Source organism: Pseudomonas congelans (assembly GCF_900103225.1).
Taxonomy (GTDB): Bacteria; Pseudomonadota; Gammaproteobacteria; order Pseudomonadales; family Pseudomonadaceae; genus Aquipseudomonas; species Aquipseudomonas congelans.
The window spans coordinates 618388-733730 of sequence record NZ_FNJH01000002.1 but is presented as its reverse complement, the minus strand read 5'-3'; the positions used below and the strand labels follow the sequence as shown (position 1 = coordinate 733730).

Below are 115343 nucleotides of genomic sequence, written 5' to 3'. Positions count from 1 at the left end.
CGGGGCTTGAGCCCCGACTGACGATCGACACGCTTGAACGTATCCAGCGCGCCTTGATCATCGCCCGCCTGGCTGAGGAAATAGGCAATCTGCACTTCATCGCCGGGTTGCAGTTCGCCCGCATCGCGAGCTTGCTGCAGACGTTGCAGCGCCTCACTCGGCTGGCCCATGGCGGCATACAACGAGGCCTGTTCACGCAGGGGCAGGTTGCCGACCGCCATTGCCTGGGCGAAGTCCTGACGTGCACCGTCCTGATCGCCCAGGCGCTGACGCATTCGTCCGCGTTGGACGAGCAGGGTGGCGTCGTTGCCGTTCAGCGCCAGCGCTTCGGTGGCTGCAGAGCGCGCTTCGGCATACTGCCCTTGGGCAATCAGCGCGCTGACCAGCAGCTTGCGGTAGGCCATCTGTTTCGGAAAACTGCGCACAGCCTCCCGCGCTTCGGTGACTGCAGTTTCGTTATCACCGCGTGCCAGTGCCTTATAGCCGGTGGCTGCCTTATCGACCGCCACCTGCTCCTGAATCGCCTGCCGACGACGCGTCAGGACCTGTTGCGGCCCCAGCGCCTGCTCGGCATCGTTGATGGCTGCCTGTGCCTCATTCAGACGCTGCTGACGTTGCAGCGCCTCGATCAGCATCATGCGGTAATCGAGGTTCTTCGGTGCCTGGGCAATGGCCTTGCGCGCATGACTGGCCGAGCCGTCGTAGTCGCGCTTGGCGTAGGCGCGCAGCGCCTGATTGCCTTCCAGATAGCCAGGTTGAGGACGTGTCTTGTAAGCGCGTTGCGGGTGATCGCGGCGGTACTTGTCGCGTTCGGCCAAAGTAATGAGGTCACGCAACTGCTGAGCGTCACCGCGCTGACGCAACGCTTCGTTGGCTTTGGCGATGGCCAGGTCGTAATCCTTGCGGTTGTAGGCCATGTAGGCTTCGTTGGCGATGGCATAGGCGGGTCCGGTCAACGGCAGGGGCAGTGTGTCCGCCTGGCTGAGCTGTGCGACAAGACCCAGGCCGCTCACCAGCAGCGACAGGATGAAGGGGCGCTTCATAGTGGCTGCTCCGTTTGATCGTCAGATCGGTAATGGTTGTGCTGACGTGCCACAGCCTGTTCGATGGTTTCTCTGGGCAGCACGCCGATGTCGACCAGATAATCGCCGATCCGGCCATGCACATGCGGACGGTAGCCGAGCATGGCTTTCTGGAACACTTCGCGGTCCAGCAGGCCTTGCTCGATCAGCAGATCGCCCAGCAATGGCGCCCTGGCTGGAAGCGGCTGACCCTCGACCACCTGCAACTGACGCAACTGCGCAACGATGTCGCTCTCACGGGCAATCAACTGCACCGGCTCGGCACCCAGCTGTTCGGTAATCTGCTGCAGACCGTCAGGCGGCAGCGGGCTGGCCACTGCAATTTCCTGGCGTCCCAGCGCATTCCTTTGCAACGGCACGACACGCCAGCGCAGGCAGAACTCATCGGCCAGCACATCGTTTGTCGAACGTTTGCCGGCAATGTCGAACACGCGCGGCAGGTCGTTCTGAAAAGCGATGGCCTCAGCCAGTGTTTCGTCGTCGAGCCAGCCATGACTCAACAGAATCCTGCCCAACGGCAGCTGGCGGGTCTGTTGTTCGGCCAGTGCGGTCTGCAGTTTTTCGTCGTTGATGGCTTGCCAGGACAGCAGCACGCTACCCAGACGGCGGGGCGCGACGGCAATCAGGTCGGAGGACGGAAAGTCGTGCATGGTCTTGTCCCAGACCAGCTTGCGGTTGAGCACCTTGCCCACCAGAAACATCCGCCAGGCTCGAGCCGCAGCCATGAAGTTGACGAAGTTGCCGACCACCATGCGCGGTATCGACAGCAAGCCATGCTGCCAACCGTAAAGCACGGTGGTGAAGTAGCAGCGATGCAGGATCCGCCACAGCAGCGCGATGCCGTTGGCCACCAGCAGATACTGAATCAGGCCGGTGGTTTCAAAGGGCGTCGGAAAGCTGGTGTTCCACAGCCCGCTGGAGCGCAGCACAATCAGCACCAGCAATTGAATGAGGATGGCATAAGCAAGGATGCTGACAAACGATGTCACCACACCCTTGCGGTCCCGAAACAGCAGGTATCGATTGGCCAGCGAGCCGGTCCAGCCCATTTGCTCCCAGCCTTGCAAACCGATACCCAGCGTCCAGCGCGCTTTCTGGCGAAAGGCGGTGCGGAAGGTGTCCGGGAAGAATTCGCGCACGCACAGCGGCATTTCCAGCGTCGACTCATAAGGCTTGCGGAACCACGATTTGCGCAGCACCCGGAATTGCACCGGGAAGCGTACGAAGATCGCCTGCATGCCGTACTTCGCCAGCCGCGCGCCGACGTCGTAGTCCTCGGTCAGGCTTTCGGTATTGAACGGCTGGTTCTGGTTTTCATCCGCCAGTACCATCAGCGCACGTCGCGAGAAACAAGTGCCGACGCCAGCCGAAGGCACGGTGTCCGTCATGCTTTCGCGCACTACCAGGTCCTTGCCGTGCCATTCGGCGAACTCGTCCATGTAGGTGCCGGCCACCCATTCGTACCAGTTGCGTTCCAGCGACACGACCGGCAACTGGATCATGTCCTTGCGTGGCAGCAGGTAATTGAACAGGCGCAGTTCAAGCGGGTGCAGCACGTCTTCGCTGTCGTGCAGGATGGTCCCGGCGAACTGTACGGAATGAGTCTTCTCGTACAGAAAAATCGCCTGGATCACCCAGTTCAGGCAGTCGGCCTTGCAGGTGGGGCCGGCGTGCGGCACCTCCACGCGGTGCAACTGCTTGTAGCGGCGACGCATGCGCTCCACTTCATCGATGGTGCGCTGGTCGTTGATGTAAGTGCCGACGAACACCACGTAGTTCTGATAGTCGAGCGTCGACACCATGTTTTCGATCATCGGCGCGATGACGTCGTATTCCAGCCAGGCCGGGACCATGATTGCCAGCGGCTGCTCGTCGCGGGCAATCAACTGCTCGGCAGTCAGTGGCCGGTAGCGACGTTCGGCGGTGAACTTGCGGTACAGCCGCCGCGACCAGTACCAGATATCGATGAACAGGTCATCGATACTCGATACCAGGATGATCAGCCCGACAACGATCGTCGCGACTTCCAGCACGCTGTAGTAATGGGCCAGCCAGTAAGGCCAATAGAGCGACGTCATTGCGGCGGCCTGTTACGAGCGATTGCGACGGGCGCTACGGCCAGCCAGCAACAGAATGAGAAAAAGTACGATGCCGGCCGGGATCAGCCACAGCAGCGACGGTTTGCGCCAGGCGTCGATGCCGGTGCTTTCCTCCTCCTCGATCATCTGGCTGCCGGTCGGGTCCTTGGCGTCGAAGGTGGCGACCGGGCCGCTGTCAGCCAGCAGCGCGGCGTTGCCACGTTCCAGCAGTACCGGGCGTTCGAAAACCGGGGTCTGACCGCCCAGCGTGCGATAGATCATGCCGTGCTGGCCGCCTGCTTCGATCACTTGCAGCGAAGCCAGGTGGTTGAGCGACTTGAGGTCGAGCAGCGTCTGCTCTTTGTGGTTGATCAGCAGATGCCCGTCGTTGCTGGCCTTGACCGACTCGGCGCCGTCCTTGATGGGCAGTTCGAAGGCCAGGAAAGACTTGGCCGGGGTCACGGCGACGCTGGCGTCATCGCTGACGCTGAGCTGTGCACGCAACGGCGAGACGCCGGAGGCGCTGGCGATGCGGATGACTTGCGGCAGGCTGCTGGTCGGGCGCTCAAGATAGCCCTTGGGCACCATGATCTGCGTGTCGGTGGCGAAGCGTGCCGCCATGCCCGAGAAGTTTTCGTCGGGCGTTACCTTGTCCAGCACGATGTGGCTGGTCGGCAGTACCGAGATCGGGAACGCCTGCGGCGTTTCCAGGCACTGGTTGCTGACTGGCTGACGCTGGAAAGACACACGCAGGACGTTCTGCGCCGCCAGTGCGTACTGCGGAATCCGGGCTTCGATGCGCTCTTTCTTGCCATCGGCAGTCAGTTGCATCGCACCGATCAGGTAATCATTGAGGAACAGCGTGGCAACCGGTGGGGTACCCGATGCGCCGGGGGCGGCAGCGATATCGATCATCGCAGTCACCGGTACGCGACCGTCATAGGCAACGCTGCCCAGCGGGAACGAGGCGCTCCAGTCGGTTTTTGCCAGCACATCCACCGTGCCGGGCTTGCCGCCCAGGCGGGTCAGTGCGATGCGACCGTCTTCGCTCAGCGGCATGGCGGCTTCTTCGCCAATAGTCAGCTGGCGATTGCGCGCCAGCTTGTTCCACGCCGAACTGAACAGGCCGATGGCCTTGTCGGCCGACTCCGGCTTGATCATCAGCAGTGCACGATTGCCCAGCAGGGCCAGACTCACGTCATCCCCGGCGCTGTTGGCGAGCGGCTTTTTGATATGACGTTCGCGCCATTGGCCCAATGCGCTGGCGGCCGAAGCATCCAGACCTTGCACCTGCGCCTGGAGAGCGTCCATGGCGTCGTCGATTGCCTTGAGCAGCTGTGGATCGCTAATCGCCAGGTCGGCCTGCAAGGCCGGTGTCTGGCCGAGCATCAGCAATGCACCGATTTCCGCCGGGTCGCGCAGGGTGTACTGGCCCTTGCCTTCGAGCCCTGCAAACGCCGGGATCTGCTTGAGTTCTGCCGGAATAGTCAGGCCGCTCAGGTCCACGCTGTCCTGAACCGCAGGGAACGGCAGGATGCGTGCCTGCTTGCCGATGCGCTCCAGCGCTACGCCCAGACGCCAGGCGGCATCGTAGCTGGCGTTCGACAATGTGCCGGGTGCAACCAGCAGGCCGGGCTTGCCGGGCAGTGCATTCCATACTGCGCCGACGTCCTGCAACTGGCTGGCGTCGTAGCTGTAGGTCAGGCGCGTGTGCGGATCGATGCGCAACACGTTGCCGATAGCGCGTTCATCTTCGCAGAGCACTTTTGAGATCACCGACGACCAGGCAATCCCCAGCCGCACAGAACCGTTTTCGCGCGCTGCCTTGTCGACGCCCAGTGTCGCACTGGCGTTGCCCTGTTCTTCACTGAGGCCCAGCGCACGTACCGGATAACCGTCCAGCGACAGCAGCAGCGTGTTGCGGCCTGCCTCGCCGTTCAGATAGCTGGCATCGAAATTCAGCGTGGCCTCGGTCAACGGCACATTGGCAGGCACCGGCAGGTACAGCTCGCGGCGGGCATCGCTGGCATTGAGGATGATCGGGCGATCAATACCCAGCTCCCTCAGTTCGACCACTCTCTCCTGGCGATTGTCGGCAGTGATTCGGTTGATCGCCTGGGTCAGCGGGCTTTCGGCAGCCAGGGCGAATGCAGGCATCAGAGCCAGCAGGCTCACCCCGCAGGCAAGTACGCCAAACGCGCCCATGTTTACGGCAACGGAAGATTTCATCGTGCAGATCTCGGTAAAGGCTCAAGGCCATTGGGTCTTGATACAGGCGCCGGTCTGCTACAACGTTTTTCGGGCACTCGGTCTGAACCGGGTGCCCGTATCGTTTGCGGACTGCTTCCTGCGGATTTTTAGGGTTTGCTTGCGCTACCTGCGCGTCCTTCGTGCTAACTGGCCATCGAGCGCAACTCTGCATGTTCGTGCTGGGGCTTGATTCGCGTATCCAGTTGCATGTCCACCGGGTCCTGGCGCTGACGCGGCAGCTCGGCGACAAATTCATCCACCGGACGGCCCATCAGGGCATCGACGATCCGTGAACTGGCTTTGCCGTCGCCATAAGGATTGGCTGAGCGGGAGGCGTTCTGCCACAGGACGTCATCGTCAAACAGGGCGTTCACCCCACGAATGATGGCGTCCGTTTCGGTGCCCACCAGGCGCACGGTGCCTGCGGCGACCGCTTCCGGGCGCTCGGTGACATCGCGCATGACCAATACCGGTTTGCCCAGCGACGGCGCTTCTTCCTGCACGCCACCGGAATCGGTGAGGATCACGTGAGCGCGTTGCATCAGGCGCACGAACGACAGGTAGTCCAGCGGTTTGATCAGGTGCACGTTGGGCAGTTCGCCCAAGTGCTCGGTCACTGGCCCCAGCACGTTGGGGTTCAGGTGCACCGGGTAGACGATCTGTATGTCATCGCGTCTGGCAAGTTCGCCCAGCGCCTTGCAGATGTTCAGGAAGCCGTCGCCAAAGTTCTCGCGACGATGACCGGTCACCACCAATACTCTGCGCTCGGGCACCAGGAACGAAAACTGGCGATCAAGAGCGTGGCGCAACTGACGGTTGCTGTCGATTCGTTGCGCGGTCAGGTGCAGGGCGTCGATCACGGTGTTACCGGTCACGAACGAGATTCCCTGCAGGCGCTCGCCCAGCACGTTGCGGCGCGACTCGGCGGTGGGGGCGAACAGGTGATCGGAAATCAGATCGATGCAACGACGGTTCATCTCTTCAGGCCATGGCTGACGGATGTCGCCGGTGCGCAGGCCTGCTTCGACGTGGCCGATGGGGATGCGGCGATGAAAGGCCGACATGGCCGCCACCATTGCCGATGTGGTGTCGCCGTGAACCAGCACCTTGTCCGGCTTCATCTCGTCCAGAATCGGGTCGATCGCCGCGTAAAGCGCAGCTGTCAGCGAGTTCAGTGTCTGATCGGGGCGCATCACATCGAGGCTGTAGTCGGCTTTGAGCTCGAACATGTCCAGCACCTGTTGCAGCATGCTTTGATGCTGCCCGGTAATGCAGATTCTTGAGTCGATACCTGGCTCTGCAGCCAGTGCTCTGACCAGGGGAGCCATTTTGATGGCCTCCGGACGAGTACCGAAAATGGAAAGGACCTTCATTCTGGGGTGCAGACCAGCCATTATTTCCTCCCGCGCCTTTAGCGCGCCGCACAGCAGCAAAAAAAACCAGGCTGAGAACAGCTTGGTCGTTTGCGAGTTGATGAATTTCTCGGGCGGAAAGATCGGAGTTTGTGGCTCGATGTTCACTTCAGTGTGAATGTAGCAATATGCCTTGTTACCCGGAGTTGTCGGGATTATTAACAGAACAAGATAATAAAGCAAAACGTTTTATTAAGTATTTTTCAAAGTAATGATGGGTATGAACTTTAGAATTTCACCACGGTCAGTACAGGATTGTTTTTTTGAAAAATGACGTTATGACCAATGAATACGGGGCTTTCAGAGATTTTCAGTAACGCTTTTCCGACTGCTTTGAATGCCCGCCTACCCGCGATAGTTATGGCTGATGGCAAAAAGCTCCAACAAAAAGGGCAGCGCTGAGGCATGCGTCACTACAGCAGAATCCTGACGCCTGTTTAATGACAGGAAGAGAGAAGGGGTTCACAAAAATGACGCTAATATAATGACGGTCGGGAACTTTGATTAGGTATCGAGTTTGACACGCTGACAGGCAGACGGGATGTTAGGAATGGGCTTAGATACTGTTCAAGTTGTGCGGCATATACAGTATTGAGTTGTAGCAGCAATACGAATGATTGCCCAGCCTTTAAATGAGAATGATTGGCGACCCCCTCGCAATGAGGGGAGTCGCAGCCCACAGCGGAATCAGTCTTTCGCCTCGGCCGGCTCCGACAGCTCGCTGAGCGCGGTCGCGTTGTTCTTGAAAGCCGCTGCGAACACGGCGCGATTCTTCGCCATGTAAATGCTCGCGTCCTCTGCATGCTTCTCCGAGATCCCCGGCACGTTCTTGATCAGGACGTCGGTGAGAAGCTCGGCCAGCTCGAGCATTTGGTCGTGCGCATCGGCGAGTTTACGGTCCACGAAAGTAGTCTCCAGATCGCGGGTACTGCGGTAAAGGGTTTCAACAGCCATTTTGGCCTCGTCGTCTTATCCAGTGTTGAAAGGGCTAGACCCGGACGTTCAGCGCTTTGTGCTCTGACCAGCGGGTATGCAAAGCATTGATCGTGCATGACCAGCGCGCCGGTCAGGTGTAGCGGGGCACTGCGTGAAGGCCTTTATGGAAGCTGACCTGCGACGCAACAGCGAAAGCGATTTCTCGATTACTGTGTTTTTATACAGTAAAAGCCATGTGCCAATCAAGCCCTGCCTGAATAGTGGCGTTTACGCATCTTTTTTGCGCCGCAAATGTGCCTTGCGACAACCCGCCGCGCTCTCAACCATAGCCTATGGCCCTGTTCCTGCTTTAAAAAGCAGGCCACAACGGTGTCACGAGTACCCGGCATCATCCGGTCGGCATAAACGAAGTTTCAGAGGTAACGCGTCATGGGAAACAAATGGGCAGTAAAGATAAGACACCGCGTGCATGCGCAGGCCGAGTCACTGGGCAATCTGTGTGTAGAGAGCTTCCACTTTCTCGCCCTGTTCGCGATCGGCGCAATCACTGCCTGGGCGTCAGTGGTCGCATTCCTGGGGATGGTCGAGAAAGGCAACGTCACGGTCGATGACATCCTGCTGCTGTTCATCTACCTCGAGCTGGGGGCGATGACCGGGATTTATTTCAAGACCAACCACATGCCCGTGCGCTTCCTGATCTATGTCGCGATCACTGCACTGACCCGCCTGCTGATTTCCGACGTGTCCCACCACAACCCACCGGATATCGGCATCATCTACCTGTGTGGCGGCATCCTGTTGCTGGCCTTTGCGATTCTGGTGGTGCGCTACGCGTCGTACAAATACCCGTCGGCGAAGATTCCCGATTCTTCCAGCGCCGTCAAAGGTGCAGTGACGGAAGAGAAGGGCGAAATCTGATCAAGGCAATGGCGGCATCTGTGCAAGATGCCGCCAGCACGCTGCTTACTAAAAGAAGGCAATCAGTTCAGCCAGACCCCGGCACGCCAGTGCCAGCCGTCACCAGCGCTTTCCCAGTGCGGATGCACATAGTGATAGCCGGGTCGTTCGGTTTCCCAGTGGCCATGTACCGGGACGAATCGCTGGCCGTTCCAGTGCCAGTAACCGCGTGCCCATACATAGCCTGGACGAGGGGCCGGTTCCACCTCGACGACGCGCTCCGGTGGCGGTTGCGGCGCGATCACTTCTTCGACGTATTCATGATGGACGTGCGGTCGTTCGTGGACCACACGCTCCTCGACACAGCCTGACGCTATCGCAAGTGATGCGATCAATACCCCATAACGTAAATACATGTTGCCTCCTCGGAATCAACCGCAGGTGCAGTGGCGCTGAACTCAGTGCTCAGTCGCTCGAATGTTTCTGCGCAAGGATTGTTGTAGCAGGATGTATCTGTACTTTTGCTGAAGAGGAGGGAGGGGGAATGATAGCGAAAGGCCGGTTCTACGGGGGGAGAAGCTCGTTCAAGCAGGCTGGAGAATATTGAAAGGCATCAACCTATTCTTGCTCTGTGCAGCGCCGACAACGGCACTGCACAGAAGGGAAGGGCAGGTGTGAATCAAACCCCGGCATTCACCGTTGCCTGACTCTGTGGCCACAGACCATTGGCCGGGACAGGCGTCTTTTTCAGGGTCGCGCCATCGGTCATCGCCGCAAGAATCTTGATCGCGCTGTCGCCACGTTCGATGGCGATGCCGAATTGCACGCTTTCTATCAGCTTGCGCAGGCGTTGTGGGTCATTGCGTTGGGCGGCGCTGATCAAGCGCTTCGCAACGACTCCGCGTTCGTTGGACAAGGTCAGCATGATACTGCCGTCCAGCCCTTGAATGCTCAGATTCACCCGATAGTCGGGGTGAAAAGTATCCGTGATCATCTGAAAAGGATTGTCCATATCATTCACCTGCTCAATGGTCTGCATAAGTTGACCGGGTAGTAGTCCTTTTGGTTCTCGACGACTGATCAGCGGTTGCGTTACTCCTGCGCTGGCTGCTGACAGTGTTGCTGTCGTCTTTCGCGTTGATGAAAGGTTGCGTTTCGACAAGCTTTGCGGCATTTACAACATTGAGTCCGCGTCAGGAAGTAGCCGTCCTGTTGGCCAGCCTCGTGGCGCTTACTAGAGGACACTGCACGGTTCGGGCCATATTGCAGGGGCGATGCGCTGGAAACCGCCGAGCGGGAGCACTGCGAAGCCGCTTCGTGGGTTGCTTTGCAGCAAGACGAACCAGTCAATTCGGCTGAAAAAAGTGCTCTCCAAAACGGGCTGGAAACATGTCTCGCACATGGTCTGGTCCTCTCGCGGATGCAGTTGCGGTATGACTTTTTCGAATGATTGTCTGACACTCCGACAACCGAATCTTGACGTCAGAGATTCGTAAAGACGGGGTCGAAACCGTACTCGTCCACTGTCCAGGTTCTGGTGTTGAGCGTCGTGCGGCGGAGCGGCGAGAAGAGTGTTGAGCGGTTGCCGGTATGGAGGGCTGACGGAGGGGAGCGGCATGATTTTTTGCTCGCTGATGGCTGTCAGGCGCAGCGCTCAGGCTGTTCGGCGCAAGATGTTAAATTCGATGGACGGCACGCGGCGATCAAAATGGCTGGGAGGCGAGCGAAGGGTCAAGGTGGCCAAAGCTGTGCAGCGACCGTTTGTGGTGCGCTTGCCGGCCCATCGCGAACAAAAAGGGCGAACCGTTGCCGGTTCGCCCTTTTCTTGCAAAACGTGTCAGTGAAGCATCAGGTCAGACGAGCGGCTTCTTTCTCCTGCTCTTTTTCCAGAAATTCTTCTTCGAGCAGCGCGTCCGGGCTAACCGGATCTTCATCCTGTTCGACGATGGTCGGTGCGGCGCCTCGTTTGCCGCGCAGTTTACCGAACAGATGCTCGAGGGCATGATCGAGTTTTACAGCAGCGCCATCCACAGCCTGATCTACCGTATCAGCCTTGTGGGAAACAGAAATGGGTTGGTGTCCTTTGGGGCGAGCTTCCATCTGGCACTTGATGTCGTGCGGGCCAGGCTTGTCGCCGTTCTCGTCGCGGATGTGGACTTCCACGCGGGTCAGGTTTTCATCGTAATGTTCGAGCGTGCTTTCAACGGTGGTACGAACCCACTCCTCCAGTCGGATACTGCTTTCGATGTGATTATCGCTATTGACCTGGATTTGCATAGTTAATCCTTATTAGGGCTTGCTCGTGCGAGGCTGGACTGCATGATTCCTCTCGGAATCGTTTTCGTTTGCGCTCATTCACAGTGTTGGCGGCAATGGCCTGACAATTCAACCCCAATGTGTAAGAAATATTTCGCAGCAAAAAAGGATGCCTCGGCGCGAGGCTGCGAATCAGGAGCGGACGCAGAGCGTCCGGTACGGCATTCCCATGCAGAGCGCGAGGAACGAGAGGTGTCCGGGAGAACACTGCTCTCGCTCTTGCGCCCGAAAACTAGAACGCGACCGACGTCTGTACGTACACCGTGCGCGGTTCGCCGACGTATTTGCCGCGGTTGTTGTCGTCGAACGAGCGGGTGTAGTACTGGCGGTTGAAGATGTTTTTCATCCCGACCGCTACGTTGAGGTCAGACAGTTGCGGTCCGAAATCGTAGTTGGCGCGGGTGCTGAACAGCATGTACCCGGGGATCTTGCCGGTGCTGCCGTCGGCGCTTTCAGCCGAGGTATTGGCGTTGTCGGCAAACTGATCGCTCTGGAAGGAGCTGTCGAAATTGAGCTTCCACGGCCCTTCGGTGTAGCTGACACCCATCGTTCCCTTGTGCTTTGACGAGAACGGCACGCGATTGCCCTTGTTCGGGCCGTCTTCGCGAATCGTGGCGTCGACGAAGGCGTAGGTCGCGTAGATATCGTAGCCGGCCAGCACCGGGCTCAACCCCTCTAGCGCATAGTTGACGCTGGTTTCGATGCCCTGATGACGCGTCTCGCCGCGCGCGATCACCGTGTCGTTGGTCTGGTTGCTGTCGTACTGGTTGTCGAAGTTGATCAGGAACGCGCCGATCTCGGCCCGCAGGTTGCCATTGTCGTAGCGTGTGCCCAGTTCCCAGGTGCGGGCTTTTTCCGGTTTGACTTCATCGCCGGTGACGCGGTTAGGCATCTGGCTGTACTGCACACTGCCGAACGAGCCTTCGGTGTTGGCGTACAGGTTCCAGGTGTCGGTCAGGTGGTAAAGCACATTCAACGCGGGCAGTGCGGTGCTGTAGTCACCCTGGTATCGGGCATTGGTCAGGTTGTTGTTCTGGGCGGTGTCGATCATCTCGTAGCGAACGCCCGGCGTGATGGTCCACTTGCCGATATCGATGCGGTCGTCGATGTAGAACGCATGCGCTTCGGTCGCGCCGCGTGTGTCGCGGTCGTTGCGGCTGGCGGTGGTCGGCAGGTTGCCGGTGACCGGCTCGCGGTAGCGCAGTTCGTGACCGGCCTCGTTGACGTAGCGGTAGCCAACGCCGACTTCATGCCAGGTTTCGCCCAGCGCAAAGCCTTGCGAGAAGCGCGTTTCCAGGCCGCGCACCCAGTATTCGCGGGGCGACAGGGAAACGAAGCTGCCCTGATCCAGATAGCCGCTGCGCAAGGTCTTGGTGAAGAACGTGTTGGCGGTGAATACGCGCGCGTCCTGCTCGTAGCGATAGCCGAAGTTGAACATCGTGCGACGGCCCCAGAACTTGTCCTTCAGGCGTGTCGACTGGTACGGATCGGCATCGTAGTCGGCGACGCTGAGGCCACCGGGCATTTGCGCTTCGCCATCGTAGTACTGCGCCATGGCGTTGAGGCTGTTGGCTTCGTCGATCTGGTATTTACCCTTGAGGATCAGGTCGTCGATTTCGGTGTCGCTGTGCTCGCGCCAGTCTCCGCCGCGTACGCCGGAGTACAGAATCGCGCCGCCCAGGCCGTTGTCCGCGGTGCCGCCCGCCAGCAGGTTGCCGGTGGTCTTGAAACCGTCGTGGCTGGAAGACGGGCTGGTCTCGGTTTGTATGCCGCCCTTGAGAGTTGGGGCGTCGGGGATCGCGCGGGTCACGAAGTTGACGATGCCGCCCACGTTCTGCGGACCGTAACGGACTGCGCCACCGCCACGCACCACATCGACTGCGTCCATGTTGCCCATGCTGATCGGCGCAAACGACAGTTGCGGCTGGCCGTAGGGCGCGAATGGCACCGGGATACCGTCCATCAACACGGTAGAACGCGACGCCAGGCGTGGATTGAGGCCACGAATGCCGAAATTCAACGCCATGTCATGGCTGCCGGTGCCGTTGTTGTCCGGAGCATTGACGCCCGGAATGCGATTGAGCACTTCACGCGCCGACGTCGCACCGACCCGCTCGAATTCCTCACGGCGAATCACGTCACGTGCGCCGGGATGTTCGAAAACGTTGGTTTGCTGCGCAGCGCCCAGCCAGTCACCGACCACCGTGGAAACCCCCAGCTCGATCGGCGCGCCAGCCGTATTTGCCGATTGCAGGGTGAAGCCGTTATTGCCATCGGCCATGGCCTGCAGGCCGGTGCCTTCGAGCAAGGCATTCAGGCCCTGCTCGGGTGTGTACTGACCTTCCAGGCCACGGCTTTTCAGGCCGCTGGTAATCTGCGAGCCATAGGAAATCAGCACGCCGGACTCACGACCGAACTGGTTCAGCGCCGCTTCAAGCTCGCTTGGCGCAATGTGATACACCTTGGGTGCGACCTCGGTGGCCTGCGCCATCGACAGGCTGCCGACCGAGAGGCTGGCGCCGAAAATGACATGGCGCAATGTGCGCACCAGCGGAGAAAGTTGAGTAGGGCGGGCTGACATGCGGGAGTCCTTTGACCGGAAGGTTGAGAGAGGCTTTCCCTGTCTGTCACGCGAGGATTGAAAAACGGCTCAAGAATTTTGAAAAATTTTAACTGGCCAGTGCAAATCCACCTGACATCCAAAAAATGCTGTGTGACGCAGAGCGTCACGAACGGCATTCCCACGCGGAGCGTGGGAACGATAGTCAACTGCATGCCGACGCGGAGCGTCTGCACGATAATCAAACTCCGATGGCACAGACGACGCAGAGTGCGACGTAAGTGACGGCTGAGTCCTGGCGCTGATCCGGGGGTAGCCTGGCAGGACGCCAGGCTAGCCGCACCGGGCCATGGATGGCCCGTTGCGGCGCCCCCCGGATCAGTGACAGGGCGAAGGAACCCGACGAAGTCGGGCCGGAAACGGAGCTTGGGACTTTGCTTACTTTGGTCCCTCAAAGTAAGGCGCCGTAAGGGCGCAAAGGTGACCGGAGCCAAACACCAATCCAACTAACATCGCAGAACCACTGTGTGACGCAGAGCGTCACGAAAGGCGTTCCCACGCGGAGCATGGGAACGATAGTCATCACTGATGTCACAGAACCGCTGTGTGACGCAGAGCGTCACGAACGGCACTACCACGCTGAATGGGAACGATAGTCAGCGTAGTGTCAGCCCTGTATTTCGGGCTCTCCAAGACGCGTATGTCCACGTGAGCACTGAAAAGTGGGAACGAGCAATCACGATCACACCCGCGCCTGCACGTTCACCCAATAGCGGGTGAAGCGTTGCACGCGTACCGGGAGGGCGAGTTCGAGCATGTCGAGGATGCGCTCGCTGTCGGCCAGCGGGTAGCTACCGGAAATCAGCAGGCTGGCAACCCTGGCATCGCAGTTCAGGCGACCGCGGCGGTAGCGGCTCAATTCTGCGAGAAAATCCGCCAGCCTCATGCGCGACGCCACCAGCATCCCGTCCGCCCAGGCGCCACTGCCAGCGTCCAGCGGACCAACCTTGTCCCAGGCATCACGACTGAACGTCACTTGTTGACTGGCCTGCAGCATCAAACCGGGGCCGCTCTTGCCGGCAGGGGATATTTCAAGCGCTCCGGCAAATACTGCCAATTGCGTGCGCCCATTTAGTTGGCGCAGGTTGAAACGGCTGGCGCCTGTCGACGCCTTGACCGTACCTTCGGCACTCAGCAGATTCAGCGGGCGCATGTCCGCAGAGGCAGTCATGAGGATTTCGCCCTGCAGCAGTTCTATCAGGCGCTGCTGTGCATCGAAACGCACATCCACCGCGCTGGCCGTATTCAACTGCACTTGACTGCCGTCGCTCAACGCCACCTTGCGCTGTTCGCCCACGCCACTGTCATAGTCGGCCAGCAACGGTTGCAGGGCGATCTGCTCGCGCAGGCTCCAGCCCGCTGCCGAGCCCGCACCGAGCAGCAACAGCAGTTTCAGCGCATGCCGACGGCTGGCGGACTTCGGCGCATTGAGTGCCGCATGCGCCAGCGGCGAGGACAGCCCGCTCAGGCGCTGATTGACCCGCTGCATGTGCGCCCATGCCCGCTGGTGCTCGGCGTTGCCATTGAGCCACAGCTGCCAGGCGTGCTGACGGCGGGCATCCAGCGTGCCTTCCTGCATTTCCAGCAGCCAGCCAACGGCCTGCTGTGCCACGGCAGGCGAGATGTCGGATTTGTTCAGGGAGTCACTGTTCGGATTCATAGGGCGAAATAGCAGCGCAGGGCGGCCTTGTTCAGATGGCGCTTGACCGTGGCGATGGAAATCCCCAGTTCGGCAGCGATGCTGCCATGACTCAGCCCATCGACCTGCGACAGCAGAAATGCCCGCTTGACCAGGGTTGGCAAGCCGTCCAGCAGTTGGTCGAGTTCGACCAGGGTTTCGAGAATGATCGCCCGCTCTTCTTCCGAAGGCGCCACGCTCTCCGGCAGTTCTGCCAGTGCCTGATAGTAGGCGTGCTCCAGGTCCTGACGCCGGTAGTGGTTGCACAGCACACGCTTGGCAATCGTTGTCAGAAAGGCTCGCGGCTCGACGATTTGCGGTGTATCGCGTGCGCCCAGCACTTTTATGAAGGTGTCCTGCGCCAGGTCCGCTGCGCTGTGCGGGCAGCCGAGCCTGCGTCGCAACCAGGTCGTCAGCCAGGCGTTGTGTGCCCTGTACAGGCCTTCGACAGTGTGATTGAGAGCGGAGTGGGCGACGGGCATCACGGGGAACAATCCACGGGGACTCATTGGTGGCGTGGATTCTGGCAGACTCTTTTGCGTATGAGAATATTTATCATTAATATTGCGGTTCATTTGTCCCGTCCGGGATGAATGGCGCATACCGCTGGCTTTCGTTGCGACCGCTTCCCGGTCGCCCAGGACCGGCTTCCCAGGTTTCATGAATCAATGAAGACCCTTTGATGGATGTCACCACTGCAAGCCGCCCGCTGCCGGAAAAACGCGCGGCAAAAGCCAGAACCAGTGGCGTGACGGCTGCCTATCGCCTTGCCATTGCCTCGCGGTCACTGGCTGCGGTATTTGCCGGTTACCTGCTGGCCTCGTTGTTCAGCACCTGCATCGCACAATGGCTGCCGATTACCCGTGCCGAGGCAGTAGTGACGGGCATGATGCTGTCGTTCCTCGCTTATCTGGGCGCGGTGCTCTGGTGTTTTGCCTGCCGCACGGCGCTGCAGGCATGGGTCGGGGTGCTGACGCCATCTGCATTGCTGGGGGCGGCCTATGCCTGCGGTCGGTGGTTGCTGTGAAGGAGGGGTTTCGCCAGTCGATGGCCTGGCTGCACACCTGGGTCGGTTTGCTGTTTGGCTGGCTGCTGTTCGCGATTTTTCTGACCGGCACGCTTTCCTATTTCAAGGACGAGATTACCCACTGGATGCAGCCGGAGATTCCGGTGCGCACCCTCGATGCAGGCACCAGCGTGCAACAGGCTCAGCATTACCTGCAAAGCCATGCGGCCGGGGCCACGCGCTGGTTCATCAGTCTGCCCGATCAGCGCACGCCAGGCCTGATGGTCGGCTGGCTGCCCGAAGGCAAGCAGGGCCAGCGCAACAGCTTCGTGCGCAAGCTGCTCGATCCGCAAACCGGCAGCGAGGTGCAGGCGCGTGACACGCGCGGTGGCGATTTCTTCTACCGTTTTCACTATCAATTGCAGATGCCTTATCCCTGGGGCCGCTGGCTGGCAACCAGCGCCGCGATGGTGATGCTGGTCGCGCTGATCACCGGCATCATCATTCACAAAAAGGTTTTCAAGGAGTTCTTCACCTTCCGGCCGCGCAAGGGCCAGCGTTCCTGGCTGGACGGGCATAACGCGCTGGGCGTGCTGGTGCTGCCGTTCCACCTGATGATCACCTACAGCAGTCTGGTGATCTTCATGTCGATGGTGATGCCCGCGAGCATCCTCAGCCAGTACGACACTGTTCAGGCTTTCTATAGTGAAGCCTATCCGTTTCCGGAAACGGTCAAGCGTGAAGGCACGGCTGCGCCGCTGGTGGCGCTTGCGCCGTTGGTCAACGCAGCGAACGCGAAATGGGACAGCGGCCAGGTCGGTCGGGTCATCGTCAATAATCCGGGTGACAGCAGCGCCTCGGTTTTGCTGACGCGTGACGACAAGGGCAGCATCGTGCCGGACCGGGGCGGGGCGCTGACGTTCAGCGGTGCCAGCGGCGAGCTGTTGAACGAAGTCCCCGAGCGCCCGTTGGCGCTGCTGATTTCCAGCGGGATGTACGGCCTGCACGTGGGCCATTTCGCCGAACCCTTGCTGCGCTGGCTGTACTTCATTTTCGGTGTCGCCGGGACTGCAATGATCGGCACCGGGTTGGTGATGTGGCTGGGCAAGCGTCAGCTCAAGCATGCAAAGACCGGCGTGCTGCCACTGGAATTGCGCGTGGTCGAAGTGCTGAACATTGCCAGCATGTCCGGGTTGATGATCGCCGTGGCCAGCTTCTTCTGGGCCAATCGCTTGCTGCCGGGCGAATTCGCCGGGCGTGCCGATTGGGAGGTCAGCGTGTTCTTCACGTTTTGGGCCCTGTCAGTCATGCACGCTGTACTGCGCAAGGGGCGTCATGCATGGCGAGAGCAACTGGGGCTGGGCGCCCTGCTGTTCGCCGGTCTGCCGCTGCTAGATCTGCTGACCTGCGGTCGCTACCTGCTGGGTGCTTTGATGTCAGGAAACTGGGTGCTGGCGGCCTTTGACCTGACGGCGCTGGTCACCGGGCTGTTTTTGGGCTGGGCGGCGCTGAAGTTCAAGGTTGCACCTGTCGCCGCTAAAGCCACGCGCGTCTCTTTGCCGGTCGTACCTCGGGAGACTCCCTGATGCTGCTGGCAGCCTTGCTGTGCTACGTGGGGTTCACATGCCTGTGCCTGTCCACGGCGCGCCATTACGGCGAACTGCTCAAGGGCCCGTTGAGCGGACAGCGGCGTCGGGCGTTCAAGCTGGCCGGCTGGAGCGCGCTGTTGCTGTCGTCGTGGGCGGCGGTTGATGACCACGGCTGGATGATGGGGACGGTGTACTGGTTCGCTGCGCTGATGGGCAGCGCGGTGCTGCTGGTTGCGTTGCTGTCATTCCGGCCGCGTTGGGTACTTGCGCTGGCGGGGTGCGGTGCGCTGCTGAGCCCGTTGGCAGCGGTGAGTCAGTTATTGGCCTAAGGCCGTTCTGTACTCACCCGGTGTCGCCCCCATGGCCTGACGAAAACGGTTGCTGAAATGGCTGGCGCTGGCGAAACCGCAGGCCAGCGCGATTTCGCCCAGCGGCTTGCCGGTACTGCGCAGTAACTGGCGCGCCTGCTCGATACGCCGCGCCAGCAGGTACTGGTGCGGCGGCAAACCGAAGCTTTCGCGAAACATGCGTGCGAAGTGGTATTCCGACAGCGCGCACAGGCCTGCCAGTTGGCCAAGGCTCAGCGGGTCGGCGAGATGCATTTCGATGAAGTCCACCAGATGCCGGCGCAGATGCGGCGCCAGGCCGCCCTTCAAACGCAGCCCTTCGCGCAGGCCCGCCTGGCTGAGCAGTGCGTGGCTGACCATCTCGTGCGCCAGGCTGCTGGTCAGCAGGCGCTCGCCGGGTTCTGCCCAGTTCAGGCGAATCAGTTGCCGGAAGCGTGCCGCTTGTGCGGGGTCTTCCAGGAAGGTGTTTTCCCGCAGCTGCATCTCGCGCGGCTCGCGATCCAGCAGGGTCACGCAGCCCAGCGCGAACTGTTCCGGGCTGAAATACAGATGCGCCAGACGGATCTCGCCATTCACTACCCAGGCGGACTCATGGCCGGCAGGCAATATGCACAGCTTGCCCGGCGCGCCTTTCTGGTCGGGTCTGCCGCGTCGGAAAGTCCCGGTACCGTCCTCGATATAGCACGACAGCGTATGATGGGTCGGTGCGTGATACTCCTGCGAGTCATGCCGATTGTTCCACAGTGCCGCCACCAGACCGTCGCCCAGCGGCGCGCTCTGCTCCAGATTGGCATTGGGTGAACTGTTCAGGGCCTGAAAGACCTGGATGGATTCAATGGCGGGCATGACGATTCCTCTTGGATTTGTATCCTACTCGCTGGCGACGCCGCTGCCAGTAGCGCCTGAAGCAAATGCGCAAGATTGTGCAAGCGCTGGCAGGCCGGCACGCAGCAGACTGATGGCTCACCAAGGAGCCTGCACCATGAACCTCTCGCTTTATCTGCTGACCGTGCTGATCTGGGGCACCACCTGGATTGCCCTGAAACTTCAACTCGGCGATGTGGCGATTCCGGTATCGATCGTCTATCGCTTCGCCCTGGCAGCGTTGGTGCTGTTTGCATTCCTGTTGCTGAGCAAACGTTTGCAGCCGGTCAATCGTCGTGGCCAGTTGATTTGCCTGGCGCAGGGCGTGTGCCTGTTCTGCGTCAACTTCATGTGTTTCTACACGGCCAGCCAGTGGATACCCAGCGGCCTGATCGCCGTGGTGTTCTCGACCTCGACGCTGTGGAATGCGCTGAACGCACGGGTGTTCTTTCGCCAGAAAATCGCCGGCAATGTACTGGCCGGTGGCGCCATGGGTCTGATCGGTCTGGCCTGTCTGTTCTGGCCTGAAATGTCCGGACATGGCGCCAGCCAGCAAACCCTGATCGGCCTGGGACTGGCCTTGCTGGGCACGCTGTGCTTCTCGGCGGGCAACATGCTGTCGAGCCTGCAGCAGAAAGCCGGGCTGCGCCCGCTGACCACCAATGCATGGGGCATGTTCTACGGGGCGACGATACTGGGTATGTATTGCCTGCTGAGCGGCACGCCGTTCACCTTCGAATGGAACACGCGCTATGTAGGCTCACTGCTGTTCCTGGTTATCCCCGGCTCGGTTATTGCGTTCACTGCCTACCTGACGCTCGTCGGGCGCATGGGCCCGGAGCGCGCCGCTTACTGCACGGTGCTGTTCCCGGTCGTGGCGCTGAATATTTCTGCCTGGGTGGAGGGCTATCAGTGGACCTCGGCTGCCCTGCTGGGTCTGCTGCTGGTGATGGTCGGCAATGTGCTGGTGTTCAGGAAGATCAGACCGGTTGCCGTCGTGATCGACGGCAAACTGGCCTGAATCGGTGTTGATCGTTTCTATCCTGCACAGCGGCCCTGCACTGCGAGAGAGGCGGGGCCTCAGCCTTTCCACACCTGCGGATTGACCAGATCCTGCGGTCGTTCGCCGAGCAGTGCGCTGCGCAGGTTGTTATAGGCGCGGTCGGCCATGGCTTGGCGGGTTTCGGTGGTGGCTGAGCCGATGTGCGGCAGGGTCACTGCGTTCTTGAGCTGGAACAGCGGCGATTCGCTCAGCGGTTCTTTTTCGTAGACGTCCAGACCGGCACCGCGAATGGTGCCGTTCTGCAGCGCCTCGATCAGCGCGGGTTCGTCGACGATCGGGCCGCGGGCGATGTTGACCAGGATTGCGCCTGGCTTCATCAGGCTCAACTCGCGGCGGCCGATCAAGTGTTTGGTCTTTTCACTCAACGGCACGACCAGGCAGACGAAATCCGCCTCGGCCAGCAATTGATCCAGGCTACGAAACTGTGCGCCCAGTTCCTGTTCGAGTTCGGTCTTGCGGCTGTTGCCGCTGTACAGAATCGGCATGTTGAAGCCCAGACGACCGCGCCGGGCAATGGCTGCGCCGATATTGCCCATGCCGACGATACCCAGCGTCTTGCCATGCACATCGGTGCCGAAGTGCGGCGGTTCGATGCTGCGCGTCCATTGTCCGGCCTTGGTATAGGCGTTCAGTTCGGCCACTCGACGGGCGCTGCTCATGATCAGCGAGAAGCCCAGGTCAGCGGTGCTTTCGGTCAGTACATCCGGCGTGTTGGTCAGCAGAATGCCGCGCTCGCTCAGGTAGTCGACGTCGTAGTTGTCGTAACCCACCGAGATGCTGGACACCACTTCCAGTTTGGTGGCGTTCTGCAGCTGTTCGCGACCCAGCTTGCGGCCTGCGCCGATCAGCCCGTGGGATTCAGGCAAGGCTTCTGCAAACTGGGCGTTGATATCACCCTGTTTGGGGTTGGGCACGATCACGTTGAAGTCTTGCGCCAGGCGCTCGGCCATTTCAGGAGAAACACGGCTGAAGGCGAGTACGGTTTTTTTCATTGGGCAGTCACTCTCGAGCGGTTGAATGAGTAGCACGCTAACATTCCTCCCCGCTCTTTGGCAGCCGCTTTTTGCAGTTGTACGATGTCAGAACGATGACTTGAGGGCCTGCACATGCAGATCGGCTTCATCGGCAGCGAGAATTTCCGGCAGGGAACCGCGCAGGTATTCAACCCAGGTTCTGATCTTCGCATCCAGATACTGGCGTGACGGGTAGATGGCGTACAGGTTCAGCTCCTGCGAACGGTAATCGGACAACACGCGCACCAGTGTGCCGTTGCGCAGCCCCTCGATCGCCGAGTAGATCGGCAGGATGCCAATCCCCATGCCGCTGGAAATCGCAGTCTTCATCGCATCCGCAGAGTTGACCAGCAGCGGCGAGCTGTTGATGGTGACCATCTCCTGACCTTCCGGACCATCGAACAGCCATTTGTCCAGCGGGAACACCGGGCTCACCAGACGCAGACATGCATGATTCAGCAGGTCGGCAGGCTTGTGGGCCATGCCGAACGTTTTGACGTACTCGGGGGACGCGCAGACGATGCTGTAGGTAATGCCCAGGCGCTGAGACACAAAGCCCGAGTCGGCCAGTTCGCTGGCCAGCACGATCGACACGTCATAGCCTTCTTCCAGCAAGTCCGGCACGCGGTGGGTCATGGTCAGATCGAACGCCACGTCCGGGTGGTTGCGCCGGTAACGGGCAATCGCATCGATCACATAATGCTGGCCGACGCCGGGCATGGAATGCACCTTGAGCTGCCCGGCCGGGCGGGCATGAGCGTCGCTGGCTTCGGCCTCGGCTTCTTCTACCGAGGCGAGAATCTGTTCGCAGCGCAACAGATAACGCTTGCCTGCTTCAGTGAGGGCAATGCGCCGGGTGGTGCGATTGAGCAGGCGCGTTTGTAAATGTGCTTCAAGGTTGGAGACCGCACGCGAGACGTTGGCGGTGGTGGTATCCAGCACGGCGGCGGCAGCAGTGAAGCTGCCCGCTTGCGCCACGCAGCTGAAGGCACGCATGTTTTGCAGGGTGTCCATGGGTACTTCTCTGAGTAGATGGCAAATTGTGACATGAAGTAACGGATGGATGTATCCAGACCAAAGGATTATCGCCGTTTCAGTAACAAAGATTCACAAATCTCCCCGCTTATCGCCGCGTCGAGTGCCGCCTAGAATCGCCGCCATTCAAGGTGTTTCACCTTCGTTCGGGAACTTGCAGCTGTGCCGCGTCGCATCATCAGAGGGCTCTGGCCCGTAGGTCTTCTGGCTTTTACGCTGGTCCTCAGCGGCTGTATCGGAACACATGGAATCACACCGCAGGGCAGTGTTCTGCACCCTGACAGCCTGGCCACCGATCAGGCGATTCAGAGCGCTTCCCTCGACGCCCATTGGCCCGCAGCGCAATGGTGGCGTGCCTACGGCGACGCGCAACTGGACCGCTGGGTCGACATGGCGACGCTGGGCAGTCCGAGTCTGGCACTTGCCGCTGCTCGTGTGCGCCAGGCAAAGGCGATGGCACAGGTGGCCGAGTCCGCCGAGTCTGTGCAAGTGCAGGGCAACGCCAGCCTGATGCGTCACGACTGGCCCGAGGATCAGTTTTATGGCCCCGGAGCGCTGGCCGATACTCGCACCTGGGACAACAATGCGTCGCTGGGCCTGAGCTACGCACTGGACCTGTGGGGACGTGAACGCAACGCCAGCGAGCAGGCCGTTGATCTGGCGCACGTGAGTGCTGCCGAGCAGCGCCAGGCGCAGCTCGAATTGCAGGAAAACGTGGTCCGCGCCTACATCCGGCTGTCCCTCGACTACGCCCGACTGGATATCGCCGAGGCGGCCCTGGCCCAGCAGCAACAGATACTCGACCTGGCGCAGCGTCGCCTCAAGGGCGGGATCGGCACGCACTTCGACGTCAGTCAGGCCCAAACCCCGCTGCCTGAGGCACATCGGCAGATCGACGCGCTGCAAGAGGCCATCGCGTTGAGTCGCAATCAGCTGGCCGCACTGGCAGGCAAGGGACCGGGGCAGGGCGCGGCGTTGCAACGGCCCGCGCTGTCCTTGCACAGCGCACTGGCATTGCCCTCGGCATTGCCCGCCGAACTGCTCGGCCAGCGGCCCGACGTGGTGGCTGCGCGCTGGCAGGTGGCGGCGCAGGCACGTGGTATCGACGTTGCACATGCGGGCTTTTATCCCAATGTCGATTTGGTCGGCAGCCTGAGCTACATGGCCACGGGCGGTGGCATGCTCGAGTTTCTGACCGGCAGCAAGCTGGGTTACAAGGTCGGGCCGGCCATCAGCCTGCCGATTTTCGACGCTGGACGCTTGCGTGCGGAGCTGGGGCGGGCGTCTGCTGCTTATGATCAGGCCGTGGCGCATTACAACCAGACGCTGGTCATGGCTTTGAAAAATGTCTCCGACCAGTTGATTCGGCGCGCCTCGATGGACAAGCAGCAGGCACTCGCCGCCGAGTCGGTAGCGTCGGCGCAAAAGACCTACGACATTGCCCTGATCGCCTGGCAGCGCGGCCTGACCGACTACCTGAACGTGCTCAATGCGCGCACGCAGTTGTTTCGCCAGCAGCAGGTTCAGCAACAGGTCGAGGCCGCGCGACTGGAAGCCTACGCCGGACTGGTGGTGGCGCTGGGCGGTTACGCTGACGGGAATAACAATGGCAATGGTCATTTCGCACACACCGTCGCCGAGTCTGAGGGCGGGCAATGATCGCCTCGCTACAGCGCATCACCGACCTGCCGTGGCGTCGCGAATTGCACAGCTGGGTGCGCAGTGACGGGGTGACCTGGGTTTACATCTTCAAGGTGCTGCTCGCCGCATTTCTCACCTACTGGCTGGCGCTGCGCCTGGAACTGCCGCAGCCGCACACGGCGATGATCACCGTGTTCATCGTCATGCAGCCACAGAGCGGGCAGGTGTTCGCCAAGAGTTTTTATCGCCTGCTGGGAACGCTGGCCGGGTCGGCGATGATGGTGCTGTTGATGGCCCTGTTTGCGCAGAATCCGCTACCGTTTCTCGGCAGTCTCGCGCTCTGGGTCGGCCTGTGTTCTGCCGGTGCGGCGCGCTATCGCAACTTTCGCGCGTACGGCTTTGTGCTGGCCGGGTACACGGCCGCCATGGTGGGCCTGCCAGCGCTGGCGCATCCTGAAGGTTCGTTCATGTCGGCGGTGTGGCGGGTACTGGAAATCACTCTGGGCATCCTGTGTTCTACGGCAATCAGTGCGGCGGTGTTGCCGCAGAGTTCCAGCGCTGCGATGCGCAACGCGCTATATCTGCGCTTCGGCGGGTTCGCTCGCTTCGTGGCCAACGGCCTGCGCGACGACATTTCACGCGCTGAATTTGAAACCGGCAACGTACGCTTTGTGGCCGAGGCCATCGGCCTGGAGGGACTGCGCAGCGTCACGGTATTCGAAGACCCGCACATGCGTCGCCGCAACGGGCGACTCAACCGTTTGAACAGCGAATTCATGACGGTCACCACACGTTTCAATGCCCTGCACCAATTGCTCGAGCGTCTGCGTCTCGAGCAGGCCGATCAGGTGTTGAAGCATATTGATCCTGGCCTTGAGAACCTTGCAGAACTGCTCGACGGCTTCGCCGAGCGCGCCTTGACCAACGATGACGCTGCGCTGCTGGTCACGCGTCTGGAGTCGTGCAGGGCGCACTTTCCCGAGCGGGTCAGAAGCCTGCGCGCCGAACTGGAGCGCATCCTGCCCAGCGACGCCGAACGACTGGACTTTCACACCTCGTTCGAGCTGCTATACCGCCTGCTCAGCGAGTTGCTCGACTACGCACGAACCCATGCGTCGCTGGCCGAGCACAGCCATGAGCGTGAACAGTGGAAAGGCTCGTTCGTGCCGCGCACCCACTGGATGACCGCGCTGGCAGCCGGCGCCCGGGCGACCTGCGTGGTCGGTCTGATGAGTGTGTATTGGGTACTGACGGCGTGGCCCAGCGGCGCAAGCATGGTCCTGGCCTCGGCGGCCACCGTTGCACTGTCGTCGACCACTCACAACCCCAGGCGCATGTCGCTGCAGATGGCCGGCGGAACGTTGCTCGGCGCGCTGTCGGGCTTTATCGAAACGTTTTTTCTGTTCCCGCACATCGACGGTTTTCCGTTGCTGTGCCTGCTGTTGGCCCCGGTATTTGTGCTCGGCGCGTACCTGGGCTCACGCCCACAGTGGACGGGGTACGGGCTGGGGCTGCTGATTTTTTTCAGCCTGGGCTCGGTGCCGGACAACCTGACGGTCTATGACCCCTACACATTCATCAACGATTACATCGCAATGGTCATCGGCATGCTGATCTGTGCCGCTGCCGGGGCAATCATCCTGCCACCCAATAGCCGCTGGATGTGGCAACGCCTGGAGCAAGCCGTGCGCAATCAGGTGGTGTTTGCCATCAGCGCACCGCTCAAGCATCTGGGCTCAAGTTTCGAAAGTCAGACCCGCGACCTGATGCATCAGGCGTACGGCTTGGCGATTGGCAAACCGCTGGTACAGCGCGAGCTGTTGCGCTGGATGTTCGTGGTGCTGGAAATCGGCCACGCCATTATCGAGCTGCGCCATGAGCAGGCGATTCTGCCGGTTCACCCTGCCTACGCCGACTACCAGCCCTGGCGCATCGCGCTACGAGTCATGGGGCGCGCTCTGGTGCGGCTGTTCATCCTGCCTGATGCAGTCAATCTGCAGCGCTGTCTGTCGGCAGTCGATCAGGCCATCAAGCGGGTGCAGGAAGCAGATGAACCCTTCGCCTCGCATTTCGACACGTCGGTGCTGCGCCGGGTAAAAAGCTATCTGCACTTTATCCGCACCTCGCTGCTGGACCCGCAGTCGCCGCTGGCCGCCTATGGCGTCGCGCGAACCGCTTCAGGAGTCGCTCATGCCGCGTGAAATAGCCTTCCACGGCCTGTACATGCCGGCCCTCACGCTGATCTTTCTGCTGGCCGTGGTTCTTGCCTGGGGGCTGGATCGACTGCTGGCCGGTTTTGACCTGTACCGGCATTTCTGGCACCCGGCCCTGCTGCGTCTGAGCCTGTTTATCTGCATCTTCGGCGCGTTGGCGCTGCCCCTTTATCGTTGACGCCTGAGTCGGGAAAAATCTCTGGATGAAAAAGCTTTTCAGTCTGTTTGCCACCTTGCTGGTGCTGGCAATCGCGCTCTGGATCGGTCGTACGCTGTGGGTCGACTACATGGATACTCCGTGGACCCGCGATGGCCGGGTACGCGCCGATATCATCAACGTGGCCGCCGATGTGTCCGGTACCGTGGTCGACGTCCCGGTGCATGACAACCAGTGGGTAAAACGTGGCGATCTGCTGATGCAGATCGACCCGGAGCATTACCGTATCGCCGTAAAGCAGGCGCAGGCCTTGCTGGCTTCGCGCAAGGCGACCTGGGAGATGCGCAAACTGAATGCCAGGCGGCGTGCCGACATGGATGAACTGGTCATCTCTGCGGAAAATCGTGACGACGCGAGCAACGTTGCCACCTCGGCCCTGGCCGATTACCAGTTGGCCCAGGCGCAACTGGAGGCGGCGGAGCTGAACCTGTCACGCACACGAGTGCTGGCGGCGGTGGACGGTTATGTGACCAACCTCAATGTCCATCGCGGCGACTATGCGCGCATCGGTGAAGCGAAGATGGCCGTGGTCGACATGAACTCGTTCTGGGTCTACGGCTTCTTCGAGGAAACCAAGTTGCCGCACCTGAAAGTGGGCGATCCTGCGGACCTGCAACTGATGAGCGGCGAGGTGCTCAAGGGCCATGTCGAAAGCATAGCCCGAGGCATCTACGACCGCGACAACCCGCAAAGCCGCGAACTGATCGCCGACGTCAACCCGACCTTCAACTGGGTGCGTCTGGCTCAGCGCGTGCCGGTGCGCATTCACCTGGATCAGGTGCCAGAGGGCGTGTTGCTGGCAGCAGGGATGACCTGCACCGTCGTGATCGTCAGGCCGGTAGATGGCTGATGCTTGAGGACGCAGAGCGTCCAGAACGGCATGCCAACGCGGAGCATTGGCACGATAGTTACACGACTCGGCTACAGATCAGCGTTCAGCCCAAAGCGTTTTCTCAGGCCCATATCCAGCAGCCTCTTGGGCAGCAACCACGCCATCAGCGGCAGCAGAAGTGAGCCGTTGCCCAGGCGCAGCAGGCGTGGCGGATGGGGGTGTTGCACGGCTTTGAGCAGGTCGCGAGCAAATGACGTGGCGGGGGTAGGGTTGTCCAGTGAAGCCCTCGCGCGTGCACGAATGCCCTCGCGGATCGGCCACCAAGGCGATTGCTCGCTGATCAGTTGCTCGGCTTCGTGGCTGGCGTTCTGCGCGAAACTCGACGCAATCGCGCCGGGCTGTACCTCCATTACCTGAACGCCGAACGGCGCCAGCTCCAGACGCAGCGCATCACTGAGAGCATGCACCGCCGCCTTGGACGCGCAGTAAGCACCCGCAAACGGCGTGACCAGCACACCGGATACGCTGCCGATGTTCACCACCAGACCCTTGTTGCGACGCAGTGCCGGAAACAGCGCCCGGGTCACCCCCACCACGGAAAACACATTGGTTTCGAACTGCCGCTGCAAGGCCTGCACACCGCCGTCGAGCAGGGGGCCCATAGCGCCATAGCCAGCGTTATTGATCAACACATCCAGGCCGCTGTGTTCCAGACCGGCGGCCAGTTGTTCCAGCGCCAGGCTGTCGTTGACATCCAGTTGCACGGCGATGAAACCCGCTGCACTGAGTGCCGCGACATCGTCGGCCTTGCGCGCAGTGGCCCAGACTTCATAGCCAGCGGCCTTGAATGCATCGGCCAGGGCGCGGCCTATTCCGCTGGAGCAGCCAGTTATAAGAGCAATAGGCATGTTTACGATCCTTGTGGTCAGTCCGAGAAACTGCCTTGCAGATGTTCTGCGCGAAATTCCAGGGTTTGTGGGCGGTACCCGCTGCGCAGTGCCGGTACCGGCACGCAATCCTGCCACGTGCCTTTTGCCTGAAGTTCGCCTGGGCCGCGATAGCGTGCGGACGCGTAGGTGTTGTCGGTCAGGTTCACCGAGTCACCGGGCGCATAGGCAGCAATCCGCCAACGCAGTTCCTGCAGGGTGACCTGATTGGTGTTGGTGATGCTGACCTGCAACGGACGATCTGCCGGGCAGCCTTGCGGGTTGTAATTCAGGCGGATATCCAGACGTTCAAGCTGGCGCGTTTCCCGACTGTCCTGCCAGATGACGATAGCCGCCACCGCCCCGAGCCCGACCGCCGCAGCCAGCGAAACGGGCAAGGCCTTTGCCGGGTAGCGGAGCAGAAGGATGAGCCAGGTCAGGATTAACAGGATGCCGATGAACATGCGGCGATTCTCCAGCGGGGTGAGTGCAGGACATCCTACAGAACCTGTAAGGGGGAAGTCGCGCAAATGAAAAACCCCCGACAACTCTTCACGTATAAACATACGTAAAGAGCTGCCGAGGGTTGTCTTACTTGCCGCTTGTTGCCGCTTGAAACGCTATCAGCGAGCGATAGTCTGGGTCTTTACACCCGCTTCAATCGCGTTCGAACGACCGTAGATGTCTTCGAAACGCTCGATGTCATCTTCGCCCAGGTAGCTGCCCGATTGCACTTCGATGATTTCCAACGGGATCTTGCCTGGGTTGCGCAGGCGATGGACCGAGGCGATCGGGATGTAGGTGGACTGATTTTCGGTAAGCAGGAACACGTTCTCGTCACAGGTGACCTGCGCAGTACCGGATACCACGATCCAGTGTTCGGCGCGGTGGTGGTGCATCTGCAGCGACAGGCAGGCGCCCGGCTTGACAGAGATACGCTTGACCTGGAAACGACCGCCCATGTCCACCGAATCGTAGGAGCCCCACGGACGGTACACTTCGAGGTGGTTCTGGGTCTCGGTGCGGCCCTGTTCGTTCAGGGTGGCGACCATTTGCTTGACGCCCTGGACCTTGTCCTTGTGGGCAATCATCATCGCGTCCTTGGTTTCGACGACGACGATGTTGTCCAGACCGATTACCGACACCAGCTTGCCGTTGCCGTGGATCATGCAGTTGCGGCTGTCCTGGATGACGACGTCGCCCTTGGTGACGTTACCGTTGGCGTCCTTGGCGTTGACTTCCCACAGCGACGACCAGCAGCCGACATCGCTCCAGCCGGCCGACAGCGGTACGACGCAGGCGCGCTGGGTTTTTTCCATGACTGCGTAGTCGATGGAGTTGTCCGGGCAGCAGGCAAAGGTCGAGGCGTCGATTTCCAGAGCATCGCCGTCCTGCACGCTGCGCTCGAGGGTCAAAAGGCAGGTGTCGTAGATGTCCGGGTCGTGCTTTTTCAGCTCTTCAAGGAAGCGGCTGGCGCGGAACAGGAACATGCCGCTGTTCCAGTAATAGCCACCGGCTTCAACGAACTCTTTGGCGCGTTTTTCGTCAGGTTTTTCGACGAACTGCGACACTCGGCTGACGCCTTCCGGCAGCAGGGCATCGGCGGTGGACTTGATGTAGCCGTAGCCGGTTTCAGGCTTGTTGGCCGGTACGCCGAACAGCACCATTTCGCCACGTTCTGCGGCTACGGTGGCCAGTGCCAAAGCGCGTTGCAGGGCTTTCTGGTCTTCGATGACGTGGTCGGCCGGCAGCACCAGCATCAGGCCGTCATTGCCTTCGTTGACCAGCTTCATGGCGGTCAGTGCAACGGCTGGCGCCGTGTTGCGGCCGAACGGTTCCAGGAGGATCGCCTGGGTTTCCAGGTTCAGCGCACCGAGTTGTTCGTTGACGATGAAGCGGTGGTCCTTGTTGCAGACCACGATAGGTTCCTGCATGCCTTCGAACACCAGACGCTCCAGCGTTTGCTGGAACAGGGTGTGCTCGCCGGTCAATGCCAGGAACTGTTTAGGGAATTGTTTACGCGAAAGCGGCCAGAGTCGTGAACCACTACCGCCTGACAAGATAACTGGAATCATTTTGTTTCTCCAAAAGCATTCAATTAGGGCCGTACGAGGTGTCTGTCGTTTCTGTCTTGTTCTTGTTCCGCGCGGGCCGGTTCAGCGCTGATGCCCTGAACCGACCGGCATAATCCGTTTAGCGGGTAGCAACCGGTGGCTTGACCCACACTGGCGAGAGGCTGCTGCCACTGCCGGTGATGTAGAGCACAGCGGCTTCGCCACGCTCCAGTGCCACAGGTTTCACATCGGTGACTTTCTTGTCGCCGTCGTACAGCGCCAAGCTGACCTTGACCGGGTTGATTTCACGCTCACCGGTGCCTTTTGCCGCTACAGCTTTGACCACGTCGGTCTTGCCATCAGCGGTTTTCAGGGTCAGGGACTTGTCGCTCAGGTTTTGCACACGAACCAGGGATTTCTGCTTGTTCTTGAACGGTGGCTCTTCGACCAGCTGTGGTTTGCCGCTGGCGTTGTTGACGATGGTGTAGTAGTGATCACCCGCCAGTTTCACCGGCAGGCTCTGGCTGCCCAGCTTGGCGGTGTAGTCGCCCTGCGGCATGAAGCTGAACGCAGTGCTGCCCAGTGGCGCCACTTCGTTGAGGTTGGTGTTGCCAACGGTGGCGCTGATTTCGGCGTTGCTGGCGTTGTAGACACGCACGAAGGTCGAGCCTTTTGGTGCGGTCGGGCCGTACAGGGCGGAGTCACCGGCGAAAGCTTGCAGGGACATCAGGCCCAGACCGGCGGCCATTGCGCAGGTTTTGAACAGGCGTTTTGCGGCCGAACGGTTAGCAGTAGTGTTAAAAGTCATGAGTCAGTCCTCTCAGTTTTGCGCCCGGTTGGGCGACTCGGATTGTTTGGCGTTGAGTGCCACGTTTTCTTGGGTGTCACGCGATTTCTTCAGCTCGGCGATCCACTTCGGATCGAACTCGCCAAGGTCGTTGTGTGCCGGCAGATAGCGCTCCGGGAATTCCCAGATCACCACTTGCGGCGGGGTGTTCTTGAAGGCATCGGTCTGCAGGTACTTGAGCATCGGCAGGATCGGGCCATGGCCGTCTTCGGCGTAGTTGACGACGTCGCTGCGCAGCGCTTCTTTCAAGGCTCCGACGAAGTTCCAGTTAGGGTTGGCGCTGTAGCTGGTACCCACCAGACCCACCGGGATGTCGCTGTCTGCGAACAGCGCGTCACCGCCTGCCGCTTCGCCTGCTACCGGATCGGTGCTGCGTTTCTGCAATTCGTCCGGCTTGGGCAGCATGTTGCTGAACAGCGGATCGAGCGGCAGGAATGTAGTCAGGTCACCTTTGTAGGCTTCGGTTCCCTTGGCTTGTGTGACGAACTGCTCAGGTTCGCCTTCCAGTGGCGTTTTCTGGGCAATCGCGGCGCTCAGTTGCTGCGCGGCGACTTCGGCACCCATTGGCGTCCAGTGGGTGTCGGTGCGCAGGAAAACCTGGCCCTGTTGCTTGGCAGCTTGCAGTGGCGCCAGCAGGTCAGGGGCAAAGATCCCGGCCTTGGCCACCTGAGCATGGAACTGCTGATACAGATCGGCGTGCAGGCTGGCAGGCTTGGTGTTACCGATGTGTTCCGGGTACAGGCGCGTCTTCGCCGGAACAATCGCCAGGACCAGCTTGGTGCCCTGTTTTTCCAGTGCGTCACGCACACCCTGAATGATCGCCAGGTTGTCGGCTTCGTTCTGCTCGCCGTTGGCAACCGCATCAAACTCTTCGTCGGTGTACAACCACTGGTCCTTGCCGAGCACGACGCCCGGACGACCTTCGTTGAACAGTTTGAAATCCAGCGCCGCCCAGAGGTTGGTGCCCAGGCGCTTGATCGGGAACTCATCGTCGTAATGAGTTTCCGCCGCCTTGGTCCATTTGCCGTTTAGCACGGTGGTCTCGGCAGAAGTCGAGAAAGTGCTGAAGCTGCGCAGCGACCAGACGCCCAGGACCAGCAGAATGGCCAGGAAGAGGGCGATGTAGAGGATTCGTAATGAACGTGTCATGTCAGGCTCCTCAGAACTGGAAGTAAAGGAACGGCGAGAAGCTTTGCGCCGAAAGTTTGAGAATCGAAGCCACGAACAGCAGCAGGATCAGTGCGCGCATGGCGTAACGTGGCCAGTCGGCAACCCAGTAGGCAGGTTGCACCTGGGCTTCGCTGCCCACGGTGTAGCCAGGCATGTGCAGGCTGCCAGGCGCGTCGCCAGGAACCGCTTTGATGGTGCCCGGTTGTGCGGTCGCAGGACCGTCGGCCTTGGCGCTCTTGCCGGTGTCTTTTTCGCGGTTCTGGTAGAAGTCGCGCAGGCCGAAGAACGCCAGCGTGAGATAAGCCACTACCAGTGTCGCGACTTGCAGACCGGTCAGGCTGGCACGGTTGAGTTCCGACAGCTGCCACTCGCCGAAGCTGAACATTGCGCTGTACATACGACCGGCGACGTGCAGGTTTTCAGCGCGGAAGATGACCCATCCTATGACTACCAGAAGGAAGGTAAGTGCCCAGCGGATCGGGTTGAAACTGTAGGGTTTGGTGTTGATGCCGACCGCTTTTTCGATCGCCAGCCACATGCCGTGCCAGGCGCCCCAGATGATGTAGGTGACGTTGGCACCGTGCCACAGACCACCCAGCAGCATGGTCAGGAACAGGTTGCGGTAGGTCGCGAATTTGCCGCCACGGTTACCGCCCAGCGTGATGTACAGATAGTCACGCAGCCAGGTGGACAGGCTGATGTGCCAGCGACGCCAGAACTCGGTGATCGACTGGCTGATATAAGGCTGTTTGAAGTTTTCCATGAAGCGGAAACCCATCATCAGACCCAGACCGATGGCCATGTCGCTGTAACCGGAGAAGTCGAAGTACAGCTGTGCGGTGTAAGCCAGCGCACCCAGCCAGGCATCGCCGGTGGTCGGATTCTGCAGGGCGAAGCAGTGGTCGGCGACCACGGCCAGGGTGTCGGCGATGAACACTTTCTTGATGAAGCCCTGCATGAAGCGCGTGGCACCTTCGGAGAACTTGTCCAGCGTGTGTGTACGGTTGTTGAACTGGTCGGCCAGATCGCGGAAACGCAGCACAGGGCCGGCGATCAGGTGCGGAAAGATCGCGACGAATGCAGCGAAGTCGATCAGGTTGCGCGTGGCCGGGGTGTCGCCGCGGTAAACGTCGATGATGTAGCTGATGGACTCGAAGACATAGAACGAGATACCGATCGGCAACAGCACGTGAGTCAGGATGAACGGTTCAAGACCCATTGAGGTCATGGCTGCGTTGATGCTGTCCACGCCGAAGTTGGCGTATTTGAAGTAGCCCAGAATACACAGGTCCACGATCACACCAAGCAGCAACCATTTCTGTGCCGGCTTGGTCCGCACACCTGCTGCGCCTACCTTGAGACCGATCCAGTAGTTCCAGACGGTCACGCCGATGAACAGCGCCAGAAAGTCCACTCGCCACCAGGCGTAGAAGATATAGCTGGCAATCAGCAGCAGCAGATTGCGATAGCGTTGCCCGCTCAGGTAGTACAAGCCGAGAAAGACCGGCATGAACAGGAACAGGAACACGTTGGATGAGAAAACCATCCTTATCTCTCCGTTTGTCCAACATTCAAGGGCTCAAAGCCCCCCCAAACCCCCCCGTCAAAAAGGAGGGGTAAATCACTTCACTGCGCGCTTGCGAAGCTGTTCAGGCGAGCCCTGCTTTCAGGGATGCATCGCCTGGCCAGCTTCGACAAAAATCAACTGCGCATCACTCGCTGACGTTGTCGCCCTTGTCGCCTTTCTCGTGCGACGGGTCGTAGACCTTGGTCAGGTCACCGCCCAGGCGGAACGTCTTGAATGGCTGCTTTTCGTGTTTCTCTTCCAGCACATCCGGGCTGCAGTTGTAGAGCGAGCAGTACGGTTCGAGCCAGGCGAATTTCGGATCTTTCTTCAGGTCCGTCATGTCCTGTTTCTCGCCGTTGTGTTCAGCGAATATCGAAGGGTCTTTGACGCCGGCCAGAACCCGGTCACCCAGACGCTTCAAGGCGCCATTGTTTTCCGGACGCAGGTCCACGCCATTGGCCTGGGCGAAGCTGGCAATCATCGCGAGCGGTGGCAATGCGTAGTTGTGATACGACAGTGCACGCTGACGGCGCTTCATCTCGTTGGGCAGGAAACCGTCCTTGTCAACTTGATTGGCAGCGACCTTGTATTCCTTCACGGCCCAGTCGAACAGGTCCTGACGATTGGTGGCGACAGCGGTTGCCATCACTGACCAGGCGGCCCAGTACGAGTGGTTGTTGATTTTTTCCAGCGGCAGATTGCTCCAGTCACTGACCACCTGATCGGCCAGCTTGCTGAACCAGGTTTCGATGATCTTTGCGTCCTGCTGACGATTGGCCAGCGGGTGCGACTCGGAGAACTTCAGGCGCAGGTAGGCGGAGGACATGCTGCCCAGTGCCCATTTGCGCATGGATTTACCGGTGTGGTTGAACTCGCGTGACTCCAGCGCATCGGCCTTGGCCCAAGTGGTCATCATGTTCAGCGCGCAATCAAGTTGTTCCGGACGACCGTCGCGCATGTACTGCATCACGACTTTGCTGACGCCACGCTCAAGGGTGGTGATGTCCTTGGTCGCATCGCGGAACGCTTCTTCGGATACTGCATTGAGCGTTGCGCGTGCCTTGTCCGAACCCTCGTACTTGCTGCGAAAGACCAGCTTGTCGGTGTAGGGCTTCGGAATGGCTTCACAGCTGAAGTTGTGATCGCCAGTCTTCATTTTTTCGATCGGGGCGTCATAGCCCTTGGGTGGAACCAGTGCGGCGGACGCGCCCGTGGCCCAGCCCATCGATGACAGGATTGCCATCGACAGCAGGGTAGGGCGTATCAGTTTAGGAGTCTGCATAAGTCACCTCATAGTCCGGCTTGAGCGGTGTGTGTCGCAGCGCTCGGGAACACGTTGCGTTTGCATACTTTGGCTTCGACTTTTTGTGGTGCCGTGCCTGCTTCCGGTCCCTGGATTTCCAGCGCCAGCAGTTGCTGGTTGGCCCAATCCTCGTCCTCGCGCAATTCAAAGGCGAAGCGTCCATCGGTGTCTGACGTTTCCGGTTTCTCGATTTTCAGATCCTCATGGCGACCGTTCATGTACCAGAGTCTGGCCTGAAGGACTTTCACCGAGGTGTCGTCAAACTTGATGTCGATCTGATTGCTGCCGTTGCGAATATCCTTGATGCCATTCTTGCCATTGACCAACACTTCGTTGGTGCCCGGCTTGAGTGTGGTGCTGGCGCTCATGACGGCAGGCTTGCCTTCACAGCCGTTGTCCAGCAGCGACATCATCTGGCGATAGATGGTCTCCTGATCCAAGCGATACAGCGGCGAGAATTCCCAGATGAGAATTTTCGGCGGACGCTTCTGGAAGTCTTCACTGCCCAGGTACTGCAGCATCGAACCTTCCAGACCGCCACCAGGGAACGCCACGTTCAACACGTCAGCGCCCATGTACTCCTGCAGGAAGCCCGCGAAGTTGTAGTTCTTGCCGCTGTGGCTGGTACCGACCAGGGTGATTTCCGGGTTACCGGAATCGCCGAACAGGTCGCCGTCGCCTGCCTCACCCTTGGGCTCGGTGGTGAACTGGTCCATGTACTGGATCGCGTAGCTGGTGCCGCACAATTGACCCGCCATATTGTGCAAAGTGCCCGTCTTGCCCATGCGTCCGGAAATATGGCTTTCGAACTCACGCTTTGGAATGTCGCTGTAACCCGGAACTTTCTTCACGGTTTCAGCAACGATCTTCGCCGTACGCTGCGCGCCATAAGGCGTCCAGTGCTGGTCACCGCGGAAGTAGAAGTCATGCGCCTGTTGCTCGTTGGTCAACGGCGACAGGTCAGGGACCCAGTAGCCCATCTTGCTGAAGCGGCCGAGCATGGCCTGATAGTTTTTCAGCGCCTTGTCGTAGTCGAACTTGTCGCGTTCGGCCGGGAACAGCTTGTTGCGATCCACCAGGCCACGGGTTGGCTGATAAACCACGACCAGTTCGACGCCTTTGCTCTTGAACGCATCGTGCAGTTCTTTCATGCGGCGGTAGCCGGCAGGTGTGGTGTCGAACTCGGTGCGCAGGTCTTCCTGTGTCCGGAACAGCCAGTCGCCCTGAGCCTGGACCAGCGTGGTGAAGTTCTGCTGATAGCGTGTGGTGTAGTTTTTCGCATCATGTGCGGCCGGGCACAGCGAGCAGCAAGGCTCGGCCTTGAACGTCGGCGCTTGCGCGTCGTCTGCCCGAGCGACACCGGCGGCGGCCATCAAGGCGGCGGTGAGGCTGGACAGGCTCAACAGCTTGATCAGATGTGCGTGCATAACAATACCCTTCCTCATTCCCGCAGCTCGGTCTGGCTTTCGACGGGGTCGATCAATACGGCTTTTTTCTGGCGTACCAGCAGGTCGAGGATTTCGTCCTGGCGCTCACCGAGGACGCCGTTGAGGCTGATGCCGACTTCTTTGGTAGGCATCAGCATCGAGACGCGATACAGCTCGACACTCAGTGGCGAATCGATGGACAGCGGGCCGGAGCCATTGCTGGACAGTTCGCCGCCGACCATGATCAGCGATACCTGAGCGTCGAACGGGTCGAGCTCGATGTCGCGGTCGGTGTCGCTCAAGTCCTTGATGTGGCCGTAAACGCCCATCAGGCCGTTGCCCATGGCGACGTTCTCGTACAGCTTGATGTTCACACTGTTACGCACGCGGATACCGTGGCGGCGGTTGGCGATCACGCGATTGCCCCACAGCAGGTTGTTGCCGCTTTCGTACAGGGTGATGCCGTCGGTGTGGTTCTGGTAGATCTCGTTGTAGGCGACGATGTTGCCGACGCTGTTACGGTCCAGAACCACGCCGGACAATTTGTTGTTATGGCTCTTGTTGCGGAAGATGAAGCTGTTGTCCACTTCCCGGGAAATGATGATCCCGTGCTTCTTCTTGGTCCCGTAAACGTCGTTTTCGGCGATGATCAGACCGTGCGAACGGTCGTGCGGGTCAATGCCGTAAATGATGTTGTCGCGGTAAGTGTTGCCCTTGACCACGAAGTCGCGGGTTTCATAGCAGTAGAAGCCGTACCACATGTCCGAGAACTCTGAATCGATGATCCAGCCCGTCGGTTCGGGACGCTTGAGCACCTTCGCGGTGTTGGGCGTGTACTGGGAAATACTGATGCCGTAGGACTTGCTCTGGTCATAGCCCAGGCTCGCCATCTTGGTGTTGGCGATCCAGGTTTCCGAGCCACCCCAGGTCAGCAGGAAAGGGCGAAACTCGTCAGGCTTGCGATAGGTCGCCAGGCTGTTGCGGGTTTCACTCCAGGCGTTGACCTGAGTGTGAGTGATCAGCATCTTGCCTTCACTGACGATGAACGAGCCTTTTTCCTGAGACAGACGCAATTCCTTGGTCTTGCTGTCGATCTCGAAGGTGCCGGTTTCCTTTACCAGAATCGGCAGGCGCGCCACGTAGACACCTGGCGAGACCTCGTTGAGGAACTGCTTGGGCACCTTTTTGGCCAGGTCCTGCAGGTTCACGTAGCCGTCGGAAATCATGATGGCCTGCGGGATACCGCGCTGGCGGTTGACCCACTCGGCCATCTTGTTGTCACCGCCGATGAATTCCTTCAGGCCGGTTTCTTCCATCATCCGCGAAACAGTGACCTTGCCCGGCTTGTTGCGCACGATCTTTTTCAAGGCGGCTTCTGCGGTGTAGCCCTTGAGGTCGGGCAACACCGGCTTGGCCATTTCCAGCGGCGCGGTCGGCGGGCTGGTGATGGTGTAGGTCTTGGCCTGGTGCAACTCCTTGACCACTGCCTTCTGTGCGTCGGGTACGACAGGCGCGTTGGCCAGCGCCACACCGCTGACCATCAGCAGGGCGCTGGTCAGCAATGCGCTTTCGAGCAGGGCGTGCGGCCAGTGCCGGCTACGCCCGTTGCTTGTATGACTGTTCATCTCTGGCACTCCTTTGGCGGTTCGCATCAGAAGCGCCAGATGACGTCGACAACAGCGCGGTGCATGTAGCTGTCCACGTTGTTCTGATACGCGTCGCCTGGCTTGAAGACACCTGCGCGCAGACGCACCAGTGCCGAAGGTTCATCGAACGACTGGCTCAGCGAGGCTGGCAGCAGCCCTTGCTTGAAGTACTTGGTCACGACCAGGTCCATTTCCTGACCCAGGTCCTTGCTTCCGTCTTCCAGTGGCAGCGAGCTGAACGTACCGTCCTGGTTGTCGTTCACCGCGTTGATGCCCGAGCCGCCGATACCGGTGTTGCCGTCCACGCGACGGAACTTGTGGTAGATCAGCGACGCGTCGTATTCCTCGTTCATCTGCCAGGAGGCGAACAGCGAACCGGTTTCCACGTTGGCCATTTCGCCCTGGAAGGCTTCACCGAAGCGATGGATGCGTGAGCGTGTGCCGGTCCAGTTGGAGCGGTTACTTTCCAGACCGTTCTGGACATAGTCCTTGCTGGCGCGCGAGTAGGCGGCGCCGACTTGCCATTGCGGATCCAGACGCAGGCGAAGACCCAGGTCGGTGGCCCAGCCATTCATGTCACGGCTATTCTTTTCGCCGGCGATGAACTGGTCGTTGGGAGCGGAGGTCACGCCGATTTCGTCGCGTGTTCCGTTGAGCCAGGTCAGGCTGCCCCAGTAGTTGAGCTGATTGGTGTTGCTGCGATAGTTGTAGGCATCGCTGTCAGCCTGCAGGCCGACCCAGGTCAGATCGCCATTGGAGGTCTTGTCCAGATCATCCAGCACCTGGCCCTGGGACTTGAGCTTGCCGTCGTCAGCGCTGTGGTGAGCGCGAATGCCGGCCCAGTTGCCCGGTGTCCACTGATAACTGACCGAGCCGAACAGGTGCTTGCGATCTTCGTCGTCAGGTGCCAGCTCGGTCAGGTCAGTGCGGTATTCGCTGAAACGCTGGGCAGCACCCAGTTCAGCGCGCAACAGTGTGGTATCGAACGACCAGTTGATGGCCTCGATGTTGGTGTCGTGCCATTGACCGTCGTCGTTGCGCAGACGCTGACGACCGACTTTCAGGATCTCGCCAGGGTAGGGCGTGAAACCGCTGTAGCCGATCCAGAACTCACGCAGTGCCGCGTAGGTCTTGTCGGTTTCGCGCTCGCTCGCAGTGCCGCGCGACGTCTGCGTGCCGCTGCCGTCGCTGTTGCTCTGCTCCAGCGGGTCGGTCTGGATGATGTCGGTGGCAGTGACCACTTGGCCCATCGCGTAACCGCTCCAGTCGCCGCGCTCGCCATAGACCCAGGGACGCAGGTCCAGGCCCACACCGTTGACGTCGCCGCCCGAACGGGTGCCCAGATCGCGATCATCCTCGGCCTGCGCCGTGGCTTTGATTTCGATACCGAAATTTTGCGGTTGTTCGGTCAGCGCTGCCAGCGTCGGGCAGGCCCACAACAGGGTGAAGCCAAGGCCCATGCCGGCGGCCATCAGGGGATTCAACTTCATAATGCTTCCTCACCGTCTTTTTCTTCTTGCAGGGCTTGCAATGCCATCGCGTTCTGATTGGCGGTAGCGCCCCGGACTTTTTGCTCGCGTGCCAACAGGTCTTTGGCGGTGGCGAGCTTTTCAGGCGGCAGTTGTGTGTTGAGGGCCTCGGCAAGCTCGGTCGCTTGCGGGGTCTGACTGGCCAGTGCCAGTTGTGCGAACACCCAGGCGTTGACCGGGTCGGGCATGGTGCCCTTGCCCTGCGAGAACAGTTGCGCGAGGGCGAAGTCGGCGCTGTTCTGGCCACCACGGGCGGCGGTCAGCAGCTCGTCCACGGCTTTTTGCGAGTAGACCTGGCCCAGGTAGCCACGACGGTAGATCTGCCCCAGGTAGTAATGGGCAGAGATTTCCGTGGCGGTGGCTTTCTTCAGGTGCTCCTCGGCCTTGAAGGCATCGGGCGTGACCCATTTGCCTTCGTAGTACAGGCGCCCAAGCAGCAGCTCGGCGCGAGGCTGGTCTGCCGCGCGGCCATTGTTCAGGTATTCCATCATCTTGTTGACGTCGCCCAGTTCGGGGAAGTCGTAAAGCAGTTTGGCCAGCGTGACCCACGAGACCGGGTAGCCCGGCGCGACACTTTCCAGCAGTTGCTGAGCGGTCTTTTCGTCCGGTGTACCGATGGTGGAGTCACCCAGTACGCGCGCTACGCTGTCCACTCGTTGTGCATTGACGCGGCCAGCGGCGTATTCGCTCTTGAGCTTTTCGATCAAAGCCGTGCGTTGCTCTGCCTGGCCGCGTGTCTGGTAGACAGTGGCCAGTTCGACGTAGCAGATATCGGTAGCCGACAGTGCCTGTTTGCAGATGCTCTCGACCTCGTCGAGGTGTTGAGCATAAGTGCCTTGAGTGCGATACAGCAGCACTTGAGCCAGACCTGCTTCCGGATAACCGGCGGCGCGCCACTCACTGATCTTCTGCTGCGCATTCACTTCAGGGAAGGTGTGCGGGTATTGCAGATAAAGCATCGCCAGCGGGATCAGCGTGCCGGACTCGCCATTGGCGAAGGCCTTTTTCAGCAGGCCCTCGGCTTCGCGATGTTCGGCTTCGGTAGCGTCGGGCTTGGCAGCCAGCAGACGACCCAGGCGCGACTGCGCCCGGGGGGAGGTCTGTGCGGCAGCGCGGTAGGTCGCCTCGGCCTGCTTGAGCTGAGCCGGGTCGCGAGTCGCGACCTGAATATCAGCCAGGCCGACTTGCGCGTCGCTATAGCCCAGGTCCGCCAGCTGCCGATAGTTCTGCTCCGCCAATGCAGTGTCGCCGTTTTTCAGGGCTTCATTGGCAAGACGTTGATCAGGCAGGCCGGCACAGCCGCTGAGGCCGAGCGCGACGGCGAGGCTCAATAGCGTGGGGGTCGACAGGCGTCGTAGTGGGCTGTTCATGGTTACAGACCCGCAGCCATTGCTTTATCGATCAGCCAGTTCACGGACGGGCCGCGATCGCTGACTACTTCGACAGGGCGACCGGCAAGCGAGCTGCTCAGGCTTTCGTCTGGCTTGATCTGCACGCGGATGTCGGTGGACAGGTCGGCGTCGCTCAGGTTGGTGCTGCTGATGATCTGGCCGGTGCGCAGTTTGTCTTCGCCAGCGATCTGGAAGCTGACACGTGTGCCTGGCTTCACGTCGTTGAACTGGCGATAGGTGAAGCGTGCTTCAACAGTGGCCGGCGCGTTGCGTGGTACCAGTTGGAAGATTACCTGACCCTTGGACGCGAACTGACCGTCGGCAACCAGTTGGCGAGCCACGACGCAATCGCACGGGCTGGTCATGGTGCCGCTCATCTGCTTGCCATACAGCTCTTCGATCTTGGCTGGCTGCAGGTCTTCACCGGTCAGGCTGCCTTTGAGCATTTCCAGCATGCTGGTGTTGAAGGACGCCAGTGGTGCGCCTTTGGCGGCTTCGCCATTCGGGGCGACCAAGCTTTGCACGGTGCCTTCACGCGGCATGGTCACGTCCATGCTTGGAATGGTGACCAGGCCGGCCGATGCATGGCTGACGAAGTACAGGCCGTAGATGGTCTTGAAGATGAAGCCGAAAGCGGCCAGACCGACAATGAAAACACCCAGGCTGAACGTCACGGCGCGCAGGCGACCGAAGGCGCTCATGCCGCTGTCTTTGCCCTTGACCTTGCGTGCCTTGGTGAAGTTGTCGCGCTGCAGCGTGGCCAGCACTTCGCCCAGGGTGACGACTTCGCCGGACAGGTGCGAGGTGATCAGGTGGCGCAGGGTAGCGATGTCCTGAGGTTCCAGGTTCTGGAACTGGCAACCGATGCGGTTGCTGGTGTTGTCTATCGAGCGCACTTGCAGATCGACGTCCATGGCCAGGCCAAGGTTGTCGATGATGAATTGCAGGCGCCCTTTGACGATCTGACCTTCGCTGAATTTCTGCCCGGACGGAGCAACGAAGCTCAGGCCACCGGCGGACAGGTCTTCGACACGCACCAGCGGCGCGTTGGGCTGATCATTCAGCAGGCGCAGCTTGGCAGGGATCTTGATCCGCGCGTGTTGGCGCTGGGCTTCGGATTCATGTACGACGTTCGCATTCACGGCTGTATTCATGGCTATTTTTCCTACTTAAGCGATTAATCCGTTGGCCCGGTCAAACCATCGTCAACAGCACAGCGACGAAGATGGTGCCAGCCGAGAAAGTCATGGTTCGGGACGACCACGTGTTGAACCAGCCCTGAAAGCTGGCCATGTCGCGGCTTAGTTTGGTGTCCTGGCGTGTCCAGGACTGGCGGTCCAGGCGGAAGAAGACATAGATCTTCATCAGCGCGCCGACGATCTGGTTGTAATAGAGAATGATCGGGTAGGCAGGCCCGATCCTGTGTCCCGACAGGGACAGCAGCAGAGTGAGGATCAGGCGGGTCATGCCGATCCACAGCAGATACATCAGCAGGAACGCACCGCCATACTTGAAGCTGGCGATCAGGGCAACGGTCAGGCCGAGGATGGACGTCCACATCGACACGCGCTGGTCGAACAGTACGATGCTGGTGAAGATCCCCAGGCGACGTACGCCCAGACCCAGTGCACGCGAGTTCTGACGCAGGTTGTTGCCGTACCAGCGATACATCAGCTTGCGGCTGGCTTTCAGGAAGCTCTTCTCGGGCGGGTGTTCCACGGTGTTGATTGCCGCATCCGGCACGTAGAACGTGTCGTAACCCAGGCGCATCAGGCTGAACCAGCTGGACTTGTCGTCGCCGGTCAGGAAGCGGAAGGTGCCCAGACGCCAGTGATTGAGCGAGTCGCTTTCCACGTCGGCAATGAACTCGGGGTCGGTTACCACGGTTGCGCGGAACACCGACATGCGACCGGTCATGGTCAACACGCGTTTGGACAGGGCCATCGAGCACATGTTGATGTGGCGCTGAGCGAAACGCAGCTTGTGCCACTCGCTCATGATGTAGCCGCCACGTACTTCACAGAACTCGTTGGTGGTCAGGCCGCCGACGTTGTCGAACAGCTGGAACCACGGCACGGTCTTGGCGACCACACCTTCGTTGAGCACGGTGTCGCCGTCGATCACCGCAACCACGGCACGGCTGTCGGGCAAGTGCCGCGAGATGGCACGGAAGCCATAGGCCAGACCGTCGCGCTTGCCGGTGCCCGGAATGCGTACGAAGTCCAGCTTGACGCGCTCAGGCGGGTTGAACTTCGCCCACATGCTCTTGACCAGCAGCTCATCGGACATTTCCACCAGCGAGCAGACGATAGTCGTCGGCAGGCCGCAGTCGATGGCTTCGCGGATAACCGAGTTGTACACCTGAGCGGTGGTCAGCGCGTCGATACGGAAGCTGGTGACCATCAGAAACACGTGGGATGGGTCTGCTGCGCTGCCCAGCTTGCGAACCTTGCGGCGCAAGTGCGGGTAAACGATGTACAGGAAGATCATCCCGCGCACGAAGTGCGTGATCCCCATCGAGTAGCGCCAGATACCAACGGCGCCAATCAGGAATATAAAGTTCTTCGACTGCGAGTCGAAGATACTGGTAGGCAATGCCGCGGCAAGGCCCATGAGTAAACTTAAATAGAACAGCCAACCGGCGGCCTGTAAAAGGCCGTGCTTGAGCCTCTGCATAATCGTATCCCTAAGTCAGTTGCGAGCCTCAAGCCCCAGGCTGCAAGCACATTGCTTGAGCCTGTGGCCTGGAGCCTGGCGCTTGTGGCTTGCGGCTGATTTACCAGCAGATACCTTCGGCACGACCGTCTTCGCTTGTGGCGTTGGCCATGAAGCCCACCAGATCGATGACGCGCTTGCCTTCAGGGGTCTTGTTGGCGAGGGCGCGGAAACGCTCGTCGCGGTTGCCGAGGATGATGACGTCGGAGTCATTGATGACTTGGTCGAAGTCCGAGTTCAGCAGCGAGGAAACGTGCGGAATCTTGGATTCGATGTAGTCCTTGTTGGCACCGTGAACGCGTGCATATTCAACGTTGCTGTCGAAGATACTCAGGTCGAAACCCTTGCCGATCAGCATTTCAGCCAGCTCTACCAGCGGGCTTTCACGCAGATCGTCAGTGCCGGCCTTGAAGCTCAGACCCAGCAGTGCAACCTTGCGGGTGTCGTAGCTGGCGACCATGTCGAAAGCGTTCTGCACTTGCGAGGTGTTGCTGCGCATCAGCGAGTTGAGCAGGGGGGCTTCAACGTCCAGGCTGCTGGCACGGTAGGTCAGGGCGCGAACGTCTTTCGGCAGGCAGGAACCGCCGAATGCGAAGCCAGGGCGCATGTAGTACTGGGACAGGTTCAGCGCCTTGTCCTGGCAGACCACGTCCATCACTTCACGGCCATCGACGCCGACGGCCTTGGCAATGTTGCCGATTTCGTTGGCGAAAGTAACCTTGGTGGCGTGCCACACGTTGCAGGTGTACTTGATCATTTCGGCAACGGCGATGTCCTTGCGGATGATCGGTGCATCGAGTTCTTCGTACAGCGATTGCAGAACGTCGCCCGACGCTTTGTCGAACTCGCCGATCACGGTCATTGGCGGCAGGTCGTAATCCTTGATCGCGGTGCTTTCACGCAGGAACTCAGGGTTCACGGCCACGCCGAAGTCAACGCCGGCTTTCTTGCCGGAGCAGTCTTCCAGGATCGGGATGACGACGTTGGCAACAGTGCCTGGCAATACAGTACTGCGAACCACGATAGTGTGACGGGTGTCTTTGTCACGCAGGACATAACCGATTTCGCGGCACACCGATTCAATGTAATCGAGTTCCAGATCGCCGTTCTTCTTGCTCGGCGTACCGACGCAGATCATCGACAGATCGGTGGCGCGAATGGCTTCGGCGAAGTCTGTAGTGCCGCGCAGTTTTCCGGTACTGATACCTTTCTGCAGCAACTCTTCCAGACCCGGTTCAACGATAGGTGATTTGCCGCTATTGATCAGGTCGATCTTGGTGCTGGAAATATCCACACCAACTACTTCGTGACCGCGGGCAGACAGGCAACCGGCACAGACTGCACCGACATAACCCAAACCAAATATGCTGATACGCATCGTATTCTCCTCGATTTTTCACGCCATAAATTGGCTGGATATTAATTTTGGCCAGCAGATGTCACGCGCCATCCCTCACGGCTAACAACGCCGTGGAACTAACGCAGGCATATTTAATGAGTGAGTGCCCAAAACAAGTGAGGCGAACTCAAATGACACTAAGTGCAAGCGGCAAGTAACCTGTCCGTTCGGTCAGGGCCCTGCTCTCCTTGGATGCAGTAAACCACTCCTTGTTTGACGATTGACGGCGGACCTCGGTAAGAATGCCTATGGCGCTAGCCATGGCCGTCCTGTTCGAATCCTGCGCATCACACCGGGTCGGCGCTTCGCCTGTCTACAACATCAACTAGTGATGTGAGTTTAATTCTGGTACCTGACGCCAGGGCCACGTGGGCCCGGCTTCCCTGTCGGTAACTTCCCGTTCTTCAAGGCGACCTGTAAGTGATCTCTTACACGTCAGCCCAGAATTGTTACGGGATGTAGGAGCGTACGAATTCGCATTTAGTTCCTGGCCACTCGTCCTGATTTGCAGATTTTGATGTATCCGTTTTGTCACGGGGGAGGTATCGAGATGATGGCTTTTTTCTTAAAAGCCTCGAATTACGAGGGGTGTAGAGGCGTGGGGGTAAGAGTGCCACTACTGCAAAATACTGAAACGCCACTACTTAAAAAAGTGGATTTTTTTTTAAGAAAAAATCGCACTCGAATTAGCAGTCGAAAACTTGACGTTTGTCTGGCGTCATGAAGTTGGCATTCGGTGTTGGATCGTAGGACAGGTCGTGTAACAGCGCGCGGTTACACGACGGTTACAGTATCTAGTCTTCTGCGATATTGCGCAAAAATACCAACTTGTCGAGGGTTGACTGTTCGCGGTTGTAACGGTAGCCCTGTACATCGAACGCCTGCAATGCCTCAGGGCGGTTGATGCGCTCTTCTATAACGAAGCGGCTCATCATGCCGCGGGCTTTTTTCGCATAGAAGCTGATGATCTTGTACTGCCCGTTCTTGAAGTCCTTGAACTCGGTATCGATGATCCGAGCCTTGAGCGACGAACGCTTGACGGCTGAGAAGTATTCGGTCGAGGCAAGGTTGAGCAGCAGGTCGTCGCCCTGATCGGCCAGCGCTTCATTCAGCCACTCGCTGATCCGCGTGCCCCAGAAAGCGTAAAGGTCCTTGCCACGAGCGTTGGCCAGTCGTGTACCCATTTCCAGCCGATAAGGCTGCATCAGGTCCAGTGGACGCAGCAGGCCGTAAAGGCCTGACAGCATGCGCAAGTGTCCCTGCGCGTAGTCGAGCTGCGCTTCGCTCAGTGTTTCCGCTTCCAGGCCAGTGTAGACATCACCCTTGAAGGCCAGCAGTGCCTGCTTGGCGTTGTCGAGGGTGAAGTCCGGGCTCCAGCTGCCAAAACGTGCCGCGTTCAGTCCGGCCAGCTTGTCGGACAGGTGCATCAGTTCGCTGATCTGCGCCGGCGTCAGTTCACGAAGCTGGTCGATCAACTCCCGGGAATGATCCAGAAACTGCGGCTGAGTGAAGCGGCCGGTAGTGGGCGGTGTCTCGAAATCGAGGGTTTTTGCCGGGGAAATCACCATCAGCATGAAGTCGTCTCCTTTTATCGTCCGTGGATTCTAGGGGCTGATAGCCTGCGACTCCAGCTATGGTGGCGATAGAGGTCGCTCCGATGGTAATGGCGGCAGGGCGTGCGGCTTTGTATGCGCGCCGACATAAGAAGCCAGGCGCATATCAGCTATAGTGGCGCGCTGGTCATGACGTTAATGGTTGATCGAGAGGACATCGGGTTTGCGTATCGTTTTAGCAGTGTGTGCAGGTCTGTTCTGGCTTCAGGCGCAGGCGGCTGCGCCGGTCATTGCCACCATTGACCGCAGTGTCTGGCCGGAGCGGCTCGAGACGCCGGAGTTGTTCGACGTCGCGTCGCGTGCGGAGATCCTTGCCTTTGCCCACGAACTGTACCTGAGCGAAAAGCTGGACGAGGAGGGCCTCAAGCAGCGCCTCGGCCTGCGTTTCGTCAACGTGCCGTCGTTGAACGTGGTTCGTCATCGGTTGTGGCTGCGCTTGCTGGAGAACTACCAGAACGCGCAAAAGAGCTGCGAGCAGGACGCCAATTTCTGTGTGCTGGTCGAGGACATGGACCAGTTGCGACAGCGCGCCGAGGAATATCAGGTATCGAACGATTCGTTCTACGCCAACTGGGCCAGACCCGGCGCCGCATTCCACCAGCGTTATCTGAACGAGCTGTTGTTCATGGCCGCCTTGTTTCCGCAGACCAGCAGCGAGATCGAGCGTTACAACTCCGATGAGATGAGCGGCGACGAGATGCCGGATCGCACCTTCATGCTCAACTTCGAAAGTGGCCCGAGCCCGGCCGACGGTGGCACCGACTGGCTGGCCGACTTCATGCGCCAGCAGAAGATGACCGCCACCTTCTTCGTGCTGGGCAAAAGCCTTCAGGAGCGCCTCGACAGCACATCGGTCGCAGGCCTGCAGGCGTTGTATCGCCAGCAATGTGTGGGCATTCAGGGCTGGGAGTACCGCTCGCACAGCCAGTGGCTGGACTGGCAGGACTCGGTGCGACGTAGCGCGGCACTGGTTCAGCAGGTGTTGCCGGACAACTTCGTGCCGCTGTTTCGCCCTCCTTATGGCCATCGACGTGCCGACAGCGGCGACTTCTTCCGCGCCGAGCATCTGCGCGTGTCATTGTGGAATATCGACGCCGAAGACGACACCGGACGGCTTTCTGCGGAGCAGGTGGGCGATCGTGTACTGACCCTCATGCTGCTCTGGCGCAAAGGGACGGTGGTATTCCACGACGTGGCCAACAAGGCGCAGTCAGCGCTGCCATTGCTGCTGGCCAATACCGCGCAAAGCGAGTTGATCTGGGAAGATTGCCGGAATATCTCTGAAGCGCCCGTGGAACAAGGGCCGCAGAGCAGTGAAGAGGCTGCGCCGGAAGGGGAGTGAAGGCAGATTCGGCGTGGGCGGACTTCCGACTTTAAACGCGCCGGGTACGTCCGCCAAGCCCTATTCGTCAGGCTGTGAAATAAACTTCAAAAAACTGTCAAAGAGCTTTTTTCTGTCATCCCTTTTGCTGTATTACGAATACAGACCGCCGAAACCTGCAACACAGGTGGCGTCTTCCAAGACCCACCTTGAGCGACATTTCTGCCCTGCCTGAAGGGGAGAATCCGGCGGCCTTTTCGTGGCGCAGTACTGTCGTGGTTCTGCGTCGCCCGGCTTCTATAAAGGTGAGCGAGTATGGATGACCACGGACGCACCCCTTCCACCAACCAGCCAATCCTTTACGTGCTCGATACCAACGTATTGATTCATGATCCAAACGCACTGCTGAACTTCGAAGAACACCACGTCGCCATCCCCATGACGGTTCTGGAGGAACTGGACAAGCTCAAGGCCGGTAAACATTCGGTTGCTGCCGAGTGCCGCCAGGCCATCCGCCTGATCGACAAGACTCTGGGTGAAGCTTCGCCTGAGGAAGTCGAGAAGGGCGTGCCCATCGACCGTGGAACAGGCGTGTTCAAGGGCTACCTGTCGATTTTGATGAGCAAGCGCGAGGAACCCAACAGCCTGCTGCCCGAGCACCTGAACGACAACATCATCATCAACCAATTGATCGACCTGCATGCGCGCAACAAGGACTTGAGCGTCGTGCTGGTGACCAAAGACATCAACATGCGCCTCAAGGCGCGCGCCTGCGGCATTGCTGCCGAGGATTACAGCACCGACCAGCTGGTCGACGACGTTTCGCTGTTGTCGCGTGGCTACCACGACATGACCGGTTCGTTCTGGGACCGCGTCAGCAAGGTCGATACCCGTCAGGAGCGCGGCCGTACCTGGCACCGCGTGCAGCTTACCGAAATGCTGCCGGCGGTTCATATCAACGAGTTCATTGTCGATGAGCAGGGATTTGTAGGCTGGATCAAGGGCGTCAAGAACGACGAACTGTTGATTCTGGATATGCACCAGGAGCCTTTGCTGCATCAGGAGGCCTGGGGACTCAAGCCGCGCGATATCTATCAGGGGCTGGCGCTGTTCGCGTTGCTCGATCCGGATATTCATCTGGTCAACCTGTCAGGCGCTGCAGGCTCGGGTAAAACCATTCTGGCCCTGGCTGCTGCCATCGAGCAGACCATGGTCACCAAGCGCTATCGGCGCATCATTGCCACCCGTAGCGTTCAGGGGCTGGATCAGGAAATCGGGTTCCTGCCCGGCACCGAAGCGGAAAAGATGGAGCCTTGGCTCGGTGCGATCACCGACAACCTCGAAGCGTTGCACATGGATGACGAAAACACCCATGGCAGTGTCGACTACATCCTCAGCAAGGTGCCGTTGCAGTTCAAATCCCTCAACTACATTCGAGGTCGCAGCTTCCAGCAAAGCCTGATCCTGATCGATGAATGCCAGAACCTGACTCCGCACCAGATGAAAACCATCATCACCCGTGCCGGTGCCGGTTCCAAAGTGGTCTGCCTGGGCAACCTGGCGCAGATCGACACCCCTTACCTGTCGGCCACCAGTTCCGGGCTGACCTACCTGACGGAGCGCTTCAAGGACTTCCCGAACGGCGTGCACATCACCCTGCAAGGCGTGCCACGCTCGATACTGGCCGAATACGCGGAGAGTCATTTGTAAATAAGAGGCAAGCGGGGAGCCCATGCGTAAATGGGTTCCTTGCCTGCAGCTTGTAGCGTGTAACTGCCACTCCCTCTACACTTCTTGCTTCTGCCAAGGAGTAACGTTGTGCTCACTCATCTCGATTCCCAAGGTCGCGCCAATATGGTTGATGTCACGGATAAAGCCGTGACGTCCCGTGAGGCGGTGGCCGAAGCGTTCGTGCGCATGTTGCCGACGACGCTGCAAATGATTGTCAGCGGTGGTCATCCCAAGGGTGACGTGTTTGCCGTTGCACGTATCGCCGGTATTCAGGCGGCGAAGAAAACCAGCGATCTGATCCCGCTTTGCCATCCGTTGATGCTCACCAGCATCAAGGTCCACCTCGCTGCCGAGGGTGATGATGCCGTGCGCATTACCGCGAGCTGCAAGCTGGCCGGTCAGACCGGTGTGGAAATGGAAGCCCTGACGGCTGCCAGCGTTGCCGCGCTGACGATTTACGACATGTGCAAGGCGGTAGACCGTGGCATGGTCATCGAGTCGGTTCGTCTGCTGGAAAAGCTGGGCGGCAAGAGCGGTCACTTTATTGCCGATCAGGCACAGGTCTCCTCATGAAGGTTCAGGTTCAGTATTTTGCCCGTTACCGTGAAGTTCTGGGCCTGGATAACGAGTCTGTCGAAGGCGAGTTCGCCACGCTGGACGCGTTGCGCCAGATGCTGCTGCAGCGCGGTGACGCCTGGCAGGTGCTTGGCGAGCAGAACCTCATGTGCGCTCGCAACCAGGAACTGTGCAAACCGAACGAGCCGTTGGCCGATGGCGATGAAGTCGCGTTCTTTCCGCCCGTGACCGGAGGTTGATGATGAGCGTTCGCGTCCAGGCAGCAGCTTTCGATCCCGGTACTGAAGTCAACGCGCTGCATGCTGCCAACCTGGGCATCGGCGCGGTAGTCAGTTTTGTCGGCTATGTTCGGGATTTCAATGAAGGTCGAGAAGTGTCCGGCATGTTTCTGGAGCATTATCCGGGGATGACCGAGAAGGCACTGGCGAAAATCGTTGCCGAAGCCGAGCAGCGCTGGCCGTTGCTGCGTGTGGATGTGCTGCATCGGGTCGGTGCGCTGGAGCCCGGCGAGCCGATCGTGTTCGTGGGGGTTGCCAGCTCGCACCGTCAGGCGGCGTTCGAAGCCTGTGATTTCGTCATGGATTACCTCAAGACCCGTGCGCCGTTCTGGAAGCGTGAAAACACGTCGGAAGGTAAGCGCTGGGTCGAAGGCCGTCACAGCGATCACCAGGCGGCTGATCGCTGGAAGTAAACATCAGGCGTTACTGCGCACCACTGCCCTGAGCAGATGAGTCGGTGGTGTCTCGCAACTGATCTTGCGGCCCAGTTTTTCCTCGATGGCAGGTAACTGGTAAGAGTCATCCTCACCGGCAAAACTGATCGACACGCCATCGGCGCCAGCGCGACCGGTACGGCCGATGCGGTGCACGTAATCGTCCGGTACTTCGGGCAGGGTGAAGTTGATCACGTGGCTGATGCCGTCGATGTGAATGCCGCGACCGGCTACGTCGGTGGCGACCAGCACGCGGATCTTGCCTTCGCGGAAGCCTTCGAGGGTCTTGATGCGCTTGTGCTGAGGCACATCGCCTGACAGCTGCGCCGCGTTCACGCCATCGCGCACCAGGCGCTCTTCGATACGTCGGACTTCGTCCTTGCGGTTGGCGAAGACCATGACCCGTTCCCAACCGTTGTCGGTTACCAGGTTATAGAGCAGCTTGTACTTGTCGGCACCGGCGACGGCATAGATATGCTGTTCGACGTTGTCGCTGGCAACGTTCAACGATTCGATCTCGACGATGGAAGGGTCCGTCGTCCACTGCTTGGCGAGGTTCATCACGTCTTCGGTGAAGGTCGCAGAGAACAGCAGGGTCTGGCGTTCACCCTTGTGCGGCGTCTGACGGATGATCTGACGTACCTGCGGGATGAAGCCCATGTCCAGCATGCGGTCGGCTTCGTCGAGGACCATCACTTCGACCATGTCCAGATGCACTTCGCCGCGCTGGTTGAAGTCCAGCAGGCGGCCTGGCGTGGCGACCAGGATGTCGCAGTGCCGCGCTTCGAGTTGTTTGAGCTGCTTGTCGAAGTCCATGCCACCGACGAACGTCATGACGTTCAGGTTGGTGTACTTGGTCAGGTCGGCGGCGTCCTTGGCGATCTGCACCACCAGTTCGCGTGTCGGTGCGATGATCAGCGCGCGCGGCTCGCCCATGTAGCGTTCTGCAGGCGGAGGCGTCTGGGTCAACTGCTCGATGATCGAGATCAGAAACGCAGCGGTCTTGCCGGTGCCGGTCTGGGCACGTCCGATCGCATCCTTGCCCTTGAGGGTGAAGCCCAGTACGCCCGCCTGGATTGGTGTGCAGTACGGGAAACCAAGGTCCTGAATGGCGTGCATCAGCTCAGGTGCGAGGTTGAAGTCGTGGAAGCGGGTCTTGCCTTCCTGGGGTTCGACGACGAAATCTTCGAGTTTCCAGGTCGGCGCAGGCGGTTTTGTCACACGCTCGCGACGCGGGCGTTCTGCCCTTGGCTTGTCGGTGCGCGGCGCTCTGGCTTTGGAGGGCTCGCTGGTCGTGTCCAGAGCCTGAGTCTGGACAGCATGATCCGGTGTGTCGCCTGTGGCAGCGGGAGAGGCGGGAATAGAGGTTATCGGAGTAGGCGCAGGCTGCTCAGCCTCGCTCTTACCGAACATCTTTTTAAGTGCTTTGAGCACGGTCATCTCATCAATTGGTTAAGGAATGTACGCCGAGCAGTGTAAAGCAAGAACCGTGCTCGGCGTAGTGCCATCCATGGCGGGCTACAAAAAGCGGTCCGCCGCAAGGGGTTCAGAGCGCTTCAGCGAAGCCTTTCAGCCAGCCAGACGCCAATATCACGAATTTCTTCCGGTAACACTTGATGCTCCATTGGGTATTCCTGCCATTCAACGGTTACACCCCGGGCGGTGAGATGGTCGTAGACGGCGCGCCCCATCGGATAGTGCACGACCGCGTCATGCTTGCCATGCAGGCAGTAGGCCGGGATGCGTTGCTGACTCGCCGACAGGGTCATCTCGCTGCTGAATGTGGGGGCATAAGTGGACAGCGCGAGTACGCCGCCCAACGGGCCCTGCCAGCGTCGGTAGCCGGCGTGCAAGACCACCGCGCCACCCTGGGAGAAGCCGGCCAGGAAAATTCGCGCCGGGTCGATGCCGCTGTCGCGCTGCTGCTCGATCAGGTCCAGCACCTTCTGCGCCGAGGCCTCCATCTGATCATGGTCAATGGCCCGGGCCTCTGAACTCATGGACTTGATGTCATACCAGCTGGGCATTGCATAACCGCCATTGACGGTCACCGCGCGTGTCGGTGCCTGAGGCAGTACGAAGCGAGTGGTACGCAACGACTCCTGCAGTGCTTCGGCGACCGGCAGAAAATCATAGCGGTCAGCGCCCAGTCCATGCAGCCAGATAACGCAGGCGTCGGCGGGGCTGGAAGGTTCGATGATCAGAGAATCGCTCATGTCTGCTCCATTTGTGTGCGCGGGCTCTTTTTGAGCGCATTAATAAAGTGCGCGGTTAGATTAAAAATGAAAGAAGATGTCGCAAGGTTACAAGTTTTTGTCTTGACCTGTCGCTAATTCGACTTAGCCAGCATGCTGGTACGGGCTTTGCTACAGCAGGACTGGAGTCGAGTTGCTCACATCGTTCGGTAACACTATAAGGCTATTACTTATAGCGATCGAAAAGCAGCTCGGGAGTCCATGCGTCAGGATTCGCGGCACGATTCAACCTGTACCGCTCAGGTCCGGGAAAATCATGGGGTTTCAGTCCACGGGGCCGATTCTGAGTGATGAAGACGAATGACGGGATGATCCTGCAGGCAATTCATGATTCAGGCCCAGCGTCGCATGACCCAAAAATAAGCCAGCACGGGTCATTAGCGCCTCACAAAGGTGCGACGCGACTGAGACACCTACACAACAAAGAGCAAACTGGAGGTTTTTGAATGAAGATGTTGAAATCCACCCTGGCTGTCGTCACCGCCTTGGCCGCGTTTGGTGTGACCGGGGCTGCCAACGCCGGTGCCACGCTTGACGCTATTCAGAAGAAAGGGTTTGTTCAGTGCGGCGTCAGCGATGGCCTGCCAGGGTTTTCCGTTCCGGACTCCACCGGCAAGATCACAGGTATCGACGCTGACGTCTGCCGCGCCGTTGCAGCCGCTGTGTTTGGCGACGCTACCAAGGTCAAGTTCAGTCAGTTGAACGCCAAGGAGCGTTTCACTGCACTGCAATCGGGTGAGATCGACATCCTTTCGCGTAACACCACCTGGACCAGCTCCCGTGATGCGGGCATGGGCCTGGTGTTCACCGGCGTGACTTATTACGACGGTATCGGCTTCCTGGTAAACAACAAGCTGGGCGTCAAAAGCGCCAAGGAACTGGACGGTGCAACCATCTGCATCCAGGCCGGTACCACTACCGAGCTGAACGTCTCCGACTACTTCCGCTCGAACGGCCTGAAATACACTCCGATCACCTTCGACACCTCCGACGAAAGCGCCAAGTCGCTGGAAGGCGGCCGTTGCGACGTACTGACTTCCGACCAGTCGCAACTCTACGCACAGCGCAGCAAGCTGGCCAAGCCGGACGATTACATCGTTCTGCCTGAAGTCATCTCCAAGGAGCCTCTGGGCCCTGTCGTGCGTAAAGGCGACGAAGAGTGGTTCTCGATCGTTCGCTGGACCCTGTTCGCCATGCTCAACGCCGAGGAAGCCAAAATCACTTCCAAGAACGTTGAAGCTGAAGCCAAGTCGACCAAGAACCCTGACGTAGCCCGTATGCTCGGCGCAGACGGTACTTACGGCAAGGACCTCAAGCTGCCGAAGGACTGGGTCGTGCAGATCGTCAAGCAGGTCGGTAACTACGGCGAAGTGTTCGAACGCAACCTGGGCGAAGGCACCCCGCTGAAAATCAAGCGTGGTCAGAACGCTCTGTGGAATGCCGGTGGCATTCAGTACGCTCCACCTATTCGTTGATTGACCCGGCGCCCGACAGGCTTCCCAGCCTGTCGGGCGTTGTTCTGTTGGATTTTTCCTGGGGCATTTCATGGAAAAGCAAATCGTCGCACCCAAGCAAAAGCTCTCTCTGAGCGATCCGAAAGTGCGCGCGTGGTTATTTCAGATCATCACTGTCGTGGCGGTGATCGCGTTGGGCTGGTTTATCTTCGACAACACCCAGACCAACCTGCAGCACCGTGGTATCACCTCGGGTTTCGGTTTTCTTGAGAACAGTGCCGGTTTCGGTATCGCTCAGCACCTGATCGACTACAGCGAAGCGGACAGTTATGCCCGTGTGTTCGTCATCGGCCTGCTGAATACCTTGCTGGTGTCGGTTATCGGTATTGTCCTGGCGACCTTGCTGGGCTTTGTCATTGGTGTCGCTCGCCTGTCTCCGAACTGGATGATCAGCAAGCTGGCCACCGTGTATGTCGAAGTCTTTCGCAACATTCCGCCACTGCTGCAGATCCTTTTCTGGTACACCGCCGTATTCCTCACGCTGCCCGGTCCGCGTCAGGCGCATGGCTATCTGGACATGTTCTTCGTCAGCAGCCGCGGGCTCAACATGCCCAGAGCATTGCCTGCCGAAGGCGCGTGGGCATTCCTGGTCAGTCTCGTCGTTGCCGTGATCGCCATCGTCATGATGGTGCGCTGGGCCAACAAGCGCTTCGAAGCCACCGGCCAGCCGTTTCACAAGTTTTGGGTCGGCCTGGCGTTGTTGCTGGTCATCCCTGGCCTGAGCATGCTGATCTTCGGCAGCCCGGTGCACTGGGAGCTGCCACAACTGAAGGGCTTCAACTTCTCGGGCGGCTGGGTGCTGATCCCTGAACTGATCTCCCTGACCCTGGCACTGACCATCTACACGGCGGCGTTCATCGCCGAAATCGTGCGTTCCGGCATCAAGTCGGTCAGCCACGGCCAGACCGAAGCGGCCCGCTCACTGGGCCTGCGCCCTGGGCCGACGCTGCGCAAGGTGATCATCCCGCAGGCGCTGCGAGTGATCATTCCGCCGCTGACCAGTCAGTTCCTGAACCTGGCGAAGAACTCTTCGCTGGCAGCAGCCATCGGCTACCCGGAAATGGTTTCCCTGTTTGCCGGTACGGTGCTCAACCAGACCGGGCAGGCCATTGAAGTCATTGCCATCACCATGAGCGTGTACCTGGCGATCAGTATCAGCATTTCCCTGCTGATGAACTGGTACAACAAGCGCATTGCGCTGATCGAGCGGTGAGGAAAAGCGCATGACAACTCATACTTTCAAACCTGATATGCCACCACCGGGCAAAGTGTTCGGCCCGATGGCGTGGATGCGGCAGAACCTGTTCTCCAGCTGGATCAACACCCTGCTGACCTTGCTCTCGCTGTATCTGATCTATCTGGTCGTGCCGCCGATCATCAGTTGGGCCCTGCTGGATGCCAACTGGATCGGCACGACCAAGGCAGACTGCACCAAGGCGGGTGCCTGCTGGGTGTTCATCGAGCAGCGCTTCGGTCAGTTCATGTATGGCTACTTCCCCAATGAACTGCGCTGGAGGGTCGACCTGACCGCCATCCTGGCGATCGTCGGTGCTGCGCCGCTGTTCATCTCGAAGTTTCCACGCAAGGCTGTCTACGGTATTGCCTTCCTGGTGATCTACCCGGTGGTCGCGTTCTACCTGCTGCATGGCGGTGCGTTCGGTCTGACCAACGTACCGACCAGCCAGTGGGGCGGTCTGATGCTGACCCTGGTCATCGCCACCGTAGGTATCGTCGGCGCCTTGCCGCTGGGTATCCTGCTGGCGCTTGGTCGTCGCTCCAACATGCCGGCCGTGCGTGTGGTGTGCGTGACGTTCATCGAGTTCTGGCGCGGCGTGCCGCTGATCACCGTGCTGTTCATGTCGTCGGTCATGCTGCCGCTGTTCATGCCAGAGGGCATGAACTTCGACAAGCTGCTCCGTGCACTGATCGGCGTCATCCTGTTCCAGTCCGCGTACATTGCTGAAGTGGTGCGCGGCGGCATGCAGGCCATTCCCAAGGGCCAGTACGAAGCAGCCTCGGCCATGGGCCTGGGTTACTGGCGCAGCATGGGGCTGGTGATCCTGCCGCAGGCGTTGAAGATGGTCATTCCCGGCATCGTCAACACCTTCATTGCATTGTTCAAGGACACCAGTCTGGTGATCATTATCGGTCTGTTCGACCTGCTCAACAGCGTCAAGCAGGCTACCGCCGACCCGGCATGGCTGGGTATGGCCACTGAAGGCTACGTCTTCGCGGCCCTGGTGTTCTGGATCTTCTGTTTCGGCATGTCCCGCTATTCCATGCATTTGGAACGTAAGCTGGACACAGGCCACAAGCGTTAGGAGTTTTGTGATGAGTGAAGTTATCAATAAGCCTCTGGGCGCTGAAGGCATGATCCGCATGGAGGGCGTACACAAGTGGTACGGCCAGTTCCATGTACTCAAGGACATCAACCTGAACGTGCGCCAGGGTGAACGTATCGTGCTGTGCGGCCCATCGGGCTCGGGCAAGTCGACCACCATTCGCTGCCTCAACCGTCTGGAAGAGCACCAGCAGGGTCGCATCATTGTCGATGGCACCGAACTGACCTCGGATCTCAAGCAGATCGAGACCATCCGCCGCGAAGTGGGCATGGTGTTTCAGCACTTCAACCTGTTCCCGCACCTGACCATCCTGCAGAACTGCACGCTGGCGCCGATGTGGGTGCGCAACATGCCGAAGAAGAAAGCCGAAGAAATCGCCATGCACTATCTGGAGCGTGTGCGTATTCCTGAGCAGGCCCACAAGTTTCCGGGTCAGCTCTCCGGTGGTCAGCAGCAGCGTGTGGCGATTGCCCGTGCCTTGTGCATGAAGCCGAAAATCATGCTGTTCGATGAACCGACTTCGGCCCTTGACCCGGAAATGGTCAAGGAAGTGCTCGACACCATGGTGGGTCTGGCTGAAGAAGGCATGACCATGCTGTGCGTGACCCACGAGATGGGCTTTGCCCGTACCGTGGCGAACCGGGTGATCTTCATGGACAAGGGCGAAATCGTCGAACAGGCTGCGCCGAACGACTTCTTCGATAACCCGCAGAGCGACCGTACCAAGCTGTTCCTCAGTCAGATCATTCACTGAGTCGACATCTGCTGAGTCAAAAACCGGGCCATGTGCCCGGTTTTTTTATGCCTGTCGTTACTGCTTGGGTTGTATGCAATTGCGCTGAACCTTGTATTCGCGATGATTCTCCAACAGGATACCGCCCCCCTGAAAAGGGTCGACATACCTGATGACCGAGAAACCGATGACTGCCAAGGCTCAACCCAGCCCCCAACCGACTACCGATAAACCCCACTCTGCCTTGAAGCGCCCCTGGCTGTTGCTGCTGGGTCTGGTGCTGGTCGCCCTCAACCTGCGCCCGGCGCTGTCGAGCATCGCGCCACTGCTTGACACGGTGTCCGACAGCCTTGGCATGTCGGCTGCCGAAGCCGGATTGCTGACCACCTTGCCGGTCCTGTGTCTGGGCCTGTTCGCGCCACTGGCACCGATTCTTGCCCGCCGGTTTGGCAGTGAACGGGTGGTTCTGGTAGTGCTTCTGACACTGGCCGCAGGCCTGGCAGTACGCAGTCTGTTTGGCCAGACCGGACTGTTTGCCGGCAGTCTGCTGGCGGGTGCGAGCATCGGAATCGTCGGCGTGCTGCTGCCGGGTATCGTCAAGCGTGATTTCCCGCACAAGGCCGGAGCCATGACCGGTGTCTACACAATGGCCTTGTGCCTGGGCGCGGCGATTGCAGCCGGTTCGACGGTGCCGCTGAGTCAGTACGTCGGTGGCAGTTGGCAGATTGGGCTGGGTTTCTGGTTGGTTCCGGCACTGATTGCCGCCGCTTTGTGGTTTCCGCAGGCGCGTGAAGTGCATGGCACGCATCGCGATGTTTACCGAGTCCGCGGCCTGTTGCGCGACCCGCTGGCCTGGCAGGTCACGCTGTACATGGGCCTGCAATCGTCGCTGTCGTATATCGTCTTTGGCTGGTTACCCTCGATCCTCATCGGTCGCGGCCTGACGCCGACCCAGGCCGGTCTGCTGCTGTCCGGCTCGATCATCGCCCAAGTCATCAGCGCGCTGGCGGTGCCCTATCTGGCCACACGCGGCAAGGATCAGCGTCTGGCAATCATGCTGGTAATGTCGCTGACCCTGATCGGTCTGTTCGGCTGCCTGTACGCGCCGCTTGGCGGGCTGTGGGGCTGGGCGATCCTGCTGGGGATCGGGCAGGGCGGCACGTTCAGTCTGGCGCTGGCCCTGATTGTCCTGCGCTCGCGTGACTCTCATGTCGCCGCCAACCTCTCGAGCATGGCGCAAGGCGTCGGCTACACCATCGCCTCGACCGGACCCTTTGCCGTGGGCGTGGTGCATGACATGACCGGCAGCTGGAACGCGATTGGCTGGATCTTCGCGGTACTCGGGCTGGGCGCCATCATCGCGGGCATGGGCGCCGGTCGGGCGCTGCAGGTTCAGGTCAGCAGCGAGAAGGTTTGATTTTCGATGATTGTCGATCGTTCGGCCCGGGCTTGAGTTGCTTCAAGCCTGAGTCAGATTGGCCAGTGCCCATTGTTCGGCACTGGTGACGCTCAGCCCTGATTGCGCGTTGTAGGTACCGGCGACGTCCCATGCCACGCCTCGGCCCATGGCAAAGACGGTCCGGTATTTGCGCAGATTGTCATCCGGCATATCCGTCAGTTCGGCCTGCAACTGCGCAACACTCCATACGTGCCGCTCGATATCGCGCCCTGTGACACGCTCCACAAGGTTGGCAAGCCCGGCGTAGGTCAATGTGTCGCCAGCGGTGTACACCACCTGATTCACGATGCGCGGCTCGTGCATCACAATGGCCGCAGTCAGCCTGCCAATGTCCTCTGCGGTCGTGACTGTCACGGCAGTATCGAGGCTGCCCAGCGCATTGATCCGCCCGCTTTGCAGATCGACGACACCGAACGCGGGTTCGAACAGGAAGCTTGTAAACATACCGGTTGAAACGATCACCCATTCGGTGTGCTGCTGGGCGCGCAGCTTTTCTCGCACATCGAGCTGCTCGTCGAACAGATCCTGAGGGCTGCCCCGGCCGATGAGGTCGTAGTCAACGCCGAACTGCCAGGGCAGGTAGCGTTTTATGCCGGCCTTGAGCGCTGCATCGGTCAGTTTGCGTTGAGTGCCCCGGCCAGCGGCAAAACCTGCACAACTGATTACTGTGTCGTAGCGCTTCATGACAGTGGCAAGTTCGTCCACGGTGGCATCGGCCAGATCGGCGGTTTCGATGGCAATGTTCAGCGCGCGGATCTCTTCGATTTCCACACGCTTGGCAGGCGCTTGAGTACTCAAGCTCCTCTGGCGTAGCAGCACGGCAATGCTCAAGTCATGTGCTCCGGCTTTCTCGACCAGCCCTCGCAGCACGGCGAGCCCAAGTTCTCCTGCGCCTATTACCAGAATGCGTTGTTTGACGTTTGCGTTATCGGCTTGCATGGTGACCTCTTTGGACGGCCTTTCAATTCAGGCGGGAGAGATGCTGGCATGCCTGTCGACAGACAAAAAGTAGGCACATCGGTGATACCGGGCGGGCTGGACGCGCAGGAAGTGGTCAGACGCTCCGAAGCGGCCTGTGCTGCGCTCAGCGATGATGAGGATGGTCTCAAGCGCGACATTCTCGGCCACGCCGGTAACCGCTGGTCATTGGGCGTGGTACATGCCCTCGGCGTCAGCAGCCCTCTGCGCCATGCCGAATTGCGCCGAAGGCTGCATGGTGTGACCCAGCGTATGCTCACCCATACCTTGCGCCAGCTCGAGCAGGACGGGCTGATCACCCGCCACGACTACCGCGAGAAGCCGCTCAGGGTGGAGTATTCGTTGACCGACCTGGGCATGGGGCTGCTGGTACAAATGATTCCACTGTGGACTTGGGTCATTAAAAACTCTGAGGCCTTCAGTGCCGCGCGAAATCGTTATCTCGACAGGCAAAGTGATGGCTGATGCGCCATCAACCCCTCGCCATTTTCCGCGGCGCCGCTTATCGTGCACGGATAATTCGCCAAGGGATGTGCACGCATGAACTACGAAGAACAAAGTCAGGCCAACAGCGCACTGATCACCCGGTTTTACGAGGCATTCGCGCAGCTGGATGCCGAGGCGATGACTGCCTGCTATACCGATGACGTGCTGTTCAGCGACCCTGCCTTTGGTGAATTGCGCGGCGCTCAGGTCGGCGACATGTGGCGCATGCTGACTTCCCGGGCGAAGAATTTCTCGGTGGTCTTCGATCAGGTGCGAGCCGATGACCAGACTGGCAGTGCGCACTGGGTGGCGACGTATCTGTTCAGTCAGACCGGGCGCACAGTGGTGAACGATATTCAGGCCCGCTTCGTGTTCCGCGATGGCAAGATCTGCGAGCATCGTGATCATTTCGATATGTGGCGCTGGTCGCGTCAGGCACTGGGTCTGAAGGGCCTGTTGCTTGGCTGGACGCCACTGGTGCGCAATGCCGTCAGGGCTCAGGCGCTCAAGGGTCTGAAAACCTTTTCAGAGAGCCGCCGTGCCTGAGGTTGCCAGCACTTCGACTGCGTCGACTGCCGAACAGGCGCTCGGCAAACCCTGGTTTGTCTATCTGGTGCGCGCTGCCAACGGCTCGCTGTACTGTGGCATCAGTGATGACCCGCAGCGGCGGTTCGCAGCGCACCAGAGCGGCAAGGGCGCGCGCTTTTTCTCTTCGAGCCCGGCGATGGCACTGGTCTACGTTGAACAATGGCCCAGCAAGGGCGAGGCGTTGCGCCATGAGCGGTTGATCAAGAAGCTCAGAAAAAGCGCGAAAGAGGCGTTGGCTGCCAGCTACATAGAGTCCTCTATCCATGCGCGTGATGTCGTCCCATCAGTTTGAGGTCGTGGGCGGGCAGTGTGCTGCGGGTTAAGCTGTGTTTTTCCCACGTGCACAGAGGCTGAACATGTCCGAGTTGATCCTTCACCACTACCCCACGTCGCTGTTCGCCGAAAAAGCCCGTCTGATGCTGGGTTTCAAAGGCCTCACATGGCGTTCGGTGACTATCCCTTCGATCATGCCCAAGCCTGACCTGACCGCCTTGACGGGCGGCTACCGCAGAACCCCGGTACTGCAGGCCGGTGCAGACATCTACTGTGACACTGCGCTGATGGCGCGGCGTCTGGAGCAGGAAAAAGCTTCGCCTGCCTTTTACCCGAAAGGGCAGGAGTTCAGCGTTGCCGGCCTCGCCGCCTGGGCCGATTCGGTGTTGTTCATGCATGCCGTGAGTCTGGTGTTTCAGCCTGAATCAATGGCTGTGCGCTTCGCCAAGGTGCCGCCCGACGCCGCCAAGGCGTTCGTGGCCGATCGTTCGACGCTGTTCAACGGTGGCACTGCGTCGCGGCCGCCCGTGGAACAGGTCAAACACCAATGGCCCACCCTGATGTCGCGCCTGGAGCTGCAACTCTCGCACGGCGGCGACTTCCTGTTCGGCGTAGCGTCGATTGCCGATTTCTCGGTCGCCCATACATTGTGGTTTCTCAAGCAGACGCCGGTCACCGCGCCCTTTGTCGATGATTATCCGACTGTCAGGGCCTGGCTTGATCGCGTTCTGGGGTTTGGTCATGGCACGTTCAGCGACCTGAGCTCGGCAGATGCCATCGAGATCGCCAGAAACGCCACGCCTGCGCCGTTGCCCGAGGAAACTCTGGTTGATCCAAACGGCTTCAAGGCAGGTGACCAGGTTGCGGTTTCTGCGGTCGACTATGGCGTCGAAGCGGTTGAGGGCGAGCTGGTATTTACCGGCCGCGAAGAACTGATCCTGCGCCGCGAGGACGCGCGTGCGGGTGTCGTGCATGTGCACTTCCCGAGAATGGGCTATCGGATCGAGAAACGCTGAGTTTCAACGATGCTCTGCGTCGCCAAGGGGACGCGGAGCATCGGCACGATAGTCAGGTTGAGCTACTTCAACGCCGCCAGTATCTGATCCGGGTCAAAGCCCCGGATCAGTGTGCCGTTGACGTCGATCAACGGGATGCCTCTCCCGCCCAGCGCTTCATACGCCTTGCGGCCTTCTTCCGACTTCTCGATGTCGAACTCCTGATACGCGATCCCCTTGCTGTCCAGAAAACGCCGGGTCTGCTTGCAGTAGCCGCACCAGTCGGTGGCGTACATCACCACTTTTGCCTGGCTGTAGCTCTGCGCGACGTCTGCCGGCGGCGGGTTGACGAAATTCTCGATCCTGCCCCAGTTCTGGTAAATCACGACCACCAGCATGATCAGGGCAAATTTCTTCAGGGTGCGCAGCAGCATGTCGGTTACCGTCGCTTCAACTGGTCGGTCAGTTGCGTCGGCAGCCCTTTGATGATCAGGGTACCGGCAGTTTCGTCGTATTCGATCTTGTCGCCCAGCAGATGTGCTTCAAAACTGATCGACAGGCCCTCGGCGCGGCCGGTGAAGCGGCGGAACTGATTGAGGGTGCGCTTATCCGCCGGTATTTCCGGGGACAGGCCGTAATCCTTGTTGCGGATGTGATCGTAGAACGCGCGCGGACGCTCTTCGTCGATCAGCTCGGACAGCTCCTCCAGGCCCATCGGTTCGCCCATCTTGCTCTGACTGCTGGCGTAATCGACCAGGGTCTTGGTTTTCTCGCGGGCCGATTCTTCCGGCAGGTCTTCGCTTTCAACGAAATCACTGAACGCCTTGAGCAGGGTGCGGGTTTCGCCGGGGCCATCCACGCCTTCCTGGCAACCGATGAAGTCGCGGAAGTACTCGGAAACCTTCTTGCCGTTCTTGCCCTTGATGAACGAGATGTATTGCTTGGACTGCTTGTTGTTCTGCCACTCGGAAATATTGATCCGGGCGGCGAGGTGCAATTGGCCAAGGTCCAGGTGTCGGGACGGGGTCACGTCCAGTTCGGCATTCACAGCCACGCCTTCGCTGTGGTGCAGCAGGGCGATGGCCAGGTAGTCGGTCATGCCTTGCTGATAGTGGGCGAACAGCACGTGGCCACCGACTGACAGATTGGATTCTTCCATGAGCTTTTGCAGGTGCTCGACCGCCACCCGCGAGAACGCCGTGAAGTCGCTGCCACCGTCGATGTATTCTTTCAGCCAGCCGCTGAAAGGGTGCGCACCGGACTCGGGATGGAACAGGCCCCAGGCCTTGCCCTGTTTGGCGTTATAGCTTTCGTTGAGGTCGGCCAGCATGTTCTCGATGGCCTGGGACTCAGCGAGTTCGGAGTCGCGTGCATGGAGAACAGCGGGCGTACCGTCGGGTTTCTTATCGATCAGGTGGACGATGCAGTGACGGATCGGCATGGGCTTCTCGGCTGAAAAAGGTGAAGAGCGTGCAGCTCGTTGCAAGGCGCCAAGTGTAACGCACGCATGCGTCTGATGGCCCCGGGCGGGCTGGTTTTCGCCAGCAGCGAGTGTTTGCTGGGTGTTTTTTGTGCAATTAGTATTAAAACCTGACCAAAAGGATAGGTAGAGGCGGATATTTGCCCGGCTCTGTGCTAGTTTTGCGCGGTCTTGCGCACTTAGCGCGTCAAGCATGCAGTTAGCGCACACGTAGGTCGAACCATTGCCCGGTTTCAGTATCTACACTTTCGCGATTAATCGTGGCTGCTAGCGGGTGGCCAGGTTCGTTGCCTGGCCACGGGCCGACGTTGCGCTCTGCAATCCAAATGAATTTGATAGGGAAGGAACACCACCATGGCTCTTACTAAAGACCAATTGATCGCCGATATCGCTGAAGCTATCGACGCGCCAAAAACCACCGCGCGTAATGCTCTTGAGCAATTGGGCCAAATTGTTGCCGACCAATTGGAAAACGGCGTGGAAATCACTTTGCCAGGTATCGGCAAACTGAAAGTTGCAGAGCGTCCGGCTCGCACTGGCCGCAACCCTTCGACTGGCGCTGCCATCGAAATCGCTGCCAAGAAAGTTATCAAGTTCGTTCCAGCCAAAGTGCTGACCGACTCGATCAACAAGTAAGCAACCGCTTGCTGTGAAAAAGCCGTGCACCGGTTAACCGGGCACGGCTTTTTTGTGGGCGCTTGATTCCGCGGACGTTTATCGTTCCTCACGCCACGCGTGGGAATGCCGTTCGTGACGCTCTGCGTCACATGGCTGGGCCGCACTGCATACTCTGGTCCGGACGCCGAGCGTCCGGAGCATGCCAGTCAAAACTGTGCGCGCTGAGCCTTGTCGAGAAACGTCCAGGCTACAAAGCGGCTTTGCTTCTGGCCCTGACCCATTTCCACTATTTTCACTTCAAGTACGCCGGCTTTTTTCAGCGCGCTCTGGATCGGCGGCAGGTTGGAGGCCTTGGACACCAGTGTGCTGAACCATGCCACCTGGCTCGGCAGCAAGGCGCTTTCCTGGATCAGCTGGGTCACGAAGCCGATCTCGCCGCCTTCGCACCACAACTCCTGCGACTGGCCGCCGAAATTGAGCACCGGCAGCTTTCGCTTGGGATCAGCCTTGCCCAGCGCGCGCCATTTGCGCTGGCTGCCACGCTGCGCTTCTTCCAGCGAGGCATGGAAGGGCGGGTTGCAGAGGCTGACATGGAAGCGTTCGCTGCTGTCGAGTAGTCCGAGCAGGATCTGCTTGCGATTGCCCTGCTGGCGCACGCTGATGGCCTTGCTCAGGCCGTTGGCTTTCACAATAGTGGTCGCTGCAGCGATGGCGGTGCTGTCGATGTCCGAACCAACGAACTGCCAGCCATAGTCGCTATGCCCCAGCAGGGGATAGATGCAGTTGGCGCCGGTGCCGATATCCAGCGCCTTGACGGATGCGCCGCGTGGTATCACGCCGTCATTGTCGTCGGCCAGCAGGTCGGCGAGAAAGTGCAGGTAGTCCGCACGCCCCGGAATCGGCGGGCACAGGTAATCGGCCGGAATGTCCCAATGGGCGATGCCATAGAACGCTCTGAGCAGCGCGCGGTTGAATACCCGTACCGCCTGCGGATTGGCGAAGTCGATGCTTTCCTTGCCGTAGGGGTTGAGGATCACGAACGCTGCCAGCTCGGGACTGGATTGGATCAGCTTCGGAAAGTCGTACTGGCCCTGATGCCGATTGCGCGGGTGCAAGGTGGCCTTTTCACGCGGCGCAGCAGGTTTGCCTGGCCGCTGAGGCTTCTTGCGCGGTGGTTTGCGGGTATCGGTCATGGATTCGATTGTCAGCCGTGAGGTTGAGTTGCCTGGCTTATTCGCGAGCAAGCGAAGCGTCGCCTTTGGCGTAGTACGCCTTGCTCGCGAATAAGTCAGTACAGATATTCAGATAACAAAAAGCCAGCCCATGATCGGGCTGGCTTTTCCGGCCACCTTACAGGCTGGCGATGCGTGCGTGTTGCTCGGCCAGCTTGCCCAGTGCCTGTTCGGCTTCGGTCAGCTTGGCGCGTTCCTTGGCGATGACTTCAGGCGGTGCCTTGTCGACGAAGGCGGCGTTGGACAGCTTGCCGCCGACGCGTTGCACTTCGCCTTGCAGGCGCTGGATTTCCTTGTCCAGGCGCGCCAGTTCTGCGCCTTTGTCGATCAGTCCGGCCATCGGCACCAGCACTTCCATGTCACCGACCAGCGCGGTGGCGGACAGCGGTGCTTCTGCGCCTTCGGTGAGTAGGGTCATCGATTCCAGCTTGGCGAGCTTCTTCAGCAGGTAATCGTTTTCGCTCAGGCGACGCTGGTCTTCGGCGCTGACGTTCTTGAGGAACAGTTGCAGCGGCTTGCCCGGGCCGATGTTCATCTCGCCACGGATGTTGCGCACGGCGAGCATCAGGCCCTTGAGCCATTCGATGTCGTCTTCGGCGGCCTGATCAATGCGTGCTTCATTGGCCACCGGCCAGGGTTGCAGCATGATGGTCTTGCCTTGCGCACCGGCCAGCGGCGCGAGACGCTGCCAGATTTCTTCGGTGATGAACGGCATGAACGGGTGCGCAAGACGCAGCGCGACTTCCAGAACGCGGACCAGCGTGCGGCGTGTGCCGCGCTGACGCTCGACCGGCGCCGTTTCGTCCCACAGTACCGGCTTGGACAGTTCCAGATACCAGTCGCAATACTGGTTCCAGATGAACTCGTACAACGCCTGAGCTGCGAGGTCGAAGCGGAACTGATCCAGCTGACGGGTCACTTCGGCTTCGGTGCGTTGCAACTGCGAGATGATCCAGCGATCAGCCAGCGACAGTTCGACGGCTTCGCCGTTCTGGCCGCAGTCTTCGCCCTTGTCCAGCACGTAGCGCGCCGCGTTCCAGATCTTGTTGCAGAAGTTGCGGTAGCCTTCGACGCGGCCCATGTCGAACTTGATGTCGCGACCGGTCGACGCCAGCGAGCAGAAGGTAAAACGCAGGGCATCGGTGCCGTAGCTGGCGATGCCGTCGGCGAATTCCTGGCGGGTCTGTTTCTCGATCTTTTTCGCCAGTTGCGGCTGCATCAGGCCACTGGTGCGTTTTTCTACCAGCGTTTCGAGGTCGATACCGTCGACGATGTCCAGCGGGTCCAGCACGTTGCCCTTGGACTTGGACATCTTCTGGCCCTGGCCATCGCGCACCAGACCATGCACATAGACGGTCTTGAACGGGACTTGCGGCGTACCGTCCTCGTTCTTCACCAGGTGCATGGTGAGCATGATCATCCGGGCGACCCAGAAGAAAATGATGTCGAAGCCGGTGACCAGCACGTCGGTAGAGTGAAAGGTCTCGAGTGCCTTGGTCTTTTCCGGCCAGCCGAGCGTGGAGAAGGTCCACAGGCCCGAGCTGAACCAGGTGTCCAGTACGTCGTTGTCCTGCTGCAGCGCGATTTCCGGGCCCAGGTTGTTCTTCGCGCGAACCTCGGCTTCGTCGCGGCCGACGTAGACCTTGCCGGACTCGTCGTACCAGGCCGGAATGCGGTGGCCCCACCAGAGCTGACGGCTGATGCACCAGTCCTGGATGTCGCGCATCCACGAGAAGTACATGTTTTCGTACTGCTTGGGCACAAACGCGATGCGGCCGTCTTCGACAGCGGCAATCGCAGGTTCGGCCAGCGGCTTAGTGGAGACGTACCACTGATCGGTCAGCCACGGCTCGATGATGGTGCCGGAACGGTCGCCTTTCGGCACCTTCAGTGCGTGATCATCAACGCTGACCAGCAACCCGGCGGCGTCGAACGCGGCAACGATCTGCTTGCGCGCTTCGAAGCGGTCCAGTCCGGCATAGGCGGCGGGCAGGCTGCCGTCGACGCTTTCGTTCAGCGTGCCATCGAGGTTGAACACCTGAGCGGCAGGCAGCACGTTGGCATTCTTGTCGAAAATGTTCAGCAGCGGCAGGTTGTGGCGTTTGCCGACTTCATAGTCGTTGAAATCGTGGGCCGGCGTGATTTTCACGCAGCCGGTACCGAATTCGGGGTCGCAGTAATCATCCGCGATGATCGGAATGCGGCGGCCTACGAGAGGCAATTCGACGAACTTGCCGATCAGCGCCTTGTAGCGCTCATCCTGCGGGTTCACCGCAACGGCGGCATCACCGAGCATGGTCTCCGGGCGGGTGGTGGCCACGATCAGATAGTCCAGGCCTTCGGCGGTCTTTGCACCGTCGGCCAGCGGATAGCGCAGGTTCCACAGATGGCCTTTCTCGTCGTGGTTCTCCACTTCGAGGTCGGAAATGGCGGTGTGCAGCTTGGTGTCCCAGTTGACCAGGCGCTTGCCACGGTAGATGAGGCCGTCTTCATGCAGACGCACGAAGGCTTCCTTCACCGCTTCGGACAGGCCGTCGTCCATGGTGAAGCGCTCGCGGCTCCAGTCGACGGACGAGCCCAGGCGGCGGATCTGACGGCTGATGTTGCCGCCGGACTCGGCCTTCCATTCCCAGATCTTGTCCAGAAACTTCTCGCGGCCCAGCTCATGACGGCTTACGCCTTGCGCTTCGAGGCGACGCTCGACCAGCATCTGCGTAGCGATACCGGCGTGGTCGGTGCCCGGTTGCCAGAGCGTATTGCGGCCCTGCATGCGACGGAAACGGATCAGGGCATCCATGATCGCGTTATTGAAACCGTGGCCCATGTGCAGGCTGCCGGTAACGTTCGGCGGCGGGATCATGATGGTGTACGAGTCACCCACGCCTTGCGGAGCGAAATAGTTCTCGGACTCCCAGGTCTGGTACCAGGAAGTTTCGATGGCGTGCGGCTGGTAAGTCTTGTCCATGCGCGGCGGGAACCTGTGGCATTGATTCGGAAACCGGTAAGTATAGACCTGACCGTAAGCGACAAGCCATAAGTGCCGGGCCACAACTGGCAGATCTGTCAGCAGGTGGCGAGTGGGCCGGGGGCGGCTGGCTGCTCTGATAAGCTCGCGACTGGATACTCGCCAACGAAGTATCTATCTACCCAAGGGGCAGTTCCCGAGCCATGAACTTCACTTCGGCTGCTGCGCCAATAACCGCTCCAGCCTTGCCTCCAGCCGACGCTTGATTTCGTTTTCGATATGCGGGGCGAAGTCGTCGATCACGTCTTGCATGATCAATTGCGCGGCTGCGCGCAATTCGCTGTCCAGATGCAGCAGTGCATCAGGGTTGGGCAGCGCCTGCGGCTGGGCCGACTGCTGCACCTGCGGGGCGGGTGCTGCAGGGGCATCAGGTGTCAGTGTCGGGATGTCGTCTTCGTCGAAGTCCTGTTGATACGCCGCGTCGGGGCGAGCGCCGACGACATCGAACAACAGGGGAATCTGGCCTTCGGGACGAGTGGTGTCGTTCGCCAGGGGGGAATGTGCGGGGTCATCGCCGAGCAGTTGGCGGATCGACTCGAGGTCGTTCAGCAAATGCGCGGATTCAGCTTTTTTTGAAGTATCCATCGTGTCCTCAAAGGCGCTGCAGTCGGTGATCTTGCGGAGGATAGCCCTGTTCACGGTAGGAACGGAAACTCTCGCGTGCGGCAAGACGTATGGCCGGGTCTTCGACAACGACTTCGGCCACGCGGGCGAAACGTTTGAAGAAGGCCGGAATGCTCAGGTCGAGATTGACCAGCAGGTCGCTGTGTTCGCCCGAATCGTCGCCCAGGCCCAGTACCACGGCAGCATCGTGATCGCTCTCGGCGTCGCCATGCGGCAGAAACACTTCCCCTCTGAAACGCCAGAGGCGGGCATCGAGGTCCTCACGCTGCGCCGCATCACTGCAATGCAGATAGACCTTGTGACCCAGGCGCCAGGCCTTTTCCGTCAGCTTGCAGGCAAAGTCCAGGCGAGCCGCAGGATCGGCGCTGGGCAGGATGTAGAAGTCGACTTGAGTCATGTGGGTTCCAGAACCGGAGGCGTATCGACTGTGCAGCCGATACGCCAGGGTCTCTTTTTATACGCCGGCGCGGTCGAGCAGGTATTGGGTCAGCAGCGGAACAGGACGTCCGGTGGCGCCTTTCTCCTTGCCGCCGCTCAGCCATGCAGTGCCGGCGATGTCCAGGTGAGCCCAGTGGTAGGCCTTGGTGAAGCGCGACAGGAAGCAGGCCGCGGTGATGGTGCCGCCTTTCGGACCACCAATGTTGGCGATGTCGGCGAACGGGCTGTCGAGCTGTTCCTGGTACTCATCGAACAACGGCAACTGCCAGGCACGGTCATCGGCCTGTTTGCCGGCGTCGAGCAACTGATTGATCAGCGCGTCGTTATTGCCCAGCAGGCCAGAGGTGTGGCCGCCCAGCGCAACGACGCAGGCGCCGGTCAGGGTTGCAATATCGATGACCGCCTGCGGCTTGAAGCGCTCGGCGTAGGTCAGTGCATCGCACAGCACCAGTCGGCCTTCGGCGTCGGTGTTGAGGATTTCGACGGTCTGGCCGCTCATGGTCGTGACGATATCGCCCGGACGTGTCGCGGTGCCGCTCGGCATGTTTTCGGCACAGGCCAGAATGCACACCAGATTGATCGGCAGCTTCAATTCGAGCACTGCACGCAGGGTGCCGAACACGCTGGCAGCACCGCACATGTCGAACTTCATCTCGTCCATGCCCGAGGCAGGCTTGATGCTGATGCCGCCGGTATCGAAGGTGATGCCTTTACCGACCAGCACGAACGGCTGGTCGCCTTTTTTGCCACCCTGGTAGTTCATGACGATGAGGCGCGGCGGCTGGGCGCTGCCCTGTGCTACCGCGAGGAAAGAACCCATGCCCAAGTCGGCCAGTTTCTTCTCGTCGTGGACTTCCACTTTCAGGTTCTTGTGGGCCTTGCCCAAAGCCTTGGCTTCTTCGCCCAGGTAGGTCGGATGGCAGATGTTCGGCGGCAGATTGCCGAGGTCGCGGGTCAGCGCCATGCCGGTGGCGATTGCCTGAGCGTGAGTCGAAGCGCGCTCGACGTCGGCCGCCTTGACCTTGTCGGTCAGCAGGGTGATTTTCTTCAGGGCGCGAACGTCGGCCTTCTGGGTCTTGAAACGATCGAAGACGTATTCGCCGTCGGCCAGGGCTTCGACCAGCAGACGAGCCATGCCATAGGTGTCGCGGTTTTTCACCGACAGGTCATCGAGCGCAATAGCTGCATCGGTGCCGCCCAGGCCCTTGAGGCAGGTGAGCGCTGCGCCGACGATTTTTTTCAACTGACGGTCCGACAGCTCGTCTTCCTTGCCGGTGCCGACCAGCAGAACGCGCTCGGCCTTGATGTTGGGCAGATTGTGCAACAGCAGGCTCTGGCCGACCTTGCCGGCCAGATCGCCGCGCTTGAGGATCAGCGAAACGGCTCCGCCGCTGAGGATGTCCACAGTCCTGGCAGCACCGGCCAGTACACGGCTTTCGCCGACGGTGACCACCAGCGTTGCGGTTTTCAAGGTTTCTGGGCTTACGCTTTTAACAACCAATTCCATGTGGGGTCCCCGAATAGACGATGAGAGTCGCAATATGAATGTCGTACGCGGCATGGCCTGAGTGTTTTCAGGGGTGATGCCTGCGCTAAGCCTTGCAGTTTGACCCCGCTGCACGACTGCTGACAACCCCGCAAAGCGGCCTGTCTGGCGTCTATGTGCGAACTATCCCCGGTGCGCAGTGACAGAAACACACAATCACAGGATAATGCCGCATATTTTTTGAGGCCCACGCCTTTTGTCGGCGTGAAGCTCTGGTTGCCGTGGCTCACAAATTTTCCCTGTTTGGCTGCCTGAGCCTGACAACTCTGGAGTGTCTGGTTTGATTGTCTTCCGTTATCTGTCCCGAGAAGTGCTGCTTACCTTGAGTGCGGTCAGTGCCGTACTGCTGGTCTTCATCATGAGCGGACGCTTCATCAAGTACCTGGCGCAGGCCGCGTCCGGTGCGCTCGATCCTGGCGTGCTGTTCCTGATCATGGGCTTCCGCCTGCCGGGCTTTCTGCAGGTGATTCTGCCGCTGGGCCTGTTCCTCGGCATCCTCATGGCGTACGGACGCCTGTACCTGGAAAGCGAGATGACCGTGCTGGCCGCAACCGGCATGAGTCAGCAGCGCCTGCTGGCCATCACCATGGGGCCGGCCACGCTGGTGGGCCTGCTGGTTGCCTGGTTGAGCTTCAGCCTGGCTCCGCAGGGTGCTACGCAGTTTTCGCTGCTGATCAATCAGCAGGACGCCATGACCGAGTTCGACACGCTGGTGCCGGGCCGTTTTCAGGCGCTGCGTGACGGTACGCGTATTACCTACACCAAGGAGCTGTCGGAAGACCGCTCGCAACTGGCTGGTGTGTTCATCTCGGAAAAGCGCATGTCCAGCGACAAGAGCAAGGACAACGGCATCACCGTGCTGGTCGCGGAGAAGGGCCACCAGGAAGTACGGCCCAATGGCAGTCGCTTCCTGATCCTCGAGAACGGTTATCGCTATGACGGCAATCCGGGGGCGGCCGACTATCGCGTGATCAAGTACGACACCTACGGGGCGATGCTGCCCAAGCCGGAAATCAGCGAAGAAATCACCGATCGTGAAGCCATTCCGACCAGCGAACTGATCGGCAACCCGGCACCGCGTTCCGTCGCCGAGTTGCAATGGCGTATTTCGCTGCCGCTGTCGGTGTTCATCGTGACCTTGATGGCCATTCCGCTGTCACGGGTCAATCCGCGTCAGGGCCGTTACCTGAAACTGCTGCCGGCGATCCTTCTTTACATGTCGTACCTGGCCATCCTGATTTCGGTGCGCAGCTCGCTGGAGAAAGGCAAGCTGCCACTCAGCCTGGGGATGTGGTGGGTGCATGCCATCTACCTGTCCATCGGCCTGCTGTTGTTCTATTGGGAGCCTCTGCGTCTGAAGATGGCGAGTCGTCGCAGCGTCACGGAGGTGACTCGTGGTCAAGCTTGATCGATACATTGGCAAAAGCGTCCTGCTGGCGATTCTCGCGGTTCTGGGCATTATTCTGGGGCTGGTCTCGCTGTTCGCGTTCATCGACGAGATGGGCGATATCAGCGACACCTACACGCTGGCGGATGCCCTCAGCTACGTCATGCTGACAGCACCACGTCGCGTCTACGACACCTTGCCGATGGCCGCCCTGATCGGCTGCCTGATCGGTCTGGGTACGCTGGCCAGCAGCAGCGAGCTGACCATCATGCGTGCGGCGGGTGTGTCCATCGGGCGCATCGTCTGGGCGGTCATGAAGCCCATGCTGGTGTTGATGATCGCTGGCGTGCTGGTCGGCGAGTATGTTGCTCCCTATGCCGAGAACCAGGCTCAGGCCGCGCGCTCGTTGGCTCAGGGCTCAGGTGATGCTCAGAGTGCCCGCCATGGTCTGTGGCACCGCCAGGGCGACGAGTTCATCCACATCAACACGGTGCAGCCCAATGGCCTGATGCTCGGTGTGACGCGTTATCGTTTCGACGACCAGCGCCACATGCTGACGTCCAGCTTTGCCAAAGAGGCCAACTTCAAGACCGATTACTGGGAATTGAAGGACGTCGCCACCACGCACTTCAATGACGGCAGCACCGAGGTCGTCAATACGCCGGTAGAGCGCTGGGACGTGGCATTGAGCCCGCAACTGCTGAGCACGGTGATCATGCCGCCCGAGTCGCTGTCTATCAGCGGCCTCTGGAGCTACGCGCATTATCTGGCTGATCAGGGCTTGAGCAATGGCCGCTACTGGCTGGCGTTCTGGACCAAGGTCCTGCAACCGGCAGTGACCGTCGCGTTGGTGCTGATGGCTATCTCGTTCATCTTCGGTCCGCTGCGTTCGGTTACGCTGGGGCAGCGCGTGTTCACCGGTGTCGTGGTCGGCTTTACCTTCCGCATCATTCAGGACCTGCTCGGCCCGTCGAGCCTGCTGTTCGGCTTCCCGCCGTTGCTGGCAGTACTGCTGCCTGCCGCAGCCTGTGCGCTGGCCGGGGTTCTTCTGTTACGTCGTGCCGGGTAATGCACCTGCAGGACTGAAAAAGCCGACCCCTGGGTCGGCTTTTTCATGGGCGCTTTCTCAGCCCTGCAAATCCCGCATGCAAAAAAGCCTCTGGCATCGCTGCCAGAGGCTTTCTTGTCGAGACGTGGTGCGTCGTTCTCAGCCTTCGGCTTGAACTTCGTCAGCCTGCATGCCTTTCTGGCCTTGCACTGCAACGAAGGTAACTTTCTGGCCTTCTTTCAGGCTCTTGAAGCCGTTACCCTGGATCGCGCGGAAGTGTACGAACAGATCCGGCCCGCTCTCAGGAGTGATAAAACCAAAACCTTTTTCGTCGTTGAACCACTTGACGGTACCGCTCTGACGTTCAGCCATTTTCTTATTTCCCTGACGCTTGACTTGAATTGGTTACAGCCTCTTTCACATGAAAGAGCACTGGGGCTGGTTGCAGGAAGTAAGAAACGTAGAACGGGTTGTAGCAAACCTAGAGCTACTGCCCAGGTCCAGATTCGGCGACCCATGCAAACACAGTTCGGAAACTCTACGCCAAGTCCAGTTACAAATACAACCCCCTTGCCGGACACCCTGTTTCCGGGGGGTTGGCCTTATACCGGCAGTGTTTGCATGGTGTGCACGGGGGTGATCTCTCATAACATTTTGCACTTTATAGGTGCATTTTTTGCATATATGACGGACTGTTCACGCGGTTGAAATACTGCCGAAACACTGCTGGGGAAGAGTGCTCCAGCAACACTGAAGTGTTGCTGTTTTTTTGACGCCGCTATTTAACCGCGGAAGTAACGTTGCGCAACGAAAGGCATTTTTGCAACGAGCATGGGGACTCTCTTGCCGCGCACCATTGCCCACACAGGTGTATTCAGTGCGGTGTAATCGTTATGCAGATAACCCATGGCCAGCGGCCCGGCCAGAGAGGGGCCAAAACCGCCACTGCACACGGTACCGATAACAGTGCCTTGTTCATCGACGATCTCTGTACCTTCACGCACTGGCGTGCGCTCTTGGGGGAGCAGTCCGACCCGCTTCCTGCTGACACCGTTCTGCTGCTGGGCAAAGATTCGCTCGGCTCCCGGAAAGCCGCCTGCACGCTCACCGTCGGCGCGGCGCACTTTGGAAATGGCCCATAACAGACTGGCCTCGATCGGCGAGCTGTGCGTGTCCATGTCATGGCCGTACAGGCACAGGCCGGCTTCCAGCCGCAGCGAGTCACGTGCGCCCAGACCGATCGGGGCAACTTCCGGTTCTTCCAGCAGGCGGCGCGCCAGGGCTTCAGCCTGTTCGGCAGGCACTGAAATTTCATAGCCGTCTTCACCGGTATAGCCCGAGCGACTGACATAGCATTTGATACCCAGCAGCGTGACGCCGGCGAACTGCATGAAGGTCATTTTGGCGACTTCCGGGGCGAGGCGTGCCAGTACGGTCACAGCGGCTGGCCCTTGCAGCGCGAGCAGGGCGCGTTCTTCAAACAGTGGTTCGATCTTGCAATGCCCGGCCAGATGCTTGCACAAGTGCGCCAGGTCCTGATCCTTGCAGGCTGCGTTGACCACCAGCATCAACTGGTCGTTGCCGAGATTGGCCACCATCAGGTCATCGAGAATGCCGCCGTTCTCGTCGGTGAACATCGCATAACGCTGCATGCCGACCGGCAGGTCAATGATGTCCACCGGCACCAGGGCTTCCAGCGCCTTGGCGGCGTCTGCACCGGTAAGGCGAATCTGGCCCATGTGCGAGACATCGAACAGACCGGCCTGAGCGCGGGTGTGCAGGTGCTCTTTCATTACGCCAGCCGGGTATTGAACAGGCATGTCGTAACCGGCGAAGGGCACCATCTTTGCGCCGAGTTCGCGGTGCAGCGCGTGCAGGGGAGTGGTCAGCAGTGATTCTGTGGACATGTTCGATTCCTTGTTGAGCGGGCCGTACCGATGGCACTACCTGTGCGCGCAGCGCGATCAGGCAATGCCAGGCAGGGGCTGTCACGCTTCCTGATAGTTCTCGATGGACGGGCAGGCGCAGACGAGATTGCGGTCGCCGAAGACATTGTCGACACGACCGACCGGAGGCCAGTACTTGTTCTCGATCAGCGAATCGACCGGGTACACCGCCTGTTCGCGGCTGTAAGGATGGCTCCACTGGCCGACGATTTCGGCAGCGGTGTGCGGCGCGTTTTTCAACGGGTTGTCATCTTTGTCCAGGCTGCCGTTTTCAACCGCGCGGATTTCTTCGCGGATCTTGATCATGGCGTCGCAGAAGCGGTCCAGTTCTTCTCTGGACTCACTTTCGGTCGGCTCGATCATCAAGGTCCCGGCGACCGGGAACGACATGGTCGGGGCATGGAAACCGAAGTCGATCAGGCGCTTGGCCACGTCGTCTACGCTGATGCCGCTGCTGTCCTTGATCGGGCGCAGGTCGAGGATGCACTCGTGCGCGACCAGGCCGTTGCTACCAGTGTAGAGCACCGGGTAATGCTCCTCCAGACGGCGCGAGATGTAGTTGGCATTGAGAATCGCCAGCTGCGAAGCGCGTTTCAGGCCTTCACCGCCCATCATGCGGATGTACATCCAGGTAATGGGCAGAATGCTGGCGCTGCCGAACGGTGCTGCGCAGACTGCGCCTTCCTTGCGCTCCATGCGGGCATGGCCGGGCATGAAAGGGGCGAGATGGGATTTCACGCCGATCGGACCAACGCCCGGGCCGCCACCGCCGTGGGGGATGCAGAAGGTCTTGTGCAGGTTGAGGTGGGATACGTCGCCGCCGAACTTGCCCGGTGCGCAGAGACCGACCATGGCGTTCATGTTTGCGCCATCGATGTAGACCTGGCCACCGTTGTCATGAACGATGCCGCAGATTTCGCGAATGCCTTCTTCGAACACGCCGTGGGTCGACGGGTAGGTGATCATGATCGCCGCCAACTGGTCACGATGCTGAGTGGCCTTGGCGCGCAGGTCTTCGATGTCGACGTTGCCGCGTGCATCACAGGCAGTCACCACGACGCGCATACCGGCCATGTTGGCGGTCGCCGGGTTGGTGCCGTGCGCCGAAGAAGGGATCAGGCAGATATCGCGATGTTCATCACCACGGCTCTGGTGGTAAGCGCGGATAGCCAGCAGTCCGGCGTATTCGCCCTGCGAGCCGGCGTTCGGCTGCAGCGAGATCGCGTCGTAACCGGTGGCCGCACAGAGCATGGCCTCCAGCTCATCGGTCAGTTGCTGATAACCGGCGCTTTGCTCGGCCGGGGCAAACGGGTGCAGGTTGCCGAATTCGGCCCAGGTCACCGGGATCATTTCGCTGGCGGCATTGAGCTTCATGGTGCACGAGCCCAGCGGAATCATGGTGCGATCCAGCGCCAGGTCCTTGTCGGCCAGCTTGCGCAGGTAGCGCATCAGCTCGGTTTCCGAGTGATAGCGGTTGAACACCGGGTGACTGAGGATCGCCGACTGACGCAGCAGCCCGGCCGGCAGGCGTGACTGGACGCTGTCTGCCAGCGCGGCGAAGTCCGGCAGGCTCTGGCCTTCGCCAGCGAAGATCGCCCACAGGTTTTCGACTGCCGACTGCGAGGTGGTCTCGTCCAGGGACAGGCCCAGACGCTGGTCATCGATTTCGCGCAGGTTGATGTGCCTGGCGCGGGCGGCAGCGTGCAGTGCAGTGGTCCTGTCACCGGTGTGCAGGGTCAGGCTGTCGAAGAAAAATGCCTGCTCGGCCTTCAGGCCCAGCGTGCTCAAGCCTTCGGCAAGAATCGCGGTCAGCTGGTGAACGCGATTGGCGATCTGTGTCAGGCCGCGCGGACCATGGTAGACGGCGTACATGCTGGCGATGTTGGCCAGCAGCACCTGTGCGGTGCAGATGTTGCTGGTGGCCTTCTCGCGACGAATATGCTGTTCGCGGGTCTGCATGGCCAGGCGCAGGGCCTGCTTGCCGTGACGGTCCACCGACACGCCGACCAGACGGCCTGGCATGTCACGTTTGAAGGCATCGCGGGTCGAGAAGTAGGCCGCATGCGGGCCACCGAAACCCAGCGGCACACCGAAGCGCTGGGCGCTACCGATCGCCACGTCAGCGCCGAACTCGCCTGGCGGGGTCAGCAGGGTAAGGGCCAGCAGGTCGGCAGCCACGGCGACCAGGGCGTTGGCCGCGTGGAAGCGCTCCACCAGCTCGCGATAATCGAACACATCGCCATTGCTGGCCGGGTATTGCAGCAACGCGCCGAAGTAATCGCTGACATCCTCCAGCTCGTGCTCATCGGCCACGACCACGGTGATGCCCAATGGCTCGGCGCGGGTACGCAACACATCCAGGGTCTGCGGATGACAGTGGCTGGACGCGAAAAACTGCTGGCTAGCCTTGTTTTTGCTCAAGCGTTTGCAAAAGGTCATTGCTTCGGCGGCCGCGGTGGCTTCGTCGAGCAGAGAGGCATTGGCAATCGGCAGGCCGGTGAGGTCGCTGATCAGTGTCTGGAAGTTGAGCAGTGACTCCAGGCGGCCCTGGGAAATCTCTGGCTGGTAAGGCGTGTAGGCGGTGTACCAGGCCGGGTTTTCCAGCAGGTTGCGCAGGATCGGTGCTGGCGTGTGGGTGTTGTAGTAACCCTGGCCGATGTAGGTCTTGAACAACTGATTCTTGCTGGCGATGGCCTTGATCGACGCCAGCGCATCGGCTTCGCTCTGCCCGGCAGGCAGGTTCAGAACGCTGGTGCCCTTGATGCTTTCCGGAATGACGCTGTCGCTCAGCGCTTCAATGGAATCGAAACCCAGCGTTTGCAGCATGGCCTGTTCGTCGGCCGCGCGCGGGCCGATGTGACGGGCGATGAATTCGTTGGCAGTGGTCAGTTCAATACGGTCAGTCATGGCGTGCTCCTCAGGCTTCGGCGTTGGCTTTGATCAGACGGTCATAGGCGTCCTGATCCAGCAGGCCGTGAATGGCGTTGGCGTCTTGTGGGATGAAGCGAAAGAACCAGCCCGCACCAAGGGCATCTTCATTGACCAGCTCCGGCGTGGCGTCGAGGGCGGAATTGACCTCGACGACTTCACCGTCCAACGGCATGTTGATGCTGCTGGCGGCTTTCACCGATTCCACCACCGACACTTCAGCGTGTTGAGTGTAGGCCTGTAATTCCGGGAGCTGCACGAAGACCACATCGCCCAGCGACTCCTGCGCGTAGGGCGTAATGCCGACCGTCACGCTGCCGTCGGTTTCGGCACGCAGCCATTCATGGTCAACGGTGAATCGCAACTCGCTCATACAAACTCCTCGGAGAACAGGGCTCGCGCAGCACGCGAGCAATATGAGTCATGACTTAGCAATTTAGCGGCCATGTTTAATTTATCTAATTAAATCAGTGGTTTAACGGTTTTTTACGTGAACGTGCCGATTCTGACTGTAGCGAAATCGATACACTGTTCGGCCATTTGAAAATATGTGTCTGATCAAGGCCTTGATACGCGCGGAGTGAAGTGCTTTGGAGTGAAATCGTTACAGTGGAACGATTTCGTTTCGGCAGGAGTGTCGTCGCATCCAGCCAGCGCATGAGCACTGGCTGAATGGTGTTCATAGAGCGGTTTACGGCTTGGGCGTGGTAGCGGCTACCGAAATATTTCCTGCTTCCCACTGGGACTCGCGCGCACCCAGTGCAACAGCAATGGCCTGTACTTTGGTCGAAGGAAGCTCCGAAGGCAGCGGATCAAGTCCCGCGCTGGCGAAGATCTGGCCATAAGCGTTACGCAGGTCGGCATACGCCAGGTCACGCCGCAAGTCGGCTTGCAGGGTGTTCAGTTCGCCCTGAATCAAGTCCAGTTCGCCCAGGCTGGCAGCCTGGTAACGGTTGCGCAGCTGGCCGACAATCTGGCTGTCGATGTTCGACAACTGCTGGCTTGTCTTGAACTGGCGCAAGGCTTCGTTGTAGTTGGCATTGGCCACATAAAGCTGGGCCAGTACTGCGATGGACATCGCCTGGCGGCGTGCGGCAGCAACTTCTTCGCCAGCCTTGGCTGCGTCAATGGCGGCAGGTGCCGACAGCACGTTGAACAGGTTCCAGGTGACTTTTACGCCCAGGTCAGCCCATTTGTCGTTGACCAGAAACGAGTTGCTGTCGTAATGGCCTCCTGCCGAGAACTCCAGGCCCGGCAGCATGCGCAACATGGCCTTGCGGGTTTCGGCCGAGCTGATGCGGGTCTGATAATCCTGCTCGCGCAGTTCGGGGCGGCTGGCCAGCGCTTCGGTTTCCAGGCGTGCCATGTCGACCTTGAGTTCCGGGATCGAGTAGTCGTCCGGCGTGGCCAGCTTCAAATCCGTGCCCAACGGCAGGTTGATCAGGGTCGCCAGTTCGGTCTTGGCCAGCGAGAGCGCCTTGCGCTGCTCTTCCAGCTGACGCGTCGCCTGGATCAGCGAGCGCTGGTAACCCAGTGCCTGCACCGGATCACCCACACGCTGCTCGCTCATTTTCTGGCTGTTGGCCTGGGCTTTCTCGACCCGCGCCATCAGGCTGTCGATCTGCGTGAGCATGCGTTCGGCAGCTACGGCGCGCCAGTAGGCCGAGCGCACGTCCTGAACGATGGTGTTGACCACCTTGCGACGCCGTTCCTGAACGATCAGGCGCTGGTCGCCTTGTTGTTTGGCACTGATGTAGCTGACGCCGAAGTCGAGCACGTTCCATACCATGGTCAGGTCAGCGACCCGGCGGCTGCGGTCTTGCGAAGTCGAAGGTTCGAGGGACTGGGTTCCGGTCTCGACACTTTCGCTGCTCGACGCGCTGACGTTGCTGCGCCCTGCATAGCCGGCGGAGAGTGCCATACGCGGCAGCATGTCGAAGCTGGCGAGGTCCAACTGGCGCTTGGCCAGGGCCTCCTCCATGATTTTCAGACGCGCCTCAAGGTTGTACTTCACCGCGCGGGCCATGGCCTGGTGCAGGGTCAAGGCGCCGTTCAATGGCTCCTGATCCCGGTACATCAGTTGCAGATCACTTTTAGCGCGCTGCTCGCTGACGCTCCGGTCGATCGGCTGGCTGGTGACAGCGCAACCACTCACTACCAGCGCCAGCAGGCTGATGCTGAACAACGTATGACTTCTTTTCATGCTCCGACCGCCCCTTGCTACCGCATTCTTTTTTTATGAGCGCCGTACAGGGACGGCGCATGACTCAAACTCTGTTTCAGGCTTGCACTTGACTCACACCTACTTCCCCCAAAGCCCATGCCAGTTCGCGCAGTTTTTCTTGCTCGTTATCAGTGATCTGTTGCAACTGCTGACCCAGGGTCAGTGCACCGAAACCTGCCTGGATGCTCTGCGACGAATCTTGCAAGCTATTGCTGCCTGCGCCTTCGAACGCCGCTGTCGTCGAAGTACCGGTAGCTGTTTCACGTGAAAACAGGGTCGACAGCGTACTGGTGCCGAATACGCTGCCTTCTCCGCTGCCGAAACCTATGAACCCGGACCCCGGGCCCCCGACACTGTTCGAGTCGAAGACCTGAGCGATGAAGCTCGGTGTCAGGGCACGATTGGTAATGAAAATATTGCCCACAGGCGGCAGATCACCCCCCGTGGTGCGCTGTTCGAACAACGGCGAGAAGCTCAACGGCGATCCCAGGTTGCCGGTAGGCGGGCTGAACAGTGCCGGTTGAAGTGGCAGATTTGCCGTGCTGATCAGCGGCGCCGGTGCATCGACCCGGAACTGCGGGTCGCCCGCCAGCGATGTCGTGGTGATGCTGTAGTTGGCAGACAGCGCGATGCCTGTGCCTGCATTGCCGGCCCGGTCACTCACGTTGCTGCTGTCCAGCACGATGAAATTGCTCGGGTCAGTCACGTTCGCGGTCGGTGTCAGGGTCGCGGTCCAGGTGGCCCCGCCATCGCTGCTGGCCAGACTGGACAGCGTGCCGTTGGCCACGCTGATGTCCGACAGCGTGAAGTTGGTGACCGGCTCGCTGAAGGCAAACGTCACCACTGAGGTCTGGCCCGTCGCCAGGTTCGGGTTGGCAATAGAGATATTCGCCGTCGGGCGCTGATTATCGATGGTGTAATTACTGGAGAGCGCTATTGTCGCGCCAGCATTGCCTGCCAGATCATTCACCGTGCCACTGTCCAGAACGATGAAGTTGTTGAGTGCGGTGACATTGGCGTCCGGCGTCAGGGTCGCGGTCCAGGTGCGCCCGCCGTCATCGCTGGTCAGATTGGAGAGGGTGCCATTGCCCACGCTGATGTCCGACAGGTCGAAATTGGTCACGCGCTCGCTGAAGGCGAAGGTCACCACTGAGGTCTGACCGATGGCCAGACTCGGGTTGGCGACCGTTATGGTCGCAGTCGGGCGCTGAGTGTCGATGGTGTAATTGTTCGAGGCCGTGGTGCCGCCGCCTGTGTTGCCCGACGCATTGCTGACGCCCGTATTGTCCAGTGTGATCAGGTTGGTCGCATCAGTCACATTCGCCGCTGGCGTAAAGGTCGCGGTCCAGGTGATGCCGCCATCGTTGCTGGAAACCGCACTCAAGGTACCGTTGGCCACGCTGAGGTCGGCATTGTTGAAGCCGCTTACCGCTTCGCTGAAGGTGATAGTCACCGGCGAGGTTTCACCGACCGACAGGGCGCTGTCGGCGACCACAATGGTGGCGGTCGGCTGAAGGGTGGCGATGCTGTAATTATTGGAGTTGGTTACGCCGCCTCCGGTATTGCCGGCCAGGTCGGCTACGCCAGTGTTGTTCAGCGCGATCAGGTTGGTGCTGTCGGCGATGTTTATGGCTGGCGTGAAGGTTGCCGTCCAGGTGACACCGCCATCATTGCTGCTGACGGCGCTCAAAGTGCCATTGGCAACGCTCAGGTCGCTGTTGTCGAAGCCGCTGACGGCCTCACTGAAGGTGATGGTCACCAGCGAGGTTTCACCCACTGACAGTGCGTTGTCGGCCACCACGATGCTGGCAGTCGGACGTGCTGTGTCGATGGCGTAATTATTGGAGAGTGTCAGGCCGGTTCCCGCATTACCCGCCAGATCGGTGACGCCTGCGTTGTTCAGGGTCACCAGATTGCTGCTGTCGGTAGTGCCGACCGATGGCGTCAGCGTGGCTGTCCATGTGATGCCACCGTCGCTGCTGCTCAGCGCGCTCAACGTACCGTTGGCCACCACCAGATCGGCGTTGCTGAAGCCACTGACTGCTTCGCCGAAGGTAATGGTAACCAGCGAGGTTTCACCGATGGTCAGCGTATTGTCGGCGATCACGATGGTCGCAGCAGGGCGCAGGGTATCGATGGCGTAGTTGTTGGAGGAGGTAATGCCGCTGCCGGGGTTGCCCGAGGCATTGGCAAACCCGGTGTTATCCAGGGTGATCAGGTTGCTCGCGTCGGTGACATTAGCCGTCGGCGTGAAGGTCGCCGTCCAGGTGATGCCGCCATCGCTGCTGCTGACTGCGCTCAATGTGCCGTTCTCGACTGTCAGGTCGGCATTGTTGAAGCCACTGACCGCTTCGCTGAAGGTGATGGTCACCAGCGAGGTTTCACCGACCGACAGGGCGCTGTCGGCGACCACAATGGTGGCGGTCGGCTGAAAGGTGTCGATGCTGTAATTATTTGAGTTGGTTACGCCGCTTCCGGTATTGCCGGCCAGGTCGGCTATGCCAGCGTTGTTCAGCGTGATCAGGTTGGTGCTGTCGGCGATGTTGATGGCTGGCGTGAAGGTTGCCGTCCAGGTGACACCGCCATCACTGCTGCTGACAGCGCTCAAGGTGCCATTGGCAACGCTCAGGTCGCTGTTGTCGAAACCGCCGACGGCCTCACTGAAGGTGATGGTCACCAGGGAGGTCTCACCCACTGACAGTGCGTTGTCGGCCACCACAATGCTGGCAGTCGGACGTACTGTGTCGATGGCGTAATTATTGGAAGGTGTCAGACCGGTTCCTGCATTACCCGCCAGATCGGTGACGCCAGCGTTGTTCAGGGTCACCAGATTGCTGCTGTCGGTAGTGCCAACCGATGGGGTCAGCGTGGCTGTCCACGTGAGGCCTCCGTCGCTGCTGCTCAGCGCGCTCAACGTACCGTTGGCCACCACCAGATCGGCGTTGCTGAAGCCACTGACCGCTTCGCTGAAAGTAATGGTCACCAGCGAGGTTTCACCGATGCTCAGCGTACTGTCGGCGATTACAATGGCCGCAGTCGGGCGCAGGGAGTCGATGGCGTAGTTGTTCGACGCGGTGGTGCCGGTGCCGGTAACGCCAGAGCCGTTGGCAAACCCGGTGTTGTCCAGCGTGATCAGGTTGCTCGCGTCGGTGACATCGGTCGTCGGCGTGAAGGTCGCGGTCCAGGTGATGCCGCCATCGTTGCTGCTGACTGCGCTCAATGTGCCGTTCTCGACCGCCAGGTCGGCATTGTTGAAGCCGCTGACTGCTTCGCTGAAGGTGATGGTCACCAGCGAGGTTTCCCCCACCGTCAGGGCGGTGTCGGCGACCACGACGGTGGCGGTCGGCTGCTGTGTGGCAATGGTGAAATTGCCGGAATCGGTCGTGCCGCTGCCGATATTTCCTGCCAGATCGGCTACGCCTGTGTTGGCCAGAGTGATGATGTTGGTGGTATCGGCCACATTGGCATTCGGCGTGTAGGTCGCGGTCCAGGTGACGCCGCCGTCGCTGCTGCTGACCACGCTCAGCGTGCCGTTCGGCACCGTCAGGTCGGCGTTGGTAAAACCGCTCACGGCTTCGCTGAACGTGATCGTCACCAGTGAGGTTTCACCGCCGGTCAGGGCGCTGTCCGACATCGAGATACTGGCTGTCGGGCGCGCTGTGTCGATGGCGTAGTTGTTCGAGGTGCTCAGACCGCTGCCTGCGTTACCCGCCAGATCGGCCACACCGCCGTTGTTCAGAATCACCGAATTGCTGTTGCTGGTAATCCCTGTTGTCGGCGTCAGGGTTGCGGTCCAGGTGATACCGCCATCGCTGCTGCTGACCGCGCTCAGGGTGCCATTGCTGATATTCAGATCAGCATTGGTGAAACCGCTGACCGCTTCGTTGAAGGTGATGGTCACCAGCGAGGTTTCAGCTATGTACAGAGCGTTGTCTGCCACCACGATGCTGGCGGTCGGCCGCTGGGTGTCGATGGCGTAATTGTTGGAGTTGATCGTGCCTGTGCCTGCGTTACCGGAAGCGTTGGCAACACCCCTTGTATCCAGCGTGATCAGGTTGGTGGTGTCGGTTACGTTTGCGCTTGGTGTGAGGGTTGCGGTCCAGGTGATGCCGCCGTTACTGCTGCTCACCGCGCTCAAGGTGCCATTGGCAACGGTCAGGTCGGCATTGGTGAACCCGGTCACGGCTTCGCTGAAGGTGATGCTGACCAGAGAGGTCTCGCCGGCGGAAAGGGCGCTGTCGTCGACGACCACTGTGGCGCTCGGGCGCACGGTGTCGATGGTAAAGTTGCCCGAGTTGCTCGTCCCGGCCCCGGCGTTGCCAGCCAGGTCCGCTACACCCGTGTTGCTCAGGCTGATCAGGTTGGTGGTGTCATTGACGTTGTTGTTCGGCGTGTAGGTCGCGGTCCAGGTGATGCCGCCGTCGCTGCTGGTGACGGTGCTCAAGGTGCCATTGGGCACTGTCAGGTCGGCATTGGTGAACCCGCTGACGGCTTCGCTGAATGTAATGGTTACCAGTGATGTTTCGTCAGCCGTGAGGCTGGCGTCTGCCACCAGAATGCTCACGGTCGGGCGCTGTGTATCGATGGCGTAGTTGTTCGAGTTTGTGGTCCCCGAGCCCGTATTGCCCGCCGCATCGCTGACACCTGTGTTGGCCAGAGTAATCACATTGGTGCTGTCGGTGATGTTATTGGTCGGTGTGAACGTCGCCGTCCAGACGATGTTGTTGCTCGTGGTCAGGGTGCTCAGCGTGCCATTGACGATGGTCAGGTCGGCGTTGGTGAAACCGGTCACTGCCTCACTGAAGGTGATGGTCACTTGTGAGGTTTCACCAATGCTCAGGGCGCTGTCGGTCAGCACGACGCTTGCGGTCGGACGTGCCGTGTCGATGGCGTAGTTGTTGGATGTGGCGACACCTGATCCGGTGTTCCCGGACAGATCTTGTACACCTGCCCGGTTGAGGCTGATCTGGTTGACGGTGCTGGTAAGGTCGGCGGTCGGCGTCAGCGTCGCGGTCCAGGTCTTGCCGCCATCACTGCTGCTGACAGCGGTCAATGTGCCGTTTGCCACCGTGAGGTCGGTATTGTCGAAGCCGGCGACCACTTCACTGAAGGTAATGGTGACCAGTGACGTTTCGCTTGCAGCGAGTGCGGTGTCCGCCACCACGACGGTCGCTGTCGGCGGCACGGTATCGGAGACTGCGTAGTTGTTGGAGGTCACGGTTCCGGTACCGATATTGCCGGCAGAGTCCTGCACCGCCGTTAACGGCAGGCTGATCGCATTGGAACTGTCGGAAATATTGCCGGAGGCCGTGAGAGTGGCTGTCCAGGTAATGTTGTTGGTGGTCACCAGATTGCTCAACGTACCGTTGGGCACGGTGATCTCGGAGATTTCCAGGCCGAAGACCGGCTCACTGAACGTGAACGTGACCAGCGACGTGCCACCCGAACTCAAGGATGTGTTGGCAATCACGATGCTGGAGCCCGTCGGCGCAGTTGTATCCGCGGTATAGGCAATGTTCAGCGTGCCGCCGTCGTTGAGGATGTTATTGACGGCAGTGGGTGATGTGCCATTGGCGCTGCCCGTACTGCCGTTTCCCTGGCCGCCTGCGCCGCTGCCGCCGACGTTGCCGGTCATCGCCGAGTTGTTGCTGGACGTGATATTGACCGTGCCTTTGTTCCAGATCGCGCCGATACCACGTCCACCGTTGCCACCAATCGTGCCGCCGCCACCGCCGCCACCGCCTGCACCGATGTTGCTGCTGATGGTCGAGGTGCCGATGATCGCCAGAGTGCCGTTCGAGGCGTTGTAAATGCCGCCGACGGCTGATCCGCCTCTGCCGCCATTGGCGTCAAAGCCCGAGCCGCCGCCACCGCCGCCGATGGTCCGACCGCCGCTGGTCGCGGTGCCGCCCGCGCCGCCGTTGGTGTAGCCGACAGGCGTGCCGTTTCCCCCGGCGCCGCCGCCGCTTGAATTGCCGCCCTGGCCTGCCAGATAAGCAGTGCTGAACGATGCCCCGTTGCCGCCGGTATTGGCTGACGGGGCGGTGGATGTGTAGGTGCCGGCACTGCCACCCGCAGCACCGTTCTGCCCGCCAATGCCGCCGCCACCGCCGCCGCCGCCGCCCACGTTTGGCGAGTTGACGCCACCGCCACCGCCACCGCCCGCTGCCGAGTTGGCAGTGACGGTGACGTTGCGCAGTGTGAGGTTGCCGGCGTTGTTGATGCCGCCGCCCAGTGCATCAGAGGCCGCAATGCTCGCGCCGCTGCTCGCACCCGTTGTGCTGGCCACGCCTCGGGTAATGATCACGCCATCGAGTGTGGCTGTGACCCCGGAATTGACCCTGATGACACTGGTTCTGTTCTGACCGTCCAGCGTCACGTCGGCCACGCCGTCGTTGTTCAGGTCGCCATCGAGGGTGATGTTCTTGCTGACCACCAGCTGGCTTTGCAGTGCAACGGTCATGCCGGTCGAGAAGGTTACGATATCGCCGTTCTGGGCATTGGTCAGCGCCTCGCGCAAGCTGCCTGTGCCGGTGTTGCTGGTAGACGTCACGGTGAAGGTCGCCAGCCCCCACTGGTAGGCGTCCATCGACTGTTGCGACAGGGCGCTGACGCTTTCGATGCTGCCGGTGGCAATTTCCAGATCCCAGTCGCCGCCCACGCCGGTACGGTTGGTGGACGCAGCAACATCCCGGCCGGTGAGGGCGGCCAGAGAATCGACGAAGCTCAGGCCCGGATCACCTTCGGCAGTGTTGCAGGCGTAAATCAGAATATCGCCGCCAGCGTTCATGTCATTGCCGATTTCGGCCAGCAGTGCGCTGCGTTGCGCAATGTTGTCGGCAGAAACGTAGCTGTTGCCCAGCCACAGATCACCGGAGTTGCCGTGTGCGATGATCTGCACTGAACTGACGCCCTGGTGGGACTCCAGGTAATCGGCAACCTGTTGCAGGCCATCCCTGGTAGCGTCCAGTTCGACCACTTGAGTGCCGGGTGCAACGCCAGTCAGCAGAGCCTGCGAATCCTTGACCCGGGAGTCGACAAAGACCACCGTACTGCCGGGCACGGCGGCCGGTTTGACGGGGACATCTGACGTGGCGCCGCTCTGCGCATGGGTGTCTTTACTGGCGCTACTGGCCTGTTCGGCACTCTTGGCCGATGCGTCGGGCGTTGGCTGGCTATCCGGCTGGGCCGCTTCAGCGACCGTCGCCGCGACCGCACCGTCGAACAGCATGCGCGGTTCGAGAGACATGATCATGGGCGAAACGGGGGAGGTTGCACTCGAGGGTGCCCGCTTTGTAGTCCGCGACTGTTGTTTGTTCCACCACATGCTGCTCACCAGAGATCGAACGTTACGAGTGATAAAACCGCGGTCAGTTGACGGCGGAGTCTGATTTCATACGGATGACGTTGGCTGCGCTGGCAGACCCGTCATTCCAGAACGACAACGCTGAATACTGCTCGAACAAGTCCGGCGGCAGGATGGTAGCCCTGGGCTCCAGCGCGACGCGGGGTTTGACCTTGTGCAGGCCGGACACGCCGAGCGCTTCATCGAACTCCGGGGCGTCATAGGCAAGGTTATTGAAATCGTGTTCAAACCACGGTTCGCCAATGAAGTCGTAGACCAGCCGCATGACGCGATCCGGTGCCTGAGACAGGAGGTCGTAATCGATCAGCAGAATCGAACTGGCATGCTCTCCGTAATAGGCTTCCTTGAGCGAGGCCCAGGCAAAACCCACCAGACGGTTGCGCTGCGCAAGCGTCTCGACCCTGCTGTAAACCGTGTTGCGTTCGACGTCGTCGTTGAACAGCTTGGTGTTTTCGAAAGGATTGGCGCGGTACAGGCGTTCGATGCTGTCCATCACCCAGGCGACATTGCGCACGCAGGCGATCACTTTGCTTTGCGGGAACAGGTCCATGAGTGCAGGCAGGCGTGCGCACCAGCCGCGGCTTGTATCGAACACCACGTCTTTATTGGCCTTGTCGGCGTAATAGGACTCGAATATCCCGCGCAACAAACGGCGGCGCATCTCGGTGCTGATCACTGAAGAGAATTCATTGCCAGCGCTGCATTGCCCCAGAATGCTGGAAAACAATGAGCCGACCGGGCTGCTCATGCCAGCATGGAAGCGCGGGTTCTGTAGAAGAATGGCTGAGAGCAGTGTGGAGCCCGATCTGGGCAAGCCTGCAATGAAATGGAATTTCTGCATCCATGCACCCATAGAATGACTTGCTTGAGTGTGAGAACTGCGTAACAAAAAGGTACTTGTATGCTAGTAGTTCGACATCATTGTGCAGATCTTAAGTGGGGAAGCCAGCGAAAAAGCCGCGCATGGCTGCGGGCCCCGCGGTTTAACAGGCCTGCCTCAATGGAAGGATGATGACTATCAGATGAACGGTAGTGAACTTTTCGGTTTTGCCAGGCAAATGTCACTGGATGTATAGCTGAAAGACGACCTGCAAAAACATCCACACTCTGAAAACTGCGTCTACGCTCCTTTCCTGCCACCTGCGGGACCGTGCCCCGGTGGATCGAAGTTTCCCATGACACAGAAGAAGGATGAGGCTGTATGGAAGTTTTTATGGGTTCGATCATGACGTTTGCCTTTCCATTTGCTCCCAGTGGCTGGATGCAGTGCAATGGACAAACACTGAGCATCAATCAGTACATGGCCTTGTACAGCCTGTTGGGGGTCACTTATGGTGGTGACGGCGCGCAGGGCTTCATGCTGCCCAACCTGCAGGGCCGGGTGCCGGTCAATCAAGGGACCGGGGTCAATCTCACCAGCAGGGTGATCGGAACAGCTTCGGGCGTCGAAAAGGTCACTGTGGCCATCGCCAACATGCCATCGCATGTGCATCAGATGAGCGCGTTGACGGCGACCACCACGATCAACCTGGCCAGTCCGGCAGTGGCAGGAGCGTCCATCGCGCCAACCGCTGACAATGCCTTCATCGGCGCTTCGACTACCGGCCCGACCTCCGCCAATATCTTCTCGCCCAGTGTGGGCACTGCACCGGTGGTGCAGAAGGGCGTCAGCACGGCCATCAGCGGAAGCATGCAGGCCGTGGGTGGCAGCCTTCCTCTCGACAGCATGAACCCGTTCCTGGTGGTGAACTTCAGTATTGCGCTGCAGGGTTATTTCCCTCAGCGGGATTGACTGATACGAGCCCAGGGACGGGCTCTTCCAATTCTTTCATGCTGGAGATGCATCATGCTGCAGGACGTTACGGTCGAACACTTCCAGAATCTGCTGGGCACTACCTGCCTGCTGCAAACAAGCAACGGGAGCCGGTTGCCTGTGCATGTCGCCTCGGTGGCCGAAAAACCCCAGGCACGAGCTGCCCGGCAACAACGCATGCCGTTCAACGTGTCCCTTGAGTCACTGGAGCCCAGCGAGTTTGTCGAGGGCGCCTGTGCTATCGAGCTGCCTGAACTGGGGCTGTTGACGGGGGTTTTCGTCTCTCGCGTTCCCGCCATGGGCCGCGACGAGAACATGGCTTATTACTGCATCAGCTTCAATTGATCAAAAGGCAGCGGACTGGCCTGGATACCAGATCAGCCTTGCCGCTGCCACATCCTGCTCCTCTACCTGAAACCCCAATGCCAGATACTGCTGGCGTGCGTGGGGGTTGTTGGACCAGACCACTGTCGCTACCGGGCAGCGGATCTGTTCTGCGGCCTGCTGGACGCCCTGTAAGACCTTGCGCCCATAACCCTTGCCACGTGCGGCCGGCATGAATGCCAGATACAGGACGCGAATCTCGTTATGGCCGAAATCCGTGACCAGCGCACCGATGAGTGTTCCGAGCTTTTCAATGACATAGTGCATGGCATTGGGGAAGTTCTCTCCCAGTCCCTGATCCTGTACACGAAACTGCTGAGCGATCACCTCTTCCACCTGATCGCGTTCGCCGTCGACCAATTGCAGGTCTGGACGCGCCGAGTGATAGAGCATCTGCAGAAAGGCACCGTCGGTTTCTCTGGATGGCCGCACGACCAGTCCATCGGTGTTGGCAAATGGCTTGTTTTGCATGTCTGCTGTCCTCTTTCCATGTGTCAGCTTCAGAACCCGCTTTCACGCACTCCCAATGCGGCGAGCCGGCGCCAGGTTGCGCCCAGCAGGGATTCGCTGCGGCCGTCCAGCACGGCGACGCCGCGCAGAGGCTGGGAGGGTGCGGCGGTGTTGTCTACCAGTTTGAGGCGTACACCATACTGACCCTGGACCGGCTCGGCGCGTTGATTCTCGTCACGGCGCACAGCAATCGGTCCGTGGTGGTCTGAGCTCAGCGCCTCCTGATCCAGCCAGGCCACACCGTTGGCATCCACCTCCAGCAATTCAACGGCCAGTGATTCGCGCATCGGGTCGTCGGCGATGAAGCGGCCACGATCACCGGGAGTAATACGCCACAGTGCATTTTCTGCCACATAACCACGAATCCGCGTGCCGTTCTCGACAACACGCAACAGGGGATCCTTGGTCGAGACCCAGCGACCGACGCTCAATTGCGGCAGCAGGTCGCGCACTTGTCCGGCCTTTGGCGCGCGCAACACCAAGCGCTCGCGACGTGCTGCCAGACCGCGATATTCGGCAACTGCCTCGGCCAGGCGCTGCTCGAGAATGCCGGCATCGGCAGCCGTCTCGCTACGACCGGCCTGGCGGCGCATCTGCAACTGCAGAATATTGATTTCACGGCGCACGATGCTTTGCCGCGAGTCGATATCCGGAGACTCCAGCTCCATCAGCACTGCGCCCTGTTCGACCTTCTGACCGTCCTGCACGTTGAGCTGTCTGACCCTGGCGGCGGCGGGGGCGTGAATGGCGGTCACGCTTTCGGCCTCCAGCATCACCGGCAGCTCGACACTGCTGTGCCACGGCACGCTCAGCAGTAACAGAAGCGCCAGCAAGCCTGCTGCGCTGAGCAATACACGCGGCGCCTGTGCCTGCTCACGGTTTGACCACCAGTGGCGACATTCCTTGAAAATCGGCAGGAAGATGAACCAGCCCAGCTCCACCAGCATCAGGAAGATCCCCAGCAACTTGAAAAACAGGTGATAGACCGCCAGCGCGATACCGAAAAACAATGCGGCACGCCATAGCCAGGACAGATAGCCCCACCACAGCAGACGACGCTGCATGGCCGGTGACCAGGGCTCGGGCGCAGGCAGACCGTAACCGAACAGTGCCTCGCGCAGCCGCCAGCGACACAGCGCAAAGGCCCGCCCCTGAAGGTTGTCGACTTCCCAAAAGTCGCTGATCAAAAAGTAGCCGTCAAAGCGCATGAATGGATTGAGGTTGACCATGACCGTGGTGAGCCACGTGGCGCTGGCCAGCATGAACGCTGCGGTGCGTGCCGGACCATCGGGCAGCAGCGACCAGGCCAGCAGGGCGACGCACGCCAGCAGCATTTCTGCCAGCACGCCGCCCGCGCCGATCAGCAGGCGGGCGCGTCGATCATTGACCCGCCAGGCATCGCTGACATCGGTGTAGAACAAGGGCAACAGAACCATGAACGCTACACCCATGCTCTGCACCCGGCATCCGGCACGCTTGGCCATGAAGGCATGTCCGAATTCATGACAGAGCTTGGCAAAAAACAGTGCAACGCCGAACGCCAGGGCGCCGCCGAGGCTGAACAAGTGCGGGAACGTGCCGACAAACCGCTGCCAGTCGCGGGCTACCAGAAAAATTCCCAACCCCAGCGTGAGTGGCAGCCCATAGCGCAGCAGCCTTGAACCGTAGCGCGCCAGCCACGGCCAGGCCCGGTTGAGAAAAGCGTCCGGACGCCAGAGCGGGATGCGGAAAAACAGGTATTGATGCAAGAGCATCTGCCACAGCCCATGGCGCGACGCCGCTGCCTTGCCGGCGTAGCTGGCGCGTTGTTCCGGGTCTTGTGCCGCGATCAAGTCATGCCCGCGCAAAAAGCGCAGCAGCTCGTCCACCTCGGTGTTGCCCAGTGGCAGGCCCGGTTCGCGATTGGCAGCCTGGAGCACCCGCGAGGCGTCGCCCAGTGCCCAATGGCGCAACAGGCGAATGGCCTGAGTGCCCAGCTTGAAATAGCGACCGCGGACCGGATCGGCCAGGGTCCAGCGTGGTGAGCCGTCGAGGTCCGGGGCGGCAGGTGTGAGCTGCAGGTCGGCGCGCAGGCTGGGCAGGCTCATTACAGGCCTACACTCTGACGCAGACCGGCAAGAGGGCGGCGCAGCAGGTAAAGCGCCAGAGGCGCGCGGTCACCGAATACCTTGGCGGTGCCGCGCAGACCGATTCGAGGCGGTGGTGAGTCGAGAAAGCTGGCATCCAGGCGGTACGCCAACTGCCCGCCAGGGGTGGCTTGCGCCTCGTACGCCGCCCGCTCCAGTCGAGCGGCGTGACGTTGCAGCGGGTCGCTGTCCAGAAACAGCGCGATTTCTGCATCCGGTTGCAGTGCGATGGCGTCGCCAACCGCCAGTTCGATACGCAGCTCAGCCTGGCTCGGGTCGGCAATTTCCAGCAGCCGTTCACCGGTCTGCACGGGTTTGCCAAGCCAGCGCTGGGCATCGGCAAACACCGCGATACCGTCGCGCTCGGCGCGTACTTCACTGCGTTTCAACAGTTCGCGAGCGTAGTCGCGTTCGGCACGCTTCTGTTCGACGCGGGCTGCCAGCAGGTCGATTCGCGAACTGGATTCGGCGTCAGCGAAAGAGCGTTGCGAATTGGCTTTCAGTTCTGCTTCGGCAACGCCCAACGCACGCTCGGCCACGTCGGCCTGAGCCTTGAGGGTGGTGTTCTCGAAGCGCAGCAGCAAATCACCGGTCTTGACGATCTGGTTGGGCTTGACCAGAAACTCGGCCACCACACCGTCCAGCGGTGCGGCCACTACCCGCCCGCCCAGCGGTACGACCTCGGCCGGTGCCAGCACCGACTGACGCACCGGAATCAGCAGGCACAGCAATGCCAGCATCGCCAACAGAGCCTGACGTTTACGATTGAACCGCAAGCGCCAGGGTTTACCGGGTTGCAGGGCGAGCCATGCATGGCTGCAGGTATCGCCCAGTTGTGCCAGCAGGACTTGCTCTGCCGGAGCCCAGGGTGTGTCGCGGGCCAGCCACAGGCCGCCAAAGACATCACCTTTGCGATCCTGTAGCGGCAGCCAGAAAACATGCGGTGCCGACAGACTGTTCCAGTCGTCGCGTACCGAAGCGCTCAGCGAGTCCATGTGCACGACGCGGGCGGGTTTGACCTGCTCGAGTTTGAGCAGTTGGCCGACCGCATGCTCGACGAAGGCCACAAACGGCGCATTCGGCTCAATGACGCTGACACCCGTCACCGCGCGCACCTTACCGGCAATTATCAGCGCCGCATGACGGTAGCCGAACAGCCCCTGGCTATCGTTGACCAGGCTGTAGGCCAGTTGCTCGGTGGTGGGCGCGGCGCGGGTCAGCCGTTCAAGGTCGAGAAACTGCGCGAAAACCCTTTCAATCGCGCCCTGTGCAGAGGCGTTCACTTGAGCTCCGCAAAATGTGCTGTGCCGCTCATGCCTCCCAGCAGACCCTCGGCCTTGGGCAGGCTGGCGATGAGCAGCAATGTCTGGCTGCCTTCATCGATGCGCGCACCCAGGCGCTTGATGGTGGCGGTCAGCGGCTGGCCCGTCTCGTCGGGAACGAAACTGAAGGTTTGTCCGGGCTTGAGTCTGCTCATCCAGCGCGAGGGCACCAGCAGGTGGATTTCCAGCGTGCGGTTATCGACGATTTCGAGCATCGGTGTACCAGCTGCAACACTCTCGTACCGCTTGACCTTGCGCTCCACGACTTGTCCGTCGTATGGCGCAACCACGCTGCAACGCTTGATCTGTACCTGATAGACGCCGGACTGCGCCTGGGTTTCGGAGAGCCTGGCCTCTGCGCGAGCCACCTCGAAACGGCCCACCGAGTTGAGCGCTGCCAGTTGCCGGTTGTGGGCAAGTTCCTCACTGGCCCCGCGACTGGCTGCCTGGGCTGCATTGAGTTGTGCCTGATAGGCCGAACAGTCGAAGCGGGCAAGTGTGTCGCCCTTGTTGAACGACTCGCCTTCCTGGAAAGGAAGATCAACGATGCGGCCCGACAGTTCGCTGGCAAGAACCGCTTGATTGGTCGCCCGCAGTACGCCCCTGGCGTCATTGGACGAGGCGGATGTACCGGCTGTTGCGTTGTCCTCGATCAACCCCGCATCGCTGGGCGTTTGCGCCTGAGCCAGGCCCGCCACACTTAGCATCCCTACAAGTACAGCCGGCAAACAGCGCATGCAGCGAACTCCTTGAAAAATGGCATGATCGGCACAGCGTGTGCCGATGACACTGGCTTATCCGGCGCGGCTTGCCGGTGAGCGCAAAAATGTTTCGAGCTCGTCAAGCGGCAGCGGCTTGCTGATCAGATAGCCCTGAATTTGATCGCAGTGGTTTTCACGAAGGAACGCCAGTTGCTCAGGGGTTTCCACACCCTCGGCGATCACCTGCAGGTCGAGGCTGTGAGCCAGCTCGATGATGGCTCTGGCGATGGCCGCATCCTGCGGGTTGCTGGTCACTTCGCGAATGAATGCGATGTCGATTTTAAGCTTGTCGATAGGGAATCGGCGCAGGTACGCCAGACTTGAATAGCCGGTGCCGAAATCGTCGATGGAAATACTCACGCGATTGGCCCGCAGCGCTCCTAGGGTGGCGATGGTGTGCGCGGTATTTTCCATCAACGAACTTTCTGTCAGTTCGACCTCGAGCCACTGCGGCGCAACATTATGTTTTTCGAGTGCCTGACGGATGTCGGCCACCAGGCTGCTGCTGGAAATCTGTTGCCCGGAAATGTTGACCGCTACCTGAAACAATCCCAACCCGGAGCGCTGCCAGCGCGCGATCTGGGCGCAGACGCTGTCGACGACCCAGTTGCCGACTTCACCGATCAGGCCGAGGCTTTCCAGCACGGGAACGAATACAGCAGGCGAAACGCCTGGGTGGCAAGGGCGTGGCCAGCGCAACAGTGCTTCAAGTCCGCAGATACGGTCGTTGTTCAGGTCCAGCTTGGGCTGGTAGACGATTTCGAAGGCCTGGTTACGCACCGCTTCGCGCAGCGCGGCCTCCAGGTCCAGGCGTGCCGAAACGTCGGCGTTCATCTGCGGCGTGTAGAACCGGTAGTTGTCCGGGCCGATCTTTCGGGCGCTGTTCATGGCGGTGTAGGCATGTCTGATCAGCTCGCGTGAGTCTTCGCCATCCTCCGGATAAAGCGCAATACCGATGCTGGCGGTCATGACCAGGCTCTGGCCTTCTATGCGGAAGGGCGCTCGCAATGCGTTGCGGATGCGCTCGAGCGTTTGCCGGGTATCCGCCTGGCCGGGACGAAGCATCAGAATCAGGGCGAACTGATCGCCGTCCACGCGGCCAAGGGTGTCGCTGGCATTCAGGCAGTTCGACAGTCGGCGGCTGACTTCCAGCAGCACCTCATCGCCCAGCACATGCCCCCAGGTTTCGTTGATGTTCTTGAAACCGTCGATATCGACCGTCAAGGCCGCCAGCTTCCAGCGACTGATGGCCGCCTGGGTCATGCCCATTTGCAGGCTGGTAAAAAACAGGTCGCGGTTGGGCAGGCCGGTCAGCGTGTCGTAGTGAGCCATGGTCAGCAGGCGTTGGTCGCTTTCCTTGCGCCGGGTGATGTCGCGCACGATGCCGACGATGACCCAATCCTCGCCGGTGCGGTAAGCCTGGCGATGGATTTCGACCTCGACATCCCGGCCGCTCTTGTCGCGAATCTGGGTTTCCAGAGGTTCGCTGGGGCCTTTACCGGCAATGATCTGGTCGTACACGACCTCAAGCTGCTCCATGGATGTTTCGCCCAGTTCGGCAGGCGTCTTGTGCGACAGCTCCTCGGCGGTATACCCCAGCAACTGGCAGGCCCGGCGGTTGAATTCGATCAGGCTCATGGTGTTGCGGTTGATCAGGAAGATCGCGTCTTCGGAGGCGTCCATCACCGTGCGAAAACGCTCAAGATCGATGGTCCGTTGCTGCAATTGATCTTCGAGGATCAGGCTGTGGCTCTTCAGGTAGTCGCCGAACGCCTTGAGGCGCAGCAGATTACGCACGCGCAGCCACAGTTCGGCGCTGTCCACAGGCTTGTTGAGGTATTCCTCGGCCCCGGCCTCCAGCCCCGACAGGCGGGAACTCTGGTCGTCGAGTGCCGAGAGCATGATGATCGGTATATTGGCGGTGCCCTTTTCGGCCTTGATCTGGCTGGCGACCTCATAGCCGTCCATGCCCGGCATCATGATGTCCAGCAGGATCAGGTCGGGTGCCTGTCGTTTGATCATGGCCAGCGCCAACTCGCCTGATTCCGCCGTCAGTGTCCGATAACCCTGGTTCTGCAAGAGCACCTCCAGCAGGTCCCGGACATGGACGTCGTCATCGATAATCAGGATGGTCGCGGCGCTCTGGGTCATATCGAATGCTCAGGTAATGGGCTGTTGAGGCAGATTTTTTTCCAGCAGGGTGTCGATGACCCGGTACAACTCCTTGTAGCGCAACGGCTTGATGACATAAGCGTTGCAGCCCGCCAGTCGGATCTTTTCCTTGTCTTCCTTCATGGCCATCGCGGTCAGTGCGATCACCGGGATCGCAGCTGTGCCGGCGTCTTTCTTCAACAGCGATGTGGCGGTCAGGCCGTCCATTTCCGGCAGATGGATGTCCATCAGGATCAGGTCGGGCTGACGCTCGCGAGCCAGTTTCAGGCCGCTTTCGGCATCGACGGCCGACAGCACGGCGTGCCCGGCGCTGGTCAGCAACAGCTCTGCCAGACGCATGTTCGCCGCATTGTCTTCAATGATCAGGATCTGGGCCATCGTGCCTCCGCTGATTCAGGTTGGCGGATGGGCAGCCACACCACGAAGCGCGCGCCGAGGTCCTTCACGCTGGCGACTGCGACGCAGCCGCCGTGAAGTTCGGTCAGTTGCTTGACCATCGCCAGGCCCAGGCCGGTGCCTTCGAATTTGCGTGCCAGGCCGCTGTCGATCTGGCTGAACGCCTTGAACAGCTTGTTCATGTCGCTCTGGGCGATGCCGATTCCGGTGTCGCTGACACTCAGTTCCAGAAACTGCTCACAGTCACCGGACGGAAGCGCGAACCCGTAGGTCGGCCAGTCACCGTCGATAAGACCTGCCTGGGAAGATGGCACCAGACGCACCGCCAGCGTCACCCATCCCCCCGGCTCGCTGAATTTCACGGCGTTGGCCAGCAGGTTGTAGACGATCTGTTTGGTCTTGCGCCGGTCGAGCTCAAGCACGCCGAAGTCGGCCTCTGTTTCCAGCTTCAGCTGAATATGTTGCAGGGCGGCCTGCTCGCGAACGATCAGCAGGCTGTTGCTCAGCAGTTCGTCCAGATCGACCGACTCGAGCTCCAGCGTCATCATCCCGGCCTCGACCTTGGACAGGTCGAGGATGTCATTGATCAGCGACAGCAGGTGCTGGCCACTGTTGAAGATGTCGCCTATGTAGCGTCGCTGGGCATCGGTCATGTCACCGACCATGCCGTCCTTGAGGGCTTCGGAGAAACCGATCACGGCGTTGAGCGGCGTGCGCAGCTCGTGGGACATGGTCGCAAGAAACTCGGACTTCATGTGGCTGGCATGTTCCAGCTCGATATTCTTTTCTTCCAGCGTCCGCTCGAAACGCTTGCGCTCGGTCACGTCGCGGGCCGCGGCGAACACACCCTTGAGCTTGCGGTCACGGTCATGAAAGGTCGCAGCGTTGTAGGACACTACGGTTTCAGTGCCGTCGTAGGCGCGCACGGTGAGTTCGTAATCACTGACCTTGTGCTCGCTGAGCACGCGCTTGATCGCGGCATCGGCACTCGCCGGGTCAGTGAAGAAGTTCTTGCAGGGCGCACCGATCAACTCGTCGCGGGTACGTCCGGTCAGCGCCATCATCTGCTTGTTGACGTCGGAAATGATGCCTTGCGGATCGGTCATCATCAGCGCATCGATGTTCGATTCGATCAGCGAGCGGGTATAGAACTGTTGGTCCCGCAGGCGCTGATCAAGCAAGGCCTGAGCCTCTTCCTCCTGCTTGCGTGCAGTGTTGTCGGTGCCGATCAGCAGATAACCGATGATGGTTTCGGCGCTGTCGCGCAGGGACGTGACCGAGACCATGGCCGACAGGCGGCTGCCGTCCTTGCGGATGTAGGTCAGTTCATAGATGTCTTCGATGCCCCGCGAGGCCTTGAACACCAGGGCCTCGAAGCCCGGCGTGATAGGCGTGTTGAGTTCATGGCTGAGGGCTGCCGCGCGGATGATGAGTTCGGCGGGGTCGGAGATGTCCGCAGGTGTGATTTTGTCGACCACGTCCTCGGAGTGATAACCGAGCATGCGTTCGGCGCCGACATTGAATATCTGGATAACGCCGTGTTCGTCGGTTGCGATACTTGAGAAGTAGGCACTGTTGAAAATTGCATCCTGCAGCGCACCGGTCTTGAGGAGGATTTTCTGACGGCGAGATTCTACGATTTTTTCAGCGCGAGACTGAGCGTCGACAAGCGGGCGGTCCACTGGCGAGGTTGGCATATGACTTCCCGGTACTAGCTGACCTTTTTGCCATTACGGCCGTAATCACACTACGGACACCCATTCAAATGGATGATAAGAGGTTTACTGACGATACCAGATCGTTATCGGCAGATTAGTTATTAAGTGAAACTTTTCGGAATATATTTTTGATACATGACGCCGATAGACTAACGCTTGTCGGGAATTCCGTATTTTCGCAGGCGATGAGCGATGGCGGTGTGCGAAGTATGCAGGCGATTGGCCAGTTGACGGGTTGAAGGGTAGTCCGCGTAAAGCTTTTCCAGCAGATTCCGCTCAAAGGCTTCGACGGCATGTTCGAGGCTGTCGATCGAGCTGTCGTTCTGACGGGCCACTGCAGTGCCGGCGATATCGAGGTCGCCTATATCCACTTGAGTGTGTTCGCAGATGGCAGCCGCGCGAAAAATAACGTTTTGCAATTGCCGCACATTGCCTGGCCAGCGGTTGCTAAGCAGGGCAGGGTAGGTGCCGGGTGCAAGCCTGCAGACCGGACGCTGAATCTGTGCGCACGCCTGCTCCATGAAGTACCGGGCCAGCAGCAGGATGTCCTGACCGCGCTCGCGCAACGGCGGAACCTCCAGATTGAGGACGTTAAGGCGGTAGAACAGGTCTTCGCGGAAGGTGCCTTCGCTGACCATCTTTTCCAGATCACGGTGGGTGGCGCTGAGAATGCGCACATTGACCCGCACTTCCCGATCGCCACCGACGCGCCGGAAGCTGCCATCGTTGAGAAAACGCAGCAGTTTGGCCTGCAGATAGGGTGACATTTCGCCGATTTCATCGAGAAATACGGTGCCTTGGTTGGCCAGTTCCATCAACCCCGGTTTGCCGCCACGCTGGGCGCCGGTAAAGGCCCCAGGGGCATAGCCGAACAGTTCGCTTTCGGCGAGGTTTTCCGGCAGCGCGGCGCAGTTCAGAGCCAGGAACGGTTCGCCGTGGCGGGCGCTGCTGGCGTGACACGCGCGGGCCACCAACTCTTTGCCGGTGCCGGTCTCGCCCTGAATCAGCAGCGGTGCGTCCAGCGCCGCCACACGTTGCGCCCGCGCCTTGAGCGTGCGGATGGCGGCCGAGTCACCGAGCAGGGCGTCGAAACCTTCGGCGTGATCGTGGTGCAATGCCGACAGGCGTTCGCCGATTCGACTGGGCAGGTACAGGGTAATCAACGCACCGGCTTCGGTGATCGGCGTGGCATCCAGCAGCAGCGCTTCTCCGTTCAGGGTGATCTCGCGCAGCGGCAGGCGAAAGCCGTTTTCCAGCAACGCGACGTGCAGACTGGAGTCGCTGAACAGCTCGCCGATGGATTCGCCCGCCGGCTCCCGGCCAATCAGTGCGATGAGTGCCGGGTTGGCCAGCAGCACATGTCCGGCGCTGTCCAGAGCCAGCACCGGGTCGGTCATGGCGGCGAGCAACGCGTCCAGTTGCAGGTGGCGACGCTGACCCGGAAGGATATCGACCACGGTGATAGCCTCGACACCACGGACCCGAAACAGCGCGTCCTTGAGCTCTTCAAGCATCTGATGGCTGAGCGTCGGGGCATCGATGTACACGTTGGGCGGCACCATCTCCACCGCGTCCAGATTCAGATTGCGTCCACCCAGGATTGCCAGCACTTCCTGGGTGATACCGACGCGGTCGATGAAGCTGACATGGATGCGCATGAGGCGTTGACGGCTCGCGAATGAGAAGGCGGCAAGTATGCCTTGTGGCGGCAGGTTTGGTGAAATCCGCTGGTGTGCTTCGGAGCCTGCCGTTCCTCACGCTACTGCACGATGGTGTTCTCCCGGATGCCTATCGTTCCTCACGCTCCCGCGTGGGATGCCTTTCGTGACGCTCTGAGTCATGGATTTATGCCGTCCCGCCTATTCAGGAGAGAACGCAGAGCGTCCAGAACGGCATGCCCACGCGGAGCATGGGCACGATGGTGTTTTCCGATGCCTCATTGCTGCCCGCTGGTGTTCTTGCAGGCACCTATCGTTCCTCACGCTCCAGCGTGGGAATGCCCTTCGTGACGCTCTGGGTCATGGATTTATGCCGTCCCGCCTATTCAGGAGAGAACGCAGAGCGTCCAGAACGGCATGCCCACGCGGAGCATGGGCACGATGGTGTTTTCCGATGCCTCATTGCTGCCCGCAGGTGTTCTTGCAGGCATCTATCGTTCCTCACGCTCCCGCGTTGGCTTACTCCAGATGCTCTGGATTAACCGGGTCGCCTGATTTGGCGTGGAGCTTGTCGCGAATGTCCGCGAACATTCGGTCGTAGTCCTTGTGCTGGGCGATGGGCAGTGCGGCCGAGTTGGGCAAGCCGCGCCTTATCGCGATGCGACTCGCATCGTGGGCGAAGTTGAAGGCAAGGTCGCGAGGCAACTGAAATTGCTCTTCGAACGGCTTGCCATTGATTTCGCCCTGCATGGTGAAGTGCATGGACGTGCCTTGCTTGGGATCTTCCTCCACGTTGTAGCGCAGGTGGATGTCATAGTTGATATCCGACGGTTGAAGCGCCACGTGGGTGAGGTGCAGATGGCCTGGCTCGTACATGAAGTGACTCCATCAAGTGGTGAGTGTGCTCAGTCAGACACTGACCGCGACCGGACGGTTCAGCCTTGTGCAGAGTGCTGCTCGCCTCATGCCGGCGCTCAACGGTCGATTTTGTCCGGCTCCGGTCTCGACCATATCCATAGATTGCCCAGCGCCATCCCCGTGAGCGCCAGGTACAGCCACCAGGCATGGCCGATCAGGCTCAGCATCACCACGGCACAGACAAGCATGCTGATGGTAGCGCTGATCTTGGCCTTGCGGGCGACCAGTCTGCCGTTGCGCCAGTTGTACAGAATCGGGCCGAACACACGATGGTTTTCCAGCCAGGCGTTCAGGCGCGGCGAACTGCGTGTTGCCGCCCACGCCGCCAGCAGAATGAATTCTGTGGTCGGCAGGCCGGGAACGAAGATCGCAACGATGCCTATGCCCAACGCGGTATAGGCGAGGATGCCGTATAAAAGGCGTGAAAGTCTTGAGCCGGGTGGTTTGTACGTCATGGTCTCTACAGGCAGGTTCGGGGAGCCCGGCCAGCTTAACAGCACCGGGCGCTTTTTCATGCCTGGGCCATGTCTGCAACGGGAGCATCGGCGTAGGCGTATTGCAGCAATACGTTGAAACGCTCGAATGCGGCGATGGCGCCGCGATCGAGTTCTGCTTCCTGTTCGGCAGTCATTGGCAGTTCATCAAGCGTTCTGACAAAGGCTTTCCAGCCGGCAGCCCGACCCCCGGCAGGCTCGCCCAGGTGCCGCGCACCAAAGCTGTCGCTCAGGTTCAAGGCCTGGGCTCGTTTGATCAGGAATGCTGCACCGAGCTTGGAACCTTCCGAGACGAACAGCCAGCCGAGCGCTTCTGCGCTGCCCGGTTTTTGTGCTGCACCTGCCAGCGGCAATGGAATGTCCATGTTCAGGTCGGCAAGGTCTGCCCTTGTCTGTTCGGCCCGGCAGCGTGCCGGGAGGTCGCTTATGATCGCTTCAAGGGCAGGGTCGCTGTAAAGGTGTTGCAGTTCGGTCTGGAACAGATACTGGGCAACCACGAAGCGCGAATAGCTGCCCAGCGTGTCAAACGGCGCATGGGCCTTGACCGCCTTGTCGAGCTGTTCATGTGGCGCGTGGGTGATCTGGTTCAGGCGTTGTGAACGCAGGGTCGGTGTGTTCGGGTCGAGAGGCATCGAAGTCTTCCTTGCTGAAAAATAGGGCTTGTTGAATGGACGAACAGCCAGCCCCGAGAGCGTAAAAAAAGCCTGCCGCCAGTGTTTGACGGCGGGCTTTCAGTCACTGTCGGGCTCAGATGTCCCACACCACGTTGACGCTGAAATTGCGTCCAGGCTGGGTCAGGCGATCAAGGTTTGCAGGTGCGGTAACGCCGGCTTCTCCCACGCCGTCGTAGCCGCGCACATCGTCCCAGCGCCAGTATTTTTTGTCGGTCAGGTTGTACAGGCCGGCATTCACGGTCACGTCGTTGCTGACCTTGTAATAACCGGTCAGGTCCAGAATGCCGAAGCCCGGTGTTCTGAACTGACTGGAGGTGCCGTCCGGCGTATAAAAGCTGCTGTCATCCACGCGTCTCTTGCGCTTGACCAGTGTCCAGCTCAACAGCCCGCCATAGTCATTGCGGTCGTAACCGAGCCCGACGACACCGGTCAGCGGGTTGACGCTGTTGAGTGGCTCGCCCGTATCGTTGTTGCGGCCGTGCAGATAGGCGATGGAGGCCTGGCTGTAAAGGCCGTTCGGGGCACCCAGACTGTCGAGGTTGATGCGGCCTTTCAGCTCGGCGCCTTTGAGGGTGGCGTGCCGGATGTTGTTGGACTGGAACGTGAGTTCGCTGTACACGGGTGTGATGGCGTCCTCGTTGATGAAATCGCGGTACTTGTTGTAGAACACCGCAATGTCGAACGAGCCTGACTCGAAACGACCGCGCAGGCCGGTTTCGTAACTTTTGCTGGTTTCGGGCTTCAGGTTCGGATTGGGTTCGACCACATAGCCGGCCGTCGGGTTTTCGAAGCGTCCGTATATCGACTTGGCCGAAGGGGTGCGAAAGCCTTCGGCATACTGGCCGTACCACGTGTAGGCATCACTGAGTGCGTAGGTCACGCCCAGCTTGGGTGACAGGCGATGCCAGGTCCGCGTTTCATCGTTCGCCTGGTCTGGGTCGGTCAGGCTGACCGATCTGAGGAATTGCGAGGTGAATGTCGGATCGAGCCGGGTGTGGTCGTAGCGCACGCCGGGCAGGAAGGTCCAGTCATTCCAGCTGATCTGGTCCTGTGCGAACAACGCGTAGCTGGTGATGGTCGGGTCGGGAAAATCACTCGTTGCGGCCAGCCGGTCGCTCGGGCTGTCCGCACCTACAGCGCGGCAGGAGCCGAAGACTCGCGCACAGGTGCCGCTGCCGCTGCGCAGTCCGGTGACTTTCTGACGCTTGATCGTTGTGCCGTAGGTCAGCACATGGTCAGTGCTGGCGATGGAGAATGCCTTGTCCAGCTGGGCATCGAGCACCCACTGTTTCTCCTGGTATTGCGTGTTGCGATCACGAATGACATCGCGGGAGAACGGAAAGTAGCGCTCCCGGGTACTCTGATCGGTTTTCGCGATCTGGTAGTTCAGGCTCCACTTGACGTTATCGACCAGCAGGCTGTCGAGGGCGAAGCTGTTTTCGATGCCGAAGCGCTCGCGGGTGATGGTGTCGTTACCCTCGCGTGACCGATACATCCCCAGACCGCTGCCGTTGGTGAACGGCCCACCGACTGCGCTTTTCAGATTGCTGTCGCGGTCGTCCTTGTACTTTTCATAGGCCAGCGCCAGACGCGAACCGTCGCCATAGTTCCAGCCCAGTTTGCCCAGCACGTTGGTACTGCGCGCATCCTGAGGGTTGGCTTGCGTGCGGCTCAAGCCGGTACCGCCGGTGCTGCCCCAGGATTCGGTTTCATGGCCATTGCGCTGGCTGAGGTGCAGCACGCCATCGAAATCGCCCTGACGGCCTGCAACGGTGGCCGAGTTGAGCCAGCTTTCGTCCGCGGAGCTATAGCCGGTCTTCAGCCGCGCGCCGACATCCTTGCCGGGCTTGATGATGTCGTCCGGGTCCAGTGTGTAGTAGCTGACCACGCCACCAATGGCGCTGCTGCCGTACAGGGCCGAAGCGGGACCGCGTAGAATTTCCACGCGCTTGATGATCTCCGGGTCGACATAGTTGCGGTGAGTCTGCGCATAGGGACCGGTGAAAAAGCTGTCGGGCACCTCGACGCCGTCGACCTGGGTCAGGATGCGGTTGCCGTCGATACCGCGAATGTTATAGCCGGTCGTGCCCGCACGCTGGCCTGCGCCACCCACGGAAACCCCCGGCTCGTAGCGCACCAGGTCACGGAGTGTGTTGACGTTGCTGCGATCCAGTTCCTCACGGGCATGTACGCTGACAGTGCTCGGCACTGTGGCGACATCCTGTGCCTGGCGTGTGGCGCTGACGGTGATCTGATCCAGCGCCAGGACGCCAGCGGTGGTGGCGCGTTTTTCCAGCACGACGCTGTTGTTGCCCAGATTGCGGTAGTTCAGCGAGCTGCCGGAGAGCATCCTTTCCAGGGCCTGAGCAGCGCTCAGTTCGCCGCTGGCTCCTGGAGAGATGACGTTTTGGGCCAGGCCCGCCGACATGCCTACCTGCCAGCCGGTCACGCGGCTGAACTCGTTCAGCGCCGATACCAGAGGTTGCTGACTGATCGAGAACGGGTAGGTGCCAGCCGGGCGTGTCGCCGGGGTGTCTGGACTGGCTGCACTGGCGTGTGCAATCTGCAGACTGCTGCCCAGTACCGCAATCGTCAGCAGAGAAAGCGTGAACCTTGCGCGTTGTCGGGCGACAGGCGTGAACGTGGATGACATCGGTAGCGCTCCCTGGGGTGTTGCTCGTCATAGTGTTTACAAGCTGTTTCAAAATGAGAATCAGTTGCATTGGCTATGACTAGACGAACGGGCAGTCGCTATCGAGTAAAAAAACTTTGCTTCAGTTGAGGATTACCAGTGCGGGCATTTCATGAATGCTTGCCGAGGTGATCTGCGCCAGCGAGCGCACTACGTCGAGCGGGTTGTCCAGGCGATAGTTGCCGGTAACGGCAACACGGTCCAGTTGCGCGTTGGTGCTGACGATCCAGCCGGGATAGTAACGACGCAGCTCAGTCAGGACCTCGCTCAGTGGGGAGTTGTCGAAGATCAGTCGGCCCTGCACCCAGGCCAGATCCCGCACCGGGTCAAGCTTTTCGCGGTGCCCGAAGCCGCCAGGCCCCACGCGAACACTGTCTCCAGCCCCCAGGCTGACGCTGGAGTCACCGTGGGTGGCATGCACGTCGACAGCGCCGCGCTGCACTTGCACCTGCGCGACGCCGTCCAGATAGCGCACCGAAAACGCGGTGCTGTTGGCGCTCATGCGTACCGGGCCTGCTTCGATTTCCAGCGGCAGCCCGGGTTTCGGCGTGACATCGAAGAAGGCTTCGCCCCGATACAAGCGGGCAGAGCGCTGTTTTTCTCCGATCTGGCTGGAGAAGGCCGAATCAGTGTTGAGCAGCACCTTCGAGCCGTCCGCCAGTTCCAGGCGCTGGCGTTCACCGACGACCGTCAGATGATCGGCCTGCAGGCGCAACGGCAGATTGCTGAAGCTGAACAGCCCCAGCAGCAACACCGCTGCAGTGGCCAGAGGTTTCCAGTGGGGGCGGACACGCTGCCATGCCGAGCGCTTGCGCGGTGGTGCAATCTTTTCCGCTGCGTGCCGAACCGGCTGCGAGCTCCAGAGTGTCCGGGCCTTCTCGAATGCGCGGGCATGTTCGGGATCGGCATTCAGCCATTCCTGAAAACGGGCCTGCTGTGCATCGTCTGCACCTTCCAGTTCGATCAGCCAGGTCAGGGCCTGATCCATTGCAGCGTTGCTCAACACGTCCTGCGCAATTGCGTGCGGGCGTTCTGTGTTCGGGGCCACGGTGTTCCTCGGTAATCCTGAAACTGTATCGATATGAGTCTGGCAGCGTGCGGCAGGGCTCAGGGCGGGTCAAGCCTGGAAAGAACGCCTACACAGATCGCCATGATCAGTTTCAATTCTTTTTGTACGGTACTGGCAGAGACCTGCAACTGCTCGGCAATTTCCAGATAACTGCGGCCATCGAGGCGGCTGAGGGTAAAGATTTTCTGCTGGCGCGGGCTCAGCGTGCTCAGACTGGCGCTGAGGCTTTCCAGCAGGCGCTTGGCGTGTGCAGCATCTTCGGGCGAGCCCAACTGAGCCACAACACTTTCGAGTCGCGCAGGCGACACGTCTTCGAGCATGGTCCGGCCATGGATGCGCCGCGCACGCAAATGGTCCAGCGCCAGGTTGCGAGCGGTCTGGAAAACGAAGGGTTCAAGATGATCGACGGGGTGTTCGGTCAATGCACGGCTGACGCGCAGCCAGGTTTCCTGGAGCAGGTCTTCGGCAGCGCTTTGATTGCCGACCATGCGTTGCAGAGTGCGTAAAAGAACCGGGCGCTGGGCCAGAAACACTTTGTTGAAGTCTGAGTGCGACACAGAGAAGCCTGACCGGAGATGCGAGCAAATGATAATGCTTCTCATCTTCTGGGCCGGTCAACCCTGCATCTGTAAATATTTGTCCGCAGACGCCCGGAACTGCATGCCCACGCAGTGCATGGGCATGAGAGCAGGTGTTGCTGGACAGCTATCCTTTACTGCGCGTTATGCAGTGCCAGGCAGTTGTCGAGCATGCGATTGGAGAACGCCCATTCGTTGTCGTACCACGACAGCACCTTGAGCAACTTGCCGCTGACCTTGGTGTGATTGGCGTCGAAGATCGACGACAGCGGGTTGTGGTTGAAGTCATGGGAGACCAGCGGCAGGGTGTTGTAACCGAGCACCTTGGAATGCTGACTGGCTTCTTTCATCAATGCGTTGACTTCATCAGCGGTGGTTTCGCGCTTCAGGGTCACGGTCAGGTCGACCAGCGAAACGTTGATGACTGGTACGCGTACCGCCATGCCGGTGAGTTTGCCTGCCAGCTCCGGCAGTACCAGGCCTACCGCTTCGGCAGCGCCGGTCTTGCTCGGGATCATCGACTGCGTGGCCGAGCGAGCGCGGTACGGATCGGTGTGATAGACATCGATCAGGTTCTGGTCGTTGGTGTAGGCATGAATGGTGGTCATCAGGCCGTTTTCGATACCCAGCTCGCGGTGCAGCACTTGGGCGACCGGGGCCAGGCAGTTGGTGGTGCACGAGGCGCTGGAGATGATCTGGTGCGACTGGCGCAGCGTGTCGTGGTTGACACCATAGACGATGGTGGCATCGGCACCGCTGGCTGGCGCGGAGATAATCACCTTGCGGGCGCCGGCGGTGAGGTGCGCGGCAGCCTTGTCGCGGCTGGTGAACAGACCGGTGCATTCGAACACCACGTCGATGTCCTGCGCTTTCCACGGCAGCTCGGCCGGATTGCGGATGGCACTGACCGAAATACGGTCACCATTGACGGTCAGGCTGTCCTTGTCGCACTCGACCGTGCCGCTGAATGGGCCGTGTACGGTGTCGAAGCGCAGCAGGTGTGCGTTCATTTCGCTGTCGCCAAGATCGTTGATGGCGACGACCTGCAGGTCCTGACGGTAGCCTTGGGTATACAGTGCGCGTAGGACGTTGCGGCCGATTCGGCCAAAACCGTTGATTGCGATACGAAGAGTCATACAGCCGTCCTTCTGAATTTGTTGTTGGAATTACAAGATTATTCTCATAGAAATAGAAAACAAGCCTTTTTAGTGGCAATATTTTGTTTTATCTACAACTACAAGCCTGAAAGGCACTCCCAGTTGATCGAGATCAGGGTTTTGCTCCCTGACAGTCACTGCTCGAAAACCGGAGCCGTCTTTACGGGTGACCTTAGACGTTAGCCTGGAGTTCATCACATGCATCCCCGCGTCCTTGAAGTAACCGAGCGTCTCATCGCCCGCAGTCGCGATACCCGTCAGCGCTACCTTCAATTGATTCGCGGCGCAGCGAGCGATGGCCCGATGCGCGGCAAGCTCCAATGCGCCAACTTTGCCCACGGCGTCGCTGCCTGCGGACCGGAAGACAAGCAAAGCCTGCGTCTGATGAACGCCGCCAACGTGGCAATCGTCTCCTCCTACAACGAGATGCTCTCGGCGCATCAGCCCTACGAACACTTCCCAGCCCAGATCAAACAGGCTTTACGTGACATTGGTTCGGTCGGTCAGTTTGCCGGTGGTGTGCCGGCCATGTGCGATGGCGTGACCCAGGGCGAGCCGGGCATGGAACTGGCCATTGCCAGCCGTGAAGTGATTGCCATGTCTACGGCGGTCGCCCTGTCACACAATATGTTCGATGCCGCGATGATGCTGGGCATCTGCGACAAGATCGTGCCCGGCCTGATGATGGGCGCGTTGCGTTTCGGTCATCTGCCGACCATTTTCGTGCCCGGCGGGCCGATGGTTTCTGGCATCTCCAACAAGGAAAAAGCCGACGTACGGCAGCGTTATGCGGAAGGCAAGGCCACCCGTGAAGAGTTGCTCGACTCGGAAATGAAGTCGTATCACGGTCCGGGAACCTGCACCTTCTACGGCACCGCCAACACCAACCAGCTGGTGATGGAAGTCATGGGCATGCACCTTCCGGGTGCTTCATTCGTCAATCCCTACACACCATTGCGTGACGCACTGACCGTTGAAGCGGCTCGCCAGGTGACGCGTCTGACCATGCAAAGTGGCAGCTTCATGCCGATCGGCGAGATCGTCGACGAGCGCTCGCTGGTCAACTCCATCGTTGCGCTGCACGCGACAGGCGGCTCGACCAACCACACGCTGCACATGCCGGCCATCGCTCAGGCCGCCGGCATTCAGCTGACCTGGCAGGACATGGCCGACCTGTCCGAAGTGGTACCGACCCTGAGTCACGTCTATCCCAACGGCAAGGCTGATATCAACCACTTCCAGGCGGCAGGCGGCATGTCGTTCCTGATTCGCGAGCTGTTGGCTGCCGGTCTGCTGCACGAAAACGTCAACACCGTGGCCGGTTATGGCCTGAGCCGTTACACCAAGGAGCCGTTCCTGGAAGACGGCAAACTGGTCTGGCGTGAAGGGCCGCTCGAAAGCCTCGATGAAAATATCCTGCGCCCGGTTGCCCGTCCGTTCTCGCCTGAAGGTGGCCTGCGGGTCATGGAAGGCAACCTGGGCCGTGGCGTGATGAAAGTGTCCGCCGTGGCTCCGGAGCATCAGATCGTCGAAGCGCCGGCCAAGGTGTTTCAGGATCAGAAAGAGCTGGCCGATGCCTTCAAGGCGGGCGAGCTGGAGTGCGATTTCGTCGCCGTGATGCGCTTCCAGGGCCCGCGCTGCAATGGCATGCCCGAGCTGCACAAGATGACGCCGTTTCTGGGTGTCCTTCAGGATCGCGGGTTCAAGGTTGCGCTGGTCACCGATGGACGCATGTCGGGCGCCTCGGGCAAGATCCCGGCGGCGATTCATGTCTGCCCGGAAGCGTTCGATGGTGGCCCGCTGGCGCTGGTGCGTGATGGTGATGTGATTCGCGTGGATGGTGTAAAAGGCACGTTACAAGTTCTGGTCGAAGCGTCAGAATTGGCCGCCAGAGAGCCGGCCATCAACCAGATCGACAACAGTGTCGGCTGCGGTCGCGAGCTTTTTGGATTCATGCGCATGGCCTTCAGCTCCGCAGAGCAAGGCGCCAGCGCCTTTACCTCTAGTCTGGAGACGCTTAAGTGAAGTTGGCCCTGGTCGGTGATATAGGCGGTACCAATGCACGTTTTGCCATTTGGGAAGACGACACGCTGCATTCTGTCCGGGTATTCCCGACCATTGACTACGCGGGCCCGGAGAAGGCCATCGAAGTCTATCTGCAGGATCTGGAGCTGCAGCGCGGCGATATCGGTCATGTATGCCTGGCGGTGGCCGGGCCGGTCGATGGCGATTTTTTCCAGTTCACCAACAGCCACTGGCAACTGAGCCGCAAGGCTTTCTGTGCCGACCTGCAGGTCGATGAACTGCTGCTGATCAACGACTTCACCGCCATGGCGCTGGGCATGACCCGGCTCAAGGACGATGAATACCTGACGGTTTGCCACGGTGTCGGCAAGCCTGATCGGCCGCGCGTGGTGGTGGGGCCCGGCACCGGGCTGGGCGTCGGTACGCTGATCAAACTCGAAGGCAGTCGCTGGATGGCGTTGCCGGGCGAGGGCGGTCATGCCGATCTGCCCATCGGCACTGCGCGCGAGGCACTGCTGTGGACGCGGTTGATGGCCGAGCACGAACATGTCAGCGCCGAAGTCGTGCTCAGCGGTGCGGGCTTGCTGTTGCTGTATCAGGTCAGCTGCGCGCTGGACGACATCGAACCGGTGCTCAAGTCGCCTGCCGCGATCACCACTGCTGCGCTGTCGGGCGACCCGGTAGCCGCAGCGGTACTGGAACAGTTCTGCGTGTTTCTCGGCAGAGTGGTCGGCAATCATGTGCTGGCCCTGGGCAGCCTGGGCGGGGTTTATATCGTCGGTGGCGTGGTGCCGCGCTTCACTGAGTTCTTCATCAACAGCGGGTTCAAGCGCGCCATGGCCGAGAAGGGCGTCATGAGCGACTATTTCAAAGGCTTGCCGGTGTGGCTGGTCACGGCTGAATACCCGGGCCTCATGGGTTCAGGCGTGGCCCTGCAACAGGCGTTTGGTGCGCAGATCTGAGCGATATGGCATAACAACAAAAATTCACAGCCAGACAAGGACGCTTCAACTTGAGCCCAGTCAGTAAATCGATCCTGTTGGTGGATGACGATCAGGAAATTCGCGAGTTGCTGGACACCTACCTGAGCCGCGCCGGTTTTCAGGTGCGCACGGTGGGGGACGGTGCGGATTTCCGCCGGGCGTTCAATGATGAACCGAGCGATCTGCTGATCCTTGACGTCATGCTGCCCGATGAAGACGGTTTCAGTCTGTGTCGCTGGATCCGCCAGCATCCGCGCCAACCGCATGTGCCGATCATCATGTTGACCGCCAGTTCGGACGAAGCCGACCGGGTAATCGGTCTTGAATTGGGGGCCGATGATTACCTGGGCAAACCGTTCAGCCCACGTGAGCTTCAGGCCCGCATCAAGGCGCTGCTGCGACGTGCCCAGTTCGGTCAGGAGCGTCCGGGTGGCGACGTGATCCTGTTTGATGAGTGGCGACTGGACATGGTCAGCCACCGACTGTTTCACAATGACGGCGAAGAGGTGATTCTGTCCGGCGCCGACTTCGCGCTGCTCAAACTGTTTCTCGACAACCCCCAGCAGATTCTCGACCGCGACACCATCGGCAATGCCACGCGTGGGCGTGAGCTGATGCCTCTGGAGCGAATCGTCGACATGGCGGTCAGTCGCCTGCGGCAGCGTCTGCGCGACACCGGCAAGTCACCACGTCTGATCCGCACCATTCGCGGCAGTGGTTACCTGCTGGCCGCGAACGTCAACTCGCAAGCAGGCAACGGCTATTAAACCGACTGGGGCAGGAGCGAAGAGAACCGGCCTGCCGCTGCCGCGCTCGTTGCTGGGGCGCATGTTGCTGCTGACCTTGCTGGCGGTTTTGCTGGCTCAGGCGCTGTCCAGCGTGATCTGGCTGTCACAGCTGCGTGCCACGCAGATGGAAGGCCTGGTGACCAGTGCACGCAGCCTGGCGTACTCGATGGCGGCCAGCGTCAGCTATTTTCGCTCATTGCCGCTGGCTTACCGGCCCATGGTGCTCGACCAGCTGCGCAGTATGGGCGGCACACGTTTCGTTGTGTCACTCAACGATCACCCGCTGGACATGCAGATCATGCAGCCCACCCCTCGCAAGCAGGCGGTGCTGGATGTGGTCGGCGAGGTGCTGCGCCAGCGTCTGGGCAATGGTCCGGATATCACCGTATGGTTTGCGCGGCCCGAAGAACTGCGGATTTTCAACAGCGGCCTGAAGCTCGACGAGTTGCCGCGTTCGTGGGCGCATTATGCGTTGACACTCGAGCCGGTGAACCCGCCAGTGCTGGTCACGCAAATCGAAATGGCGCCCGGCGAGTGGTTCTACATCGCTTCTCTTTTGCCTGAACCCTACACCTCGCTGGAGGAACAGGAACTGCCTCTTCAGCAGGTGTCGTTCATTGTCCTGACCAGCGCATTTCTGCTGTTGTTCATCGGTTTGCTGGTGCACTGGCAGAGTCGCCCGCTCAAGCGCCTGGCGCGGGCCGCACGGGACATGTCACTGGGCGCTGACGTCGAGCCTGTGGTTGAGGGCGGCGGCAGCGAAGTCATCGAGGTCAGCCGGGCGTTCAATGCCATGCGCACGCGGATCAGTCGCTACCTGACCGAGCGGGGGCAGTTGTTCAGTGCCATCTCCCATGATCTGCGTACGCCCATCACCCGTTTGCGCTTGCGGGTCGAGCTGCTTGAGGATGAGCAACTGCAACGCAAATTCAGTCGCGATCTGGACGAGCTGGAGTTGCTGGTCAAAGGCGCGCTGCAGTGCGTCAAGGACACCGACATTCATGAAAATATCGAGCCGGTGGACCTCAATGCGCTGCTTGAGTGTCTGGTCGAACCCTGGCTGCTTGCTGATGGCAACGGGCGGGTCACGCAGCAGGGTCAGGCACAGGCGGCCTATTCAGGCAAACCGCTGGCGCTCAAGCGCTGCATCGGCAACCTGATCGACAATGCGCTCAAATACGGTCACCGCGCGCACCTTAAGGTCGAGGACGATGCCCAGGCGTTCGTGCTGCATGTCGATGACGAAGGCCCTGGCGTTCCCGAGCAGCGTCTCGAACACGTTTTCGAACCGCATTTCCGTCTGGCAGGCAGTCAGCAGCAGGGCTATGGTCTCGGTCTGGGCATCGCGCGCAACATTGCCCACAGTCATGGCGGGGAAGTCAGTCTGCAGAACCTGCGTGATGGAGGGTTGCGGGTAACATTGTACCTGCCGAGAACGGCGGAATGAATTGCCGGGCAGTGGCTTTTGGCTAGTGATTACAGCGGTATTTGAATTGTCACCGTTCTGTGACAAACGCGCGTCCCTTCGTTACTGTCGTCGCCTCAGGCTTGGTTAGACTCCCACGAAGCGCAAGCACCAGACTTGCTCATGCATAACAACAAGAAAGGTCAATTCGATGAATTCCATGTCACGTCTCGCTGTTGTCATCTCTCTCGCTTCGTTGTTCCCTCTGAGCGCTAATGCCGCTGACTCCAAAGGCACCGTAGAAGTTGTGCACTGGTGGACGTCGGGTGGCGAGAAGGCTGCGGTCGATGTTCTGAAAGCTCAGGTTGAAAAGGACGGCTTTACCTGGAAGGACGGCGCCGTTGCAGGCGGCGGCGGCTCCACGGCCATGACCGTGCTCAAGAGCCGTGCGGTTGCTGGCAATCCTCCCGGTGTAGCCCAGATCAAAGGCCCGGATATCCAGGAGTGGGCCTCTACCGGTCTGCTCGATACCGATGCGCTGAAAGAGGTCGCCAAGTCCGAGAAGTGGGACTCCCTGCTGGACAAGAAAGTCTCCGACACCGTGAAGTACGACGGTGATTATGTAGCAGTGCCGGTGAACATTCACCGCGTCAACTGGCTGTGGATCAACCCTGAAGTCTTCAAGAAAGCCGGTATCGATAAGGCGCCGACTACGCTCGAAGAGTTTTATGCGGCAGGCGACAAGCTGAAAAAAGCCGGCTTCATCCCGCTTGCCCACGGTGGCCAGCCTTGGCAGGACAGCACCGTCTTTGAAGCTGTCGTGCTCTCGGTCATGGGCGCTGACGGCTACAAGAAAGCCCTGGTCGATCTGGACAACGGCGCGTTGACCGGCGCAGACATGGTCAAGTCGCTCACCGAACTCAAGAAAGTCGCGACCTACATGGATGCCGATGGCAAGGGCCAGGACTGGAATCTGGAAGCTGGCAAAGTCATCAATGGCAAGGCCGGCATGCAGATCATGGGTGACTGGGCCAAGAGTGAATGGACCGCAGCCAAAAAGGTCGCCGGCAAGGATTACCAGTGCGTAGCCTTCCCGGGCACCGAAAAGGCGTTTACCTACAACATCGACTCGCTGGCCGTCTTCAAGCAGAAAGACAAGGGCACGACTGCCGCACAGCAGGATCTGGCCAAGGTCGCCA

94 protein-coding genes (2 of these 94 only partly in view) are annotated in these 115343 nt (G+C 60.0%); 33 read left to right on the top strand and 61 right to left on the bottom strand.

Going from position 1 to position 115343, the window contains the following annotated elements:
• The 5 genes from BLR20_RS10375 to BLR20_RS10355 all read right to left on the bottom strand — a co-directional run.
• Positions 1-1043 carry the 5' portion of a bacteriophage N4 adsorption protein A gene (locus BLR20_RS10375; protein WP_054993159.1) on the bottom strand. It extends 922 nt beyond the left edge of the window, so only the first 1043 of its 1965 coding nucleotides appear in the window; it begins with the start codon at positions 1041-1043; its stop codon lies beyond the left edge, outside the window.
• A complete protein-coding gene (locus BLR20_RS10370) occupies positions 1040-3160 on the bottom strand; it encodes a glycosyl transferase family protein (protein WP_054993160.1) in 2121 nt (706 codons plus the stop codon). Before BLR20_RS10370 ends, BLR20_RS10375 begins: the two co-directional genes overlap by 4 nt.
• Before the next feature lie 12 nt (positions 3161-3172).
• Entirely contained in the window at positions 3173-5389 is a 2217-nt protein-coding gene (locus BLR20_RS10365; RefSeq protein ID WP_054993161.1) for a cellulose biosynthesis cyclic di-GMP-binding regulatory protein BcsB, read from the bottom strand.
• A 164-nt stretch (positions 5390-5553) separates the two neighbouring features.
• The gene (wecB, locus tag BLR20_RS10360; protein ID WP_025991112.1) at positions 5554-6804 is read right to left on the bottom strand and encodes a non-hydrolyzing UDP-N-acetylglucosamine 2-epimerase; all 1251 of its coding nucleotides are present in this window, start codon (positions 6802-6804) and stop codon (positions 5554-5556) included.
• Between the two features lie 705 nt (positions 6805-7509).
• A complete protein-coding gene (locus BLR20_RS10355) occupies positions 7510-7776 on the bottom strand; it encodes a YebG family protein (protein WP_003365454.1) in 267 nt (88 codons plus the stop codon).
• Between the two features lie 411 nt (positions 7777-8187).
• Here BLR20_RS10355 and BLR20_RS10350 point away from each other — a divergent pair, with 411 nt between their 5' ends.
• A complete protein-coding gene (locus tag BLR20_RS10350) occupies positions 8188-8676 on the top strand; it encodes a phosphate-starvation-inducible protein PsiE (protein WP_010437603.1) in 489 nt (162 codons plus the stop codon).
• Positions 8677-8738: 62 nt separating this feature from the next.
• On the opposite strand, the gene BLR20_RS10345 is transcribed toward BLR20_RS10350, so the two are convergent.
• The 6 genes from BLR20_RS10345 to BLR20_RS10305 form a co-directional block, all read right to left on the bottom strand.
• Positions 8739-9071, bottom strand: coding sequence for a YXWGXW repeat-containing protein (locus BLR20_RS10345; protein ID WP_010437601.1), 333 nt, complete (start codon positions 9069-9071; stop codon positions 8739-8741).
• Between the two features lie 263 nt (positions 9072-9334).
• On the bottom strand, positions 9335-9667 hold the full coding sequence (locus tag BLR20_RS10340) for a DUF3509 domain-containing protein (protein ID WP_025991111.1): 333 nt from the start codon (positions 9665-9667) through the stop codon (positions 9335-9337).
• An 836-nt stretch (positions 9668-10503) separates the two neighbouring features.
• Positions 10504-10932: an HPF/RaiA family ribosome-associated protein gene (locus BLR20_RS10330; RefSeq protein ID WP_010437598.1), complete on the bottom strand. Its 429-nt coding sequence runs from the start codon at positions 10930-10932 to the stop codon at positions 10504-10506.
• Positions 10933-11203: 271 nt separating this feature from the next.
• Positions 11204-13552, bottom strand: a complete 2349-nt coding sequence (gene fecA / locus BLR20_RS10325) for a TonB-dependent Fe(3+) dicitrate receptor FecA (RefSeq protein ID WP_032615853.1) — start codon at positions 13550-13552, stop codon at positions 11204-11206.
• 721 nt (positions 13553-14273) lie between these two features.
• Positions 14274-15251 carry a FecR domain-containing protein gene (locus BLR20_RS10310; protein WP_054993162.1) on the bottom strand — a complete coding sequence of 326 codons (978 nt, stop codon included), beginning with the start codon at positions 15249-15251 and terminating at the stop codon, positions 14274-14276.
• Positions 15248-15751, bottom strand: a complete 504-nt coding sequence (locus tag BLR20_RS10305; protein WP_054993163.1) for a sigma-70 family RNA polymerase sigma factor — start codon at positions 15749-15751, stop codon at positions 15248-15250. The genes BLR20_RS10310 and BLR20_RS10305 overlap by 4 nt, the downstream gene beginning before the upstream one ends.
• 200 nt (positions 15752-15951) lie before the next feature.
• Here BLR20_RS10305 and BLR20_RS10300 point away from each other — a divergent pair, with 200 nt between their 5' ends.
• From BLR20_RS10300 to BLR20_RS10290, 3 genes are read left to right on the top strand one after another with little or no spacing between them, the layout of a single operon-like run.
• Positions 15952-16296, top strand: coding sequence for a DUF3649 domain-containing protein (locus BLR20_RS10300; protein ID WP_010435515.1), 345 nt, complete (start codon positions 15952-15954; stop codon positions 16294-16296).
• A 20-nt stretch (positions 16297-16316) separates the two neighbouring features.
• Complete coding sequence (locus BLR20_RS10295; RefSeq protein ID WP_054993164.1) at positions 16317-17861, top strand: PepSY domain-containing protein; 1545 nt, start codon at positions 16317-16319, stop codon at positions 17859-17861.
• A complete protein-coding gene (locus BLR20_RS10290; RefSeq protein ID WP_032615846.1) occupies positions 17861-18193 on the top strand; it encodes a DUF3325 domain-containing protein in 333 nt (110 codons plus the stop codon). Before BLR20_RS10295 ends, BLR20_RS10290 begins: the two co-directional genes overlap by 1 nt.
• Here BLR20_RS10290 and BLR20_RS10285 read toward each other — a convergent pair.
• Positions 18182-19057 carry an AraC family transcriptional regulator gene (locus tag BLR20_RS10285; RefSeq protein WP_054993165.1) on the bottom strand — a complete coding sequence of 292 codons (876 nt, stop codon included), beginning with the start codon at positions 19055-19057 and terminating at the stop codon, positions 18182-18184. The genes BLR20_RS10290 and BLR20_RS10285 overlap by 12 nt on opposite strands.
• Before the next feature lie 136 nt (positions 19058-19193).
• Here BLR20_RS10285 and BLR20_RS10280 point away from each other — a divergent pair, with 136 nt between their 5' ends.
• Complete coding sequence (locus BLR20_RS10280; RefSeq protein WP_010435504.1) at positions 19194-20096, top strand: DMT family transporter; 903 nt, start codon at positions 19194-19196, stop codon at positions 20094-20096.
• Between the two features lie 59 nt (positions 20097-20155).
• On the opposite strand, the gene BLR20_RS10275 is transcribed toward BLR20_RS10280, so the two are convergent.
• Positions 20156-21130: a 2-hydroxyacid dehydrogenase gene (locus BLR20_RS10275; RefSeq protein WP_054993166.1), complete on the bottom strand. Its 975-nt coding sequence runs from the start codon at positions 21128-21130 to the stop codon at positions 20156-20158.
• Between the two features lie 87 nt (positions 21131-21217).
• A complete protein-coding gene (locus BLR20_RS10270; RefSeq protein WP_002552240.1) occupies positions 21218-22165 on the bottom strand; it encodes a LysR family transcriptional regulator in 948 nt (315 codons plus the stop codon).
• Between the two features lie 183 nt (positions 22166-22348).
• Here BLR20_RS10270 and BLR20_RS10265 point away from each other — a divergent pair, with 183 nt between their 5' ends.
• From BLR20_RS10265 to BLR20_RS10250, 4 genes are read left to right on the top strand one after another with little or no spacing between them, the layout of a single operon-like run.
• Positions 22349-23845, top strand: a complete 1497-nt coding sequence (locus BLR20_RS10265; RefSeq protein ID WP_054993167.1) for an efflux transporter outer membrane subunit — start codon at positions 22349-22351, stop codon at positions 23843-23845.
• Positions 23842-26028: an FUSC family protein gene (locus BLR20_RS10260; RefSeq protein ID WP_054993168.1), complete on the top strand. Its 2187-nt coding sequence runs from the start codon at positions 23842-23844 to the stop codon at positions 26026-26028. Before BLR20_RS10265 ends, BLR20_RS10260 begins: the two co-directional genes overlap by 4 nt.
• Positions 26018-26218, top strand: coding sequence for a DUF1656 domain-containing protein (locus BLR20_RS10255; protein ID WP_032615840.1), 201 nt, complete (start codon positions 26018-26020; stop codon positions 26216-26218). Before BLR20_RS10260 ends, BLR20_RS10255 begins: the two co-directional genes overlap by 11 nt.
• 25 nt (positions 26219-26243) lie before the next feature.
• Positions 26244-27107, top strand: coding sequence for an efflux RND transporter periplasmic adaptor subunit (locus BLR20_RS10250; protein ID WP_054993169.1), 864 nt, complete (start codon positions 26244-26246; stop codon positions 27105-27107).
• A gap of 71 nt (positions 27108-27178) precedes the next feature.
• Here BLR20_RS10250 and BLR20_RS10245 read toward each other — a convergent pair whose 3' ends face one another.
• The 15 genes from BLR20_RS10245 to yaaA all read right to left on the bottom strand — a co-directional run bounded on the left by BLR20_RS10245 (position 27179) and on the right by yaaA (position 46637).
• Positions 27179-27997, bottom strand: coding sequence for an SDR family oxidoreductase (locus tag BLR20_RS10245; RefSeq protein ID WP_054993170.1), 819 nt, complete (start codon positions 27995-27997; stop codon positions 27179-27181).
• A 17-nt stretch (positions 27998-28014) separates the two neighbouring features.
• Complete coding sequence (locus BLR20_RS10240; RefSeq protein WP_010435483.1) at positions 28015-28479, bottom strand: hypothetical protein; 465 nt, start codon at positions 28477-28479, stop codon at positions 28015-28017.
• Between the two features lie 159 nt (positions 28480-28638).
• Positions 28639-30090, bottom strand: coding sequence for a mannose-1-phosphate guanylyltransferase/mannose-6-phosphate isomerase (locus BLR20_RS10235; RefSeq protein ID WP_010435481.1), 1452 nt, complete (start codon positions 30088-30090; stop codon positions 28639-28641).
• Positions 30091-30208: 118 nt separating this feature from the next.
• Positions 30209-30877: an alginate O-acetyltransferase AlgF gene (locus tag BLR20_RS10230; protein WP_003316943.1), complete on the bottom strand. Its 669-nt coding sequence runs from the start codon at positions 30875-30877 to the stop codon at positions 30209-30211.
• A 12-nt stretch (positions 30878-30889) separates the two neighbouring features.
• Positions 30890-32065, bottom strand: a complete 1176-nt coding sequence (locus tag BLR20_RS10225) for an alginate O-acetyltransferase (RefSeq protein WP_010435479.1) — start codon at positions 32063-32065, stop codon at positions 30890-30892.
• Between the two features lie 10 nt (positions 32066-32075).
• Entirely contained in the window at positions 32076-33632 is a 1557-nt protein-coding gene (locus BLR20_RS10220) for an MBOAT family O-acyltransferase (protein WP_010435476.1), read from the bottom strand.
• A 166-nt stretch (positions 33633-33798) separates the two neighbouring features.
• Positions 33799-34935 (bottom strand): mannuronate-specific alginate lyase, encoded by a 1137-nt coding sequence (locus BLR20_RS10215; RefSeq protein WP_074594628.1) that lies wholly within the window; start codon positions 34933-34935, stop codon positions 33799-33801.
• Between the two features lie 8 nt (positions 34936-34943).
• Complete coding sequence (locus BLR20_RS10210; protein ID WP_010435472.1) at positions 34944-36383, bottom strand: alginate O-acetyltransferase AlgX-related protein; 1440 nt, start codon at positions 36381-36383, stop codon at positions 34944-34946.
• Between the two features lie 14 nt (positions 36384-36397).
• The gene (algG, locus tag BLR20_RS10205) at positions 36398-38008 is read right to left on the bottom strand and encodes a mannuronan 5-epimerase AlgG (RefSeq protein ID WP_010435469.1); all 1611 of its coding nucleotides are present in this window, start codon (positions 38006-38008) and stop codon (positions 36398-36400) included.
• A gap of 26 nt (positions 38009-38034) precedes the next feature.
• Positions 38035-39519, bottom strand: coding sequence for an alginate export family protein (locus tag BLR20_RS10200; RefSeq protein ID WP_010435466.1), 1485 nt, complete (start codon positions 39517-39519; stop codon positions 38035-38037).
• A complete protein-coding gene (algK, locus tag BLR20_RS10195; RefSeq protein ID WP_054993110.1) occupies positions 39516-40928 on the bottom strand; it encodes an alginate biosynthesis TPR repeat lipoprotein AlgK in 1413 nt (470 codons plus the stop codon). Before algK ends, BLR20_RS10200 begins: the two co-directional genes overlap by 4 nt.
• Before the next feature lie 2 nt (positions 40929-40930).
• Positions 40931-42103 (bottom strand): alginate biosynthesis protein Alg44, encoded by a 1173-nt coding sequence (locus tag BLR20_RS10190; RefSeq protein ID WP_054993109.1) that lies wholly within the window; start codon positions 42101-42103, stop codon positions 40931-40933.
• A gap of 40 nt (positions 42104-42143) precedes the next feature.
• Complete coding sequence (gene alg8, locus BLR20_RS10185; RefSeq protein ID WP_002552255.1) at positions 42144-43625, bottom strand: mannuronan synthase; 1482 nt, start codon at positions 43623-43625, stop codon at positions 42144-42146.
• A 100-nt stretch (positions 43626-43725) separates the two neighbouring features.
• Positions 43726-45042 (bottom strand): nucleotide sugar dehydrogenase, encoded by a 1317-nt coding sequence (locus BLR20_RS10180; RefSeq protein ID WP_054993108.1) that lies wholly within the window; start codon positions 45040-45042, stop codon positions 43726-43728.
• A gap of 815 nt (positions 45043-45857) precedes the next feature.
• Entirely contained in the window at positions 45858-46637 is a 780-nt protein-coding gene (yaaA, locus tag BLR20_RS10175) for a peroxide stress protein YaaA (protein ID WP_010435453.1), read from the bottom strand.
• Positions 46638-46839: 202 nt separating this feature from the next.
• Between yaaA and BLR20_RS10170 the strand changes: the two genes are divergently transcribed.
• From BLR20_RS10170 to moaE, 5 genes are all read left to right on the top strand, one after another.
• Positions 46840-48018 (top strand): polysaccharide deacetylase family protein, encoded by a 1179-nt coding sequence (locus BLR20_RS10170; RefSeq protein ID WP_054993107.1) that lies wholly within the window; start codon positions 46840-46842, stop codon positions 48016-48018.
• A gap of 294 nt (positions 48019-48312) precedes the next feature.
• Positions 48313-49707, top strand: a complete 1395-nt coding sequence (locus tag BLR20_RS10165; RefSeq protein ID WP_003341739.1) for a PhoH family protein — start codon at positions 48313-48315, stop codon at positions 49705-49707.
• A gap of 108 nt (positions 49708-49815) precedes the next feature.
• A complete protein-coding gene (gene moaC, locus BLR20_RS10160) occupies positions 49816-50301 on the top strand; it encodes a cyclic pyranopterin monophosphate synthase MoaC (RefSeq protein WP_003341741.1) in 486 nt (161 codons plus the stop codon).
• A complete protein-coding gene (moaD, locus tag BLR20_RS10155; RefSeq protein ID WP_010435444.1) occupies positions 50298-50543 on the top strand; it encodes a molybdopterin converting factor subunit 1 in 246 nt (81 codons plus the stop codon). The genes moaC and moaD overlap by 4 nt, the downstream gene beginning before the upstream one ends.
• A gap of 2 nt (positions 50544-50545) precedes the next feature.
• On the top strand, positions 50546-50995 hold the full coding sequence (gene moaE, locus BLR20_RS10150; protein WP_054993106.1) for a molybdopterin synthase catalytic subunit MoaE: 450 nt from the start codon (positions 50546-50548) through the stop codon (positions 50993-50995).
• A gap of 3 nt (positions 50996-50998) precedes the next feature.
• Here the strand turns inward: moaE and rhlB are convergent, their stop codons facing one another.
• Positions 50999-52456 (bottom strand): ATP-dependent RNA helicase RhlB, encoded by a 1458-nt coding sequence (rhlB, locus tag BLR20_RS10145; RefSeq protein WP_162235651.1) that lies wholly within the window; start codon positions 52454-52456, stop codon positions 50999-51001.
• Positions 52457-52572: 116 nt separating this feature from the next.
• Positions 52573-53232, bottom strand: a complete 660-nt coding sequence (locus BLR20_RS10140) for an alpha/beta hydrolase (protein WP_010435439.1) — start codon at positions 53230-53232, stop codon at positions 52573-52575.
• 485 nt (positions 53233-53717) lie between these two features.
• Between BLR20_RS10140 and BLR20_RS10135 the strand changes: the two genes are divergently transcribed.
• The 5 genes from BLR20_RS10135 to BLR20_RS10110 all read left to right on the top strand — a co-directional run bounded on the left by BLR20_RS10135 (position 53718) and on the right by BLR20_RS10110 (position 59277).
• Positions 53718-54746 (top strand): amino acid ABC transporter substrate-binding protein, encoded by a 1029-nt coding sequence (locus BLR20_RS10135; protein WP_054993105.1) that lies wholly within the window; start codon positions 53718-53720, stop codon positions 54744-54746.
• 70 nt (positions 54747-54816) lie between these two features.
• On the top strand, positions 54817-55998 hold the full coding sequence (locus tag BLR20_RS10130; RefSeq protein ID WP_032615821.1) for an amino acid ABC transporter permease: 1182 nt from the start codon (positions 54817-54819) through the stop codon (positions 55996-55998).
• A gap of 10 nt (positions 55999-56008) precedes the next feature.
• Complete coding sequence (locus tag BLR20_RS10125; protein WP_010435434.1) at positions 56009-57106, top strand: amino acid ABC transporter permease; 1098 nt, start codon at positions 56009-56011, stop codon at positions 57104-57106.
• 10 nt (positions 57107-57116) lie between these two features.
• Positions 57117-57881: an amino acid ABC transporter ATP-binding protein gene (locus tag BLR20_RS10120; protein WP_003365366.1), complete on the top strand. Its 765-nt coding sequence runs from the start codon at positions 57117-57119 to the stop codon at positions 57879-57881.
• Positions 57882-58047: 166 nt separating this feature from the next.
• On the top strand, positions 58048-59277 hold the full coding sequence (locus BLR20_RS10110) for a CynX/NimT family MFS transporter (protein ID WP_054993114.1): 1230 nt from the start codon (positions 58048-58050) through the stop codon (positions 59275-59277).
• Positions 59278-59319: 42 nt separating this feature from the next.
• Here BLR20_RS10110 and BLR20_RS10105 read toward each other — a convergent pair whose 3' ends face one another.
• Positions 59320-60258 carry an aromatic alcohol reductase gene (locus tag BLR20_RS10105; RefSeq protein WP_054993104.1) on the bottom strand — a complete coding sequence of 313 codons (939 nt, stop codon included), beginning with the start codon at positions 60256-60258 and terminating at the stop codon, positions 59320-59322.
• A 48-nt stretch (positions 60259-60306) separates the two neighbouring features.
• Between BLR20_RS10105 and BLR20_RS10100 the strand changes: the two genes are divergently transcribed.
• From BLR20_RS10100 to BLR20_RS10085, 4 genes are all read left to right on the top strand, one after another.
• A complete protein-coding gene (locus tag BLR20_RS10100; protein WP_054993103.1) occupies positions 60307-60762 on the top strand; it encodes a winged helix-turn-helix transcriptional regulator in 456 nt (151 codons plus the stop codon).
• A gap of 75 nt (positions 60763-60837) precedes the next feature.
• Positions 60838-61329, top strand: a complete 492-nt coding sequence (locus tag BLR20_RS10095) for a nuclear transport factor 2 family protein (protein WP_010435425.1) — start codon at positions 60838-60840, stop codon at positions 61327-61329.
• Positions 61322-61663: a GIY-YIG nuclease family protein gene (locus BLR20_RS10090; RefSeq protein WP_054993102.1), complete on the top strand. Its 342-nt coding sequence runs from the start codon at positions 61322-61324 to the stop codon at positions 61661-61663. The genes BLR20_RS10095 and BLR20_RS10090 overlap by 8 nt, the downstream gene beginning before the upstream one ends.
• A gap of 64 nt (positions 61664-61727) precedes the next feature.
• Complete coding sequence (locus BLR20_RS10085; protein WP_032615818.1) at positions 61728-62660, top strand: glutathione S-transferase family protein; 933 nt, start codon at positions 61728-61730, stop codon at positions 62658-62660.
• Positions 62661-62722: 62 nt separating this feature from the next.
• Here BLR20_RS10085 and BLR20_RS10080 read toward each other — a convergent pair whose 3' ends face one another.
• Positions 62723-63073, bottom strand: coding sequence for a glutaredoxin family protein (locus BLR20_RS10080; RefSeq protein ID WP_003408919.1), 351 nt, complete (start codon positions 63071-63073; stop codon positions 62723-62725).
• 5 nt (positions 63074-63078) lie between these two features.
• Positions 63079-64080 carry a nucleoid-associated protein YejK gene (gene yejK / locus BLR20_RS10075; RefSeq protein WP_010435419.1) on the bottom strand — a complete coding sequence of 334 codons (1002 nt, stop codon included), beginning with the start codon at positions 64078-64080 and terminating at the stop codon, positions 63079-63081.
• 393 nt (positions 64081-64473) lie between these two features.
• Between yejK and BLR20_RS10070 the strand changes: the two genes are divergently transcribed.
• Entirely contained in the window at positions 64474-64755 is a 282-nt protein-coding gene (locus BLR20_RS10070; RefSeq protein ID WP_002552279.1) for an HU family DNA-binding protein, read from the top strand.
• A 188-nt stretch (positions 64756-64943) separates the two neighbouring features.
• Here BLR20_RS10070 and rlmF read toward each other — a convergent pair whose 3' ends face one another.
• From rlmF to BLR20_RS10045, 5 genes are all read right to left on the bottom strand, one after another.
• Positions 64944-65930 carry a 23S rRNA (adenine(1618)-N(6))-methyltransferase RlmF gene (gene rlmF, locus BLR20_RS10065; protein ID WP_032615815.1) on the bottom strand — a complete coding sequence of 329 codons (987 nt, stop codon included), beginning with the start codon at positions 65928-65930 and terminating at the stop codon, positions 64944-64946.
• A gap of 157 nt (positions 65931-66087) precedes the next feature.
• The gene (locus BLR20_RS10060; RefSeq protein WP_054993101.1) at positions 66088-68934 is read right to left on the bottom strand and encodes a valine--tRNA ligase; all 2847 of its coding nucleotides are present in this window, start codon (positions 68932-68934) and stop codon (positions 66088-66090) included.
• A 210-nt stretch (positions 68935-69144) separates the two neighbouring features.
• The gene (locus BLR20_RS10055; RefSeq protein ID WP_032615811.1) at positions 69145-69579 is read right to left on the bottom strand and encodes a hypothetical protein; all 435 of its coding nucleotides are present in this window, start codon (positions 69577-69579) and stop codon (positions 69145-69147) included.
• Between the two features lie 7 nt (positions 69580-69586).
• Positions 69587-70015 carry a DNA polymerase III subunit chi gene (locus tag BLR20_RS10050; RefSeq protein WP_002552284.1) on the bottom strand — a complete coding sequence of 143 codons (429 nt, stop codon included), beginning with the start codon at positions 70013-70015 and terminating at the stop codon, positions 69587-69589.
• Positions 70016-70072: 57 nt separating this feature from the next.
• On the bottom strand, positions 70073-71563 hold the full coding sequence (locus BLR20_RS10045; protein WP_010435409.1) for a leucyl aminopeptidase: 1491 nt from the start codon (positions 71561-71563) through the stop codon (positions 70073-70075).
• A 319-nt stretch (positions 71564-71882) separates the two neighbouring features.
• Between BLR20_RS10045 and lptF the strand changes: the two genes are divergently transcribed.
• The gene (lptF, locus tag BLR20_RS10040) at positions 71883-73010 is read left to right on the top strand and encodes an LPS export ABC transporter permease LptF (RefSeq protein ID WP_003316899.1); all 1128 of its coding nucleotides are present in this window, start codon (positions 71883-71885) and stop codon (positions 73008-73010) included.
• Positions 72997-74058 carry an LPS export ABC transporter permease LptG gene (gene lptG, locus BLR20_RS10035; protein ID WP_054993100.1) on the top strand — a complete coding sequence of 354 codons (1062 nt, stop codon included), beginning with the start codon at positions 72997-72999 and terminating at the stop codon, positions 74056-74058. The genes lptF and lptG overlap by 14 nt, the downstream gene beginning before the upstream one ends.
• Positions 74059-74196: 138 nt before the next feature.
• On the opposite strand, the gene BLR20_RS10030 is transcribed toward lptG, so the two are convergent.
• The 7 genes from BLR20_RS10030 to BLR20_RS09995 all read right to left on the bottom strand — a co-directional run bounded on the left by BLR20_RS10030 (position 74197) and on the right by BLR20_RS09995 (position 89342).
• A complete protein-coding gene (locus BLR20_RS10030; protein WP_003365337.1) occupies positions 74197-74409 on the bottom strand; it encodes a cold-shock protein in 213 nt (70 codons plus the stop codon).
• Positions 74410-74819: 410 nt separating this feature from the next.
• Positions 74820-75944 carry a glycine cleavage system aminomethyltransferase GcvT gene (gene gcvT / locus BLR20_RS10025; protein WP_054993099.1) on the bottom strand — a complete coding sequence of 375 codons (1125 nt, stop codon included), beginning with the start codon at positions 75942-75944 and terminating at the stop codon, positions 74820-74822.
• Between the two features lie 81 nt (positions 75945-76025).
• Entirely contained in the window at positions 76026-78890 is a 2865-nt protein-coding gene (gcvP, locus tag BLR20_RS10020; RefSeq protein ID WP_054993098.1) for an aminomethyl-transferring glycine dehydrogenase, read from the bottom strand.
• A gap of 10 nt (positions 78891-78900) precedes the next feature.
• Entirely contained in the window at positions 78901-79284 is a 384-nt protein-coding gene (gene gcvH, locus BLR20_RS10015) for a glycine cleavage system protein GcvH (RefSeq protein WP_032615801.1), read from the bottom strand.
• A gap of 318 nt (positions 79285-79602) precedes the next feature.
• Positions 79603-81096, bottom strand: a complete 1494-nt coding sequence (locus BLR20_RS10005; RefSeq protein WP_010435389.1) for a TolC family protein — start codon at positions 81094-81096, stop codon at positions 79603-79605.
• A gap of 94 nt (positions 81097-81190) precedes the next feature.
• Entirely contained in the window at positions 81191-88366 is a 7176-nt protein-coding gene (locus tag BLR20_RS10000; protein WP_054993113.1) for an Ig-like domain-containing protein, read from the bottom strand.
• 139 nt (positions 88367-88505) lie between these two features.
• Positions 88506-89342 (bottom strand): sulfotransferase family protein, encoded by an 837-nt coding sequence (locus tag BLR20_RS09995; RefSeq protein ID WP_054993112.1) that lies wholly within the window; start codon positions 89340-89342, stop codon positions 88506-88508.
• Between the two features lie 360 nt (positions 89343-89702).
• Here BLR20_RS09995 and BLR20_RS09990 point away from each other — a divergent pair, with 360 nt between their 5' ends.
• The gene (locus BLR20_RS09990; protein WP_010436688.1) at positions 89703-90293 is read left to right on the top strand and encodes a phage tail protein; all 591 of its coding nucleotides are present in this window, start codon (positions 89703-89705) and stop codon (positions 90291-90293) included.
• A gap of 54 nt (positions 90294-90347) precedes the next feature.
• Positions 90348-90659 carry a DUF6916 family protein gene (locus tag BLR20_RS09985; RefSeq protein WP_010436691.1) on the top strand — a complete coding sequence of 104 codons (312 nt, stop codon included), beginning with the start codon at positions 90348-90350 and terminating at the stop codon, positions 90657-90659.
• Here BLR20_RS09985 and BLR20_RS09980 read toward each other — a convergent pair whose 3' ends face one another.
• From BLR20_RS09980 to gap, 15 genes are all read right to left on the bottom strand, one after another.
• Positions 90660-91169, bottom strand: a complete 510-nt coding sequence (locus tag BLR20_RS09980) for a GNAT family N-acetyltransferase (RefSeq protein WP_010436694.1) — start codon at positions 91167-91169, stop codon at positions 90660-90662.
• Positions 91170-91198: 29 nt separating this feature from the next.
• Positions 91199-93295 carry a site-2 protease family protein gene (locus BLR20_RS09975; protein WP_054993097.1) on the bottom strand — a complete coding sequence of 699 codons (2097 nt, stop codon included), beginning with the start codon at positions 93293-93295 and terminating at the stop codon, positions 91199-91201.
• Positions 93295-94617 carry an efflux RND transporter periplasmic adaptor subunit gene (locus tag BLR20_RS09970; protein ID WP_010436700.1) on the bottom strand — a complete coding sequence of 441 codons (1323 nt, stop codon included), beginning with the start codon at positions 94615-94617 and terminating at the stop codon, positions 93295-93297. The genes BLR20_RS09975 and BLR20_RS09970 overlap by 1 nt, the downstream gene beginning before the upstream one ends.
• A complete protein-coding gene (locus BLR20_RS09965; RefSeq protein WP_082429570.1) occupies positions 94614-95363 on the bottom strand; it encodes an efflux RND transporter periplasmic adaptor subunit in 750 nt (249 codons plus the stop codon). The genes BLR20_RS09970 and BLR20_RS09965 overlap by 4 nt, the downstream gene beginning before the upstream one ends.
• Positions 95364-95450: 87 nt before the next feature.
• On the bottom strand, positions 95451-97568 hold the full coding sequence (locus BLR20_RS09960; protein WP_054993095.1) for a putative bifunctional diguanylate cyclase/phosphodiesterase: 2118 nt from the start codon (positions 97566-97568) through the stop codon (positions 95451-95453).
• 9 nt (positions 97569-97577) lie between these two features.
• The gene (locus BLR20_RS09955) at positions 97578-97967 is read right to left on the bottom strand and encodes a response regulator (protein ID WP_003314036.1); all 390 of its coding nucleotides are present in this window, start codon (positions 97965-97967) and stop codon (positions 97578-97580) included.
• Entirely contained in the window at positions 97952-99682 is a 1731-nt protein-coding gene (locus BLR20_RS09950) for a PAS domain-containing sensor histidine kinase (RefSeq protein WP_032615797.1), read from the bottom strand. The genes BLR20_RS09955 and BLR20_RS09950 overlap by 16 nt, the downstream gene beginning before the upstream one ends.
• A gap of 170 nt (positions 99683-99852) precedes the next feature.
• Positions 99853-101361 (bottom strand): sigma-54-dependent transcriptional regulator, encoded by a 1509-nt coding sequence (locus BLR20_RS09945; RefSeq protein WP_054993094.1) that lies wholly within the window; start codon positions 101359-101361, stop codon positions 99853-99855.
• A gap of 519 nt (positions 101362-101880) precedes the next feature.
• Positions 101881-102237 carry a DUF5064 family protein gene (locus tag BLR20_RS09935; RefSeq protein WP_032615793.1) on the bottom strand — a complete coding sequence of 119 codons (357 nt, stop codon included), beginning with the start codon at positions 102235-102237 and terminating at the stop codon, positions 101881-101883.
• Between the two features lie 98 nt (positions 102238-102335).
• A complete protein-coding gene (locus BLR20_RS09930) occupies positions 102336-102794 on the bottom strand; it encodes a YbaN family protein (RefSeq protein WP_010431683.1) in 459 nt (152 codons plus the stop codon).
• Entirely contained in the window at positions 102791-103405 is a 615-nt protein-coding gene (locus BLR20_RS09925; RefSeq protein WP_054993093.1) for a biliverdin-producing heme oxygenase, read from the bottom strand. The genes BLR20_RS09930 and BLR20_RS09925 overlap by 4 nt, the downstream gene beginning before the upstream one ends.
• Positions 103406-103520: 115 nt before the next feature.
• Positions 103521-106100 carry a TonB-dependent receptor gene (locus BLR20_RS09920; RefSeq protein WP_054993092.1) on the bottom strand — a complete coding sequence of 860 codons (2580 nt, stop codon included), beginning with the start codon at positions 106098-106100 and terminating at the stop codon, positions 103521-103523.
• A gap of 121 nt (positions 106101-106221) precedes the next feature.
• A complete protein-coding gene (locus BLR20_RS09915) occupies positions 106222-107187 on the bottom strand; it encodes a FecR family protein (RefSeq protein ID WP_054993091.1) in 966 nt (321 codons plus the stop codon).
• A 59-nt stretch (positions 107188-107246) separates the two neighbouring features.
• Positions 107247-107765: an RNA polymerase sigma factor gene (locus tag BLR20_RS09910; protein ID WP_032615785.1), complete on the bottom strand. Its 519-nt coding sequence runs from the start codon at positions 107763-107765 to the stop codon at positions 107247-107249.
• 155 nt (positions 107766-107920) lie between these two features.
• On the bottom strand, positions 107921-108922 hold the full coding sequence (gene gap / locus BLR20_RS09905; RefSeq protein WP_005891405.1) for a type I glyceraldehyde-3-phosphate dehydrogenase: 1002 nt from the start codon (positions 108920-108922) through the stop codon (positions 107921-107923).
• Positions 108923-109141: 219 nt separating this feature from the next.
• On the opposite strand from gap, the gene edd reads away from it, so the two are divergent.
• From edd to BLR20_RS09880, 5 genes are all read left to right on the top strand, one after another.
• Positions 109142-110968, top strand: coding sequence for a phosphogluconate dehydratase (gene edd / locus BLR20_RS09900; protein WP_010431703.1), 1827 nt, complete (start codon positions 109142-109144; stop codon positions 110966-110968).
• Positions 110965-111930, top strand: a complete 966-nt coding sequence (locus BLR20_RS09895; RefSeq protein WP_054993090.1) for a glucokinase — start codon at positions 110965-110967, stop codon at positions 111928-111930. The genes edd and BLR20_RS09895 overlap by 4 nt, the downstream gene beginning before the upstream one ends.
• A gap of 50 nt (positions 111931-111980) precedes the next feature.
• On the top strand, positions 111981-112718 hold the full coding sequence (locus BLR20_RS09890; RefSeq protein WP_003408952.1) for a response regulator: 738 nt from the start codon (positions 111981-111983) through the stop codon (positions 112716-112718).
• 61 nt (positions 112719-112779) lie between these two features.
• Positions 112780-114186, top strand: coding sequence for an ATP-binding protein (locus tag BLR20_RS09885; protein WP_032615938.1), 1407 nt, complete (start codon positions 112780-112782; stop codon positions 114184-114186).
• 169 nt (positions 114187-114355) lie between these two features.
• Positions 114356-115343: the 5' portion of an ABC transporter substrate-binding protein gene (locus tag BLR20_RS09880; RefSeq protein ID WP_010431718.1), read on the top strand. 299 nt of this gene lie beyond the right edge of the window; the window shows 988 of its 1287 coding nt (coding positions 1-988); it begins with the start codon at positions 114356-114358; the stop codon falls past the right edge of the window.

Excerpts from the sequence above, each read along its gene's own strand:
- BLR20_RS10370 (WP_054993160.1), bottom strand. The coding sequence starts at position 3,160 with ATGACGTCGCTCTATTGGCCTTACTGGCTGGCCCATTACTACAGCGTG.
- BLR20_RS10365 (WP_054993161.1), bottom strand. The coding sequence starts at position 5,389 with ATGAAATCTTCCGTTGCCGTAAACATGGGCGCGTTTGGCGTACTTGCC.
- wecB (WP_025991112.1), bottom strand. The coding sequence starts at position 6,804 with ATGGCTGGTCTGCACCCCAGAATGAAGGTCCTTTCCATTTTCGGTACT.
- BLR20_RS10355 (WP_003365454.1), bottom strand. The coding sequence starts at position 7,776 with ATGGCTGTTGAAACCCTTTACCGCAGTACCCGCGATCTGGAGACTACT.
- BLR20_RS10350 (WP_010437603.1), top strand. The coding sequence starts at position 8,188 with ATGGGAAACAAATGGGCAGTAAAGATAAGACACCGCGTGCATGCGCAG.
- BLR20_RS10345 (WP_010437601.1), bottom strand. The coding sequence starts at position 9,071 with ATGTATTTACGTTATGGGGTATTGATCGCATCACTTGCGATAGCGTCA.
- BLR20_RS10340 (WP_025991111.1), bottom strand. The coding sequence starts at position 9,667 with ATGGACAATCCTTTTCAGATGATCACGGATACTTTTCACCCCGACTAT.
- BLR20_RS10330 (WP_010437598.1), bottom strand. The coding sequence starts at position 10,932 with ATGCAAATCCAGGTCAATAGCGATAATCACATCGAAAGCAGTATCCGA.
- fecA (WP_032615853.1), bottom strand. The coding sequence starts at position 13,552 with ATGTCAGCCCGCCCTACTCAACTTTCTCCGCTGGTGCGCACATTGCGC.
- BLR20_RS10310 (WP_054993162.1), bottom strand. The coding sequence starts at position 15,251 with ATGAATCCGAACAGTGACTCCCTGAACAAATCCGACATCTCGCCTGCC.
- BLR20_RS10305 (WP_054993163.1), bottom strand. The coding sequence starts at position 15,751 with ATGCCCGTCGCCCACTCCGCTCTCAATCACACTGTCGAAGGCCTGTAC.
- BLR20_RS10300 (WP_010435515.1), top strand. The coding sequence starts at position 15,952 with ATGGATGTCACCACTGCAAGCCGCCCGCTGCCGGAAAAACGCGCGGCA.
- BLR20_RS10295 (WP_054993164.1), top strand. The coding sequence starts at position 16,317 with ATGGCCTGGCTGCACACCTGGGTCGGTTTGCTGTTTGGCTGGCTGCTG.
- BLR20_RS10290 (WP_032615846.1), top strand. The coding sequence starts at position 17,861 with ATGCTGCTGGCAGCCTTGCTGTGCTACGTGGGGTTCACATGCCTGTGC.
- BLR20_RS10285 (WP_054993165.1), bottom strand. The coding sequence starts at position 19,057 with ATGCCCGCCATTGAATCCATCCAGGTCTTTCAGGCCCTGAACAGTTCA.
- BLR20_RS10280 (WP_010435504.1), top strand. The coding sequence starts at position 19,194 with ATGAACCTCTCGCTTTATCTGCTGACCGTGCTGATCTGGGGCACCACC.
- BLR20_RS10275 (WP_054993166.1), bottom strand. The coding sequence starts at position 21,130 with ATGAAAAAAACCGTACTCGCCTTCAGCCGTGTTTCTCCTGAAATGGCC.
- BLR20_RS10270 (WP_002552240.1), bottom strand. The coding sequence starts at position 22,165 with ATGGACACCCTGCAAAACATGCGTGCCTTCAGCTGCGTGGCGCAAGCG.
- BLR20_RS10260 (WP_054993168.1), top strand. The coding sequence starts at position 23,842 with ATGATCGCCTCGCTACAGCGCATCACCGACCTGCCGTGGCGTCGCGAA.
- BLR20_RS10255 (WP_032615840.1), top strand. The coding sequence starts at position 26,018 with ATGCCGCGTGAAATAGCCTTCCACGGCCTGTACATGCCGGCCCTCACG.
- BLR20_RS10250 (WP_054993169.1), top strand. The coding sequence starts at position 26,244 with ATGAAAAAGCTTTTCAGTCTGTTTGCCACCTTGCTGGTGCTGGCAATC.
- BLR20_RS10245 (WP_054993170.1), bottom strand. The coding sequence starts at position 27,997 with ATGCCTATTGCTCTTATAACTGGCTGCTCCAGCGGAATAGGCCGCGCC.
- BLR20_RS10240 (WP_010435483.1), bottom strand. The coding sequence starts at position 28,479 with ATGTTCATCGGCATCCTGTTAATCCTGACCTGGCTCATCCTTCTGCTC.
- BLR20_RS10235 (WP_010435481.1), bottom strand. The coding sequence starts at position 30,090 with ATGATTCCAGTTATCTTGTCAGGCGGTAGTGGTTCACGACTCTGGCCG.
- BLR20_RS10230 (WP_003316943.1), bottom strand. The coding sequence starts at position 30,877 with ATGACTTTTAACACTACTGCTAACCGTTCGGCCGCAAAACGCCTGTTC.
- BLR20_RS10225 (WP_010435479.1), bottom strand. The coding sequence starts at position 32,065 with ATGACACGTTCATTACGAATCCTCTACATCGCCCTCTTCCTGGCCATT.
- BLR20_RS10220 (WP_010435476.1), bottom strand. The coding sequence starts at position 33,632 with ATGGTTTTCTCATCCAACGTGTTCCTGTTCCTGTTCATGCCGGTCTTT.
- BLR20_RS10215 (WP_074594628.1), bottom strand. The coding sequence starts at position 34,935 with ATGCAGACTCCTAAACTGATACGCCCTACCCTGCTGTCGATGGCAATC.
- BLR20_RS10210 (WP_010435472.1), bottom strand. The coding sequence starts at position 36,383 with ATGCACGCACATCTGATCAAGCTGTTGAGCCTGTCCAGCCTCACCGCC.
- algG (WP_010435469.1), bottom strand. The coding sequence starts at position 38,008 with ATGAACAGTCATACAAGCAACGGGCGTAGCCGGCACTGGCCGCACGCC.
- BLR20_RS10200 (WP_010435466.1), bottom strand. The coding sequence starts at position 39,519 with ATGAAGTTGAATCCCCTGATGGCCGCCGGCATGGGCCTTGGCTTCACC.
- algK (WP_054993110.1), bottom strand. The coding sequence starts at position 40,928 with ATGAACAGCCCACTACGACGCCTGTCGACCCCCACGCTATTGAGCCTC.
- BLR20_RS10190 (WP_054993109.1), bottom strand. The coding sequence starts at position 42,103 with ATGAATACAGCCGTGAATGCGAACGTCGTACATGAATCCGAAGCCCAG.
- alg8 (WP_002552255.1), bottom strand. The coding sequence starts at position 43,625 with ATGCAGAGGCTCAAGCACGGCCTTTTACAGGCCGCCGGTTGGCTGTTC.
- BLR20_RS10180 (WP_054993108.1), bottom strand. The coding sequence starts at position 45,042 with ATGCGTATCAGCATATTTGGTTTGGGTTATGTCGGTGCAGTCTGTGCC.
- yaaA (WP_010435453.1), bottom strand. The coding sequence starts at position 46,637 with ATGCTGATGGTGATTTCCCCGGCAAAAACCCTCGATTTCGAGACACCG.
- BLR20_RS10165 (WP_003341739.1), top strand. The coding sequence starts at position 48,313 with ATGGATGACCACGGACGCACCCCTTCCACCAACCAGCCAATCCTTTAC.
- moaD (WP_010435444.1), top strand. The coding sequence starts at position 50,298 with ATGAAGGTTCAGGTTCAGTATTTTGCCCGTTACCGTGAAGTTCTGGGC.
- moaE (WP_054993106.1), top strand. The coding sequence starts at position 50,546 with ATGAGCGTTCGCGTCCAGGCAGCAGCTTTCGATCCCGGTACTGAAGTC.
- rhlB (WP_162235651.1), bottom strand. The coding sequence starts at position 52,456 with ATGACCGTGCTCAAAGCACTTAAAAAGATGTTCGGTAAGAGCGAGGCT.
- BLR20_RS10140 (WP_010435439.1), bottom strand. The coding sequence starts at position 53,232 with ATGAGCGATTCTCTGATCATCGAACCTTCCAGCCCCGCCGACGCCTGC.
- BLR20_RS10135 (WP_054993105.1), top strand. The coding sequence starts at position 53,718 with ATGAAGATGTTGAAATCCACCCTGGCTGTCGTCACCGCCTTGGCCGCG.
- BLR20_RS10130 (WP_032615821.1), top strand. The coding sequence starts at position 54,817 with ATGGAAAAGCAAATCGTCGCACCCAAGCAAAAGCTCTCTCTGAGCGAT.
- BLR20_RS10125 (WP_010435434.1), top strand. The coding sequence starts at position 56,009 with ATGACAACTCATACTTTCAAACCTGATATGCCACCACCGGGCAAAGTG.
- BLR20_RS10120 (WP_003365366.1), top strand. The coding sequence starts at position 57,117 with ATGAGTGAAGTTATCAATAAGCCTCTGGGCGCTGAAGGCATGATCCGC.
- BLR20_RS10110 (WP_054993114.1), top strand. The coding sequence starts at position 58,048 with ATGACTGCCAAGGCTCAACCCAGCCCCCAACCGACTACCGATAAACCC.
- BLR20_RS10105 (WP_054993104.1), bottom strand. The coding sequence starts at position 60,258 with ATGCAAGCCGATAACGCAAACGTCAAACAACGCATTCTGGTAATAGGC.
- BLR20_RS10100 (WP_054993103.1), top strand. The coding sequence starts at position 60,307 with ATGCCTGTCGACAGACAAAAAGTAGGCACATCGGTGATACCGGGCGGG.
- BLR20_RS10095 (WP_010435425.1), top strand. The coding sequence starts at position 60,838 with ATGAACTACGAAGAACAAAGTCAGGCCAACAGCGCACTGATCACCCGG.
- BLR20_RS10085 (WP_032615818.1), top strand. The coding sequence starts at position 61,728 with ATGTCCGAGTTGATCCTTCACCACTACCCCACGTCGCTGTTCGCCGAA.
- BLR20_RS10080 (WP_003408919.1), bottom strand. The coding sequence starts at position 63,073 with ATGCTGCTGCGCACCCTGAAGAAATTTGCCCTGATCATGCTGGTGGTC.
- yejK (WP_010435419.1), bottom strand. The coding sequence starts at position 64,080 with ATGCCGATCCGTCACTGCATCGTCCACCTGATCGATAAGAAACCCGAC.
- BLR20_RS10070 (WP_002552279.1), top strand. The coding sequence starts at position 64,474 with ATGGCTCTTACTAAAGACCAATTGATCGCCGATATCGCTGAAGCTATC.
- rlmF (WP_032615815.1), bottom strand. The coding sequence starts at position 65,930 with ATGACCGATACCCGCAAACCACCGCGCAAGAAGCCTCAGCGGCCAGGC.
- BLR20_RS10060 (WP_054993101.1), bottom strand. The coding sequence starts at position 68,934 with ATGGACAAGACTTACCAGCCGCACGCCATCGAAACTTCCTGGTACCAG.
- BLR20_RS10055 (WP_032615811.1), bottom strand. The coding sequence starts at position 69,579 with ATGGATACTTCAAAAAAAGCTGAATCCGCGCATTTGCTGAACGACCTC.
- BLR20_RS10050 (WP_002552284.1), bottom strand. The coding sequence starts at position 70,015 with ATGACTCAAGTCGACTTCTACATCCTGCCCAGCGCCGATCCTGCGGCT.
- BLR20_RS10045 (WP_010435409.1), bottom strand. The coding sequence starts at position 71,563 with ATGGAATTGGTTGTTAAAAGCGTAAGCCCAGAAACCTTGAAAACCGCA.
- BLR20_RS10030 (WP_003365337.1), bottom strand. The coding sequence starts at position 74,409 with ATGGCTGAACGTCAGAGCGGTACCGTCAAGTGGTTCAACGACGAAAAA.
- gcvT (WP_054993099.1), bottom strand. The coding sequence starts at position 75,944 with ATGTCCACAGAATCACTGCTGACCACTCCCCTGCACGCGCTGCACCGC.
- gcvP (WP_054993098.1), bottom strand. The coding sequence starts at position 78,890 with ATGACTGACCGTATTGAACTGACCACTGCCAACGAATTCATCGCCCGT.
- gcvH (WP_032615801.1), bottom strand. The coding sequence starts at position 79,284 with ATGAGCGAGTTGCGATTCACCGTTGACCATGAATGGCTGCGTGCCGAA.
- BLR20_RS10000 (WP_054993113.1), bottom strand. The coding sequence starts at position 88,366 with ATGCTGTTCGACGGTGCGGTCGCGGCGACGGTCGCTGAAGCGGCCCAG.
- BLR20_RS09995 (WP_054993112.1), bottom strand. The coding sequence starts at position 89,342 with ATGCAGAAATTCCATTTCATTGCAGGCTTGCCCAGATCGGGCTCCACA.
- BLR20_RS09990 (WP_010436688.1), top strand. The coding sequence starts at position 89,703 with ATGGAAGTTTTTATGGGTTCGATCATGACGTTTGCCTTTCCATTTGCT.
- BLR20_RS09985 (WP_010436691.1), top strand. The coding sequence starts at position 90,348 with ATGCTGCAGGACGTTACGGTCGAACACTTCCAGAATCTGCTGGGCACT.
- BLR20_RS09980 (WP_010436694.1), bottom strand. The coding sequence starts at position 91,169 with ATGCAAAACAAGCCATTTGCCAACACCGATGGACTGGTCGTGCGGCCA.
- BLR20_RS09975 (WP_054993097.1), bottom strand. The coding sequence starts at position 93,295 with ATGAGCCTGCCCAGCCTGCGCGCCGACCTGCAGCTCACACCTGCCGCC.
- BLR20_RS09965 (WP_082429570.1), bottom strand. The coding sequence starts at position 95,363 with ATGCTAAGTGTGGCGGGCCTGGCTCAGGCGCAAACGCCCAGCGATGCG.
- BLR20_RS09960 (WP_054993095.1), bottom strand. The coding sequence starts at position 97,568 with ATGACCCAGAGCGCCGCGACCATCCTGATTATCGATGACGACGTCCAT.
- BLR20_RS09955 (WP_003314036.1), bottom strand. The coding sequence starts at position 97,967 with ATGGCCCAGATCCTGATCATTGAAGACAATGCGGCGAACATGCGTCTG.
- BLR20_RS09950 (WP_032615797.1), bottom strand. The coding sequence starts at position 99,682 with ATGCCAACCTCGCCAGTGGACCGCCCGCTTGTCGACGCTCAGTCTCGC.
- BLR20_RS09945 (WP_054993094.1), bottom strand. The coding sequence starts at position 101,361 with ATGCGCATCCATGTCAGCTTCATCGACCGCGTCGGTATCACCCAGGAA.
- BLR20_RS09935 (WP_032615793.1), bottom strand. The coding sequence starts at position 102,237 with ATGTACGAGCCAGGCCATCTGCACCTCACCCACGTGGCGCTTCAACCG.
- BLR20_RS09930 (WP_010431683.1), bottom strand. The coding sequence starts at position 102,794 with ATGAAAAAGCGCCCGGTGCTGTTAAGCTGGCCGGGCTCCCCGAACCTG.
- BLR20_RS09925 (WP_054993093.1), bottom strand. The coding sequence starts at position 103,405 with ATGCCTCTCGACCCGAACACACCGACCCTGCGTTCACAACGCCTGAAC.
- BLR20_RS09920 (WP_054993092.1), bottom strand. The coding sequence starts at position 106,100 with ATGTCATCCACGTTCACGCCTGTCGCCCGACAACGCGCAAGGTTCACG.
- gap (WP_005891405.1), bottom strand. The coding sequence starts at position 108,922 with ATGACTCTTCGTATCGCAATCAACGGTTTTGGCCGAATCGGCCGCAAC.
- edd (WP_010431703.1), top strand. The coding sequence starts at position 109,142 with ATGCATCCCCGCGTCCTTGAAGTAACCGAGCGTCTCATCGCCCGCAGT.
- BLR20_RS09885 (WP_032615938.1), top strand. The coding sequence starts at position 112,780 with ATGTTGCTGCTGACCTTGCTGGCGGTTTTGCTGGCTCAGGCGCTGTCC.